The sequence below is a fragment of the Roseateles depolymerans genome (assembly GCF_003387155.1).
Classification (GTDB): domain Bacteria; phylum Pseudomonadota; class Gammaproteobacteria; order Burkholderiales; family Burkholderiaceae_C; genus Roseateles; species Roseateles depolymerans.
Map to the genome: position 1 here is coordinate 823,358 of NZ_QUMT01000003.1, position 115,107 is coordinate 938,464.

Here is a 115,107-nt window from a genome sequence, read left to right on the forward strand (position 1 = left end):
AGCGTGGTGAGCACGACCTGGTCCTGCTCTTCCTTGCGCTCGGCCAGGGAGAGGATGACGCTGATGGTCTGCGCCACCTCCAGCAGGGACTGGCGAGGACTCTCGGTGGTGATGCCGCCGTCGGTCGAGATCTCGCCGCCGCAGCGCTTGGCCACCCAGTCGACAAAGTCCAGCACATTGCCCCAGCGGGCCGCGGCGACTTTCTCGTTTTCCTCGTTGTCGAGCAGGTGCTGCTCGTAGCCGATGTCCTTGAGCCATTCCAGCATCAAGGCCTTGCCCTCCTCCGCCCCCACCGTGTGACGCGCCCGGTATTCCAGGTCCACGATGTAGCGGCCGAACTCGTGCAGCCCGTGCAGCGCCTTGCTGGAGAGCGTGGCCTTGAGGGATTCGGCAAACAGCGACTCGAACATCGAGAGCTTCCACTTGGCCGAGAACTCGCTCAGGTGCCCCAGCGTCTGGTGGCCGATGCCGCGCTTGGGCGTGGTCACCGCCCGCAGGAAGGCGGGGTCATCGTCCTGGTTGACCAGCAGTCGCAGCCAGGCGCAGAGGTCCTTGATCTCGGACTTGTCGAAGAAACTCTGCCCACCCGAGACCTTGTAGGGAATCTCCGCCCGGCGCAGCGCCTGCTCGAACACCCGCGCCTGATGGTTGGCCCGGTAGAGGATGGCGAAGTCCGCGAACTTGGTGGTGGGATGCTGGGCCCGCAGCGACTGGATGCGCGCCACGGCGCGCTCGGCCTCGTGCTCCTCGCCGTCCGCCTCGATCAGCACGATGGGGTCGCCTTCCCCGAATTCGCTCCACAGTGTCTTGGGGAACAGCTTGGGATTGCTGCCGATGACATTGTTGGCGGCCCGCAGGATGGCACTGGTGGAGCGGTAGTTCTGCTCCAGCGGAATCACCTTGAGCTGCGGGAAGTCCACCGGCAGCTTCTTCAGGTTCTCGATGGTCGCGCCGCGCCAGCCGTAGATGCTCTGGTCGTCGTCCCCCACGGCGGTGAACATGGCGCGCTCGCCCACCAGGCACTTGAGCAGTTCGTACTGCACGGCATTGGTGTCCTGGTATTCGTCCACCAGCACGTACTTGAGCGTTTCCTGCCACTTGCCGCGGGCCTCCTCATTGGTCTGCAGCAGCTTGAGCGGCAGGCCGATGAGGTCGTCGAAGTCCACCGCCTGGTAGGCCGTGAGCCGCTCCTGGTAGCGCTGCATCACCACCGCCGCAGCGCGCTCCATGTCGTCCTTGGCATAGGCCAGCGCCTGCTGCGGGCTGAGGTTCTGGTTCTTCCACAGCGAGATGGTCCACTGCCAGCTCTTGGCCGTGGCCGCATCCGTCGTGCCGCCGGCATCGCGCAGCACCGACAGCACGTCGTCCGAGTCCAGGATGGAGAACTGCTCCTTGAGACCCAGATGCCGTCCGTCCTCCCGCAGGATGCGCACCCCCAGCGAGTGGAAGGTGGAAATCACCAGCTCCTGCCCCGCCTTGTTGCCCACCATGTGCCGGGCGCGTTCCCGCATCTCCTGCGAGGCCTTGTTGGTGAAGGTGATGGCGGCAATGTTGCGGGGGCGGTAGCCCTCCGACAGCAGCTTGGCAATCTTCTGGGTGATCACCCGCGTCTTGCCTGAGCCCGCTCCGGCGATCACCAGGCAGGGGCCGGCCAGATGGTGCACGGCCGCCAACTGGGCAGGGTTGAGCAGGAACTCGGACATGGTGAAAGTCTGGGGCAAGGAGCAAGGGCGGGCCAAGGATGATACCGGGGGGTACAGTGCGGACCATGAACGTGACCCTCCTCCTTGCCAACGTCGTCACCGGTCTGGTGGCGTTGATCCATGTCTACATCCTGGTGCTGGAGATGTTTCTCTGGACGAAGCCGGCGGGCCGCAAGGCCTTCGGCCTGACGCCGGACTTCGCCCAGGCTACCCGGGTGCTGGCGGCCAACCAGGGGCTCTACAACGGCTTCCTCGCCGGCGGCCTGATCTGGGGCCTGCTGCTGGGCGGCGCCGGCTTGCCGGTGAAGCTGTTTTTCCTGGCCTGCGTGCTGGTGGCGGGGCTGTTTGGCGCGGCCACGGCCAGCCGCAAGATCCTGTACGTCCAGGCCCTGCCGGCGCTCATCGGTTTGGTGTTGTTCGGACTGGGCGGCGCCTTCACGGCCTGAGCGGCGCCCTCGGCGTTATCGCCTTCACCGGCTTCACCGGCTTCACCGGCTTCACCGGCTTCAGCGGGTTCTGCGGGTTCTGCGGGTTTAGCGGCTTCACCGCTCGTGCCGCCTTACTCCGGCAACGGGACACCCCAGCGGGCGGACAGGCGCGCCAGTTCACCGCTGGCGCGCAGGCGCTGCATGCCGGTGTCGACCAGCCACTGCCATTCACCGCCGGAGGCCTCCAGGCTGAAGGCGAAGTGACCCCGCAGCCGTGCAAACGGCGGCTGGCACATCACGACCGCCTCGGTCAGGCCCAGCTCCTGCAGCACCGGCTCGGAATTGCGCTGGTTGGCCGCAATCAGGTCCAGCCGGCCCAGTTGCAGCATGCGCAGGGCCGTGGCCAGGTCCCGCACCTGGGTCAGATTCAGCTGGCGGCGCGCCAGCTCGAAGCGGTCGCCATACACCCATCCTTGCACCGCCCCGATCTGGAGCGACCGCAGCGCCGCGAAGTCGTCCCGCCACAGGTCCTGGCTGCCGGCGCGGGCATAGAACACCATGGCGTCTTCGTAGAAAGGCTGGCGTGAGAACCGCATGCGCGTCTCCCGCTCGCGGGTGCGGTAGGGCCCGACCAGGATCTGCGTCGCCCCCTGCTCCAGCATCGCCTGCGCGCGCAGCCAGGGGTAGATGTCGTACGACGGCGTGAAGCCGGCAGGCACCAGGATGGCGTCCAGCAGGTCCACCGCCAGGCCCTGGACTCGGCCGGAGGACTGTGCACCGGAGGGAGGCGCGCCGGGGACGGGCTCGAAGAGCCGGGCAAACACCGTCCCGGCCACCAGCACCGGACGCGAGGGGCGTTCGCTCCGGGCCATGCCGCCGAGGGAGGCCAGCAAGGGGCCCGCGGAGAGCTGGAGCAGGTGACGGCGACGCATCGGCATGTGGGCGGATGATAGGGGCGCCACCCGCTTCACAGCAATGCGGACTGGGGGGACGGCACCAGCAGCGCCTCCTTCAGCGGGTCGCCCCGCCACGGGCTGCCGGTGGCCCCATGCACCGCAAAGGCTTCGGCCAGCACCGACCCCACCTGCAGCAGTTCCTCGCCGCTGAGGTCTGCGCCCACCAGGAACACGCGCCGGTCGCCGATGCCCTGGGACCGCAACCCGTACATCCGCGGTTTGACCCGCATGCAGTAGCGGTCCGCCAGTTCCTGCCCCATGAGGGCCGGCAGGCGGACCAGATAGTGACCGCGCCGCCGGTCCTGCGCCCACCAGCGGGGCAGCACACGCCCCTGGCGGGCCGCGGCCGCACAGTCGGCCAGCGCCTGCGCCACCCACGGCGCGCAGCGATCGTCCTCACGCGCATCACGGTCGAATCGGGACCAGTCCCGACCCGACATCGGTTTGATTTTGAACACCATGTTGTCTCCGTCACCACCGCTCATCACCCGGGCCAGACAGGCCTCGATCCATCAGGAAAATCGTAGGTTCGAGGAAGGACCTCGCGCAATTCACTACTAAAGGTGGATCGACTGCCTGTCGGCACTAGCAGGGATAGGGCATCGGGATTCGCGGCACTTGGGTGTCGGATGACTATCGCGGTGTCGCAGGCAGGCGTGAGAGACCGCTCCCATGGAGGATGAGCGCCGCACGCCATGTCGCAGGCGGTGCGGCAGGTGCGGCAAGCGGGGGAAGTGCGGAAGGTGCGGGGAGAAGAGGCTGTCCAGGCGGCGGGAACCCCTGTCATCCGCCTCGGCGGCGGTACGCCTGACTCGTTGCGGTCAGTGCGCCCGCAACAACAGCCAGACCAGCAGGGCCGCCACCGCCAGCACGGCCAGGGCCCCGGCGACACGCTCCACCACCGATGCGGCCGGCGGCTTCAAAGGCGCGGAAGCCTGTGCGGGCGGGGACAGCGGGGACAGCGGCATCGGTGCCGACGGCCGCGCCCCCGCGCCAGCGCCTCCCGCGCTGGCATGAGCGACCCCTGACCCTGGCCGCCCGTGGCCCGCCGCCTGCGTGGCCGCGGTGTCGTCCAGCCAGGTGCTGACGGCCTGCGCCAGCACGGTGCGATCCGGGAAGGTGTGCCCGTCGGTCATGGCCCGGTCCAGCAACCGGTCCAGGCTCTCCCGGTGCGCCGCCGACAAGGACAACCAGGACTGCAAGGAGGCCACCGGCGTGGCCGAGGCTTCCACGGCCACCGCGTCCGCCCGCGCATCCGCAGCGCCCTCTCGCCTGGGCAGGCGACCATTGATCAGCAGCCCCAGCAGTCGTCCCAGCGCATAAGCCTCGCTGGCCGCGTCCGGGCGTGCGCCGGTCCGCTGGCGCGGATCGGCCAGCGGCTCCGCCGCCCGCACCAGCACCGGCGGCGCCTGGGATCCGCGCGGCGCCAGGCCCTGGCCCAGCCAGCACAGCTGCTGGGAGGGGCTGAGCCACAGCATGCCGGGGTCCAGCTCGTGCAGCACCAGGCCGCGCGCCTGGGCGGCGTCCAGCAGGGCCACCAGTTCCAGCAGCAGCTCCATGCGCCGCCGCAGCGGCAGCGCCATGGCCACCCGCATCAGCGGCGCCCCTTCCATGAACGGCACCACCAGGTAGGGACTGCCGCCCGGACTGAGTCCGCTGTCCAGCGGCGGCCCATAGCCCGGCACTGACGCCCGCCCCAGCGCCTCGGACTCCTCCGCAAAGCGCATCAGCACGGCCTGCGCATCCGCATCGCTACGATAGACGATGGCCAGCCCGGCCTCCGCGGTGGCCAGCGCATGCTCCACCCGGAACCAATGGCCCGAACCCACCTCGAACAGCGCCGCCGTGATGCGCCAGACCCCCAGCCGCTCGCCCACCGCCGGCAGCGGCGGGGCGGCGCGCGGAGAGGCGTCCGGGGACGAGGCCCGTGAAGAGGCGAAGGGGTCGGTCATGGGCGCCGATCCTAGCGCAGCGATACTTGCGGACATGCCCCCGTTTCGGGGCCCGCCGCCCGCCGTCACCGGTTGGCGCCGACTGCCTTTGCCCGCCACTGGTCATGCCGCTGCCTCGCCCGCCTCGTTGTGCTCCCGCCTCTCCCGTGTCTGAACGACGCCTGCCGGCACGCCCGCCCGGGCTGGCTGGCAGCCTGCTGCTGAGGCTGACTCGAGGCCTGTTCCTGGGCCGGGGCCTTGGGATGGGGCTGGCGGTGGGGCTGACAGTACTGACAGTAGGGGTGGTGGCAGGCCTGACGGTCGTCCCGGAAAGCGTCCACGCGGCGCCGTCCGCCTACAAGCAACCCTCCCCCGCCATCCGCGAGCTGCTGGATGCCCCGCTGCCCACCCGGCTGCTGCCCTCGCCGGACCGCCAGAGCGTGGCCCTGATCGAGCAGCGCCGCTACACACCGCTGGACGAGCTGGCCCGGCCGGTGATGCGGCTGGCCGGCGCCCGGTTCGACCCGCGCAGCGCGACGCCGCAGAACGTCGTGGGCATCCTCCACCTGAAGCTGCGGCCGCTGCTGGAGCCCGACGCGGCCGAGCGCGTGGTGGAACTGCCGGCCGGCGGCCTGTGGCACAGCTTCGCCTGGGCGCCGGACGGCCAGCGCTTTGTCATCGCGCGCCGCACCGACACCGGCGATGAACTGTGGGCGGGCGCCACCAGCAACGGGCAGCTCTGGCGCATCTACAACGTCCGGCTGAACAATGCCATCGACCCCGACGACCTGGCCTGGCTCAGCGCCAAGGAAGTGGTGGTGCTGACGGTGCCCGACCAGCGCGGCAGCCCGCCCTCGCGGCAGCAGACCGGCCCGGTCATCCAGGAGAACCACGGCAAGGCCTCGCCGGAACGCACCTATGCCGACCTGCTGCGCAATCCAGCCGATGAAAACGCCTTCGAGTACTACGCCCGCTCGCAGCTGACGCTGGTGGACATTTCCAGCGGGCAGAGCCGGGACCTGGACAAGCCCGATCTCTTCACCAGCATCTCCGCCGTGGGCAACGGCCAGGCGCTGCTCACCGAGCGCCTCACGCGGCCCTTCAGCTACAACCTGACCTTCGACGATTTCCCCACCACGGTGGAAGTGCGTCAGCGCGACGGCAAGGTCATCCGCGAGCTGGCGCGCATGCCGCTCAAGCAGGGCGTGGCCATCGACGGCGCGCTGCCCGGGCCGCGGGTCTTTTATGCATCGCCCACCAAGGATGCGGCGGTGTACTGGGTGGAAGCGCTGGACGGCGGCAATCCCAATTCGCGGGCGGCTTTCCGCGACCGGGTGATGCGCCTGGACCCGCCCTACACCGGCGAGCCGTTCGAGGTGCAGCGCATGCCCTACCGCTTCACCCGGCTGCGCTTTCTGGACGACGGCCTGCATGCGCTGCTGACCGAGGAAGACCGCAGCCGCGGCTGGACCCGCACCTACCTGCTGCCGCTGCGCGGCACGCAGAGCCGGCCGCTGTTCGAGCATTCAGTGCGTGAGCGTTACCGCCATCCCGGCGTGCCGCTGATGCGCACCCTGCCCAATGGCCAGCAGGCGGTCCAGACGCTGGGCGGGGACCTGCTGCTGGTGGGCCAGGGCGCCAGCCCGCGGGGGGACCGTCCGTTCCTGGACAAGATCTCGCTGCGCGACCTGAGCGTGCAGCGCCTGTTCCAGTCGGCCGATGGCGTCTACGAGCTGCCGCTGGCGGTGCTGGACGACCGGCGACTGCTGACGCAGCGCGAGGCGGAGCACGAGCCGCCCAACCTGATGCTGCGGGAGACCGGCACGGGCGGCAACGCCGGGCGCGTCACCGCCCTGACCCGGCTGAAGGACCCCACCCCGCAACTGCGCGCCGTGCGCCGCGAGCTGGTGACCTTCAAGCGCAGCGACGGCGTGGAGCTGTCCTTCTGGATGTACCTGCCCCCCGACCTCAAGGAGGGCGACCGCCGTCCGGCGCTGGTCTGGGCCTATCCGCTGGAGTTCAATGATGCCGCGCTGGCCAGCCAGCTCAGTGGCTCCCCGGGCCGCTACATGAGCTTCAGCTCGATCAGCCCGCTCAACCTGCTGATGGACGGCTATGTGGTGCTGATGGATGCCACCATGCCGGTGGTCGGGGATGCACGCACGATGAATGACAACTTCATCGAGCAGATGACCATGAATGCACGGGCCATCCTGGACAAGGCCGAGGAGCTGGGCGCGGTGGACCCGCGCCGCGTGGCCATCGGCGGCCACAGCTACGGGGCCTTCATGACGGCCAACCTGCTGGCCCACACCAAGCTGTTCCGCTGCGGCATCGCCCGCAGCGGCGCCTACAACCGCACGCTCACCCCGTTCGGTTTCCAGAGCGAGCGGCGCTCATTGTGGGAAGCCAAGGACGTCTACCTGAAGCTCTCGCCGCTGCTGTTTGCTCAGCAGATCAAGGAGCCGCTGCTGCTGATCCACGGCGAAGCGGACAATAACTCCGGCACCTTCCCGATGCAGAGCGAGCGGCTCTACCAGGCCATGGCCGGACTCGGCGGCACGGTGCGCTACGTGCTGCTGCCGTATGAGGCCCATGGGTATGCCGCGCGCGAATCGGCCGGGCAGGTGCAGTGGGAAATGAGCCAGTGGCTCAAGGGCTGCGTGGGAGATCCGGGCAGCCGCTGAGCAGCGACCGCTGGCGCCGTGAGACCACCGCGCCAGGAAAGACTTACAGCGATCGCGTCTGGAAGGTGTCGCAGTCGCGGATGCTGCCCTGCGCCAGACCCCGCTTGAACCAGCGCTGACGCTGGTCGCTGGTGCCGTGGGTGAAGCTCTCCGGCACCACCTCGCCGCCGGAGCGGCGCTGCAGGGTGTCGTCCCCGATCTGCGAGGCGGCATTGAGCGCCTCGTCGATGTCGCCCGCTTCCAGCCAGCCCTTGGACTGCTGCGAATGGTAGGCCCACACCCCGGCCAGGCAGTCCGCCTGCAGCTCCACCCGCACGCTGGTGGCATTGGCCTCCCGCTCGGACTGGCGGCGGCGCAAGGCATCCACCTTGTCGGTCACGCCCAGCAGGTGCTGCACATGGTGGCCCACCTCATGGGCGATGACATAGGCCTGCGCAAAATCCCCGGGCGCGCCCAGGCGGTCCCGCAGGGTGCGGTAGAAGCTCAGGTCAATGTAGACGCGGCTGTCCCCAGGGCAGTAGAAGGGGCCCATGGCCGAAGCCCCGCGGCCGCAGGCGGTCTGGACCCGGTTGCTGAAGAGCACCAGCCGGGGCGCCTGGTAGGTCTGGCCGGCGGACTGGAACACCCGCGTCCAGACGTCTTCGGTGTCCGCCAGCACCACGGAGACGAACTTCGCGCCCGCGTCCTGCGGATGGGCGCCCGGCCCCGCCGGCGCGCTGCGCTGCTGCGTCGGTGCCGACGACACGTGCCCGCCACCCCCACCATCGGCCAGGCCCAGCAGCGCCATCGGATTGATGCCGAAGATCCAGCCCGCCACCAGGGCGATCACCACGCCCCCCAGGCTCAACCCGCCGCCACCGATCGAGAACCCACCCCCGCCGCCGCCGCCATCACTGCCGCGCAGGTCGTCCACGTTGTCGCTTTCGCGTTGACCTTCCCATTTCATGAGCTTCTCCTGGCCCGGACCCCGCGTCCGGCGCATTGATCGTCCGACGCTGCCTCGGGCACCCGTCGTGCCCGCCATTGCATCATGGGCGGGGCCGACTCGCCGACGTCGCCTGACACGGGAACGCAGTGCCGACATATCGCCCATAAAGATCGCATGTCGAACTGTTCCCGTCCAAATATCATTTTTAGCGCTTATAAATAGGAACTGTACCTCTCTCCCTAGGGAGAAGATTCGGCAAAATCGACTCATGACTGCTATTGCACGCCCCCCGGAAGAACTGCAAGAGGACTTCAGCACCCGTGAAGTGGCTCAGCGCCTGGGCATGGCCGTGCGATCCGTTCAGCTCATGGTGGACCGGGGTGAACTGCAGGCCTGGCGCACGCCGGGCGGCCACCGCCGCATCCTGCGCAGCTCCCTGGATGCCTGGCTGACGGGCCGGGGTCTGGCGCCGACCAAGGGGGGCGATGCGCCCGCCGCCGCGGAAGCCGCCCGCAAGCTCCGGGTGCTGCTGATCGAGGACTCGGTGCACTACCAGAATCTGGTGGCGCTGCTGGTGTCCCAGCAGTTTCCGGAACTGGAACTGCACACCGCCAATGACGGCATCGGCGGCCTGGTCATGTATGGCCAGCTGCAGCCGGACGTACTGCTGGTGGACATCCTGCTGCCCGGCATCGACGGGGCGGCGCTGGTGACCAGCCTGCGCTCCCAGCCGCTGTTTGCGCATTGCGAGCTGATCTTCATCACCGCGCTGGACGAAGATCAGCGCCAGCCCTACGCCTTTGCGCTGGCCGATCTGCCGGTGATCCACAAGCCGCGCCTCGTGGCCGACCTGCCGCCGATGCTCACGGCCGCCATCCAGCGCCTGAGCGCGACCACCACCGCCTGACATGGCCGCGCCGGTGCGGGTCCTCCTGGTGGAGGACGATGCCTCGCTTCAGCGCTTCGTGGCCATGGCGCTGGAGGACCAGGACGTCCTCCTGGTGGGCTGCACCTCGGTGGATGAAGCCCTGCTCACGCTGGGCCGGCACGGATTCGACCTGATCATCACCGACCTCATGCTGCCGGTCCGCCATGGGCAGGAACTGCTGGCGGAACTGCGGGCGCAGCCCGAGCTGCGGCGGGACGCCATGCTCGCGGTGTTCAGTGCAGGGCTCAATGCGCAGGTCCGGCGGCAGCTGGAAGGGCTGGGGGTGGGGCGTTTCCTGGTCAAGCCCTGTTCCCTGGCGGAGCTGCGGGCCTGTGTGGACGAAGCGCGCAAGGCGCCGGGAATGTCCGAGGCGACGGACCGGCACGCAGCACAGCCGTCCACGCAGACACCTCCGCAAGCACCTGCGCAGACGTCCAAGCAGCCCTCCGAGCAGCCCTCCAAGCAGCCCTCCAAGGAAGAGCAGCAGGCGGACGCCATCGCCACCTTCTTCGGTGACAACACGGCGCTGTATGAGGCTTTCCTGGCGCGTTGCAAGGCGCAGTTCCCCAAGGATCTGGCGCAGGGACGCGAAGCGGTGCAGCGGGGCGATGCGCAAAGCCTGCGCCATCTGGCCCACAGCCTCAAGAGCGTGTTGACGACGCTCGGATATCCCGAGGCGGCCGCCACCGCACGAGCGCTGGAAGATCTGGCGCATCAGGCCAGCGCAGATCCTGCCGGTCATGCGCAAGCGCTGCGGGACGCCTGGCAGCGCCTGGACGCGGCGGTCAGCCAACAGCTCTGACGCAGCCGGCGCCGATCATTTCCAAACTGGAAAGAGTGATTTGGGCTGGCTGAGGATTCCGCCCCGCCCCGCAATGTCCGACAGTCCTTCCATCGCAGCCGGTCTTCCGGCCGCCCCAGAAGGAACCCACGACATGCCTGCCACCACTGCCCACCCCGGCCTCACGCCCGCCTCAGCCGCCCTTCGGTCTGCCGGCCTGTCGTAGCGCCCCTCGCGCCCCGTTCGTCCCCCCTCTCTTGATGCCCTCCGCCCCGCCGGCTCGCCGGGGCGGCGTGGCCCCGCTTTGCCTGCGAACCACCCCCAAGGAGACTTCCATGACCACCCCCACGCCTTCCGTCACCCCTTCCCTCACGCTGCACCACTTCGCCCTGTCGGGCCACTCGCATCGTGTGCAGCTCATGCTGTCGCTGCTGGACCTGCCGCACGAGATCGTGCCCGTCAACCTGCGCAAGGGCGAGCACAAGTCCGAAGCCTTCCTCCGGTTCAACCCCTTCGGCCAGGTGCCGGTGCTGCAGGACGGCGACACGGTGCTGTTCGACTCCAACGCGATCCTGGTCTATCTGGCGCGCCGCTATGACCCCTCCGGCCGCTGGCTGCCGAACGATGCCAAGGGCCAGGCCGCCGTCCAGGCTTGGCTGTCGGTCGCTGCAGGGCTGGTCGCCTTCGGGCCGGCCGCAGCGCGCCTGATCACGCTGTTCGGCGCCAAGCTGCATGCCGACGAGGTCATCGCCCGGTCCCATCAGCTGTTGCAAGTGATGGAAGGCGTCCTGGGTCGCGACGACTTCCTGGTCGGGTCATCGGCCACGCTGGCCGATGTGGCCGGCTACAGCTACATCGCCGCCGCCCCCGAAGGCAATGTGGACCTGGCGCCCTATCCGAATGTGCGCGCCTGGCTGGCACGGATCGAGGCCCTGCCGGGCTTCGTGCCCTTCCCCCAGTCGGCCGTCGGCCTGTCTGCCTGAATCCACGGCGGCCGCCAAGGCCCCGTCTCCAAGTCCCGTCTGCGCGTCCCGTCTCCACGACCCTTCAGCGCCGGAGCCCTCCATGAACGCCTCCCTCATCCGCCAGGACAACCCCTTCCACGCCGGTGAGCAAGCCGTGCAGCAACGCCTGGGCGTTGCCGAGCGGATGCTGGGCATCGGCCAGCGGGTGGTGCGCACCTACATGCCGGCGCAGCACCGCCAGTTCTATGGGCAACTGCCCTTCATCATGGTGGGCTCGGTGGATGCGCAGGAGCGTCCCTGGGCCTCGGTGCTGGTGGGCGAGCCCGGCTTCATCGAGTCCCCGGACGACCATCACCTGCGCTTCACCGCCCGGCCGGTGGCGGGGGACCCCCTCGCCGAGGGCTTGCACGCGGGCGCGCCGCTGGGCTTCCTGGGGATCGAGCTGCACACGCGCCGGCGCAATCGCGTCAACGGGGTGGTCAGCGGGGTGCGGCCCGACGGCTTCGACCTGGACGTTGAACAGACCGTCGGCAACTGCCCGCAATACATCCAGGGCCGGGACATGCACTGGGTGCGGGACCCGCAGGACCTGCAACCGCGCCAACGCGAGGCCCTGACCCAACTGGACGGGCCGGCGCGTGCGCTGATCGGGAAGGCGGACACCCTGTTCATCGCCAGCCATGCGCCAGGCGCGGGGGCCGATGTGTCGCACCGCGGCGGCCGGTCGGGCTTCGTGCACATCGAGGACGACCGGACCTTCCTCGTCCCGGACTTCCTCGGCAACCACCTGTTCATGACCTTCGGCAACCTGGCGGTGAACCCGCGCGCAGGCGTGTTGTTCATCGACTTCGACACCGGTGAAGTGCTCACTCTCACCGGCCGTGCCGAGGTGGTCTGGGACGGCGAACTGCTCAAATCCGTCGCCGCCTTCGAAGGGGCCGAGCGGGCCTGGCGCTTCCATGTGGAGGCGGGCTGGCGACTCAGCGAGGCGCTTCCGCTGCGCTGGCGCTTCCGGGACTGGTCCCCCAACTCACTGATCACCGGCACCTGGGACGAGGCCGCTGCACGGCTGAAGGCCGCCGACCTGGCCCAGACCTGGCGGCCCTACCGCGTGGCCCGCATCGTGGACGAGAGCCGCGTCATCCGCTCCTTCCACCTGCAGCCGGACGACGGCCAGGCGCTGCCGCCGCTGCAGGCCGGGCAGCACCTGCCGATCCGGCTCGGCGCGGCCGGCCCGATGCGCACCTACACCGTCTCTTCGGCGCCCGGGGACGATCACCTGCGGCTGAGCATCAAGCGCGACGGCCAGGTGTCCACGCAGATGCATGAGCAGTTGCGGGTGGGCGACGTGATCGAGGCGATGGGCCCGCGCGGCCAGTTCACCCTCGATGCCACCGAAAAGCGGCCCGCCGTTTTGATCGGCGCCGGCGTCGGCATCACGCCGATGATGGCGTTCCTGCGCCACATCGTCACCGAGGGCTTCCGCCGACGCGGCACCCGGCCGACGCATGTCATCCAGGTGGCGCACGACGCCCAGGTGCGGGCCTTCGGCGCCGAGCTCGACGCGCTCGCCGCCCGTGCCAATGGCGCGGTGCGCGTGCACACGGTGCTCAGCGACGCGCCGGCGGGGGCCCTCCAGGGTCCGCTCACCCTCGAGATGCTCAAGAGCCTGCTGCCGTTCGACGACCACGAGTTCTATCTCTGCGGCCCGGGCGGTTTCATGCAGTCCCTCTACGACGGGCTGCGCGGGCTGGGTGTGCGCGATGAACGCATCCATGCGGAAGCCTTCGGTCCCGCGTCCCTGACGCGGCGTGCGGACGCGTCGGCCACTTCTTCGGCACCGGCGGCACCGGCGGCGCTGCCTCCGGCCAAGGAAGCCACGGTGGTCTTCAAGCGCAGCGGCGAGGCGTCGGTCTGGAAACCGGAGCACGGCAGCCTGCTGGAATTTGCGGAAGGGAAAGGCCTGTCGCCGCCCTTCTCATGCCGGGCGGGCCACTGCGGCAGTTGCCTGACGCGCGTCCAGTCCGGCGCCGTGACCTATGCCAAGCCGCCCGCCTGGAAGACCGGACCGCAGGAAGCGCTGCTGTGCTGCGCGGTGCCGGCCGCGGGGGACGACCTGGTGCTGGATCTGTAGACGAGGCCGGGTCGGGCGCGCACCCCAGGCCCTAGCGCAGCGCCGGATGGGCGCGCAGCGCCTGCACCGCCAGATCGATGAAGCCCCGCACCTTCTGCGTCGCTCGCCGGCCTTCGCGGTGGACCACATGGATGGGCAGCGCCGGTGTCTCGAAGGGCTCCAGCACGGTCTCGAGCGTCCCCTGCCGCAGCGCATCCGCCACCTGGTAGCTCAGCAGGCGTGTCATGCCGAAACCGGCCACCGCCGCCGCAATGGCGGAGTCATTGCTGCTGGTGCGGATGCGCGCCCGCAGGCGCTGATGCAGCGGTTTGCCATCCTCCTGGAACTGCCAGTCCACCTCCACCGGCGCACCGCCCCGCGCCACCAGCGTGTGCCGGGACAGGTCCGAGGGATGGTCGGGTCGGCCATGCGCCTGCAGATAGGCCGGCGAGGCCACCAGCACCTGGCGCACCGTCCCCACCTTGACCGCCTGCAGCGAGGAATCCGGCAGCTCGCCGATACGGACCGCCACGTCCACGCCCTCCTCGTCCAGGTTGACGATGCGGTCGACGAACAGGCACTGGGCGTCCACCTCGGGGCAACGGGTGAGGTAGTCCACCAGCACGGGCATCACATACAGGTGGCCGAACAGCACCGGCGCCGTCAGCACCAGCGTGCCCCGTGCGGCCGCATGCGTGCCACTGGCGGCGTCTTCGGCCGCTTGCAGATCAGCCAGGATGCGCCGGCAGTCTTCGGCGAACCGGGCCCCCGCTTCGGTGACGCGCACGACCCGCGTGGTGCGCGTGAGCAGTCGCAGGCCCAGCCGCTCCTCGAGCTCCGCCACGGCCCGGGTGACGACCGGCGGCGACAGGTCCAGCTTGCGCGCCGCGCTGGCAAAACCGCCTTCGTCCACCACGGTCACAAAAACCGTCATTGCCTGCAATCTGTCCACGCCCGGCCTCCCTGGTCAGCCGGGGGGATTGTCGCCCTCGCGCGCATCGACTTCGCGCAGCAGCGCCACCAGGGCCCGCAACCCCGCGGGGGCCAGCCGCTGGCCCGGGTAGTACAGCGCCAGGCGGCCCACGCCAGGGGTCCAGTCCTGCAGCACCTGCACCAACCTTCCGGCTTGCAGGTGGGGCCGCGCGGCCCAGGCGTTGATGTAGACAAGGCCGATGCCGGCCAGCGCCGCCTGAAGACGCAGCCCGTTGTCATCCAGCGTCAACGGTCCATCGACGTCCAGCGAGACCGTCTCCCCTTGCCGGATGAATTCCCATCGCCACAGGGCACCGCTGGCCAGTCGATTGCGGATGCAGCGGTGGGACGAGAGGTCATGCGGGGTGGTTGGCGCCGGCCTGTCGCGCAGATAGGCGGGCGACCCGACGACCACGAAGCCCTGCTCGGGGCCGAAGCGGGCGGCCACCATGTCCTGCGGCACGCTGGAGGCCAGGCGGATGCCGGCGTCGAACCCCTCGGCGACGATATCGACCATCCGCCCCTCGGTCACCACATCCACCTGCATGTCCGGATAGCGCTGCAGATATTCGGGCAGGCAGCTCGCCAGCAACTGATGGGCCGCCGCCTCGGACGTGTTGATGCGCAAGGTGCCGGCCAGACGCGGGCTCTGGGCCCGGGTGGCGTCCATGGCGCCTTCGATCTCTTGCAGCGCGGGGGCGATCCGGGCGAGGAACTCCCGCCCCGCTTCCGACAGCGCGACACTGCGGGTGGTGCGGTGGAACAGTCGCACGCCCATGCGCGCTTCCAGCGCAGAAACGGCATGGCTGACCGCGGACGCGGACTGCCCCAGGTCGGCGGCAGCAGCGCGAAAACTCTGGCGCGCGGCCACCGCAGCCACCGCTTGCAGGCCGGAGAGGTCGGTGCGCCTCATGCCGAGCCCCCTGCGCACGCCCATTGGTGAATTGATTTCACGTCCACGTGCCGCATTCTGCTACTTATCTTGTCAATGCGGAGCCACTACCTTTGAGGAATCTTGATTTCCAACGGAGCTTCCATGTCCCGCCTCACCACGCCCTTCGACTTCCATTCCACCGCCCGCGACGTCTTGCGCGACGTGGATCTCACCGGCCAGCGCGCCCTGGTCACTGGCGGTGCGTCGGGCATCGGGCTGGAAACGGCCCGTGCGCTGGTGAACGCCGGCGCCGAGGTCACCCTGGCCGTGCGCCGCCCGGAGGCCGCGCAGGCGGTCGCGCAGGAGCTGCGCGCCGGCGGGCGAGGGGCGGTCCACGTGGCGCCGCTCGACCTGGTCGACCTCGACTCGGTGCGCCGCTTCAGCGCAGACTGGCGGGGTCCACTGCACATGCTCGTGAACAATGCCGGCATCATGGCCCTGCCGGAGCTGCAGCACTCCGCGCAAGGTTGGGAGCTGCAATGGGCCACCAACTTCCTCGGCCATTTCGCACTGACGGTCGGGCTGCATGCGGCGCTCAAGGCGGCCGGCGGTGCACGTGTCGTGTCCGTGAGTTCCAGCGCGCAGTTGCTGGGACCGGTCGTGTTCGATGACCTGCACTTCCGCTTCCGCGCCTACGAGCCGTTCGCGGCCTATGCCCAGGCCAAGACCGCCTGCGTGCTCATGGCGGTGGAGGCGACGCGCCGCTGGCGGGATGATGGAATCCTGGCCAATGCGCTGCACCCCGGCGCGATTGCCACCGGCCTGCAGAAACACACCGGCGGGCTCAAGACACCCCCGGAGCGCCGCAAGACCCCTGAGCAGGGCGCAGCCACCTCGGTGTTGCTGGCCGCCTCGCCGCTGCTCTCGGGCGTGGGAGGGCGTTATTTCGAGGATTGCAATGAGGCGCCGGTGGTGGACAGCCGCCCCGCGGATTTCACCGGCGTTGCGCCCTATGCACTCGATGCCGACAACGCACGGCGCCTGTGGGTCCTGGCCAGCACCGCCATCGGCTTGCCGGCGTGAAGGCCAGTGCGGCACTGTTTCCGCTTCCGTAACGCTGTCTTGGACACGGCACGGATTGCCTCCACATCCGCAAGCGCCGACAGTGGCATCACCCTCAGGAGATGCCCATGCTGCCCGCCCCCTTCTACAGCGAACTGCCCGGTGACCTGGGCGACGACACCGCCTGGTTTGCCGCGTCCCGGCCATGCATGCCACCGGTCCGGCACGCCTTGTCGTGGACGGCGCGCCTGCGTCTGAGCGTCAGCCACGCCTGGCCTGCCCGCACCGCGTCCGCAGGGGAGCCGCTGGAGCGCCTCGCCCCGGCGGCGTCTACCGCCGCCCGCTGATCCGCTGTTTTCAGTGGCGACTGATGCTGTTCAGCCGCGGGTTTGATCCCTACGCTTGGCGTCATGGAATCGCGTGGTGCCGCCATCCGATGCCTTCCGCGGGTGATGCCCGCCCCAGGAGCCTTGCCATGTCGATCGCGCAACCCTTGCAGTCCGCTGCAGCCCCTTCCTGCAACGGGCAGTCGCTGCTCGACCTGGTGCAGACCCTCAATCCCACCGCCTTTGCGGCGCTGCTGACGCCGGACGGTGAGGTGGTGCATGTCAACCAGCCCGCCCTGGCGTTCCTCGGCGCCGCCCCTGATGACGTGCTGGGTCGTCTCTTTCCCGACACGCCCTGGTGGCAGGGCTGCGAAATCGCCCGGCGCTGCCTGCGGCGGGCCATCAAGCTCGCCCGACGAGGCACGACCAGCCGCTTTACCCAGCAGGCGCAGGCGCCGGACGGAAGCTGGCACACCCGCCAGTTCCTCCTGCTGCCGGTCACCGATGGCAGCGGTCAGATCGTACAGTTGCTGGCCACGTCGGTTCCCGCACTCCCCGGCGGCGTGACGCCTCTGGACGTCGGCACGGGCCTGCCCAACCGGGCGGTCCTGCGTCAACGCCTGCAAGACGCCTTGCAGTGCCATGAGGCCCTGGACCTGCTGCTCATCGACCTGGATCGATTCAAGCGCATCAACGATGCGCTCGGACAGGCGGCCGGTGACGAGCTGCTGCGGCGAGCGGCGCAGCGGCTGAGCCAAGCCCTGCCCGAGGCCGACCTGCTGGCCGGCGTGGGCGGGGACGAATTCGCCGTGTTGCTGCGTCCCGGCAATCCGGCGGCCGCTGGCGAGCGGGTGCTGGCGGCATTTGCCCAGCCCTTCGAGCTGGCCGGCCGCGAGGTGTTTGTCAGCTGCAGCATCGGCTGCGCCAGTGCCCCCGCTGACGGCGGCGACGTGAGTGAGGTGCTGCGCCAGGCCGCCACCGCCCTGCAGCTCGCCAAGGCCGCGGGCCGCAACGGCGTCCACGTGTTCACCGCCGAACCCGACGAGACCGATCCCCACGCCCTGAGGCTGGAGACGGCCCTGCGCCGTGCCATCGAGCGGCAGCAACTGCGCCTGCACTACCAGCCCCAGATCGAACTGGCCAGCGGCCGCATCATCGGGGCAGAGGCCTTGCTGCGCTGGCGCCATCCGGAGTTGGGCGAGGTGTCACCGGCCCGGTTCATCCCGATCGCTGAGGAAAGCGGCCTGATCGGTGCCATCGGCGACTGGGTGCTGCGGGAAGCCGTGACGGCCGCCGCGGCCTGGCAGCGGGCCGGGCTCGCCCCCATCCGCATTGCGGTGAACCTGTCCGGCCGCCAGCTTCGCCAGCCCGGGCTGGCAGCGGCCATTGAGCAGTTGATGGCGGACAGCGGCCTGGACCCATGCTGGCTGGCCGTGGAAGTGACCGAGAGCATGCTGGTGGACAACTTCGCGCAGACCTCGGCGACGCTGCAGCGGCTGCATGCACTGGGCATCGAGGTCGCCATCGACGACTTCGGCACGGGCTACTCGGGCCTGCACTATCTGCGGCAGCTGCCGGTGGACGTGGTCAAGATCGACCGCGGCTTCATTCCGGACATCTCGGCCCCCCTCAGCCAGGTGTCCATGACACGCGCCCTGATCCAGTTGGCCCACAGCCTGCAGATGCGGGTGGTGGCCGAAGGGATCGAGACCGAGGACCACCGCCGCCTGCTGGCCCAGCAGCACTGCGATTTTGCGCAGGGCTTCCTGTTCAGCGCCGCACTGCCTGGCGACCAGTTCCAGGCCTTGCTGCAGCACCGCGCCGACACCTGGGCACGGCCGGCCCCGCAGCAGGCAGACGCTCTCAGCTTCAGTTGACCTTGGAGGCTCCCGTGCTCATGCCCCCGCTCCGCGACACCCCCGACCTGCTCGAAAGCCTGGGCTTGGCCGATGGCGCCACGCTGGCCGATCTGGACATGCTGACCCGCGCCGCCCGCATGCTGACCGGCGCCAGCCATGCGTTCGTCTCATTCGCCGACGACCAGTACCTCTGGCCAGCGTCTGCCTCCAGGACACCGGGAGAATGCAAGCCGCTGCACAGCGCCTACTGCTCGGCCCTGCTGGCCAGCGACGAGCGCAACCTGGTCAGCCGCAACGTACTGCAAGACCCACGCACCCAGGCCGTGGTCCGCCAGCCTGGGGACCCGAGGATCGTGGCTTATGCCGGCACCCTGCTGCGGGATGAGGCCGGCCGGAAACTGGGCACCCTGTGCGTCACCGACACAGTGGAGCGGGACTTCGACGCCGAACAACTGGCGCTGCTGAATGGCCTGGGACGGCAGGTGATGAACCTGGTGTCGCTGCGTGCCGCCAAACGCCAGCTCACCACCGCGCTGGCCCAGATGACCACGCTCGCCCGCGTGGACACCCTGACGGGCCTGCTGAACCGCCGTGCCTGGCAGGAGGAGGCCGAGACCCTGCGCAAGCTGGTGCTGCGGCAATCCGGCCACGTTTCGGTGGCGGCGCTGGACCTGGATCACTTCAAACGCATCAACGACTCGCGGGGACACGCGGCCGGCGATGCAGTGCTGTCCGCGCTGGGGAAGTTGCTGGCCAAAGCGCTGCGCACCACCGACCGGATCGGCCGCATCGGGGGCGAGGAGTTCGCCGTCATCATGCCGTTCACGACGCCCGAGGCGGCTGCCGCGCGACTGGATGCGCTGCGGCAGCGCATTGCGACGCACCGCATCATTGACGGCGACGAGCGGCTGGCGGTGACGGTGTCTTGCGGCGTGGCCGGCGTAGACGCCCAGGACGCCGGCATCGATGCGGCGCTGCGCCGTGCCGACCAGGCGTTGTATGACGCCAAACATGCCGGGCGCGACCGCGTGCGGGTGGCCCCCGTCAGCGCCCGGCCACTCGCCGTCAGCGGCTGATATCGGCCGACGGCCTTGCGTCGCCGTCAGATCACCAGCGGATCGATGTCCACCGCCCAGCGCAACACGCCCTTGTGGCGCTTGCGCAGGCCGTGCAGCGTCGGCAGCCAGTCGCGCAGGAAGCGCTGCAGCTGGCCACGATGCCCTGCCTCGATGAGCATCTGGAAGCGCTCGACATTGGCCACCCGGGCCACCGCCATCGGCACCGGCGGGTAGATCAACAGCCCCATGGCCAGGGGCAGCTCCTGCGCCTGCGCCTGGGCGGCTTCCAGGAACTCGCGGGCCGCTTCCACCGTCCGCCCCTCCGCCCGCACCAGCGCCAGATGGGCAAAGGGCGGCAGTCCCGCAGACATGCGCTCGGCCAGCTGGCTGCCGGCAAAAGCCTCGTAGTCGTGCTTTTGCAGCGCCTGGAACAGCGCGTGGTCCGGATACCAGGTCTGCACCCACAGCTCGCTGCGGGACGCCTGGGCCGCGTCTCGTCCCGCACGGCCGCCCACCTGCATCAGCAGGGAAAACAGCCGCTCGGGCGCCCGGAAGTCATTGCTGAACAGGGCCCCGTCCGGATTCACCGCCGCCACCAGCGTGATGCGCCGGAAGTCGTGACCCTTGGCCACCATCTGCGTGCCGACCAGCACATCCACCTCGCCGTCATGCACTGCGCCGAGCTGCGCCTCCAGGCTGCCCTTGAGCCGGGTGGTGTCGGCATCGATGCGGGCGATGCGGGCGCCGGGCAGGGCCTCGGCCAGTTGCTCTTCCAGACGCTCGGTCCCGCGGCCCAGCGGCGCGATGTCCGGATTGCCGCAGGACGGACAGGCCCGTGGCACCCGCTGCGAGACGCCGCAGTGGTGGCAGCGCAGCGTGCGGTCCTCGCGGTGGAAGACCTGATGCGCACTGCAATGCGGGCAGTCGCTTTTCCAATTGCATTGATCGCAGTGCAGCACCGGCGCATAACCGCGGCGGTTCAGGAAGACCAGGCTCTGCTCGCCCCGCGCCAGCCGCTTGCGCAGCGCATCCAGCAGCGGCACCGACAAGGCGGTCGTCACGCCCTTCTTGCGCTCGAGCCGGTTCATGTCGAACAGGCGCACGGTGGGCAGCTCACCGCCGCCGATGCGCTCGGTCAGGTCGATGCGCCGATAACGGCCTGCCAGCGCATGCTGCCAGGTCTCCAGCGACGGAGTGGCCGATCCCAGCAGCACCGGAATGCGCTCCAGGTGGCCGCGGTAGACCGCCAGGTCCCGCGCGGAATACCGGGCGCCGTCCTGCTGCTTGTAGGACGGGTCATGCTCCTCATCCACCACCAGAAGGCCCAGTCGCGGCAGCGAGGCGAACACCGCCAGCCGGGTGCCCAGCACCAGCTGCGCGCGACCCAGATGGGCGCTGAGCCAATGCCGCAGGCGCTGCGCGGGCGTGAGGCCGCTGTGCAAAGACACGATGCTGTGACCGGCAAAGCGGGCCGCGAAGCGGGCTTCGAGCTGCGGCGTCAGGTTGATCTCGGGCACCAGTACCAGCACCTGGCGGCCCTGCGCCAGCGCGTCCTCGGCGGCGCGCAGATAGATCTCGGTCTTGCCGCTGCCGGTCAGCCCCCACAGCAGCGCCGGCGGCGGACTGGCCTGCGCGGCCAGCGCCTGGACGGCCGCCAGGGCTGCGCTCTGCTGCTCCGTGAGGGCGGGCCGCTCGGGCGGCGCTTGGTCGGCGGCACGCGCGGCAGCGGCTTCCGCCTTGTCCAGCTTTTTCAGCCGCGCCTGCAGTTGCGCAGCATCGAGTTCACGCAGTTGCGGCGGCAGCACGGCCAGGGCCAGCTCCCCCACACTGCGCTGGTAATAGGCCGCTGCAAAGTCCAGCAGGCGGCGCCAGGAGGCGGACAGCGGCGGCAGCGCATCCAGCGCAGCGCCGACCGGTCGCAACTGGTCTTCCGGCAGGGCATCGCCGGCCGCCTCGCCGCTGGGTGGATCGTCCCAGACGATGCCCAGCGTGTCGCGACGGCCCAGGCCCACCTGCACCAGCGTGCCCGGGGCCAGGTCTTGTGGCCCCAGGTAGTCCAGCGGGCCGGTCAGGCCGCTGTGCTGCGGCGCGTCCACCGCAACGCTCACACGACGCCACGATGCCGTGGACGGCTGGGCGGGCGTGGAGGGCTCTGCGTCGCTCATCCGGCCCTCCCTTGGCGCACCGGGCCGGACCTGCCATCGCTCACTGCAGCGGCGTGTCCGTCATGCAAGGTTGCCTGAGAAAAACGCGCCAAGTCCATGATTTCCAAGCTTGCCCACACCAGCGACCTCAACCTGTGGATAACTTTGTGGGAAACGGCCGCATTTCTTCCGACAACTGCGCGATGACTTCGGGAAGGGGGAAAACGCCAAGCGTTCGGGCAAACCCGAATACTTGTTTGAAATCAATGACTTGCGTGCCCATCCGGGAAAATCCTAGCTGCGGCATGACCGGTGTGCTGCCTTTGGGTGACATGCACGGATTTGGGGATAACTGCTGTCCAAGGTCCGGTCAATCCCACGTGAGTCGGGCTCAGACCGGCTGGCGCAGGAGGCGGGAATGGCGGTGCACCTCGTCCACCAGTTCCGCGACGTGATCGGGCGGGGTGAACTGGCTGATGCCGTGGCCCAGGTTGAAGATGTGGCCGCCCCACTGACCGTCCGCCCGCTGCGGACGGCCGAAGCTGTCCAGCACGGCGCGGGTCTGCTCGCGCACCACGACCGGCGGCGCGAACAGCACGTTCGGATCCAGGTTGCCCTGGAAGGCCACACGGTCGTTCAGGCGCTGGCGCGCCTGGCCCAGGTTGACGGTCCAGTCCAGGCCGACAACGTCGGCGCCGGCATCGGCAATTTCGTCCAGCCACAGGCCGCCGCCCTTGGTGAAGAGCAGTCGCGGCACGCGGCGGCCTTCATGTTCGGTCTTGAGCTGCGACAGCACGCGACGCGAGTAGTCCAGGCTGAAACGCTGGAACGCGCCATCGGCCAGCACGCCGCCCCAGGAATCGAACACCATCACGGCCTGGGCGCCGGCATCGATTTGCGCATTCAGGTAGGCGGCCACCGCATCGGCGTTGATGGACAGGATGCGATGCATCAGGTCCGGACGCGCATACATGAGGCTCTTCACATGACGGTAGTCGTCCGAGCCGCCGCCCTCCACCATGTAGCAGGCCAGCGTCCAGGGGCTGCCGGAGAAGCCGATCAAGGGGACGCGACCGTTCAGCGCATGACGGATGGAGGTGACCGCATCGAACACGTAGCGAAGCCGTTCCATGTCCGGCACTTCCAGCGCGGCCACCGCGGCTTCGTCGCGGACCTGCTTGGCGAACTTGGGGCCCTCGCCCGCGGCGAAGCTCAGGCCCAGGCCCATGGCGTCCGGCACGGTGAGGATGTCGCTGAACAGGATGGCAGCGTCCAGCGGGTAGCGGTCCAGCGGCTGCAGGGTCACCTCGGTGGCGTAGTCCTTGTTGGTCGCCAGACCCATGAAACTGCCGGCACGTTCGCGGGTGTCGCGATACTCCTTCAGGTAGCGACCGGCCTGGCGCATCAGCCAGACCGGTGTGTAGTCCGTGGGCTGGCGCAGACAGGCGCGCAGGAAGGTGTCGTTCTGAAGTGGGGCGCTCATACACGGATTATCCATGGGGTGCATGGGATACTGATTTGCGTCAGGTCACAAGCCGGACATCCGGGGGCACCCTCTTGGGGGCATGGCCTTGAAATCCGGCCACCGCCCTCGATATGCGCCGACACCAGGAGGAATGATTCATGAACCCGAAGTCCCCGCAGTCTCGCCAGTCCCAGTGGTCCACGGCTGAGGTCGCGTCGCCGTCTGCCTCCGGATCCGTGTCCGGACGCAGCTTCAGCGCTGCGCGCAGCGGCGCTGTCCGTGCACTGGCCGGCGCGCTGGTCCTCAGTGCCCCGCTGCTGCTCAGCGGCTGCGGCTACAACGAATTCCAGAACCTGGACGAGCAGGTGAACGCCAGTTGGTCCGAAGTGCTGAGCCAGTATCAGCGCCGCAGCGACCTCATTCCCAACATCGTCAACACGGTCAAGGGCGAGGCCAACTTCGAGCAGGAGACGCTGACCCGCGTGGTGGAAGCCCGCGCCAAGGCCACCAGCATCCAGGTCACGCCTGAACTGGCCAAGGACCCGGAAGCCCTCAAGCGCTTCCAGGCGGCGCAGGGGGAGCTCTCCAGCGCGCTCAGCCGGCTGCTGGCGGTCAGCGAGGCCTATCCCACGCTGCAGTCCAACCAGGGCTTCCGGGACCTGCGGGTGCAACTGGAAGGCACGGAGAACCGCATCACCGTGGCTCGCAACCGCTATATCAAGTCGGTGCAGGAGTACAACGGCCTGACCCGGCGCTTCCCGACCAACCTGACCGCCAAGATGTTCGGGTACGAGGTCAAGCCCAACTTCACCGTGCAGAACGAGGCCGCGATCTCGGCACCGCCGACGGTGAACTTTGACAAGCCGGGGGCCGCGGCTCCTGCTCCTGCTCCAGCGCAGACCCCGGCCCCTGCGACCGGCGCGTCCGCATCGTCGCTGACGCTGCCCGGCCCGGGTGCGGCACCGGCCTCGCGCTGAGGCCGGCCGCATGCGGATCCGCCTGGTTCCGGACCGGCCGCCCAAGGTGCCTTGGGTGTCTTTGCTGCTGGCGCTGGTGGCCCTCCTGTTGAGCCTGTCGGGGGTCGTCCCAAAGGCACATGCCCAGGACGTGCAACCGGTGCCGGCCCTCACCGGCCGGGTGATCGACCAGACCGCCACCTTGAGCGAAGCGCAGCGCCAGGCGCTGGAGCGCAAGCTGGCCGCCTTCGAGCAGGAGGCCGGTCCGCAGATGGTGGTGCTGATGGTGCCCAGCACGGCGCCGGAGGACATTGCTGCCTACGCCCAGCGGGTGGGGGATCAATGGAAGATCGGTCGCCGCACTGTGGGTGATGGTCTGCTGATCGTCGTGGCCAAGCAGGACCGGCGCATCAACATCCAGACTGCCAAGGCGCTGGAAGGTGCGGTGCCGGATCTTGCCGCGCGGCAGATCATCGAGCGGGACATCACGCCGGCCTTTCGCGCTGGCGACTATGCCGGCGGCCTGAACCGTGCGGTGGATTCGCTGCAGGCCCGCATCCGCGGGGAACACCTGCCGGCACCAACCGCGAAGGAGCGACGCACGGCGCCCTCCTCCGGCAGTGGCTTCGATTTCGGTGGTGCGGCTGCGTTGTTCTTTATTGGCGTGCCGATCGCCGGTGCGCTGCTCACCGCCATGATGGGTCGCAAGCTGGGGAGCCTGGTGACGGGCGGTGGCGCGGGTGCCCTCGGCTGGCTCTATAGCGGCAGTGTGCTGATGGGCATCGGCGCTGCACTGGCCTCGCTGGTGCTGGTCGGCGTGCTGGGCATTGGCGCGGCCCGGCGGCGCTACAGCGGTGGCGGCGCCAGTCCCTATCGCAGCAGTGCGCACGGCATCGGCAGCCGCAGTCCCGGTGTCTTTATTCCGCCGGTGATCTGGGGCAGCGGCGGTGGAGACGGCGGGGGCAGTTGGGGCGGTGGTGATGGCGGTGGCTTCTCCTCCGGCGGCGGCGGTGACTTCGGCGGCGGTGGCGCCTCGGGAGATTGGTGATGACAGCTCCAGCGAACTCCTCACCGCAGGGTCGCCCGGCGCCGACGTCCTCGCGCTGGGCCCGGCTGCTGCGGCATCGCCTGTGGGATGAGGCCGACGCGCATCGCGTCCTGCCCCCGGAGGCGCTGGCGCGTCTGGCCGCCCGGGTGGCCGAGAGCGAGCGACGCCACGGCGGGGAGATCCGCCTGTGTGTGGAAGCCAGCCTGCCACTGAGCTACCTGTGGCGGCACGCCAGCGCGCGCGAGCGGGCGGTCACGCAGTTCGGCAAGCTTCGGGTCTGGGATACCGAGCACAACAACGGCGTGCTGATCTATTTGCTGCTGGCGGAGCACGCCATCGAAATCGTGGCGGACCGCGGGCTGAACCAGCGGGTCAGTGCCGAGCAGTGGCGGACCGTCATCAACAGCCTGCGTGCAGCACTGCAGGCCGGACGTTTTGAAGAAGGCCTGACGGAGGCGGTGCAGGCGGTGGAGCAATTGCTGGCCCAGCACTTCCCGCCCTCGGACGACGGGCCACGCAATGAGCTGCCCAATGCAGTCGTGGTGCTGTAGAGCGAGCTGACTGCCGGGACCAGAGCTTGGCGCTGAGCGACGAACTCACGCCAGCCGCGGATACGGCGGCAGCGGCTTCAACTTCGTCTTGAATGACTCCCGCAGCGGCGGATGGCTCAGCTTGGGGAAGTCGAACTGCGGCTCCGGACATTGCACATCCGGCAGGTGGTCCAGCAGGTGGCGGATCAGGGTCAGTCGGCCGCGGCGCTGGTCGTTGAAGTCCACCAGCGTCCAGGGCGCATGCGGCGTGTGGGTCGCCTTGAACATGCGGTCGCGCGCCCGGCCGTACTCCTCATAGTGCTCGCGGGATTGCAGGTCAATCGGCGAGAGCTTCCAGCGCTTGAGCGGATCTTCCGCCCGCTCGGCAAAGCGCTCTTCCTGATGTTCCTGATCGACGGTCAGCCAGTACTTGAACAGCAGCAGGCCGTCCTCCACCAGCAGCTCCTCGAAGCGCGGCACTTGGGCCAGAAATGCGTCGGTCTGCTCGGGCGTGCAAAAGCCCATCACCGATTCCACGCCGGCGCGGTTGTACCAGCTGCGGTCGAACAGCACGAGCTCGCCCGCCGCCGGCAGATGAGCCACATGACGCTGGAAGTACCACTGGCCTTGTTCCCGCTCACTGGGCTTGGACAGCGCCACGGTGTGGCACTGGCGCGGGTTCAGCGTTTCCGAGATGGCATTGATCACGCCACCTTTGCCGGCGGTGTCCCGGCCTTCGAAGATCACCAGCACGCGGTGACCGGTGAGCTGGAGCCAGCGAGCCACATTGTTCAGCTCGACCTGCAGGGCTTCCAGGTGCTCGAGGTAGTCGGACTTGGAGAGCTTGTGATCGGCCAGGTCGATGCGGGAGGCGGTTGACTCAGCCTTGCCGGACTTGGAGGCCTTGGCCGCCTTGTCCGACGGGCCGCCCTGGCCTGCGTCCTTGTCCTTGCCCTGCTTCTTCTTGCCCATGCGCTGTCACTCCGGAAATGGAATGCACACAGGCTAACGGATTCAGCGCGGAACGGGGGCTTATTCCAGCGCCAGCACCTGCATGGCCGCCCAGCTCTCCCCCGGCGCCAGCGTCACCGGCTGCAGCACCTGGGCCGCTTCCACGCACAGCATCTGCCGGTAGCCGTCGGCCGGCATGTCGCTGAACTGCGCGCCCTTGACTTCGCCCGGGTTCCACACGACCACATCGGAGAAGCCTTGCTGGGCAATGCGCAGACGCCGGTCCGCGTCACGCAAGATGAGTGTGTCCTTCAGGTCCTGATAGATGCGGTCCAGCTCACTGCCATCCAGGCGCAGCAGATCCTCGTGCTGGGTGCCGGCGCGCTGGTCCACGGAATCCCAGTACGCCAGCCCGGACAGGCCCTGCAGCGAAGCGCTCATGGCGCTGGTCAGACGCAGGTAGGTGTGCAGGGCCGCCGCGAAGGAGAACGGGGCCTCGCCGCGGTTTTCGCAGGCCAGCTCCATCTCCAGCGTGCGACCGCTGACGCGGATGCTGATTTCAGCCTCGAACTGATGGGGCCAGACCATGCGGGTGGCGCCGTCGTCGGTCAGGCGCAGCACGGCCAGCGCGTCGTCCTTGCCGACTTCGGCGCTGACCAGTTGCCAGGGCTTGTTGCGGGCAAAGCCATGCTTTTGCAGCGGGCCACGGGCATTGAACTGCGGGAAGATCACCGGAACACCGCCGCGAATGGCCTGGCCGGTGGCAAAGGCGCTGGTGGGCGACAGATACAGCTGCTCCTCGCCCCCTGCCGGCACCCAGGACACCAGATGGGCGCCATGCAGCAGCAGCGTGGCCCGTGCGCCGTCGGGCGACACGAGTTCAAGGGCTTCAAGACCGTGGGAGCGGGTGACGGGAATGGGGCTCATGGCGACTTCTGGCTGCTTCAAAAACAAAAAAACCCACCGGGGGACCGGTGGGTTCGGGGCCGGTTGGGGCCTTATTTTCGTTCAGAGACTGGCTTGCGCGGACCGGGCAGCACGCCGTTGACCGCGTTGTCGCTCAACAGACGCGAACTGGCGATGCCGGCCATCTGGTAGCTCTTGTCGGTCAGGTTGTTGGCGATCTGGTCGACCAGGGCCTTGACCAGCAGACCCACCACACCGCCGCTGCTGTTGTTGTTCTGCTCGGCAGTGGACGCCGAGGCACGGCCGTTCCACAGCTGGGTGCCGGTTCGCAGGTCCACCAGCACGGCTTCCATTTCCACGACGGCTTCGGCGCTCACCACCTTGTAGGTGGAGCCATACCGCTTGACCTTGACGTACAGGCCAGCGTCGGCACCGAAGATGTCGCGCAGCTTGGCACGGTCGATGGACTGCGCGTCCACGGCATTGTCGATGCCATTGGTGCGCAGGGTTTCATCGACCAGCGACACCGGCAGCACGTAGTAGCCGGACTCGGCCAGCGGCTGCGTCAGCGTGGAGAGCACCGCGTAGGACGCGCCCACTTCCGGCGAATCGTTCACCGGCGGCAGGATGAGCACCGAAGCCGGCTTGGCCGCCTTGAAGGCGGTGTAGTCGTACGGCGTGGCCTGGTGGGCACAAGCGGTCAGGGCTGCCAGCACGGCAGCGGCACCGCCCAGGCGCAACATGCGCGCCACGGCCGGGGGCAAGAGACGGGAAAACAGGGTCGTCATGAAAAGCTCCGGGGCCGGGGTCATTTCGCGGCGGCCACCGGGGCGGCGGCAGTCGCGGGGGTGGCGGTCGAGGCGGTGGGTGCGGAAGCACCGGCGGCCGGCATGCTGGCGGCGGCGCGGCGCTTGAGCAGCAGGTCCACGTAGGCGGCGGATTCGGGGAACAGCGCGCGTTCAGCTTCCAGATGGGCCTTGGCGGCGTTGTCGTTGCCGACCTTCGCATACAGCAGCGCCAGGTGACCATGCAGGCCCGGAGGCGAGGCTTCGTTGGCGGCCTTGTTCTTCACCAGCTGGGCTTCCAGCTTGTCAATCTGTTCGCCGGCATTGGCGCCCGAGGTCTTGAAGTAGTCGTACAGATTGGACTGGTAGCCGCTCCACTGGTACAGCGGCTTGGGCGGCTGGGCGCAAGCGGTGAACAGGCCGCACAGGACGGTCGTCACGAGCAGGGCTCCGCGGCGGCCAGCGGTCTGGCCGATCATGGGGGTCTTCATCATGGGGGGCCTCAGCGCGCTTGGGGCTTCCAGGCGCCGTTGTCGACGCCTTGCACCAGGTTGTTCACTGCTTCGCGGATGGCCAGGTCCAGCACCTTGCCGTTGAGCGTTGCGTCATAGCTGGCGGTGCCGCCAAAGCCGACCACTTCACGGGTGGATAGCGTGTATTCACCGGCGCCTTGCACCGAATACACCACTTCCGAGGTCTGGCTGTTGACCACGTTCAGCGTGACCTTGGCATAGGCCACTTGCGTCTTGCCGCGGCCCAGCACGCCGAACAGCTGCTGGTCGCCGACTTCCTTGCGACCGAATTCGGTGACGGCGCCGGTGACCAGGTAGTCAGCGCCCTTGATGTTCAGGGCACCGGCCTTGAACTTGGCTTCCTGCTGGGCCTCTTCGAGGTTGTCGCGGTCCAGCACGTTGAAGCGGTTGGTCTGCTGCAGATGAGCCACCAGGATCGACTTGGACTGGCTGCCCAGGCGGTCGACTGCATCCGCAAACATGCCGCGCATGTAGCTGGAGCGGTTGTCGAACTTGCCCACGGCGATGGGGGCGCGCGGGCCTTGATAGGCCGACGGCGCGGGGGTGGCCGGGCGCGGCACGTCGATGGTGCGCGATTGTTCTGTGGCGCAAGCGGACAGAGCGGCAACGGCCACGGCCAGGGTGGCGCGGCGCGTCCAGGTGGTATTGAACATGAAACTCCCTCAAATGCAGCATGAACCTCCCAGGGCGGGAGGGCGGCGTTCGTCGTGTTGGTGAACGCTACGTGAGCAACTGTATCTCTGAGACCGGGGGGGTCCCGGTCGGCATGCCCGGTGTTTGACCGAGTACATGTGAACCACTGCATGAAAAACGGCAGGCCCTCCCCCAAAGGGTGGAACCTGCCGTTGGAGGTACACCACCGTGGTCGTCACCACGAGTGATGGCAGTGATGAGCGCAGGCCGCGGGCGGCCGATGCTCAGCGCTTGGCGCGGAACTTGCGCAGCGCGGCGATCTGCGCGGCCATGGCCGCGAATTCGCTCTGGGCCTTGGCGAAGTCGATATCGCTCTTGGCGTTTTTCATGGCCTCTTCGGCGGCCTTCTTGGCGGCTTCAGCGCGGGCTTCGTCGAGGTCTTTGCCACGGATGGCGGTGTCGGCGAGCACGGTCACCACATCGGGCTGCACTTCGAGCAGGCCGCCGGCCACGAAGACGAATTCTTCCTCGTTGGTGTCGGCGCGCTGGATGCGCACGGCGCCCGGCTTGATGCGGGTGATGAGGGGGGTGTGCTTGGGCAGGATGCCCAGCTCACCGCCTTCGCCCGGAAGCGCCACGAACTTTGCCTCGCCCGAGAAGATCTGCTCCTCGGCCGAGACCACATTCACGTGGATCGTTGCTTGGCTTGCCATAAGGTTTCCAATCTATCGATACCCGCAAGGACCTAGCCCTGCAAATGTCGGCTTCGCCGAATTCCAGAGCGTGTCCTGCGAGGGAAAAAGATTCAGAAAGCAAGCAGACGGTGGGAGGGCTAGGCGCGGCGCGGAGCCGGACTTTCGTCCGGCGAGCACCGCAACGACGCCCTCGCGCCGTATGCGCCGCTTACTGGATCTTTTTCGCTTTTTCGAAGGCTTCGTCGATGGTCCCGACCATGTAGAAGGCTTGTTCGGGCAGATGGTCGCACTCGCCGTTGACGATCATCTTGAAGCCGCGAATGGTTTCCTTCAGGGGCACGTACTTGCCGGGAGCGCCGGTGAACACTTCGGCCACGTGGAACGGCTGCGACAGGAAACGCTGGATCTTCCGGGCGCGTGCCACGGCCAGCTTGTCTTCCGGCGACAGTTCGTCCATACCCAGGATGGCGATGATGTCGCGCAGTTCCTTGTAGCGCTGCAGCACGGACTGCACGGCACGGGTGGTCGAGTAGTGCTCTTCGCCGATCACGTTCGGGTCGATCTGACGCGAGGTCGAGTCCAGCGGGTCCACGGCGGGGTAGATACCCAGCGACGCGATGTCACGCGACAGCACGACGGTGGCGTCCAAGTGGGCGAAGGTCGTGGCGGGGGACGGGTCGGTCAAGTCATCGGCCGGCACGTACACGGCCTGGATGGACGTGATCGAACCGACCTTGGTGGACGTGATCCGCTCTTGCAGACGGCCCATTTCTTCCGCCAGCGTCGGCTGATAGCCCACGGCGGAAGGCATACGGCCCAGCAGTGCGGACACTTCGGTACCGGCCAGGGTGTAGCGGTAGATGTTGTCCACGAAGAACAGCACGTCACGGCCTTCGTCACGGAAGGCTTCGGCCATGGTCAGGCCGGTCAGTGCCACGCGCAGACGGTTGCCCGGAGGCTCGTTCATCTGGCCGTAGACCATGGCGACCTTCGACTTGCTCAGGTCCTCCTGGTTCACGACGCCAGCGTCCGACATTTCATGATAGAAGTCGTTGCCCTCGCGGGTACGCTCGCCCACGCCAGCAAACACCGACAGACCCGAGTGAGCCTTGGCGATGTTGTTGATCAGCTCCATCATGTTCACGGTCTTGCCCACGCCGGCGCCACCGAACAGACCCACCTTGCCGCCCTTGGCGAACGGGCAGATCAGGTCGATCACCTTGATGCCGGTTTCCAGCAGTTCCTGCGACGGGCTCAGCTCGTCGTAGGCCGGGGCCTTGCGGTGGATGGCGGCCGTCTGAGCGTTGGACACGTCGCCGCGTTCATCGATCGGATTGCCCAGCACGTCCATGATGCGGCCCAGGGTGGCCTGGCCGACCGGGACCTTGATCATGTCGCCGGTGTTGTAGACCTCGGTGCCGCGGCGCAGGCCGTCGGACGAACCCAGGGCAATGGTACGGACCACGCCGTCGCCCAGCTGCTGCTGCACTTCCAGCGTCAGGGCCGAGCCTTCCATCTTGAGGGCGTCGAACACCTTCGGCATCTGGTCACGCGGGAACTCCACGTCCACCACGGCGCCGATGCACTGAACGATCTTGCCCACCGATTGAGTGTTAGCCATTTCTTCGTTCCTTCAATTCAAATCTATGCGTTGACGGCGATCGCTCGCCGGTCAACCGCTGATGGCGGCGGCGCCGCTGACGATTTCCGACAGTTCCTTGGTGATGGCGGCCTGACGGGTCTTGTTGTAGACCAGCTTCAGTTCACCAATCAGCGTTCCGGCGTTGTCGGTCGCGGCCTTCATGGCCACCATGCGGGCCGATTGCTCGGACGCCATGTTCTCGGCCACGGCCTGATAGACCAGGGCTTCGGTGTAGCGCACCAGCAGCTCGTTGATGACCGTCGGGGCGTCCGGCTCGTACAGGTAGTCCCAGGCGTGACCAGCGGCATCCGTCTCCAGCGACTCTTGAGTCAGGGGCAGCAACTGCAGCACCACCGGCTCCTGCTTCATGGTGTTCACGAAGCGCGTGTAGCAGAGATAGACCGCCGACAGCTTGCCTTCCGCATAAGCGTCCAGCAGCGTCTTCACCGGGCCGACGAGGCGCTCCAGCTGCGGGGCGTCGCCCAGCTGCGTGGCATGCGCAACGACCTTGGCGCCGATGCGGTTCATGAAGCCCAGGCCCTTGTTGCCGATCGCCACCACTTCTGCCTTCTGACCAGCCGCCTCGAGCTCCTTGAGCTTGTTGGTGGTGGCGCGAAGCAGGTTGGTGTTGAGACCGCCGCACAGGCCCTTGTCGGTCGTGACCACCACGAAGCCCGCCGTCCTGGCGTCCGGATTGGCCACCATGAACGGGTGACGGTATTCCGGATTGGCCTTGGCGAGGTTGGCGGCAATGTTGCCCACCTTCTCCGCGTAAGGACGGGCCGCGCGCATCCGATCCTGCGCCTTGCGCATTTTCGAAGCGGCGACCATTTCCATGGCCTTGGTGATCTTCTTGGTGTTTTCGACCGACTTGATCTTGCCGCGAATTTCCTTGCCTGCTGCCATGATTTCTCCTTTCAGTTCCCCGACAAGGCCGCATCGCTGCGGCTGGAGCGCCCCCCGCGCCCGGCCGGGGCCGGGTCATGAGGGATGCGTCGGGGGTGGGTCATGTTCAGGCGAAAGACTTCTTGAAGGAAGTGATCGCAGCGTTCAGTTCGGCTTCGGCGTCCTTGTCCATGGCCTTCGCATCTTCCAGCTTTTGCAGCAGGGCAGCGTGCGAAGTCTTCAGGAACTGGTGCAGACCGTGCTCGAACGCCAGGACCTTCTTGACTTCGATGTCGTCCATGAAGCCCTTGTTGGCGGCGTACAGCGACGCACCCATCAGGCTGATGGGCAGCGGCGAGTACTGGGCCTGCTTCAGCAGTTCCGTCACGCGGGCACCACGGTCCAGCTGCTTGCGGGTCGCGGCGTCCAGGTCGGAAGCGAACTGCGCGAAGGCAGCCAGCTCACGGTACTGGGCCAGGTCGGTACGGATACCGCCGGACAGCGACTTGATCAGCTTGGTCTGGGCAGCGCCACCGACGCGCGACACCGAGATACCGGCGTTGATCGCGGGACGGATACCAGCGTTGAACAGGTTGGTTTCCAGGAAGATCTGGCCGTCGGTGATCGAGATCACGTTGGTCGGAACGAAGGCGGACACGTCACCGGCTTGCGTTTCGATGATCGGCAGCGCCGTCAGCGAACCCGTCTTGCCCTTGACTTCACCCTTGGTGAAGGCTTCCACGTAGTCGGCGTTCACGCGGGCAGCGCGTTCCAGCAGGCGGCTGTGGAGATAGAACACGTCGCCGGGGAAGGCTTCGCGGCCCGGAGGACGGCGCAGCAGCAGCGACACTTGACGGTAGGCCACGGCCTGCTTGGACAGATCGTCATAAACGATCAGGGCGTCCTGGCCACGGTCACGGAAGTATTCGCCCATCGTGCAGCCGGAGTAGGCCGACACGTATTGCATGGCGGCGGATTCCGAAGCCGAGGCGGCCACCACGATGGTGTAGTCCATCGCGCCGGCTTGTTCCAGAGCGCGCACCACGTTCTTGATCGACGAAGCCTTCTGGCCGATCGCAACGTAGACGCAGGTCATGTTCTGACCCTTCTGGTTGATGATCGCGTCGATGGCCACGGCGGTCTTGCCGGTCTGGCGGTCGCCGATGATCAGCTCGCGCTGGCCACGGCCGACGGGCACCATCGAGTCGATGGACTTCAGACCGGTCTGCACCGGCTGGTCCACGGACTGACGGGCGATCACGCCCGGCGCGACCTTTTCGATCACGTCCGTCATCTTGGCGTTGATCGGGCCCTTGCCGTCGATCGGCTGGCCCAGGGCGTTCACCACGCGGCCAATCAGTTCGGGGCCGACCGGCACTTCGAGAATGCGGCCCGTGCACTTGACGGTGTCGCCTTCCACGATGTGCTCGTAGGCACCCAGAATCACGGCACCGACGGAGTCGCGCTCGAGGTTCAGCGCCAGGCCGAAGGTCTGGCTGCCGTCAGCGGCAGCGGGGAACTCCAGCATTTCGCCTTGCATCACGTCGGACAGACCGTGCACGCGCACGATGCCGTCCGACACGGACACCACGGTGCCCTGGTTGCGGACGTCGGTCGAAGCGCCCAGGCCTTCGATGCGGCTCTTGATGAGTTCGGAAATTTCAGCAGGATTCAGTTGCATTGCTTGCTCCCATCGGCATCCTGCCGAAGCAGGACACCAGGGTGAATCGGGGGGATCTTGGCAGTCGGGCTGTCCGCAAGAGGCCGGAGCCTCAGGCGGTCAGCGCCACTTTCATGCGTTCCAGACGGGCCTTCACCGAGGTGTCCAGCACCTCGTCGCCGACCACCACACGGATACCGCCGATCAGGCCAGGCTCCAGCTCAACATGGGCTTGCAGCTTGCGACCGAAGCGCTTCTCCAGCGTGGCCACCACGTCGGCCAGCTGAGCTGGTTCGATGGGGTAGGCGCTAAAGATCTGCGCGTCGGCCACGCCGGCAGCCGTGTTGGCCAGCTCGTGGAACTGCTGGACCATCGCCGGCAGCGCCGCCAGACGACCGTTGGCGATCACCTCGCGCACGAAGTTCTGCACGCCCGGAAGCAGTTGCAGATTCGCGGCGGAGGCCATCACCTGGTAGACCTGGTCGGGACTGACCTTGGGGTCCTCGGCGAACTGGCGCAGCGCGCTGTCCTGGGCGACCAGGGCCAGCGCGGAGAGTTGCTCCTGCCAGGCCTTGGTGTCCTGTTGGGAGGCCACCTGGTACAGCGCCTCGGCGTAGGGACGGGCAATGGTTGCGAGTTCAGCCATGATTACAGCTCCGTCTTCAGACGGTTCAGCAATTCGGCATGCACGCTGGCATTGACCTCGCGCTGCAGGATCTGTTCGGCACCCTTGACGGCCAGTGCAGCCACCTGCTCGCGCAGGGCCTCACGGGCACGCACCGACTGCTGTTCGGCTTCCGCCTTGGCAGCAGCGATGATCTTGGCAGCTTCTTCTTCCGCGCGCTTTTTCGCCTCGTCCACGATGCTGGCGCCGCGCTTTTCAGCGTCGGACAGCAGCTTGGTGGTTTCGTTGCGAGTCTGGGCCAGTTGCTCGTCGACCTTCTTGTTGGCCGAGGCCAGTTCGGCCTTGGCCTGGTCAGCGGCGGCGAGGCCGGCGCGGATCTTGTCCGCACGCTCGTCCAGCGCCTTCACGATCGGCGGCCAGATGAACCGCATCGTGACGAACACGAGGATGATGAACGGGATCCACTGAATGAACAGGCTAGCGTTGATATTCACGGCACGATCCTTTCAGTCGTGAAAGGTTCGAGGGGAATTAGCGCAGAACGAACGGATTGGCGAAAGCGAACAGCAGAGCGATTGCAACGCCGATCAGGAACGCGGCGTCGATCAGACCGGCCAGAATGAACATCTTGGTTTGCAGTTCGTTCATCAGCTCGGGTTGACGGGCCGACGATTCCAGGAACTTGCCGCCCATCAGCGCGATGCCGATGGAAGCGCCGATCGCGCCCAGACCAACGATGATGCCGCAAGCCAGAGCGACCAGACCGAGGATGTTTTCCATGTTTTGCTCCTGAGAGAGTTAGTTTGAAAGAAAAGGGAAAGGGAACTGAGAGAACTTCGAAATGAGCTGCCGGGTCCGCCGGGTCAGTGCGCGTCGTGCGCCTGGCCCAGGTAGATCAGCGTCAGCATCATGAAAATGAAGGCCTGCAGCGTGATCACGAGGATGTGGAACAGCGTCCAGACGGTGCCGGCCAGGACGTGGCCGATCGCCAGTCCGATGCCGGTGCCGGTCAGGGCCCAGCCGCCGCCCATCAGGGCGATCAGCATGAACACGAGTTCGCCGGCAAACATGTTGCCGAACAGTCGCATGCCATGAGACACCGTCTTGGCGATGAACTCGATGATCTGCATGAGGAAGTTGAAGGGGTACAGCGCCCAGTGATCACCGAACGGCGCGGAGATCAGCTCATGGCCCCAGCCGCCCAGGCCCTTGATCTTGATGCTGTAGAAGAAGCACAGCAGCAGGATGAAGGTGGACATGCCCAGCGTGGTGGACAGGTCGGCGGTGGGCACCACACGCATGTAGGCGTGGTGCGGGTCGTGGCCGGTGGAGGCCACATAGCCGGTCCAGGCGGACGGCAGGAAGTCCACCGGCAGCATGTCCATGGCATTCATGAAGAAGATCCACACGAACACCGACAGGGCCAGCGGGCCAATGAAGGCGCGGCTCTTTTCGTTGTGGATCAGGGCCTTGGCCTGGTTGTCGACCATCTCGACCAGGATTTCCACCGCCGCCTGGAAGCGGCCGGGCACGCCGGAGTGGGCGCGACGGGCGGCCAGCCACAGCACGAAGACCGTCAGCAGGCCCAGCACCGAGGTGTAGAGCAGCGAGTCGAAATTGAAGACGCTGAAATCGACCGGGCCCACCTGCTTGGCGTTTTCGAACGAAAAGTTCTTCTGCCAGTGCTGCAAGTGGTGGGTGATGTATTCACCTGAAGTCGGCGCGTGTCCTTCTGCTGCCATGGTTGTTTTTCCGTCGCTATTTTCTGATTCGACCCTGCCGAAGCAGGGCCAGCCAATTTGCCTTCAGGCACACCACCAGGGCCGACAGCAGGGCTGGCCAGCTCAAGGCGGGGTACCACAGGACGACCGCCACCAACATGGCGACCGCCAACAACATCTTGATCAGCTCCCACACCATGAACGTCAGCACCGCAGTGCCCGGATTCATGGCGGCTCGCCGTGTGGTTCCCCACGCCATCAAGGCGCCGGGCACCACCACTGCGGCGGCACCGTACAGTGCCGACCAGGCTTTGCTGCCTTGCTGGGTCAAGAGCCCCCACAAGGCCACCATCACCGCACCGGCCACCACCTGCCAGCCCACGAGGAGCCAGGGGGAAAGCACGGGAAGCCTTTTGCGCAGCGCCGCGGCTTCTTCTGCAGTCAGGGGCTTGAAAGCCTCTGGGTCGTCCGCATGTTCACCCCACGTATCGTCGTCAGGTTGGAGTTTCGGGTTCACAACTGACTCGGGTCCGTGCGGCAAATCCGCGAGATTATATGTGGATTGTCCTTACTGCCCCTTAACAGAGCGAGTCGTGCGCCAACACGCACCAACTTGACAGCACGTGCGATCCACGACTAGGCAGCCTTGCAGGCCTGCTTGCCCCTCCCGGGGCGGACGCTTCATCAGCGTCACCGGCCTGCTCCCCCAAGGAAACAGGCTGGCTTACTCCAGACGTGCGTAATGTACCGGCAGACCGGCCACCGGCACACGCAATTGCAGCACGCAGCCGGCCAGCGGCTGGGCGGCCAGCTCTTCCGGGCTGCGCTTCTCCCGGGCCGTGGTCACAAAAAGGGTGCGCAGGTCTGCACCACCGAAGGCCGGCATGGTGGCGCAGCGCACCGGCAGCTCGATCGTCTGCAGGCACTCTCCCGATGGAGAGAAGCGATGCAGGCGCTGACCCTCCATCATCGCGATCCAGTAGCAGCCCTGCTCATCGACCGCCGCGCCGTCGGGCCGGCCGCCGTAGGTCGAGAGCGGCTGGCCTTCCGCCCGCACCGGAAACTTCAGGAAGGGGCGGCGATCGCCCAGAGTGCCGGTTTTTTGATCGAAGTCGAGCTGATAAACCTCATGGGCCTTGGTGTCGGCCCAATACATCGTGGCGCCGTCCGGGCTCCAGGCCAGACCGTTGGAGGACGTGATGCCGTCCTGCATCACTTCGAAGCGCCCCTGCCGGTAGCAATACAGCGCCGACTCGGGCTGGCGGGCGTCATCGATGGTGCCCACCCACAGGCGCCCCTGCGCATCGGCCTTGCCGTCATTGAAGCGGCGCTTGCTGGCGTCGTAGGGCGCCTGCGCCAACTGCACGTACTCGCCGCGGTCCGGGTCCATGCGCCACAGGCCGTTGCGCTGCGCCACCAGCAAGCCGCCCGATTCCAGCGGGACGATGCAGCCCGGCTCGCTGTTCAAGTCCCAGCGCTGCGGCGTGTCGTCGCCTTCCGACCAGCGAAACAGCGCATGGCCGGGAATGTCGAGGTAGTACAGCCGCTGTTCCCGCGGATGCCAGAACGGCGACTCGCCCAGCAGCGCCGGCGTCAGCGTCACCGGTTCAATGGTGGGAGTGCCCGAGTCGGGGGCGGCGGCGGAAGCGGTGGAGGTCGACATGCCCCGATGCTAAGACGGAAACCCGACGAAACTCTCAAGCGCGCTCAGTCCAGATCCACCTTCAGGTAGTGGGCCCCGGCGATCGGGTTGTAGTAGTAGGGAGGGATTTCGGTGAAACCGAGGCTGTCGTAGAGGTCGCGGGCGGCTTCCATGTCGTCCAGCGTGTCCAGCAGCATGGTGGAGTAACCGGCCGAGGTGGCCCGGTCGATCAGCGCGTGGGCCAGCGTGCGGCCCAGGCCGAAACGCCGGAAGGCCGGGCGCACGAACAGCCGCTTCATTTCGCAGGCATTCGGATAGTCGCTGTCGGGCAGCGGCCGGAATCCGCCGCACCCGGCCACCTGCCCATCCACCAGCGCCAGCAGCAGCGTTCCCTGCGGCTCGGCATAGTGGTCGGGCAGCGCGCGCAGCTCCTCGTCGAAATGCTGGAAGTCCAGCTCGATGTTCAGGCTCTGGCCGTACTCATGAATGATCTGCCGGGCCTGTTCCCACAACGCGGGCGAGTCCGGGCAGAGGATCGATATCTCTGGGGGTTCCACGGGGCGAAGTTTAGCCAGAGGCGTTCATAACGGTCATGATGGACCTCTCTAGTCGGCGGTGGCCGGCATGGGCCGCGATGTCACCCGGGCTTGGGACAGGACGCGGCGGGAGACCCGCTCGGACGACGCGGTCGGAGGCTCTCAAGGCCCCGCATCCCGCCCATGCTGCACGAAGCCCGGTCGCTCACACAAACGTTCGTAGTAAGCCTGCACCGCCGGCAGCTCCGCATGCGCAATCGGTGCCGCGCGCCACCGGTGGGTGGCCAGGCCCAGCACCACATCGGCCAGCGTGAATGTGGCCCCCAGGACCCACGGACCGCCACTGCGGTCGAGTTGCGCGTCCAGCATCGCCATGTGGCGATTCCACTGCGCCACGCTGGTGGCCTGCTGCGCCGCATCCTGGTGCGCCGGGCTCTGGCGCACCAGGCCCATGAAGGCATAACGCCAGCTGTTGTTGAGCTCGCCGGCCTGCCAGTCCATCCACATCTCGACCCGCGCCCGGTGCTTTGGATCGGCAGGCAACAGATCCAGTCGCTGCTCGCGCTGCGCCAGATAACGACAGATGGTGTTGCTCTCCCACAAGGCGAACGCGACCTCGCCCCAGGGGGTGGCCATCACGGTGCCGCCGTTGCCGCCGTCGCCGTCCTTTCCGCCGATCCCGCCTTCCAGCAACACCGGCATCATCTGGTTGGGGTTGAGCTGGCGAAACGCGTCGCTGCCCACGTCCACGTCCAGCCGCTGCAGCGGCAGCCCCAGCTCCACACCGGTCCACAACACCTTGCGGACGTTGATCGAGCCGGCGCGGCCCAGCACTCGAAGCGGGACGGGCGCAGTCATGGCTTCGTCAGTCCAGCGTGGCTTCGATGGCCTGCAGCGTCACTTCGCCCTTGGGGGTGGACAGCGTGGCACTGAGCCCATCGCGCGCCTCCAGGGTGAGCAGTTGCACGCCGCTCTCCGGCAGTTTGTCGGTCGGATGGCCGGTGCCGCTCCATTCGATCGGCGTGGGCAGGCCTTCCTTGCGCAGGCGGCGGCCGTCCTCGCGCAGGGCCAGGCGCCAGCGCATGTCGCCGCGCGAGCCTTCCACCGGCTGCCCGGCATCCACGCCCTCCCCCTGCCAGTAGGCCAGGGCGGCATCCAGATTGGGCACCCGGGCCACCCAGTGCAGCAGACCGGGCCCTTCCTGCAGCTTGGCCTGCACGGCCGGCTGATCGAGGTCGAACCAGCGGGCCCGCGCCGGCGCAGGGGCCGACGGGTCGATGGCCAGGATCTCCAGATAACAACGGGGATAGTTGGGGGCGCTGATGTTCAGCAGCAGATTGTGCGTGCCCATCCAGGCGTGTTGTCCGCCCGGCTGGGGCGACACGCCCAGCACCTGTTCGCACCACTTGCGCCCCTCCTCCAGGGTGCTTGCGGCGATGACGAGATGATCGACTTCCATGCTCATGGTTTCACAACCTCACCTGACCGTGGACCAATGGCGTCACATCGCCGCCAATCCAGCAATGCGCACCCTCCCTCGCCACATGGATTCGACCGGCACGCCCGAGGGCGGCGCCCTGGGCGGCCACATAGCGCTCTGGCGCCAGACCGGCACCTTGCAGCCATAGTGCCAGACCTGCGTTGAGGCTGCCGGTGACCGGGTCTTCCGGCACCCCCAGCGTCGGCACGAAGGCCCTGACTTCAAATTCCTGCGGCGAACCCGGAGGATAAGCGCCAACGACGCCCAACTTGAGTCCCCGCATCACATTGAAATCCGGTTGAACCTGCAGTACGGCGTCCGCCGAGGCCAGACGGGCCGCCATCCAGCCCGGTCCATTGTCCACCCAGACCAGGTCCAGCAGGTCCTGCGCCCCGATGCGCAGGGACGCCAGCACCTGGGCGCGCAGCGCAGCCTCCTCCACCGGGCCGGAGCGGCGCAGCGGCGGCGCGGCAAAGGCCAGCCGAGGTCCGTCGCGCCGAACACGCACCAGGCCAATGCCGCATTCCTGCACCACCTCGCCCGGCTTCTTCGGATCCCCGCCGCTGGCCAGCCAGGCATGGGCCGATCCGAGGGTCGGATGGCCGGCGAAAGGCAGTTCACCGCCGGGCGTGAAGATGCGGACGCGATAGTCCGCGGCCGGGTCGGTGGGCGGCAGCAGGAAGGTGGTTTCCGACAGATTGGTCCAGCGGGCAAAGGCGGCCATCTGGTCGTCGCCCAGGCCCGCACCGTCCACCACCACCGCCAGTGGATTGCCCTTCAGGGGCTCCTGGGTGAAGACGTCCACCTGGACGAATCGGCGCAACTCGGTCATGCAAATCCTCTTTCAGGATCGGGAACGATACAGGTCCGGCCGCACGATCTCCATGCCCCGCTCGGGCGCCGCCAGCGGCGTGAAGCCGTGGCGGGCATAGAGCGGATGCGCATCCCGCGTGACCAGGGAAAACCGCCGCAGTCACCGGCGCCGCCCGCGATTCCGCAGACGGCGCGCGGCCGCTCACGGCGTCGGGGCCTCGGCCATCGCCAGGGCTTCATGCAGCACCCGGCCCAGCTTCTCCACGCCTTCGCGGATGAGCGCGGGGGTGAGCGTCACGAAGGACAGGCGCAGCGTGCGCGGATCCGGCTGGTGGGCGTAGAACGCAGCGCCCGGCACGTAGGCCACGCCGGCGTCCACGGCGCGCGGCAGCAGCGCCATCGCATCCAGGCCCTCGGGCAGGCGGATCCAGAAGAACATGCCGCCTTCCGGGCTCTGCCAGTCACAGCCCTGCGGCAGATGTTGGCGCAGCGCGTCGGCCATCGCATCGCGGTTGGCCTTGTAGAGCGCGCGGATGCGCGGCACATGGGTGTCCAGGAAGCCGTCCTTGATGACCTCATGCACCACGCGCTGGTTGAAGCCCGGCGTGTGCAGGTCGGCCGCCTGCTTGGCCTGCAGCAGCTTGGGATAGATCTCGCTGGGCGCAACGATATAGCCCAGGCGGAAGCCCGGCGTGAGCACCTTGGAGAAGGACCCCAGGTAGAGGCTGCCTTCCGGCCACAGGGCGCTCAGCGACTGGGGCGGCGGCTGGTCGAACCAGAGGTCGCCGTAGGGGTTGTCCTCCACCACCGGCACACCGGCGCGGCGGGACGCCTCCATCACCGCCTCGCGGCGGGCCTGGCTCATGACGCGGCCGGTCGGGTTCTGGTAGTTGGGCAGCAAATAGCTGAAGCGGGTGCCCGGCGCATCATGCGGCAGCGCTTCGATGGCGGACGGCAGCGGCCCCTGGTCGTCACTGGCCAGGCTGGCGAACAGCGGCTCATAGGGCGTGAAGGCCTGCAGCGCGCCCAGGTAGGTGGGCGTCTCCACCGCCACCGGCGCGCCCGCATCACACAGCAGCTTGCCCACCAGGTCCAGGCCCTGCTGGGAGCCGCTGGTGATCAGCACCTGGTCCGGCGTGGCCTTCAGGCCCAGCGCCCCCACGCGCTGCGCCACCCACTCGCGCAGCGGGGCATAGCCTTCGCTGGCGGCGTACTGCAGCGCTTCCTTGGACTGATGGCTCAGCACCCGGTCGCAGGCGGCCTGGATGGCCTCGACCGGGAAGGTGTCCGCCGACGGCAGCCCCCCGGCCATGGACAGGACGCCCGGCTTTTCAGTGACCTTGAGGATCTCACGGATGATGGACGGGTTCATGCGGGCGGCACGACGGGCCTGCGTCCAGGGGCTGCGGTTCATGGAATGTCTCCGACGTCAAAGCTGGCGCAACAGCGCCTCGAACGCCAAGTCTAGTGGCCGCGACCAGCACAGAACCAATACACTGGGCCACATCAGTGCTTCATCTGTATTGGCATGGACACCAGCACAGTCACGTTCGCGGCCCCGACGGCCACCGCCGTCCTGTCGCGCAATGCCAGCGAGCCGTTGGCCCAGCAGCTGGCGCAGCGCTTTGCGGCCCGTATCCATCAGCGTCTGCTGCTGCCGGGGGCGCGCCTGCCGTCGGTGCGGGACTGTGCGCGCCATCATGGCGTGAGTCCGTACACGGTGGTGGCGGCCTACGACCAGCTCCTGGCCCAGGGTTTGCTCGAGGCCCGCAAGAAGCGTGGGTTTTTCGTTCGCGAAACCCGGCCACAGCCGGTCCGGCTGCCGGCCACGGGCCCGGCTCCCGTGGCGGCCCCGCTGCCCCAGCCGGTCGACGCCAGCGCGCTGATCCGCGGCATGTTCCAGGCAGACGCCCGCCGCTCTCCGGGCCTGGGCACCCTGCCGGCCGAATGGCTGGACCTGCCCCTGCTGCAGGGCACCCTGCGCCGGCTGGCCAGCCAGGCGGACGATGCGCTGCTGTCCGGCTACGGAGATCCGCTGGGCGACCTGCGCCTGCGCGAGGCGCTGTCGCTGCGGCTGCTGGACCTGTCGGTGCAGGCCGCGCCGTCGCAGGTCATGAGCACGGTGGGCGCGACCCACGGACTGGACCTGATCACCCGCGCCTTTCTCAAGCCGGGCGACGCGGTGCTGGTGGACGATCCGGGCTGGGCCATCGAATATGCGCGGCTGTCGCAGGCCGGCATGCGGCTGCTGCCGGTGCCGCGCGGCGACCTGGGCCCGGACCTGGACGTCATGCGCCGCCTAGTGGCGGAGCACCGGCCGCGGATGTATGTGACGGTGTCGGTGCTGCACAACCCGACCGGCGCCACGCTGAGCCTGTCCAGCGCGCATCAGATCCTGCGCATTGCGCATGAGGCGGACCTCCTGATCGTCGAGGACGACACCTATGCCTTTTTTGCGCCGAACCATGCCCCGCGGCTGGCGGCGCTGGACCAGTTGCAGCGCACGGTCTACGTCTCTGGGTTTTCCAAGATGCTGTCGCCGTCCTGGCGGGTGGGTTTCGTCGCCGCCAGCCCGGACCGGATTGCCCAGCTGACCGAGCTCAAGCTGCTGGCCTCGCTCACCACCAGTCCACTGATGGACCGGGCGGTGGCCCTGTGTCTGGAGCAGGGGCTGCTGCGTCGTCATGCGGAGCGGGTCGCTGCCCGGCTGGAGACCGCCCGCCAGCGTTGCACGCGGCTGGTGGAAGAGTCCGGCTTCCGGTTTGCGGCGCCGCCTGCGGGCCTGTTCGGCTGGGTGGAGGTAGGCGTGGACACCGAGCGGCTGGCCCAGCCGATGATGGACCAGGGCTGGCTGATCGCACCCGGTCTCCTGTTCAGCCCGACCCGCCAGCCCGGCACGATGATGCGCATCAATTTCGCCACGTCGCAGGATGCGAAGTTCTGGCGCGCGCTGGTGGAGACGGTGGAGCGGCTGCGCCGTTGAGACCGCCGCCCGCGCCGAGTCGAATGCACCGAGTCGTGTGCGCCTAAGATCTGCGCCATGAACGCACACACTCCTTCCAGCGCCGAGGCCCTGGGCCAGGCCCTCGCCGATGCCTGGACCCGCGGCCAGGTGCTCCATGAGCAGGACTGGTCACTGGCCGACGAGGCAGCGGCCTATGCGGCGCAGGAGGTGCTGTCACGCACGCTGCAGTGGACGGCGCCGGGGCGGCCGCAGTACTGGAAATGCGGCGGTGGTTCCCGCACGGCCGCACTGGGCCACGCCCCGCTGGCGCCCATGGGCGTGCGGGAGGTGCGCGGTCTGCGCAATGGCGGTGATTTCAGCGACCTGCGGCTGTTTGGCGCGGAGGCCGAGATCGCGCTGCGCCTGGGCGTGGATGTCACGCCGTCGATGGCCGCGGGTCTGGCGCCGGGGGAGACCGGTGACCTGATCGACGCCATGTGCGTCGCGGTCGAATGGATTTCCTCGCGCTGGGCCGGCGGCATGAAGGCCGACCCGCTGCTGCGACTGGCGGATGCGCAGTCCCATGGCGCGCTGGCGCTGGGGCCGTGGCAACGCTGGGACCCGTCACGGGACTGGCGACAGCAGCCCTGCGAGCTGCAGATCGGCGACGCCGCGCCGCTGGCAGGCCGGGGCGGACACGGCCTGGACGATCCGGGCTGGACGGTGGCGCATTGGGTAAAGGCAGCCACCCGCAACGGGCAGACCTTGCCGGCGGGCAGCGTGGTCACCACCGGCGCCTGGCGCGTGGCGCTGGACCTGGCGCCGGGCACGACGGTGACCGCGCGGTATGAGGGGCTGGGCAGCCTGACGGTGCGCAACTAAGCCCGGCCTCGCGCCTACTTCGCTTCGAGCACTTCCCAGCGCTCCATCAGCGCCAGCAGCTCGTCATCGATCTCCGCCACCCGCTGGGTGACCTCGTTGATGCGAGCGGCGCCCTGGGCGTAGAGATCGGTGCCGTTGAGCAGCGCATGCAGATGGGCCTGCTCCGTCTCCAGCGCGGCGATCCGGCCCGGCAATTCCTCCAGCTCCCGCTGCTCCTTGTAGCTGAGCTTGCGCTTGGTGGCCACCACCGGGGCCACGGCCGGAGCGGGGGCAGGCGCCGGTGCCGCGCCCACTGCAGGGGCCTGGCGTGCACGGATCTCCGCCGCCCGGCGGGACTGCGTCAGCCAGTCTTCCACACCGCCTTCGTACTCCCGCCAGAAACCGTCGCCTTCACTGACGATGGTGGAGGTGACCACGTTGTCCAGGAAGCGCCGGTCATGGCTGACCAGGAAGACGGTGCCGTCATAGTCGGCCAGCAGCTCTTCCAGCAGCTCCAAGGTCTCGATGTCCAGGTCGTTGGTCGGCTCGTCCAGCACCAGCACATTGGCCGGACGGGCAAACAGGCGCGCCAACAGCAGCCGGTTGCGCTCGCCGCCGGAGAGGCTGGACACCGGAGAGTCCGCCCGCGCCGGCGAGAACAGGAAGTCGCTCAGGTAGCTCTTCACATGCTTGCGCTGGGTCCCGATCTCGATCCATTCGCTGCCCGGGCTGATGGTGTCGGCCAGGGTGGCCTGCAGGTTCAGCGCGTCGCGCATCTGGTCGAAGTAGGCCACCGTCAGCCGGCTGCCCATGCGCACCGTGCCGCTGTCCGGCGGCAGTTCCCCCAGGATCATCTTCAGCAGCGTGGTCTTGCCCGCGCCGTTGGGGCCAACCAGGCCGATCTTGTCGCCGCGCAGGATGGTGGCCGAGAACTCGCGCACGATGTCCCGGTCCCCATAACGCTTGCTGACCTTCTCCAGCTCCGCCACGATCTTGCCGCTGGACTCGCCGGTGGCCACATCCAGCCGCACCTTGCCCTGCACATCCCGGCGGGCCTGCCGGTCCTGGCGCATCTGCTGCAGGCGCTGCACCCGCGCCACGCTGCGGGTCCGCCGGGCCTCGACGCCCTTGCGGATCCAGACTTCCTCCTGGGCCAGCAGCTTGTCGAAGCGGGCATTGGCCAGCGCCTCGTTTTCCAGTTCGTAGGCCTTGGCGGCCTGGAAGGCGGCGAAGTTGCCGGGGTAGCCGCGCAGCTGGCCGCGGTCCAGTTCCACGATGCGGTTGGCCACGTTGTCCAGGAAGGCGCGGTCGTGGGTGATCAGCAGCAGCGAGCCCTTGAAGCTGGTGAGCAGCTCTTCCAGCCAGCGGATGGCGTCCAGGTCCAGGTGGTTGGTCGGCTCGTCCAGCAGCAGCACATCCGGCTGCGCCACCAGCGCACGCGCCAGGGCCACGCGCTTTTTCAGGCCGCCGGAGAGCTCCCCCACGCGGCGGTTGGCATCCAGGCCCAGCCGGTGCAGGGTCTCGTCCACCCGCTGTTCCCAGTTCCAGGCGCCGATCTGCTCGATGCGCTCCTGCACCCAGCCCAGGTCGTCGTTCTCGTCATGGGCTTCGTAACGCTCGCGCAGGCTCTTGGCTTCCGCCACGCCTTCACTCACCACGTCGAAGATGCTGGCCTCGGGCCGCAGTGCGGGTTCCTGCGGCACGTAGACGCTGGTCAGGCCCTGCTGCAACTGCAGCAGGCCATCATCCAGCTTCTCGAGGCCGGCCAGGACCTTGAGCATCGACGACTTGCCGGTGCCGTTGCGGCCAATCAGGCCGACGCGTTCGCCGGTTTCCAGCGCGAAGTTCGCCCCGTCCAGCAGAGGGACGTGGCCAAAGGCCAGGTGGGCATTGGTGAGGGAGAGGACAGCCATGGGGCGATTGTCCCCGATCGCGCGCCGCCCCCCTGCTCAATCGTCCGACGAGAAGCCCGACGCCTGCACGATGGGCCCCCAGGTGGCCCGCTCGCTGGCCAGCCGGCGGGCATAGTCCGCGGGGGACAGCACCAGCGGCTCGAAGCCCAGCTTGGCCAGCCCCTCCACCACCTGCTTTTCCCGCAGCGCCACGCGGGCCAGGTCGAACACCTTGTCGACCACCGAGGCCGGTGTGCGGGCCGGCAGGAACAGGCCGTAGGTCTCCACCCCCTGGATGCTGGCCCATCCCTGCTCCGCGAAGGTGGGCACTTCCGGCGCAAACCGTGAGCGCTGCTGGTCGGTGACGCCCAGGATGCGGATGCGGCCACTGGCCAGATGCGGCAGGAAGTCGCCCAGGATGAAGCAGCCGGAGGCGATCTGTCCGCCCATCAGGTCCTGCAGGCCGGGTGCGGCGCCGCGGTAAGGCACGTGGGTGAGCCGAATGCCGGCCGCCCGCGCGAACTGATCACCGAGGAAATGCGGCATGGCGCCGGCCGCCGGCGAGGCATAGGCGGATTGGTCGGGATGCGCCTTGGCCCAGGCGACAAAGTCGGCAAGGGTGCGGACCGACGTGGGCACCATCGGTCCGACGCCGAAGCCGCAGGTGGCATTGGCCACCGGCGAGACCGGGATCACATCCGTGTCCGGCTTGTAGGCCAGCTTGCGGTAGACATGCGGATAGATGGTGAACATCGACGAGGGGCTCATCAAGAGGGTGCCGCCATCGGGGGGGGCGTCCTTGAGCGCGGCAATCGCGAGCCGTCCGCCCGCGCCCACCCGCTGGTCCACCAGCACCGTCTCGGCCAGCCGGCCGCGCCAGGCTTCCGCCACCCGGCGCGCGCACACGTCCACCGATCCCCCGGCCGGGAACCCGACCAGGATGCGCGGCATGCCCGCCTGCGCCTGGGCGCGACCCGGGCTGCCCAGCCCGCCAAGGGTGGCACCGAGGGCGGCCATCCAGAGGCCGGCCTCGCGTCGGTTCATCACGGACGGCCGCTTGCCGTCGGACCTGTCGAAACTGTCCTTCATCGCCTTGTCTCCTGTCGTGCGCCTGTGACCGGCGCTGTGTTGGGAATCGGATCCTGTCGGTCGTCAGAGGCAGTGCCGGGTTGCCACCTCGGCCAGCCGCTCCAGCGCCTGACGCAGCGCCGGGGCTTGATCACCCAGCGCATCGATCAGCGCCTGGTCATGCGCCTGCACCTGCCGCTCCAGCGTGGTCAGCATGCGCCGGCCCTGCGCGGTGAGGTGCAGGCCCCAGCGACGGGCGTCGTTCTCGTCGTCGCGGCGTTCGACCCAGCCGCGATCGGTCAACCAGTCGGTCAGCCGCAGGGCGCCGCTGCGATGCAGGCCCATCGCCTCGGCAAGCACGCCCTGACGCATGCCCGGATTGCGCCCCACCAGCACCAGCGCCGCAAACCGCTGCGGGCTCACCTGGGCTTTGGCCGTGGCGCGGTGGAAGTCCAGATACAGCGCATTCTGGGCACGGCGCAGCGCGTAACCGAGCAGGTGGTCGAGCACGCCGTAATCCAGGCCCGGCACCCGCACCAGCGGTGCCTCTGGCGCGGAGGGCAGGTCGGGCGCAAGGTCGGCATGTCCGTTCGAAGCCGCAGTGCGGCGCGCAGGGGCAGTCGTGTCGGCGGCATCCATGGACTCAGCTTAGATACTGTTGCGCACTGCAACTATCTCGCTTACCCTCATCCGCAAAGAACGATGGAGACACGCATGGACATCCTGATTGCCGGCGGCGGCATCGGTGGCCTGACGGCAGCCCTGGCGCTGCAGCGGGACGGTCACCGGGTGCAGGTCTGTGAATCCGCGGCCCAGCTCAAACCGCTGGGGGTGGGCATCAATCTGCTGCCCCATGCGGTGGCGGTGCTCGACAGCCTGGGCCTCCTGCCGGCGTTGCAGGCCATGGCGGTGCCGACCGCGGCGCTGGTCTTTGCCAACCGCCATGGGCAGACGCTCTACCGCGATGCCCGTGGCCTGGACGGCGGCTACAGCCATCCGCAGTTCAGCATCCATCGTGGCGACTTCCAGATGATGCTCTGGCGCACCGCGCAGGAGCGGCTCGGGGCCGATGCCCTGCACGCCGGCGAGCGGGTGGTGGGCGCCCGCCAGGAGGCGGACGCGGTCATCGCCGAGATCGAACACAGCGACGGCCGGCGCAGCGAACGGCGCGCCGACCTGCTCATTGGCGCCGATGGCATCCATTCCGCGCTGCGCCGCCAGTTCCATCCGCAGGAAGGCCCTCCGCGCTGGAACGGGATGATGATGTGGCGCGGCACCACCCTCGCCCGCCCCTTCCTCGACGGGCGGACCATGGTGCAGGCCGGCCATCGGCGCGCGAAATTCGTGGTGTATCCGATCGCGCCGCCGCGCGCCGACGGCCTGCAGCTGATCAACTGGATCTGCGACATCCGCCTGCGCGAGGACGGCCTGGGCGGCGGCCTGACGGCGCCGGGTCGCGAAGACTGGAACCGGCCGGGCCGGGTGAGCGACCTGCTGCCGACCTTCGGTCACTGGCGCTTTGACTGGCTGGATGTGCCCGGCGTGATCCAGGGCGCCCAGCAACTGCTGGAATGGCCGATGGTGGACCGCGACCCGCTGCCGCGCTGGCGGCAGGGTCGGATCACCTTGCTGGGCGATGCCGCCCATCCCATGTACCCCATCGGCTCCAATGGCGCGACGCAGGCCATCATGGATGCGCAGGCGATTGCGCAGGCGCTGCGGGATCACGGCACCTCGGACAGTGCCCGCCTGGAAGCGGCCCTCGCGGCCTACGAAGACGAACGTCGCCCCCTGTGTGCCCGCATCGTGGAGATGAACCGCCAGGAAGGTCTGGACTACATCCTGGACATGGTCGAGGAACGCGCGCCGGACGGCTTCGAGCGGCTGGAAGATGTCATCGATCCGGCGGAGATCGACACCTTCGTGCGCCGCTACAAAGCGGCCGCCGGGCACCGCCAGCAGCCGGGGCCGGACGCGCAGGTCCGCTAAGGGCGACGGACCTGGGACGGGGTGGGGGTGCCCGCGCTCAGCGTCCCTGCAAGCCCATCTGCCGCGCGTGATGGATCAGATGGTCATCGATGACGCTGGCGATGAAGTAGTAGCCATGGTCGTAGCCATCATGGCGGCGCAGGAACAGGTCCTGACCGATGGTGGCGCAGGCCGACTCCAGCGCTTCGGGATACAGCTGCTCCACCAGGAACTTGTCCGCCAGCCCCTGGTCCACCAGGATGCCGCCCGGATACGGCACCCGGGGCTGGGCCGCCATCAAGGCACTGGCGTCATGGGCCGGCCAGGCATCGCGGTCGGCGCCCAGATAACCGGTGAAGGCCTTGACCCCCCACGGGCAGCGGCTGGGGGCGGCGATCGGCGCGATGGCCGACAGCGACACAAAGGCGCCTGGGTTGCGCAGCGCCAGCGTCAGTGCGCCATGCCCACCCATGGAATGGCCGCTGATGCCGGTGCGGGCCGCGTCCAGGCCCAGTTCGGCCTGCACCTGGGGAATCAGCTCCTTCATCAGGTAGCTGTCCATGCGGAAGTGCCGGTCCCAGGGGGCCTGGGTCGCATCCAGATAAAAGCCGGCGCCGATGCCGAAGTCCCACGACTCGGTCGCCCCCGGCAACGCACTGACGGCCTCGCCGCGCGGGCTGGTGTCCGGCATCAGCAGCGCCAGCCCAAGCTCGGCCGCACGCCGCTGGGCGCCGGCCTTCATGGTGAAGGTTTCCTCGGTGCAGGTCAGGCCCGCCAGGAACACCAGCAGGCCCTTGGCACCACCCGGCGGCACATACAGCGCAAAGCGCATCGGCAGGCCGATCTGCTGCGAGGCATGGCGGTAGAAGCGCTGCACGCCGCCGAAGCTGCCGTGTTCGCTGATCAGTTCAAAGTTCATGAGGGGTCTCCGGTCTTCAGGCCTTCGCCCGTTCGGCCACACCGCGCTCCAGGGCGTCGATGAAGGTGGCGGCGACGTCAAAGCCGGTCTGCTCCATGATTTCCTGGAAGCAGGTCGGGCTGGTCACGTTGATCTCGGTCATCTTGTCCCCGATCACGTCCAGGCCCACCAGCAGCAGGCCGCGCTGGGCCAGGATGGGCGCCAGGGCCTCGGCGATGCGGCGGTCTGCGTCACTGAGCGGCTGGGCCACGCCCTTGCCGCCCGCGGCCAGATTGCCACGCACCTCGCTACCTTGCGGAATGCGGGCCAGGCAGTAGGGGACCGGCACGCCGCCGATCAGCAGGATGCGCTTGTCGCCCTGCGCGATCTCGGGCACGAAGCGCTGCACCATCACCGTCTCGGCGCCCTGCTTGTTGAGCGTCTCGATGATGCTGCCCAGGTTCAGGCCGTCCGCCTTGACGCGGAAGATGCCCATGCCGCCCATGCCGTCCAGCGGCTTGAGGATGATGTCCTGATGCTCCGCATGGAAGGCGCGGATGGCGGCATCCGAGCGGGTGACCAGCGTCGGCGAGATGAATTGCGAGAACTCGAGGATGGCGAGTTTTTCCGGATGGTCACGCAGCGCGGAAGGCTTGTTGAAGACCTTGGCCCCTTCGCGCTCGGCCTGCTCCAGCAGGTGGGTGGCGTAGAAGAATTCGGAATCGAAGGGCGGGTCCTTGCGCATCAGCACCGCATCCACATCGGCCAGGGCCAGGGCGCGACGCTCTTCGATGCTGTGCCAGACGGCCAGCTTGGTGCCGGCCTGGCTGGCCACGGCCTCGGGGGTCAGCACCAGGCGGCGTGCCTCCCGCGCGGTGACCCGGCCGCCGCTCACCCACATCAGCTCCGGCACCTCGCAGGCCCAGACCTCATGCCCGCGACGGGCCGCCTCGCGCATCATCGCGAAGGTGGAGTCCTTGTAGCTGTTGAAGGTGGACAGCGGGTCGGCGACAAACAGGATCTTCATGAAAGGCTTCCGGAAAAAATCAGCGTTGCCTGAAGTGTTGCACCATCAGAGAAACCGCGCCGGCCACCACCCCCCAGAAGGCCGAGCCGATGCCCATCAGGCTGAGCCCGGAAAGGGTGACCAGGAAGGTGAGGATGGCCGCATCCTGATGCTTTTCTTCCTTCAGCGCGGCGGACAGGCCTCCGGCGATGGTGCCCAGCAGGGCCAGGCCGGCCACGGCCGCCACCAGCGCTTTCGGGAAGGCCTGCAGCAGGCCCACCACTGCGCCCCCCGCCAGGCCGATCAGGAGATAGAACACCCCCGCCATCACCGAGGCCATGTAGCGGCGCGCCGGATCCTCGTGCGCTTCGCGCCCCATGCAGATGGCGGCGGTGATGGCCGCCAGGTTGAAGGCATATCCGCCGAAGGGAGCTAGCAAGACAGTGGCCAGGCCCGTGGCCGTGATGCTGGCCGACACCGGCGTCTGGTAACCGGAGGCCCGCTGCGCGGCGACGCCGGGCAGATTCTGCGAGGCCATGGTGACCAGGAACAGCGGCAGGGCCACACCAATCAGCGTCGTCAGGCTAAAGCGGGGCGTGGTCCAGACCGGCGCGGCCCAGTCCCAGCGGATGACGCCCAGCTGCAGTTGCCCTTGCAGCCCGGCCACCGCGATGCCGGCCAGCAGCACCGACGGCGTGGCATACCGGGGCCACCAGCGGCGCCCCGCGAGATAGGTCAGCAGCATGGCCACGACCAGCAGCGGCGCGGTGGGCGTGGCGCGCACCGCATCCAGCCCGAAGCGGGCCAGCACCCCGGCCAGCAGCGCCGAGGCGATGGCCATCGGAATCCGGTCCATGATGCGCTCGAAGGCGCGGGTGATGCCGGACAGCACGATCAGGCCGCCGCAGACGATGAAAGCCCCGATCGCCTCGGCCATCGGCACGCCGGAGGTCGCCGCGAGCAGCGCAGCGCCGGGCGTGGACCAGGCAGTGAGCACCGGCTGACGGGTCCACAGCGACAGACCGAGGCTGGTCAGCCCCATGCCCATGCCCAGCGCCCACATCCAGGAGGTGGTCTGGGCGGGCGTGGCCCCGAGTTGCTGGGTGGCCTGGAAAATGATGGCCACCGAGCTGGTGAAACCCACCAGCACGGCCACGAATCCGGCGACGGTGGCGGAGAGGGACAGGTCTTTCAGGGCGCGCTGCATGGTGGCGCAAGCATACCCATGCCTGGGCCGCGCTTCAGATCACCCCGCACGCCTCAGATTTCGACCTTGGAGCCGAGCTCCACGATGCGGTTGGTGGGCAGGTGCAGGAAGTCTGCCGCGGCGGCCGCATTGCGGTGCATGCTCGCGAACAGCTTTTCCCGCCACAGCGCCATGCCGGAGCCGATGGTCGGAATGACGATGTCCCGCGACAGGAAGTAGCTGGTCTCCATCTCGTCCAGATGCACCCCGTGCTCCTCCAGCAGGCGCAGCGCTTCCGGCACGTCCGGCTCGTTCTTGAAGCCGAAGTGCAGCGTCACCTGCCAGCAGTCGTTCTCCAGGCTCTCCACTTCCACCCGCTTCTCGAAACCGATCCACGGGACTTCATGGTGGCGCACGCTCACGAACAGGTTTTGCTCATGCAACACCTTGTTGTGCTTGAGGTTGTGCAGCAGCGCATTGGGCGTGGTGCCCTGCTCGGCGGAGAGGAACACCGCCGTGCCCACCACCCGCGTCGGCGGATTGATGAAGACGGCTTCCAGGAAGCTGCGCAGGTCGATGGCGTCCTCCCGCAGCTTGTCCGACAGCAGGCGGCGGCCCTGCTTCCAGGTCAGCATCAGGGTGAACATGCCCACACCGATCATCAGCGGGAACCAGCCGCCGTGCGCGACCTTCAGCAGGTTGGAGGCCAGGAAGGTGGCGTCGATGACAAAGAACACGCCGGTGGCGGCAATGCACAGCGCCAGCGGATAGCCCCAGCCAAAGCGGATGACGAAGAAGGTCATCACCGTGGTGATGGTCATGTCGATGGTCACCGCCACGCCATAGGCGCCGGCCAGCTTGCTGGACGAGCCGAAGAAGGCCACGGCCACCACGACGAAGGCGAACAAGCCCCAGTTCACAAAGGGCACGTAGATCTGACCAATGTCCCGCACCGACGTGTGCAGGATGCGCATGCGCGGCAGCAGGCCCAGTTGCACCGCCTGCTTGGTGACCGAGAAGGCCGCGGTGATCAGCGCCTGCGAGGCCACGATGGCCGCCAGCGTCGCCAAGGCGAACAGCGGGATCTCGGCCCAGGACGGGGCGATGAGATAAAACGGGTTCTTGATGGCTTCCGGCCGGTCCAGCAGCAGCGCGCCCTGGCCGAAATAGTTCAGCACCAGGGCCGGCATCACGAAGCCATACCAGGCGATGCGGATGGGCTTCTTGCCGAAGTGCCCCAGGTCGGCATACAGCGCTTCACCGCCGGTCACCACCAGCACCACCGCGCCCAAGGCCACGAAGGCGATCCACCCGTAGTCCAGGCAGAACTGCACCGCATACAGCGGATTGATGGCCGACAGCACATGCGGGTTGTTCCAGATCTGCGGCACGCCCAGGGCCGCCAGCGTGGTGAACCACACCAGCATCACCGGACCAAAGGCCTTGCCCACGCCGCTGGTGCCAAAGCGCTGCACCGAGAACAGCCCGGCCAGCACGATCAGCGTGACCGGGACGATGGCGTTGTCGTATTGCGGGAAGTAGACGTCGATGCCCTCCACCGCGCCCAGCACCGTCATGGCGGGGGTGATGACCGCATCCCCGAAGAAGATGGCCGTGCCGAACAGGCCGACCAGCATCAGGCTTCGTCTCAGCTGGGGCTTGTGCCGCACTGCGGTGGTGGCCAGGGCCAGCATCGCGATCAGGCCGCCTTCACCGTTGTTGTCGGCCCGAAGGATCAGCAACACGTACTTGAGGGAGACGATGATGGTCATCGTCCAGAACAGCAGGGACAGGACGCCCAGGATGTTGTCATGCGTCAGCGGCACGTGGCCGCCATGAAACACTTCCTTCAGGGCATACAGGGGGCTGGTGCCGATGTCCCCGTACACAACACCCAATGCGCCGATGGTCAGGCCCGCGAGGGCGGACGGCGAGCGGGCCGCTTGGTGTGAACTCACAGAGTCGCTCGCGACCGGGTTGAAGGGTCGCGAAAAGTCGAAAGTGCGTATTGTGTGCTTCTATTTGTGCAGCGCAACACCCCCACCCTTGTGACGTCTCCTGGCTTGCGTCGGGGCAAGAGAAGTGAGACAGAGTTGACGTGGGCGGTTGGCGGATCACATCCTGTAAACCCTGGGCCGCGCTTTGCAGGTACGCTTGCGCACCTTCCCTGACCGCCCATGATCGACCAGCCCCCATCGCCCGAGGCCGCCGAGCAGTTCATCGTGCGCCGCATGAGCCTGCGGCATGCGCGCGTGCTGATCGCCCTGCATGACACCGGCAATGCCAGCCATGCGGCCGAAGTGCTGCATGTCACCCAGCCGGCGGTCAGCAAGACGCTGGCCGAGCTCGAACAGGGCCTGGGCCAGATGCTGTTCCTGCGCAAGGGTCGGCACATGTACATCACCCCGGTGGGCCGGCGACTGCTGACGTTGGCGCGCAAGATCGAGGCCGACCTGCACCGCGCCGCCGGCGAGGTGGCGTCGATGGTGCGCGGGGCCACCGGCGAGCTGCGCGTGGGCGCCACCAATGCCGCCCTGGCCCGCCTGCTGCCGCGGGCGGTGGCGGCGCTCAAGCGTGAATCCCCGCAGGTCACGGTAAGCGTGCGCACGCATGCGCTTCGCTCGCTGTTCGAAGACCTGCTGGCCGGACAGCTGGACCTGGTCATCGCCCGGGTCATGCCGCAGGACGAACCGCTGGGCCTGCAACGCATGGCCCTGTTGCAACAGCCCGAGCGGCTGGCCATCAGCGCCCAGCATCCGCTGGCCGACGCCGGCCTGCTGAGCTGGGAAACGCTCAGCCGCCAACGCTGGATCTGGCACATGCCGGGCACCCGGACCCGCATGCTGGTGGATCGGCTCTGGCAGGCCAAGGGGCTGCCGCTGCCCAGTGACCTGATCGAGAACGGCGACCTGATGCTGTCGCTGAACATGATGCGCGAGATGCCGCTGCTGGCGGTGATGCCGCACGACGTGGCGGTGGATGCGCAGGGCAAGGGCATCGTACGGCTGCTGCCCCATGACGTGGACCTGGGCCTGGGGGCCCTGTCGGTCTGGCACCTGCCCGACAGCCACAGCGAACTGCTGGACCGTTTCAAGCTGCTGCTGCTGGAGGCGGCGGCCGAGGTCCAGGTGCCGGGCACCCCGGCCGCTGCCACCGTCTGAACCCTGCACCCGGGCAGACAGGACTGAGCGCCACGGGGTCGTCCCGTGGGTTCCTGAAGTGTCTGCGCGTCATGCATCGTGTTCCTCCTGCGTCCTGGTCGTCCCCCGGGGCGTCCTCCGCGGCGTCCTCCTCCTCTTCGTCATCGTCCCGCCCGGATCCTTCCGGCCCTGGTGGGCCCGGGCCCTCATCCGCGTCGCTGCCAACCGGCCCCTCCCCGCAGCTTCCGGAGGCGGACTGGTCGCGGCAGCATGCCGAAGTGGCCGAGGCCATCCTGCGGGTGGCGCGGTCTTCTGCGGACGCCCCGATCCACGCGCCCCTGTTCAAGCTCGACCCCGGCACGCCTCCTGGGCAGCCGTCAGGCCCGAGGGCGCCAGCCGGCTCGGGGGGACGGGGACTGCCGGTGCTGCAGCGCACCTTGTCGATGACCCCCACCTTGTCGGCCGAGGACGCTCGTCGTGCCGGTGGTGCCAGTGCAGCGACCGGCCCGGCGCTGCTGCTGATCAAATGCCCGGAGGGGTCAGGCCCTCGAATCACCGAACTCATGCGACTGTTCAAAGCGCATGACGTGCGGCACATGATCACGCTGGGAACGATGCCGCGCGGGATCCTCCCGAGGTCTACGCTGTTTGCCAATGGCATCGCGATGCAGGACGACAGGGGCCACTCATGGCTCGCGACGTCCACGGCCGAGCGGCCTTTCACGGCGGGGCAGGCCAGCACCCTTACTTTTGTCGACTCAACACGGCCCCCCGCAGGCACTGCGGCAGGCACTCCGGCAACCACTCCCGCAGTCCCTGCGGAACAGACACGACCCGCCCCCCTGACGGTGCAGCGACTCAGCGTGTCGCTCCTGACGCCGGAACTGCTGGAGCCTTCTGCGCTGGTGACCATCATCCAATGGCTGCGCACGTACACCAAGCCCGGGGACCGCATCGCCGTGCTGGCGGCGGAGCCCAGAGACTCGCGGCGTGATCTGCCAGACGACCCCGCCCTGATGCTGATGGGCGGCCAACTGGCGATGATGCTGGCCCTGCAGCAGACGCCGGCCTTGAGCGCAGAACTGCGACAGATGCATCACAGCCTGTCATCGGAATCCACTCAGCGGACGGCGCTGCTCACGGTGGCCGCCATCGACTTGAACCGGCTGAATCCGGCGCTGCTGGGCACGACCTTGCATCTCAGTGCGGTGCTGGAGGCCCAGCAAGCCTGGGCCGAGCTGAACGCCCGTGCGGCAGCCCCACCGGCCGGCGGACCGTTCTGGATGATCCCTGGCCGGACCGTTCAGGGCTTGGGCTCGGCGGGGCCCACGGCGCGATGACCCTCGGTCGGCACCCAGCCATCGCCATCGAGGGGGCGGCGCGGCCACATCCACAGACGTCTGAAACCTGGCTGGGTGCAAACATGACTGAGGGCGCACGGGGTTGTCCCGTGGGCTCCTGAAGTGTCTGCTGATCATGCACAGTTATCTCTTGTTCAACCCGTCGAGTTCGGCGGACATTCATGGTCCCGTGGGCACCGATCCCTCCTCGGTGTCATCACCCCCGGCGGCTGACGCCGCGGCACCGACACCCGTCGAGCCGCGCTGGGTCACCGAGCATCTCACTGCGGCGCGCTATGTCAGGAAGCACGCGACAAACAGTGACATCGTCCCCTCCACCCCGCCCGTGTTCGAGGTGGTCACCCTCCCCCAGGAGACACCCGCCGAGAAGGAAGCGTCGGGGCCTCAGAAGCCACAGTGGCACCCGAATCTCCCGGTGGTGCGGCACACGCTGTCGCTGGCACCGATTCACACCCATGCTGGCCTGAAGGCGACCAGCCCGCGACTCCTGCTGATTCCCTTGTCGCCGCAGTCCGGCTCTTCCCTGTCGGCGCTGCTGGAGTCGATCCTGCCGGAAAGGGTGCGTCATCTCATCACGCTGGGCCCCATGCCCGAGTCGTACAGCGCGGAGTTCCAGCCCGTTCGCTTCACCGACTATCGCACCTGGAATCGACCCGTGCCGCTGACCGTCACGTCTCGGTCCGACGAACACCTGGGGGCGGGCAGAGTCAGCACCATCACCGTGACGCCAGAGCCTGCGAGCTATGCGACGGCGCAATCGTCGAAGGCGGAGATCTCCGCTGACGTCCAGGGCGCGCCCTCCCAGGCATTCGGAGGGGTCCTCATCGAGGAACCGACGACGAAGGTCATCAGACATCTCCATGTGGACGTCTCCACCCCGGGGTTGCTGGACCCGTCAGCCCTTCGCACCGCGAGCCAGTGGCTCGGCGCCACCGTCGCTGACGGCGGCAGTGTGGCGGTTGTGGCGATGGAAACCCCGGGACATCAAAGTGCCGACGGAGAGGACCTGAATCTGATGACGATGGGCGGTCAGTTGGCCCTGGGCATGGCGGTGCGCAAGAACGCCGCGAAGTGGCGAAAGGACCACCCTCAGGTCACGGAGAACCACCATCCGGCCGCCACCATGCTGGGCAGTTTCGCCAGGGAGCTGCACGCGCTGCATCCGGAGCTGCTGGGCCATGTCGACCACCTCTGTGCCCAGCTCGAGATTGATTGCAGTCGGCGCGATGCGGGGCCCAGCGCCAGCGGGCGTTCCCCCCACCAGGTTTTCCCAAGCACCCTGAGCGCCCTGCGGCGCGGCGCCGTGGCGATGCCAGATACCCAGGGAATCCGTCTTTCGTCCTGGCGGCCGTTGAAGGATGGGGACCCGCTGGCGCACCAGGTGCAGGCGCAGACCCAGACGTCAGCGATGGAAGACGCTCAGGAGGAGACCAAGGAAGAGGACACCGCGTCGATCGCGTCCACGTCCACGTTCGACCCCGAGGGGTCGACAGGATGGAGTTCCGGGACGAGCGACGCCGGGACAATGTTCGAGGCGGAGTTCGGCAACCGCTCCCGCACCTACTCCACCGGGTCCACCGACTCCGACGACTCCACCGGGTCCACCTCGACGACCGGATCCCTCAGCACTCAGGCGTAGTCTTCCGCTTCCGGATCGGTCGCTTCCAGCTCGTAGCTGGCCGCCAGCATGGCCAGGCGGCCGATCACCCCATACATGTAGAACCGGTTGGGGGCACTGGCGCCGGGCTTCTCACCCGGGGCCGGCAGATGCGACGAATGGGCAAAGGCCAGCGGCACATAGCTGGAGCCCGGGGCATTGAGGTTCTCGTCTTCACCGCGGTCGGCATGCACGCGGTAGAAGCCGCCCACCACATAGCGGTCCATCATGTAGACCACCGGTTCGGCCACGGCATCATGCATGCGTTCGTGGGTGACGACGCCTTCCTGCACCAACACCTGGGAGACCACCTGGCCGTCCTTGATGACGCCCATCTTGTTGCGGGCACGGCGGCCCAGCTCGTCCAGGTCCTTGGCATCGCGCACGGTCATGATGCCCATGCCGTAGGTGCCCGAGTCCGGCTTGACCACCACGAAGGGCTTTTCCTGGATGCCGTATTCCTTGTACTTGCGGCGCGTCTTGGTGAGCACGTTGTCCACCTGCGCCTGCAGCGCATCCAGGCCCTGGCCGGTGCTGAAGTCCAGGTCGCCCACGGCCACGGACTGCGGATAGATCAGCCACGGGTCCATGCCCAGCAGCTTGGCAAACTTCTTGGCCACTTCCTCGTAGGCCCGGAAATGCTGGCTCTTGCGGCGCAGCGCCCAGCCGGCATGCAGCGGGGGCAGCAGGTACTGCTCATGCAGATGGGTCAGCACATCCGGGATGCCGGCTGACAGATCGTTGTTGAGCAGGATGGTGCAGGGGTCGAAGTCCTTCAGGCCCAGTCGCGAGCGCTGGCGGATCAGCGGCTCCAGCGTGAGGCTGGTGCCATCGGGCAGCGGCAGTGCGGTCGGTTCCTTGATGCTGTCGTCCAGCGTCCCCAGCCGCACATTCAGGCCGGCCATGCTGAAGATGCGGATCAGCGTCTGGACATTGGTCAGGTAGAAGCTGTTGCGGGTGTGCTTCTCCGGAATGAGGAGCAGGTTCTTCGCTTCCGGGCAGATCTTCTCGATGGCGGCCATGGCCGCCTGCACCGCCAGCGGCAGCATCTCCGGCGTGAGGTTGTTGAACCCGCCGGGGAAGAGGTTGGTGTCCACCGGCGCGAGCTTGAAGCCGGCGTTGCGCAGGTCCACCGAGCTGTAGAACGGCGGCGTGTGTTCCATCCACTCCAGTCGGAACCAGCGCTCGATGGCCGGCATGGACTCGAGCACGCGCTGTTCCAGCTCGTTGATGGGACCGGTCAGGGCGGTGATGAGGTGAGGAACCATGATGGGCGAGGCGCTGGGCAGCCGGTGGTAGGAGGGATTCTAGGGAAGCTTTGCGTCCGTTCCGGCGCCAGTTCCGGGGGGCATTGAGCAATCCTGGGTGGTGGCACGTGGGGTCGATCTCCGCAAAGGCAAGGGGCGAGCCCGTGCACGCACCAAGCCCGGGGGGCAGAGTGGGGCGCCAATCGCCCCTCGCCCGGCCAAGCCCGGCCAACCCCGGCGCACTTTGTGAGCAACACACTCAGATCCGCTTCAAACCCGGGGCATCCGTACCCACAAAAAACAGCCGCCCCGGAGGGCGGCTGGAAGTCGAGCGCGGCGGTCACCCGCAGGCTCAACCGTTCATTGCAGGAACTCTCTTCTCGATGAACCTGGGATCACTTGTCGATCACGTGCGAATCACTTGTGATAGGCGGTCTCGCCGTGGGAGGTGATGTCCAGACCTTCGCGTTCGTCTTCTTCAGACACCCGCAGGCCGATCACCAGGTCCACCAGCTTGAAGGCGATCACCGACACCACACCCGACCAGACGATGGTCAGGCCCACGGCCTTGGCCTGCGTCAGCACCTGCGCGCCGATGGAGTAGGCATCGCCCGTGATCATGGAGGCGGTCACCCAGTCGCCCACGGCGCTGGGGCCACCGAGGTTGGGCGAGTTGAAGACACCGGTCAGCAGCGCGCCGACGATACCGCCCACGCCGTGCACGCCGAACACATCCAGCGAGTCATCCGCACCCAGCAGCTTCTTCAGGCCGGACACGCCCCACAGGCAGACGAAGCCGGCGATGAAACCGATGATCAGCGCACCGCCCACACCGACGTTGCCGGCAGCCGGCGTGATGGCCACCAGGCCGGCCACGGCACCGGAGGCAGCGCCCAGCATCGACGCCTTGCCCTTGAACATCGCTTCACCCAGGCACCAGGCCAGCACGGCGGCAGCCGTGGCCACCAGCGTGTTGATGAAGGCCAGGGCGGCAAAGCCGTTGGCTTCCAGGGCGGAGCCAGCATTGAAACCGAACCAGCCCACCCACAGGAGCGAGGCGCCCACCATGGTCAGCGTCAGGCTGTGCGGCGTGAAGGCTTCCTTGCCGTAGCCGATGCGCTTGCCCACCATGTAGGCACCCACCAGGCCCGCAACCGCGGCGTTGATGTGCACGACGGTACCGCCGGCGAAGTCCAGGGCGCCCATCTGCCAGAGCAGGCCGGCCTTGCTGTTCATCTCGTCCACGACGGCGGCGGAGGTGTAGGCATCCGGGCCCATCCAGAACCAGACCATGTGGGCAATCGGTGTATAGCTGAAGGTGAACCACAGCACCATGAAGGCCAGCACGGCGCTGAACTTGATGCGTTCAGCGAAGGCACCCACGATCAGGCAGCAGGTGATGCCGGCGAAGGTGGCCTGGAAGGCGGCGAACACGATTTCCGGAATGACCACGCCCTTGCTGAAGGTGGCGGCATTGGCGAAGGTGCCTGCAGCGTTGTCCCAGATGCCCTTCATGAAGAGCCGGTCGAAGCCGCCGACGAACTTGTTGCCCTCGGTGAAGGCCAGGCTGTAGCCATACAGGGTCCACAGCACGACGATCAGCGAGAAGGTCACCATGACCTGCATCAGCACCGACAGCATGTTTTTGCTGCGCACCAGGCCGCCGTAGAACAGGGCCAGGCCGGGGACCGTCATCAGGATCACCAGCAGGGTGGACACCATCATCCAGGTGGTGTCGCCCTTGTTGGGCACCGGGGCCGGCGTGGCCGCGGCGGAGGCAGCATCGGCCGGGGCCGAGGCGGCGGGCGCTGCAGGTGCGGCCACCGGGGCCGCAGCAGGCGCGGAGGCTTCCGCCGAGGCGGCGGCCACCGGCGCGGAAGCGGCGTCCTGCGCCATGGCCGCGGGGGCCAGGCTGGTGAGGGCTGCCGTGGCCAGGGCCAGGCAGGCAAGCAGTTTCTTCATGTCGGACTCTCTCAATGTGGAGGTTCTCTGGGCGGCGCCTTCAGCGTCGTCCTGGGACGTGAGGGGAACGTGAGGGGATGCTTACAGGGCGTCCTGCCCGGTCTCGCCGGTGCGGATGCGGATGACCTGGTCCAGCGGCGACACAAAGATCTTGCCGTCGCCGATCTTGCCGGTGCGGGCGGCGTTTTCGATCGCCTCGATGACCTGCTCGACCACGGCTTCGGCGACCGCTGCTTCGATCTTCACCTTGGGCAGGAAATCGACCACGTATTCGGCACCGCGGTACAGCTCGGTGTGGCCCTTCTGGCGGCCAAAGCCCTTGACTTCGGTCACGGTCAATCCCTGCACGCCAATGGCGCTGAGGGCTTCCCGCACTTCATCGAGCTTGAAGGGCTTGATGACGGCAGTAATCAGTTTCATGAACTCTCTCCTCGAAATCAGCGCTGGCGGTGTCAGAACACCTTCTTGACGGAGACCACCAGGCCGTTCTTGCCCAGGTCCTTGCCCTTGCCGCCGATGTAGGCATCGGTGCTGGTCGCCACGAAGGCGGCGCCCCAGGTGAAGCCTTGCCAGTCCTTGTTCACCGTCAGCGAGTAGTCGGTGTAGGAGAACTCGCCGCTGTTCTTAACCTTCTGGTGGCCCACATGCGGCGTCATGGTGAAGCCGCTGCCCACGTCGAAGGTGGCGCTCAGGTCCAGATAGCCGCTTTGCTTGGAGTCCGCGAAGCCGAAGAGGTTGGACACCGAGTGGGAATACTTCAGGGTGGCCGGGCCGACGGTGACGGCGCCATACAGCTCGTTGGTGTTGGCGCTGGTGGGCAGCTTGTTGCTGGGGTAGTTGTAGCGCAGGAAGCCGACGTCCACCGTCACGTCCTTGGCGACCTCGGTCTTGTAGCCCAGGTAGGTGTCGATTTCGACGTCGGCATCGCCGCCGCCGTCCTTGATCCACTTGATCGTCGAGGCCCAGGCGCCGATGTAGAAGCCGCTGGGATGGGCGTAGTCGATGCCGCCTTGAAGGGCCGGCTTCAGACGGGTCTGCGAAATGCCCCGGTAGCGATAGTCGGACGTGACACTCAGGTTGTAGGAGAGGTCATCGGCCCACGCTGGGGCGGCGGTGGCGGCCAGGGTGGCAACTGCGATGACGGCGAAAATGGGCTTCATGCGGGCTCCTGATACTTGTGGGGGTGGACGATCTCCGAATCCGCAGCAGGCTTTGCAGCTTTTGTGCCAGCCCCATTCCGGCTCATGACGCCACCGGCGGTTGCAAAACCTGCCCCGGGATGCGTCGCCGCGCACCAGCGCTGTGCGTTTTTGAGCTTGTGGTTAACCCTTGCGCCGCCCCAAGGGGGTGCTGATTGTGTCGGGCAGCACCGGTGGTGCGGCTCAGGTGGCCCCCGGAACCGTCAGGTGACCAACTGAAATGGGCCGAAGCGAGCCGCAAGAGCACAGCTTTGCGTAGTGACGGTCTCATGCTCGAACGGGTAAAGTCAGGCCCAACAACGCCACCACGCTATTCACGGTTGAGAGGCCGTGAAGTCCCATCCGGTTCAAGCACCGGTGCCGATGGGAGCGCACCAGGGTCGGCTATGTTTTCGCTCGGGCTGTCGTCAGGCGGTAGGAAAGCCTCGCACATGCGAGGTTTTTTTACGCCCCTGCAGACGGCGCCCCGATAACGTCAGTGCGGCTCAAACCGACCAAAGCGGGTCGCTTCGCCAGTCCGCCAGGCCCTGAGCTCTGAAGCCCACCGCCGCATTGATGTCAACGCGGGTCACGTGCCCTTCAAAGAACTTAAATAGCTTGCGGGGCCACGTCGAGGCGGCATCGATGCTCCTGATGAGCAGCACCATGACCACGATCAGCGTCCTGAGATCGGTACGCGAGCCGGTCATGAGTGAGGCCACGCTGGGGTCTTTGGGCGCTGAAGGAGGAAACGGAAAAGCTTTGTGAATGATCCGGCTGTGATGGGCGCATCGGTTGCGCAGGATGCTCAAGGAATGGAGCCAACTGCCCAAAATGGCGTGGTCGATACGCTTGCCGCTGGGAAACCTCCATGCGTCCGAAATCTGCTTCTGCTCCGAGGCCATCAGCGCGTCAAACAGGAAAGCCCAAGTCCTGAACGTTGAGCATTCCGCCACCATCCAGCCAGGTGGCATGCGAGTGGAAGGATGGGTGTACTTGGCGTAGTAGCGCTCAAGGAATGTGGGGCGGTCGTTGGATTTGCCTCTTGGCTGCTGCCGATCGAGATCGAAGTGCACCGAGTCGGCAAGCGCCTTCAAGTTGGGCGCATGCTGTCCGGGTTTGAAGGGCTTCGAGGACAGGGGCCAGTGCGGTCCGTGGGTGCGCGCGAGATGATCACAAGTGGACACTCGGATCGCTACCTCGATATGTCCAAGGGCTTCCATGCACAGTGTGCGCAGACCCGCATCGAAATCATGCAGGTCCACGATGTGGCTGATGGTTGCGCCAGCCTTGAACTGGTGGCGCAACGCACCCGCCGCGTGGACGAACGGAATCATGAATCCACTGAGCCGGAAATACCCGATGCGACGCAAGGCATGACGAGCCACCTCCAGGTCTCCCGGGGCCGCGAGAGGCAAACCTCTTTGGCCCATCAATTCGATGAGCCTTTGAGGGCTCAAGGCGGGCTTGGAGAACTTCATCATGGAACGCCTGAGGTGCGGTGCTGCAACTGCGATTCTGCGCATCGCTCACGACAGCACAATCACCTGGACCAGTCAGCCGATACATCAAAGCACACACCCAAGGTGGCGCCCCAAAGAAAAACGCCCGCCAAAAGGCGGGCGCTGGAATCAAGCCAGGCTTGATTACTTGTTCACGGCGTCCTTCAGGGCCTTGCCCGGCGTGAACTTGGCCACCTTGGCGGCCGGGATCTCCAGCGCTTCGCCAGTGGCGGGGTTCTTGCCGGTGCGCGCCGCACGGTCGCCCACCTTGAAAGTGCCGAAGCCGACCAGCGCGATGGTGTCGCCCTTGGCGAGCGCTTCCGTGATGGTCTCCAGAGTGGCGTCCAGCAGGGACGTGGCCACGACGCGGGTGACACCAGCCTTGGTGGCGATGCCTTCGATCAGTTCGCTTTTGTTCATCAGACTCTCAAAACAGACCCGGATCCGGGTGATCCGGGGGTCGCGATTATCGGGCCTGCGGCCCGGGCGGGGAAAAAGCGACTGTGTAGCACTTTCAGCCCGACATCGGGGCAGCTTCGGTCCGTCAACTGAAACAAAACGTCCCACAAAGCGGCGGCATGGCCTGTTAATGTCGCCCAACCCCCGTTTTTCAGCCGTTTTTCAGCCGGTTTGGGCCACGCTGCCACGATTTTGATCGCAGCTCGCACAGCATCAGCCGCTCAGCCGCTCAGCCGCTCAGCCGCTCAGCCGCTCAGCCGCTCAGCCGCTCAGCCGCTCAGCCGCTCAGCCGCTCAGCCACCCAGCCGTCCCCCGCCCCCTTCAACGCTTCCCTTGGCCCGCGGTCACGATCCCCTGCCCCGCCGCCCACGCATTGACATCATCCCGGCGGATCGCCGCCGCCATCAGCCCCGGGAACGCGTCCGGGGTACAGGCAAAGGACGGCACCCCCAGTGCCGCCAGCTTCGCCGCCAGCGCATGGTCATAAGCCGGTGCGCCTTCGTCGCTCAGCGCCAGCAGCGTCACGAACTGCACCCCGCTCTCGACCAGTTCCGAGGCGCGGCGCAGCAGCTGCTGCTCCACGCCCCCTTCGTAGAGGTCGGAGATCAGCACCAGGATGGTGTTGCGCGGCTCCCGGATCTGCGACTGGCAATACGCCACCGCCCCGTTGATGTCGGTCCCGCCGCCCAGTTGCACGCCGAAGAGCAGATCCACCGGATCGTTCAACTGCTCGGTCATGTCCACCACCGCCGTGTCGAACACCACCAGCCGCGTGCTGACCGACGGCAGTGACGCCATGACGGCGCCGAAGATGCTCGAATAGACCACCGAGTTGGCCATCGACCCGCTCTGGTCGATGCACAGCACCACCTCCCGCTGCGGCCGCCGCGCCTTGCGCCCGTAGCCGTGCAGCGTCTCCGGGATGACGGTGCGGTGGCTGGGTTGCCAATGCCGCAGGTTGGCGCGAATGGTGCGGTGCCAGTCGATCTCGGACAGCCGCGGACGGCGATTGCGCTGGCTTCGGTCCAGCGCGCCGGTCACCGCGCTTCGCATCGGCTCTTCCAGCTGCTTCATCAATTCGTCCACCACGCGGCGCACGACCTGACGCGCCGTGTCCCGCGTCCCGGCCGGAATGACACCCGACAGCGCAATCAGGCTGGCCACCAGATGCACATTGGGCTGAACGTTCTCCAGCATCTCGGGCTGGAGCAGCATGTCCCGCAGGTTGAGCTTCTCCAGCGCGTCCTTCTGCAGCACCTGCACCACGCTGCTGGGGAAGTACTTGCGGATGTCGCCCAGCCACCGGGCCACGCGCGGCGCAGAGCCCCCGCGCCCCCCGCGACGTTCCGCCGACAGGCCCTGGCCGTGCTCGTCGTACAGGGCACTGAGCGCCTGGTCCATCTCCTGCGCATCGCCGCTCAGGCCGCCGCAGCTCTGCTCGGCTTCACCGCCCAGCACCATCCGCCAGCGCCTGAGCCGGCCGGCTTCGTCGATGGGTTCACTCATGTCGCCACTCCCAGCAACTGGCGCAGCAGCGGCAAAGGCCGCACCGCGCGCGCGTCATCCCATGGGGCGGCGGCCTTCTGGCCAGCCCCCGGCCCCTTGCGGGCCGCACGGGCGCCGAGGTCGCGTCGCTCCCCAGGCTCGAACGCGGAGAAGGTGCGCCGCACCAGCGGCAGCACCCGCACAAAATGCTCTTCACTCAAGGACGCCAGCCACTGATCCACCAGCGGCCACACGCCGTCATGGTGCAGCAACACCACCGCATTGCGGTTGAGAAAGCCGTCCAGCCAGGCCGCGGCCTTGAGCGGCTCCGCTCCACTGCTCAGATGCAGGGACAGGGCTTGCGCAGCCTCGTCCGAGCTCAGGGCGCCGTCATCCAGCATCAAGCGCGTGGCCACGCCCTGCAGCAGCTCATGGACGCTGCCCGCATGGGCCAATTGGCGGATCGCCCGCTGCCATTGAAGCGCCGGTTCCTGCTGACGGCCGGGGTCCCGCAGCCGGATCGCGGCATGGGCCGCGAGCAAGTCCTGCCGCAACTGCTCGGCCGCAGCGTCGTCGATGGAGCGGCCCACCAGCGGCAGGCCAATCGCGGCCCGCACCACCAGGCCGTCAAACACCTGGCCGACCAGCGTGGCATCGGTCTGCCGGACATTGCCGTAGCGAAACACATTGGCTAGCGGCGGCAACGCGGTCATGAGCTGGCTGGCATCGCCGGTGAGCGCTGCATGGTCCTGCAGCGCCTGGGAGGCGATGGCCACGGCCTGCGGCAGGTCCGCCAGCAGCACCTGGTCCACCAGCTCGGCCAGCGTGGCCAGGTCCTTGGCCGCCTCGCAGCGTTCGGCCACTCGCGCCGTGGCGGCAGCTTCCACCGTTTGTCCATACCGGCTGGCCTCGATCAGACGAACCGCAAACGCCGGCTCCCATTGCAGGGTCCAGACTTCATGGAAGGTGCCGCGGGAAGAGCGTCCGACCCGCGCCAACGCGCCCCAGGCCACGCCCACCAGCGACAGGCGGTGCAGCAGATGACTGCGGGCCAGGTCGTTGGGCTGACGCAGGTCCAGGTCCAGCGTCTTCTGTACGGCCTCGGGCTTGAGCCGCAAGGATTTCTGGCTCTGCTCCAGGTCCCTTTGCAGCGGCACCTTGGGCACGGTGGGGGGCACCTGGCCCAGGCGGTCCCCAATGACCAGTTCTTCGCGGATGAAGTCCAGCAGCGCGTCGTCGCCCAAGGTCATCACCGTGCGGGTGGCTTCATGCAGCTCTTCCAGTCCGGGCGCCGGGCGCTGGCGCAGGGCGGCGAGCGTGTCGGCCAGCCGTGCAGCCTCGATGAGATGGGCGCTGGAGCAGTCGAGGTCTCGGGCCCGCATCAGGCGCGCCACGCGGGCCAGCCAGCCGACGGCGCGGGAGCGGGTCGCGTGCTGACCCGGCACGTCCTCTCCGGCGTCCGCGCTGCTGCGCCACAGATGTTCATACCAGCCGGGCGACTGGATGCCGGCGCCGTAGCCGCTCTGCCACGCCAGATGGCGGTAGGTCCAGGGCACCCAGGTGCTGGTGACCTTGAGCTTGGGCAGGCCCTTGAGCAGGGCCTGATCCGCCTTGACGGTCACGTCGGCCTTCAATCCGCCCAGATGCCAGGCGCCGCAGATGATGGCGATGCGCTGGAAGCCTTCCTTGCGGGCAGCGCGGATGCACTGCCGCATGTGGGCTTCGCGCAGGGCCTCGCGCTGCAGGCGCTCCGGCGGGAAGCGACCCTCATCCGGCAGTTCGGAGCGCACGGCCAGCATGGCCTCTTCGATGGCGGCGAACAGCTGCTCGCCGTCGCCGCGTTCCTCGACCATGTGGTTCCACCAGGCCTCGCCGTCCGAATAGCCGGCCGCGCGCGCGAGCCAGTCCAGCGGGTCCTCCCAGCGATCAGCGTCCGGCAGTGCAGCCTCCTCTGCTGTCGCGGAGGTCGAGTCGGTCTCGCCGGATGGTGCGTCCGCGCCGTTCTCGGTCGGTGCGGATGCTGCATCCCCTGCAACATCAGCCGCCGTTTCAGCGGCCATTTCAGCGGCCGGTTGGCGCTCTTCCGCCGCCTTGTCCCGCGCCAGACCGATGGCCACCGGCAGGTCGATGAAGCGAACCGTCGCCCCGGCCCGTGCAGCCCATCGCAGCGCCTGCCATTCCGGGGAGAACTCCGCAAACGGGTGGTACACCGCCCGCCCTGGCTCCTCCACCCCGTGCGTGAGCAAGGCCACGGGCGGCACCATGTCGGCCGCCAGCACGTCCGCCACCAGCGCGTCCGCCTCGGGGGGCCCTTCGATCAACACGCAATCCGGACGCAGGCTGTCCAGCGCACGCAGCAGGCTGCGCGCACATCCGGGTCCGTGGTGCCGCACCCCGAAGAAATGCAGCTCGCCGGGGGCCGTGCCGCCAGCGGCGGCAGCGGTGCCACCGGTGACAGCGTCGCTGCGGACGTCTCCGGCGGATGCAGTGTCCTGGTCGCTCACCGGGCTCACACCTGCTCGCGGCAGGCCCGGTAGAGGTCCTTCCAGTCGGCCCTCTCCTTCACCACCGTCTCGAGATATTCGGTCCACACCACCTGGTCCTGCACCGGGTCCTTCACCACCGCGCCCAGCAAGCCCGCGGCCATGTCGCGCGGGCTCAGCACGCCGTCCCCGAAGTGACCCGCCAGCGCCATGCCGCTGTTGATCACCGAAATCGCCTCCGCCGTGGACAAGGTCCCGCTCGGGGACTTGACCTGCGTCTTGCCGTCCTCGGTCCGGCCATTGCGCAGCTCACGGAAGATCTGCACCACCCGTCGCACTTCCTTGAGCGCGGGCGGCTCGGCCGGCAACTGCAGGGCGGCGCCCATCTCGGTGACGCGCTTCATCACGATCGAGACTTCCTCGTCCTCGGTGGCCGGCACCGGCAACACCACCGTGTTGAAGCGGCGCTTGAGCGCAGCGGACAGCTCATTCACACCCTTGTCGCGGTTGTTGGCCGTCGCAATGACGCTAAAGCCCCGCACCGCCTGGACTTCGCTGCCCAGCTCAGGCACCGGCAGAGTCTTTTCCGACAGCACGGTGATCAACGAGTCCTGCACATCGGCCGGGATGCGGGTGAGCTCTTCCACCCGCGCGATCTTGCCGGCCCGCATCGCCTTCATCAGTGGACTGGCGACCAGGGCCTGCTCCGACGGACCGTTGGCCAGCAGCTGCGCATAGTTCCAACCGTAGCGCAGCTGTTCTTCGCCGGTGCCGGCCGTGCCCTGGATGAGCAGCGTCGAGTCCCCGCTCACCGCCGCTGCCAGATGCTCGGACACCCACGATTTGGCGGTGCCCGGCACGCCGTACAGCAGCAGCGCGCGGTCGGTCGCCAGCGTCGCCACCGCGATTTCCATCAGCCGTTCATTGCCGATGTATTTGGGGCTGATCTGGAACCCGTTGTCCAGGGTGCCGCCCATCAGGTAGCGCAGCACCGCCCAGGGGGACATGCGCCAGTTTTCCGGGCGGGGACGCTGGTCTTGCCGCTGCAGCTCGTGCAGCTCTTCGGCGAACTGCTGCTCGGCGTGGCGGCGCAGCACGGGGGCGTTGGATGTCGTCATGGGGTCCTCGAGGTCAACCGGGGAAGATGGTGAAGGGCGCGACGCAGGGCCACCGCCTGGCTCACGGCGGTCATCGCGTCGGCATGGGAGGCGGTTTCGCCGTCCCGCTGAAACTGGGTGACGGTGGCGAAGTCGTCCAGGCAGTCGGGGTGGATGACGGCGCAGAACTCGGCCAGCAGCGGACGGGCGCCGTAGTCCTCCTTGAGCTTGCCGTCCCGGGCCCGGGCCAGCACCAGCCGGGTCATGGCCTGGGACAGCGGCAGGCCCAGGCCCTGGCCGTCCAGGCAGGCGGACAGCAGCACCGCCAGGGGCAACTGCGCCTCGTCGACATGGCGTTGCCAGTGCCGCTCGCGCCGCTCCTGCGGCAGCCATTGCAGCAACTGGGCCGAACGGGGAGACAGGGGATTCGCACGCCCGGCAGCGTCGGGCCGCAGCGCCGCCAGGAAGGCCTCGCACCAGTCCGGCTCGCGCGTGGCGGCCAGCGCGTCCAGCCAGCCACGCGACAAGGCCTCGGCCCAGTCGGTGGTGGCCGCCCATTGCAGGAGCTGCGCGGGCGCCAGGCCGGTCTGCGCCGTCCACCAGCCCACCGGGACCTGGCGGACCAGTTGATAGAGCCACCAGGCGCGATCACCCAGGCTGTCGTGCTGAGGGCGGACCGGGACGATCTGGTCGGCCTCCCAGTCCGGGGCCACCGCCGTGGGCGCGTCCAGGGCCCATCCTGGCCCTTTGCGGCTGTCGGTGCTGCGAAGCAATGCGGCCAGGCGGCCCTGCGCGCGACGCGTGTGGGCCGCACCGTCCACCTGCATCAGCAGTTGAACGGCCAGGTCGCGCACTTCGCGGCTGCGGTCCGCGCGGCACCGCTCCAGCAAGGGCTCATCCTCCGGTCCGATGCGGGCTTGCAGCACCGGCAGCAGCTCTACCCGCTCCTTGGCGGGCAGCTCAGGCAGGGCCTGGGCCAGGCGCTCGCGGGCTGCCGCGGGCGCCATGCGGCGCTCATGCAGAAGAAACGCGCGTCGCTGCTCCAGCGTGCCGTCGGTCCAGTGGGTGTCCTGCGGCTCATCGCCAGCGGCGCCGGCGGCGTATCGCCATTCCTCGCGCTGGGCCGCCAGCCACAAACCGCGCTCGCCCAGCGCCCGCAGCAAGGCCGCGCGCAGCGCCGTGGAGCGACGTCCAAGATCCAGGGCCAGGGGCAGCAGCACCGGCGGCAGTCGATAGCCGGCCGCAGCGAGAGTCTCCATCACCAGCAGGTGCAGCCGCGCCGGACCGTCCTGCAAGGCCCATTGCAGCAGCGGCAACAAGGCGGCCGGCGGCGCAGGACGTTGATCGGCATCGGCGGGCGCTGGTGGCGCGTTGGGGGCCGCGCCGGGCTGGACACCCGCCAGCAGGCAGGGCGCAAGCACCGCCGCGACGCGAAGCACCGCCTCGGCAGGCCCATTGGCATGGGCGCCGACCTGGGCGATCAGCTCGCCCACCTCGCCCGGCCACTCGGGCAGCGGGCCGCCCTGGCGCTCGGTGCCCACCATCAACGTGGGCAGCAATGGGGTCCATGAACTCATGCCTGGCTCCTGATCCACAGCGGCGCCCGTTCGGCCCCGGCCCACGCCGTCAAGGGACGCAAACGCTCCCCGTCCCATTCACCGGCCACCGTCAGGGGATGCCCGCCGGAGGTCGCCATCAACAGCCAGCGTTCCTGTTCACCCAGCGCCAGGGGCAAGCACTGCTGCCCGGACTGGAGGAACGGGCCGGCGTCGGTCATGACGACGGTCGCATCGGCCAGCACCATCGGATGGAGCTGCACAAAGGGATGCGCGGCGATGCGGTCGGCCACCGCCTGCCATTCGCCGGCCCAGCCTCCCTCGGCCCCCAGCACCAGTTGGGTCGGCGTCAGCCCCATCGGCTGAAGGCTCAGTACATCGGCTTCCTCCTGCCGCTGCTGCACCAAGGCTCTCAGCGGGCTGGCCCCCGGGTAGAACGCCAGCGTGGCCGCCACGCCGCTGCCGGGCACCCACAGGCCGTTGAAACCCTTGCCACCATGGGCATGCTCCAGCAGCCAGGCGCGGCGCCCGGTGCGCTCGCCTTGCAGCCAGACCCGGCGCTCCATCAGCCGGCCTTCGCGTTCTTCGATGACGGCGGCCAGCACGGCCCACCGGTCCTCCACCCGTTCTCCGCTGGCCAGCACATCGGCCTGGTCCAGCGGCCAGCCGCACAGGGTGCGCAGGTCTGCCTGCACCGGACCTGGCAATTGCTCGCGGCGGGACAGGGCCTCAGCGGCCAATTGCAGCAGGCCCAGCCGCAAGATCATCCGTTCCGGCCAGTCCGCGCCTTCGCGCCAGACCTCTGCCGCTGCCAGCACCCGTTGGCCCAGGCCCGGCGCCTGGGCATCCACCATCCGGGCGGCCATGGTGCGCCAGCCCTGCAGGGCCGCGGCATCCAGCGCACCGAAGCCTCGGGTGACCTGGTCGCCCAGCCAGCGCTGCAGTTCCTGCGCGGCCGTCTCGATGCGCTGCCAGCGCTGGGCCTCCCGCTTCGAGGACGGCTCATCCACGGCCGCGTCGCTCTCGCCCGGGGCCCGCTGGGCCGCACGCTCCTCGGCGCGGCGGGTGGCGTCGCGGTCCCGTTCCTCTTTTTTCTCGGCGCGTTCATTGCGGGACGCCAGCCACTCGCTCACCCAGGCCGGCGCCTCGGTCGCAGTGAAGCTGGCGGCGGTCTGCACCCGCATCAGCAGCAAGGCCAGGCCATGCTTGCAAGGAAACTTCCGGCTGGGGCAGGAGCATTTGAAGGCGGGCCCGCTCAGGTCCACCTGAGTCTGGTAGGGCTTCGAACCGCTGCCCTGGCATTCCCCCCACAGCGCTGCGTCGCTGGCCCCCAGCAGCGGCCATTTGGCCGGCGATGTCAGGCCGCGGGCCGCCTTGGCCGACGCATCGTCCGGCGCCAGCGCCAGCACTCCCTCCATGGTCAGCGACATGCTGGCCCGCTCCCGAAATGTTTGTTGAATGGCGGGCAGTCTAGCCAAGTTCAGGGACCGCCAGACGCGTCCAAAGTCACGCACGCCCGGCAGCCTTGCGCAGGCCACGGCGGCAGGCCCGCCCCCCGGTTCATGGGGGAATGCCCTGATGTCGGGGCGATCCTGCGGCGCTTGCGCCCTGGCAAGCCCGGAACTGTTGCATGGATGCCCTCGCCGATTCACCGCCACTTGCCGATACTGCCGGCCTGCGCGGAGCGCAGAGGTTTCACTTGCTCGATCGGATTGCCATGGACTTTCAGATGAATCTTCCCGTGCGTGCCACGTCTTGTGCTGCACCGCGCAATGGCCGGAACAGGATGCCGGGACTGAGCCGCCTGCGTCTGCAAGGGAGCCTGGTGGCCATGGCAACGGCGCTGCTGACCGCATGTGGCGGCGGTGGTGACACCAGCAGCGGCAGCGACACCGACAGCAATGCCACCACCACCTTCGCCACGCTGGTGAGGGTGGCCGCCGAACCCGCTGGCACGCAATGCCCCCTGGCCGGCGTGCGGGTGGATTCCGGCAAAGACATTGATTCGAATGGCGTACTGGCCGACACCGAAGTGACCGCGACCCAGTACGTCTGCAATGGTGCGACCGGCGCAACCGGACCAACGGGTCCCACGGGCTCCACAGGCAATGCCGGCAGCAATGGCCTCTCCGCCCTGGTGCGCGTGCAGGTGGAGCCTGCCGGCAGCCATTGCGCCCAAGGCGGCTCTGCGGTGCAGGCTGGCCTGGACAGCAATTCCAACGGCGTGCTGGACAACAGCGAAGTCACCAGCACCAGCTATGTCTGCAGCGGCCCGACCGGCGCCACCGGCCCGACCGGCAGCACAGGCAGCACGGGCAGCGCGGGGTACGACAGCCTGCTGCTGCTCACCGCAGAACCCGCAGGGGCCAATTGCACCTATGGCGGACAGCGTGCGGAGTCCGGGCTGGACACCAATCGCAATGGCGTGCTGGACATCACCGAAGTCACCCGCACCTCCTTCTTGTGCAGTGCCGCACCGGCGGATACGCAATGGGTGAATGTGACGGGCGGCTCGGTCCAGGCGGTGTCCAACACCGGCTATCTGGCCAACGCGAGCACGCCGGTCACCATCACGCTGCCCGCCAACCCGGCCATCGGTGACTGGATCAAGGTCACCGGCGTGGGCACGGGCAGTTGGACCGTGGCGCAGAACGCCGGCCAGCGCATCAGCACCCGGGCCCTGCCCGGCGGCTCGAACCTCAGCTGGACCGACAAAGGCTTGCCGCAAAGCTGGTCCGCCGTGGCCATGTCCAGCGACGGCACACGACAGGTGGCCGCGGCAGCGTCGGGCAATCTGTATGTGTCCACGGATGGCGGCGCCAGCTGGATCCTGCGCAGGACGGGGGCGCCCTGGACCGGTGTCGCCACCTCGGCCGATGGTCTGAAGCTGGCCGCCTGCGCGAACGGCGGCGCCATCCATCTCTCCACCGATGGCGGCATCAGCTGGACGACTGACGGCAGCAGCCGCGCCTGGGCGGCCATTGCAAGTTCGGCGGACGGCAACCGGCTGGTCGCTGCAGCTTACCTGGATGGCGTCTACACCTCTTCGGACGGTGGCCTCAACTGGACCCAGCATGAAAGCGGCCGCGCCTTCCGGACTGTCAGCTCGTCGGCCGATGGCCGGGTGCTGGTGGCGGGGACCAACGGTGCGGAGCTCTATGTGTCGAATGACTTTGGCGCCACCTGGACGGCGCGCGCCAGCGCCCAGTACTGGTGGGGCCTGGCCTCTTCGGCAGACGGCACGCGGCTCTATGCCACGGTGGACACGGGCAACATCTGGACCTCCACCGATTTCGGCGTCACCTGGGATCGCCGGGATTACGCGCGGACCTGGCGCGGCATCACCACCTCCCAGGACGGTCGCTTCGTCGTCGCAACGACGGACAGCGGCCTGATCTATCAATCCACCGACTTCGGCAAGACCTTCGATTCGAGCGCCGACGTGGGCGCCTGGACCGGCGTGGCCAGCAGCAGCGATGGGCAGATCCTGCTGGCAGGGAAGTTTGGCGCTGATCTTTACAGCGGCACCCGGCGCGCCTACACCACCCTGGGCGTATCCGGTTTCCTCTCCGGAGGACGGGATGATGCGATCCAGCTCCAGTATGTGGGTGGCGGCACCTTCGTGCCCATCAGCTTTGTGTCGGCCAATCTGGTCTTCACGGTGAATTGAGCGCTGCCAGGCGCAGCGGCCAAGCCGCTGATCGCCCAGCGGGCGGATGCCAGACGGCGTCCGCTGCGCTCGATTGTGTCCATCGGTGAAGAATTCCAGTCGCGGACCAGTTGCGGCCACCCCCTGACGCAATGGGCCTTCACGCTGCTGCGCGGGCGGCGCAAACGCTAGTGCTGATTACGGTTTCTCACGAAGCCGCAGTGGCCGCGAAGACGGCATCAACGAACATGCAGCCGGCTCCTGATGCCCGCTCTCCTGCCTCACAAGAACGCCATCGTCTCCTGACGGGACACCAGGCGTCGCCATCGCTGAACTTGCCTGCCGACCCGCACTGACTGTGGGTGGGCGTGGTCTGCGCACGCTTGAACGTGCCGGGGCGAGCGACGGGAGCGTCCTGTTCAACAGCGGAGGTTCCATGTTCAAGAAGAAATCACTGGCGGTCGCGCTGGGGCTGGCCGGCCTTTGGGTCGGCGCCGCCCACGCGGCCTTGCCCGCCCAGCTCAGCTATACGGTCAACAACCGATGGAGCGGCGGTTACTGCGCCACCGTCAAGGTGACCAATCCCAACACAACGGCCATGACCTGGAGCGGTACGCTGCAGATCGAGGGCAGCGTCAGCAATGTCTGGAATGCGGAATGGTCCGCGCAGCGGTCTGCGCAAGGGTCCGCACTGACCCTGCAGGGCATTGCCTGGAACCGCATCCTGGCACCGCTGGGCAAGAACGAGAGCGTCGGCTTCTGCGCGACCGTGTCGGCAGCCGCGCCCGCGCCGACACCGACTCCGGCTCCTACACCCGCGGCCTCTCCAGCGCCCACGCCCTCACCGGCCCCAGCTCCAACGCCCGCGCCTGCTCCGGCACCAGTGCCAACTCCTGCACCGGCACCTGTCCCCACGCCCGCTCCCACTCCCGCCCCGGCGCCAGCACCTACTCCCGCACCCGCTCCGGCCCCAGCGCCCACCGCCGGTGTCGTGGACGCCGGCACCACGCTCACCCCCTGGTACACCGGCACCCCCACCGCGCCGGTGGTCACCCCGGGCACCTGGCGCGCCGGCGGGCCCAACCCGGAACAGGCCGCTTTCAAGCTGGTCAAGGAAAGCGCCCACTTCGCCTTCTACTCCGACGAGGCAGTCTCCGACGCCGACCTCACGCTGGCCGTCAACACCCTGGAAAACACGGTGTGGAACTCCTTGTTCGGTGCTGGCCTGTACATGCCCGAGCCCTTCTACAACAAGGCCGACAAGATCAAGCCCGCCATCCACATCCACTCCGGCTGGGGCCTGACCGGCGGTGCCTGGGTGGACAGCTCCCGCAACCTGCACCTGGGCATGTGGATCGCGCCCGCGGCCCTGAAGGACCATTGGGGCCTGACCCATGAGTTCACCCACGGCTGGCAGTCCTGGGCCGGCAACAACGGCGGCATGGCCTGCAACACCGCCAACACCTGCGGCTGGATCTTCGAGAGCCATGCCAACTTCACGCCGCACCAGCTGCCGGAGTACAAGAGCGATGTGCATTGCTCCGAGATGCTGCCCAATGCGCCGCATCTCTACCTGGGCTCCACCCGGGACCGCTACTGCAACTGGCAGTTCATGGAGTACCTGAAGGATCGCTACGGCCCGGAAGCCGTGACCCAGATCTGGACCACCGCCGGGTCGGACCCGTTCACCAACCTGCAGAAGGCCCGCGGCTGGACGCTGCCCCAGCTCAACGACTTCTTTGGGGAGTGGGCCCTGCACAACGTGACCTGGGACTACAAGGCCACCCCCGACGCCTTCCGCAACAGCTACGGCAACATCACCCTGACCGACCGGGCCGAGCGCATGCGGCGCCTGATGCCGCTGGAAGCGCTGGACACCAGTTGGGCCACCAACCGGCGTTTTGTCTCGCCCTACTACGGCTCGCCGCAGCGGCTGGGCTACAACGTGGTGCGGCTCTACCCGGAAGCAGGCGCGACCACGGTGACGGTGAAGTTCCGCGGCATCGACCAGACCGGCACCAATGCGGACTTCCGCTGGGGTCTGGTGGCCACCAACTCGCAGTTCACCGCGTCCCGCTACAGCGGCCTGCAAAAAGGCCTGGATGGTGAGCTGACCTTCAAGGTGAGCACCGGCGAGCCGCTGTTCCTGGTGGTGGTGGCCACGCCGTCGGTGTTCAAGTCCGTCACCTGGGACCAGGCCTATGGCTCGATCCCCCGCTACCGCTACATGGTGGAGCTGGCGGGCGCATGGCCGCAGGGCTTCCAGGGCGGCAAGCGCGACCTGTGCCCGACCGGCACGGCCCGCCACAGCAACGGCGGCGGCTGCGCACCGACCTCGACCCCGACCACCGTCTACGTCGGCCCCTACGCCACCATCCTGCCCAGCGGCCGTGCCACCGGCAACGCCCGCATCGAGGACCAGGCGATCGTGGTGAACGGAACGGTCTCGGACAATGCCGTGGTCGGCGGGCTGAGCATCATCGGCATGAGCGGCAGCCCGTGGGGCAACAACAGCTTCAATGTGAGCGGCTCGGCGCAGGTGCGCACCACCTTCTATCCGCTGGGCTTCTTTGAAGCCAGCCAGGCCGCGTCCGGCACGCTCAACCTGCACGGGGATGTGGAGTACCGCGGCGTGGGGCTGAATCTGTCCAGCGGCTACCGCTCCGGCTTTGTGGACGCGACCTCGACGGTGGGCCTGTCCACCGACGTGAATCCGAAGACGACGCCGGTGTGGCGCCCATGATGAGCGGCATGGCCGGGACCTGCTACGGCGGGACGGCCTGACCGGCACGCAAGGGGAGCAGCGCTCCCCTTTTTCTTGGGTGGGCCGCGCTCAGGTCGCCAGGCTCGGATCGGGCGTCTGGGTGCAGCCCCCCGCCTTGACCACGCGCTGCGTGGAGGCCGGATGCTTGCGCAGGCCACCAGCGGGTCCGCCTTCGGGTCGGATGGGCCGCAGCACCAGATTGCCGAGGCAATTGGGGCAGTGCCCGGCCAGGACGCCCTGGGCGCAGTCCGGGCAATAGGTGCACTCATAGCTGCAGATGTAGGCCGGCGCGCTCGGGCCGAGGTCCGTGTCGCAGCATTCGCAGTTGGGGCGGAGGTCGAGGATGGCCATGGCGGGGGGTCCTGGGGATCTGGGGATCTGCGCGCATTGTGTCAGGCGCCTCATCGTCCCCCGAAGCCGCGACAGACCCCGGCCCGCCCCTGTGTCGCGCCTGACGCACCGCGAAACCAAGAAGCAACACTGCGTTAACGGAGCACTGTGCTCTGCGGATCCCGCTGGTTGCAGGCCAGCAGTCCTTCCATCGCGCCTCTGCGCAGGGAACGCCCCATGGCGCCGGCCCCCGCCGCGCAACCGCCCGGCCGCTTCTGAACTTGCCACGCCCCTGAAACCGCTTTCCGCCGCTTACGAATCGGCAACACCGGTTGCACCGCTGCGGGGCACGTCCTCCGAATAATCGCGCCTCGCCCGGGGATGGCGCCTGTCGCCCGACCTGCCGGGTCCGGCTCGCCTGCGACCTCCGCGGCGCCCCAGTCACGTCCCTGTCCAAGGAGTCCCCATGTCCGTGTCCCCCATGCACGCGCCCGGCGCGTCCGGCGCGCCCAGCACGCTGCGGCTGCATCCCCTGTCCCTGTCGCTGGTCCTGGCGGGCCTGCTGGTTGGTTGCGGCGGCGGCAGCTCCGGCGACGCGGCCACCCAGGAAGCACGCCTGCGCGGCGGTTCCGGCACCGCCCCGGCCACCGCGCCCCAGGTCTGCCTCTTCGAACACATCAACTACGCCGGCGCCAGCCTGTGCCTGACCAGCAGCAGCAGCTGGATCGGCCGCGCCTGGAATGACCGGGTGTCGTCGCTGAAGGTGCCAGCCGGCTACAAGGTGGAGCTGTTCTCCGACATCAACTATGGCGGCCGGGTCCTGACGGTCACCGCCAGCACCAGCACGCTGGTGTCGTCCCGCTTCAACGATGTGGTCTCCTCGGTGCGCATCACGCCGCCGACGGTGACGCCGCCGCCGGCTCCGGCACCCGCGCCCGCCCCTGCACCGGCCCCCGCTCCCGCGCCGAACCCGCCGACCAGCCAGGCCACCCTGGCCTCGGTGCAGTTCGCGCAGTCCATGCTGTACGGCAGCAATGACGACCAGCTGGTGCTGGTGGCCGGCAAGCCCGCGCTGCTGAAGGTGAACGTGACCGCACCGGCCTCGCCGTCCACCATGCCCGCAGCGACCGCCAAGGTGGAGAACACCGTGGACGGCACCAGCCGCGACCTGACCCTGGCCGCGCCGCGTCGTGGCCTGCCGACCACCGTGTCGGCCGTGCCCTCGTTCGACGATGCCTACACCGTCACCGTCCCGGCCGAGCTGGTCAAGGCCGGTCTGAAGGTGACGGTGAATGTGGCCGGCGTCGGCGCCCAAACCTTCACGCCGCGCGTGGGAGGCGGCACCGCCATGCGCTTCATCCCGATCTCGGTGAAGATCGCCGGCACCAGCGGCCAGTTGCCCGCCGACCAGACCGCCCACCTGCGCGCCCTGTTCCCGGTGGCCACGGTGACCGGCCAGTCGCACCCCGCTTACGTGTCGACCCGCGTCACCACCCTCCCGACGACGGACGATCAGTGGAGCGACGCTTTCGGCAAGATCCTGGGCGAGCTGTCCGACCTGCATGCGCTGGAGCGCGCCGCCCGTCACGACTACTACTTCGGCTTCATCCCCAAGCGCACCTGGGGTCTGGCCGGCCTGGGCTACATGCCCGGCAACTCGGCAGTCGGCTTCGACATGCCCAGCGCGCCGGACACGGTGCGGGACGTGGTGGCCCATGAACTGGGGCACAACTTCTCGCTGCCGCATGCCGCCTGCGGCGGAGCGGGCTCGCCCGATCCGAAGTACCCGTATCCGGACGCCAACCTGGGCAAGCCGGGCCGCTACATCTGGAGCTTCCTGTCCGACACCAACAGCTTCTACGATCCGCGTCCGACCGACCGTCACGACATCATGAGCTACTGCGGTGGCGTGGTGTTCTCCGACTACAACTACCGCCTGATGCAGACCTTCCTGACGCCGGCGGATGGCCCGACGACCAAGGCCGCTTCGGTCACGACGGCGCCGGACCAGGACGTGCTGCTGATCAGCGGCAGCATCCGCGGCAAGCAGATCGAGATCAATCCGGTGAAGACGCTGGTGTCCAAGCCGGAAACGACCAGCGGTCCGTATGTGCTGCGTCTGCAGACGGTGGCGGGTCAGATCATCGACTACGCTTTCACCCCGCAGGCACTGGACCATGAGGGCGAGCTGCTGCACTTCCGCGTGCTGGTGCCCAAGGTCGAGAACATCGCCAGCATCAGCGTGCTGCGCGACGGCAGCACCCTGAGCCAGGTGGCCGCGCGTGCCACCAACGCACGTCAGCGAGCGCTGGCCGCCGGTGCCAGCCGCTCGGTGGTGCAGGTGCAGGAGACTCGTGGCCAGGCCACGCTGCGCTGGGATGCCGAAGCCACGCCGTTCTTGAGCGTGACCTGGACGGACGGCACCCGCCGCCTGAACCTGGCGCAGGACCTCAAGGGCGGCCAGGCGACGCTGGACACCAGTGCGCTGCCGACCGGTGGTCGCTTCGAGATGGTGGTGTCCGATGGCGTGAACGCGCAGCGGGTGGAACAGGCGCGCTGAACTTCGCGCTGAAGCGGCACTGAAGGTCTGCGCAGCCAGCGCTGAAGAAGCGCTGGCGCTGCGCGGGCCAACGACAGGCCACCAGCAGGCCCTCCAAGGTCCATTCGTCAGGATGGATACCGGGAGGGCCTTCTTCATTGCCGCGCCCCCCAATGACCCGGAGGCGCCGTTGCAGGAGCGATCAGCCTGCCGCCATCCGTGCCGCCAGGAAATCCAGGAAGCATTGGATGCGCGCCGAGAGCGGCGTGTTGCGGTAGTACACCGCGTTCACCGGCTGCAGCACCTCCACCGTGTCCTTCACCAGGACCGGGACCAGCGCACCGCTGCGGCGGTCTTCCTCCGTCATGAAGTCCGCCAGGCAGGCCAGGCCCTGACCGGCCAGCGTCAACTGGCGCACCGTCTCGCCGCTGGACGCCTTGATGCTGGGCGTGATCTCGAAGCTGTTGCTCTGCGCATGCCGCAGCGGCCAGTGATTCAGCGACTCCGGCTGTGTGAAACCGATGAGCAAATGGCGCGACAGGTCGCTCACCTTTCGGGGTCGACCATGCGCCTCCAGATAGGACGGCGCCCCCAGCACCCGCAGGCGGTAGCTGCCCAGCGGCCGGGCGTGCAGCGTCGAATCCCGCAGTCGGCCAATGCGCAGGGCCACATCGGTGCGCTGCTCGATGAGGTCGATGATGTTGTCGCTGCTGTGCAGCTCCAGCTCGATGTCGGGGAACTGCTCGCGGAAGGCCGCCACCATCGGCACCACCACATGCAGCATGAACGGCGAGGCGGCATTCACGCGAAGCCGTCCCGCCGGGCGCTGGTGGCGGATGGTCATCTGATATTCGGCGGACTCCACCGCGGCAAGGATGTCCCGTGCATGCGTGAGGAACACCGCGCCCTCCTCCGTCAACTCCAGCTTGCGGGTGGTGCGGCGCAGCAGCGTGGTGCCCAGCTTGGTCTCCAGGCGCCCCAGCGCCCGGCTGATGCCGGAGACCGTCTGCTCCAGATGATCGGCCGCGGCCGTGATGGAGCCGCTGTCGATCACGGTGGTGAAGGCCAGCAGTTCTTCGAGGCTGATTTTCATCGTTGACTCCGAGTCAAAGGAATTCTGCCTGATCACGGCTTTTTCGGAATCAATCCGGTCTTCACACTTCGGGCCTGACATCTTCCCTGGAGTGATTCATGCCTCTGGCCCTTCTTGCGCTGACGCTCAGCGCCTTTGCCATCGGCACGACCGAGTTCGTGATCGTTGGCTTGATTCCCACGGTGGCTGCCGACCTTGGCGTCGGCCTTCCGTCTGCCGGGCTGCTGGTCAGCCTGTATGCGCTGGGTGTGGCGGTGGGCGCGCCCGTGCTGACCGCGCTCACCGGCAAGGTGCCGCGCAAGACGCTGCTGCTGTCGCTGATGGCGCTGTTCACCGTCGGCAATCTGCTGGCGTGGAAGGCACCGGGGTATGAGTCCCTGGTTGCGGCACGGGTGTTGACTGGGCTGGCCCACGGGGTGTTTTTCTCGATCGGGTCCACCATCGCCACGAGCCTGGTGCCCAAGGACAAGGCGGCCAGCGCGATCGCCATCATGTTCACCGGGCTCACGGTGGCGCTGGTGACGGGCGTGCCGCTGGGCACCTTCATCGGCCAGCATTTCGGCTGGCGGGCAACCTTCCTGGCCGTGTCGGCGCTGGGGGTCATCGCCATGCTCGGCAGTGCCGTGTTCGTGCCGGGGAAGCTGCGTCACACGCCGCCGGCATCACTGGCGCAGCAGGCCCGTGTGCTGGCGGAGCCGCGCCTGCTGCTGGTCTATGCCAAGACGGCGATTGGCTATGGCGGCAGCTTCATCCCCTTTACCTTCCTCGCGCCCATCCTGCAGGACATCAGTGGCTTTGCGCCGAGCTCGGTGGCATGGGTGATGCTGGTGTATGGCGTGTCGGTGGCGGTGGGCAATCTGTGGGGCGGCAAGCTGGCGGACCGCAAGGGGCCGATTCGTGCGCTGCAGATCATCTTTGGGTTGTTGGCGGCGGTGCTGATGCTGCTGACCTTCACTGCGCCGCATCCGTGGCTGGCGGTCGGGACCGTGCTGCTGTGGGGCGCCGTGGCTTTCGGCAATGTGCCCGGCTTGCAGGTGTACGTGGTGCAGCAAGCTGAGCGGGTGGCCCCGCAGGCGGTGGACGTGGCGTCGGGGCTGAACATCGCGGCCTTCAACCTGGGCATTGCCGGCGCGGCCTGGGCCGGCGGATTGATCGTGACCCATCTGGGGCTGCAGCACACGCCGTGGATCGGGTCGCTGGTGGTGCTGGTCTCGCTGGGTCTGACGACCTGGAGTGGCGCGCTGGATCGTCGCAGTGGCGTGCCGTTGCGGTTCAATGGGCCGCGGCCGGTGGGGCATTGAGCTTTCGGCGCTGGGCCCGGGACCGCAGAGCCAATTCGCGGGGTCTCGCCTGGATTCAAGGCGCAGTCCAGCGTGGAGTGTGCAAAGGTGACTGATGAGTCGACAACAAATGCGTGATGGCTTTATGACAGCAATTTCCTTCCTCATTACTGACGACGTTCGATTCCGCCTCCATTGACATCAATTGACTACTCACATAACTTGGACAGCAATGCATTGATCTCGCAATCCATTACACAATGACCACGCCGCTCCCATGAGCAGGCAGGCATCGGCCAGCGATCGAAATCGCAAATCCATTCATTCGGGTCAGCCATGGGAGGAATGCGAATGTCCAATTCGCCAGAGTATCTGTTTCCGCTTCCGGGATTGGTCGGCTCGATCTACAAGGTCGGTGCCGACCAGTGGACCGCCATCAACGACCAGGCCGCCGCAGTGGTCGAGGCGCAATCGATCAAGCAATTGATCACTCGCTACATTCCCAACTATCCGACGCTGCTGCCTGCCTGCATTGCGTGGCGTGCGCAGACCTATCAGGGCTTGATCGAGCAGGCGGTTTTGGTGGGCACCTTCGCTGCCAGCGTGCCCGAGGTGCTGTCAAAAATTCAGCAGGATGTCGCCAACATGGCTGACGACGACGCCCTGCCGTCGAGCCAACAGTTTCTCTGGCGCGTGCAATTCGATTCACTCGCTCATCACGCTGGCATGGTGTTGACCAGCGTCTCGGCGCTGACGCCCGCGGTGACCACCTTCGTCACTGAAAACCAGACCGCTGATGTAGCCCTCGATCAAATCGCCAGTTCGCTGCCGGTCGGCTGGCAGTCGATTGCCGGGCCCCTCGTAGATCTCAGCAGCGGCTTTGCTGCACTTGACGGCGGATGGAACAGCATCGCCACGCAATTGCAGGGGCTGGCGACCGGTCAAGCGAACTTTACGACGGCCGGCCAGGTTCGCGCCGCGCTCGCGGCCGCCCTGCCAGCCTGGGCGGCACTCGAGCAGAGCGCCGTCGCCTTTGACCAGCATGCAACCAGCTCGACCTGAGGAGCAGGAATGAATAGCTCTTGCAATTTCGCCGACGCATTCGCAGCCGCGAGTCCCGGCCCGGTCCTCAGCTGCAACCTCTTTCCACTCAACGGCATTGGCCCGCTGCGCGTCACCTACAACTGGCTCTACTCCGCAGTCAATGCCGACCCGAACGATTCCTCGGCGTTCACCTGGGTGATCAACAAGGTGGGTTCTGGAGGCCAGGTCAGTCTGTCTCCGGAGGCCCCCTTTCGCGGCATGACGCTATACGCGAGCGTCCGCCCCGATTACCAGTACAGGGTCCAGGTGCAGGCTCCCTTCTCCGCGGATTGGATCACGGCCGTCGGTAGCGACGAGATATTGACGCTGATCCCACAAGGCTTCCTCATCATTTCTCTGCAGGGCCTCAATGGGTGCTATCTCTGCGCTGACGCATCGCAGACTTCCCACGACGACCACAGCGGCTTTCTCTTCTCCAGCGCTTCCGGCTCCATCGCTCCGGCGGCGAGCTTTCTGGTCCTCGCCACCCAGGTGCACCAGGATCTGGACATTCCGCTCGGGAGGGACCTCGATAAGGCCGATCTCGTCGCGTGTTTGAGCGCCCAAGGTGTCGTCAATCCAGAGGCGTTTGCCCAACACGCTCTCTCGTCCATCGGCTGACTGCTGCTTTTCCTCGGCACAAGCCGCCATTCAACGCTACCAGGAGACCATTCATGTCATCGAACCCGCCCAATGCCAATGCTTTCCTCCAACCGCCGGCGTCTCTTTTGATCCCGGTCACCGATCCCCAGACCGGCAAAAGCGACTACGCCTTTCCGCTGCAGACCAGTGCCTGGCTCAAGATGCAGGCGGTCGTGAAAACGGCCATCGCGTTCCCGCTCACCAGCGACGATTTCACCAACCTGTACGGTGATTTCAGCGACGAGGCGGCGGTGACGCAGGCCGTGGGCATCCTCGGACAAATCCAGAAGACTGCCAGCCAATATGGCGACCCGCAGACGCTGATCAGCCAGCTCTCCGCCTTCCAGCAATCCAATACGCCGCCTGAGTCGATTTACGGCCATGCGGTCTGGCTCGCGGCGCAGACGATCACCAATGCGCAGCAGATCGTCTCGCTGCTCACCGAGGGCCTCAACGACATCGGCACGGAGACCGATCCGAAGCAGCGCATTGCAGACTTGACGGCATTGCTCACAGGCGATGGGGGTATCTCCACTTACGCAGACTCGTTGAACCGCGCGATTGGCGTCTTCCAAACCAAGACTTCCACCTTCTACACCACCCTGAACGGTCAGTTGACCGGACCTACGAATTCCCTTCAGGTCTATCTCAAGCAGGAGAACAACGTTTACAGCGACGCGCAGGGTGACGTCACCACGGATCAAGGCCAGATCGACAGCCTGAATTCCACCATCAACGACCTCAACAAGGAGTACATCGGGTTCACGGTCGCCGCGAGCGTGTCACCAGCGCTAATCCTGATTCCATTTTTCGGGCCTCTGATCGCCGTGGCGGACGCCGTCACCTTCGGAGTGCTCGCCGCCAAGGTGAAGAAGCAAATCGACGACCTGAAGAACCAGCTCGCCGGCGTCGAGGCGGACGAACAGAAAAAGACGGCGCTGGTCACCCAGCTGGGCGGATTCAACCTGGCGGTCGGCGACGTCGAGGCGGACGGTCAAGACTTCCTCGATGCCATCGCCACGATGGCCTCCGGCTGGGGCGAATTCCAGTCGCAGATCAACCTGCGACTGAGCAGCCTCACCGTGGAGGACGTGCAGGACTGGAGCGCCTTCATGGACAAGATCAACTTCAAGGCGGCTGTGGATGGTTGGACTCTGATCGCCTCGAAGGCGGAGACCTTCTACCAGTCGGGCTTCGTGAAGTTCACCAACCCGAGCAGCAGCTACTGAATCAGCGACGCCGGACGTCTCCGGCACGAATGGGAGCAGACACATGTCGAATTGGCAACCGGACTGGAAGACCCTCAATGCCGTCGCTGCGGCCTTTCTGCAATCAACGCCACTCGCGGCGACGATCGAGTCGGTCACCCCGCCCGGTAGCCATGCCGCGACGGGACTGCAACTCGAGCTGGGCGCCATCGTGAGCGCACTCGGGGGCGCCACCCCGACCACGGGGACACTGATCATCGCCGTGGACACCTTGACCGTGCCCGCGGAGACGACTGTGATCGCAGTGGCCGGGGTGGAGATCGTGGCCCGATGCGTCCAGGTCGTCGGCAGTGGCGCGGCGACCTTGAACGTCACCGGGGCCGGCGCGTCCCTGCAGATCACGTCCGCCGAGATCGCGGGCAGTTTGTCAGTGGCGCTTGGGACCAATGCGGCCGTGCCATTCATGCTCGACTCCCTGGCGTCGCCGCAGATCCTCACGCTCGACGCTTCGTCACCGGATGTGGTGGAGGTGACGACGGACAGCGTCAGGGTCGCCGACGTCATGCATGCGCCATGGAGCCAGCTGTCGCTGCAACTCACGAGTGCCATCGCCGGTGTCGTCGCCGACCAGCCGGGCGCCGACGCTCTGGCACTCGCGGAATCCATGCTTCGCTGGGTCAGCGCGAACGGCCGCGCGCTGCTGGGCAACCGGGCCAGCTTCCCAGGCCTGGACTACAACGACATCGCGTCGATGCTGGCCGCTGCCTCGGCACTGCTCACGGCGACGCAGGCGGCTGCCTCTGGCGCGATCTACGTGCCGGTGCTTTCCGCCGACCTCTATCAATCGCAGGTCGGAGGACTGCTGAGCATTGCCCAGATCTACGACAGCAAGATCAGTGCATTGCAGAGCCAGCAGGGCATCGATCATGAAATCGCAGCCCTCGCCACCACGCTGGGCAACATCAACCAGCAGGCCGCCGGACCGCTGGTCGCCACGCTGCAGAACCTGGCTGGCGAAACGGCGATGCTCGAGACCCAGCTCACCGAGGCCGCGCTCCAGCTCTCACAGGTCGCCGACACCCTGAAGCAGCTGCAAACGGCGCTGACCCAGGCGATCAACGACCAGTTCCAGCAGGAACTGGTGTCCACCGCCGTCGAGACCCTGTTCACCCTCGCGACGCTCTACGTCGGCGCTGCGGCTGCCGTGCTCGGCGACCCCGAGGTGGTGGCGGGCAAGTTCTCGGCCGTCTTGAAGGCTGCGCTCGACGTCACCAAGAGCTTGATCGAGGCCGCGAAAGATCCGCTGACCAGCGTCATCGCCTACGGCCTCGACGCCGCCGGCCAGACGCCGTCGGACACGACTTCGTCGGCCGCCCGGGCCGGTGGCCAAGTACTGGCAGCCTCGGTCGCCAGCTTCGGCGAGGCGGCCAACACCTTGTGGGCGGTGGTCGGCGTGGCGATTGCCAATGCGCCTGCGACGATCGAGTATTCGCCGGATTTCCTTGCCAAGCTGGAGGCAGCGCCCGATCTCAGCGGCTTCACCACGGGCGGCGTGGATCCCGTCACCTACTGGAACGCCGTCGTCGTGCAGACGCAAGCGGCCGTGCAGCCCCACCTGGACCTGCCCGAGGCGACGGCCTACCTGGCGGCAGTCAAACTGGCTGCTACTTACGGTGGCGCGATCGGCGACCTGCAGATGAAGTTGCTGGATCTCTACACCCAGGGCATCTCGACCTTCGCCCGGCTGCAGGCGGTCTATCAGGCCCAGGCGCAGTGGGCCAGCTTGCAGAATGCGCTCGCACAGCAGGAGCAGCAGCAGCAGGCGGCCATCGGGCTTCTGCAGCGCGGTTACCTGAACGTGAAGCGGGCGCTGGTCACGGCGGTGGGCAACTACCGCGCCGCCTTCCGCTACCAGTGGATGCAGGACTCCGACATCCAGGTCGATGTCAGCATGAACTATCTGATGCTCGCGCAGCAGGCGCAGCGCTCGATCGACAGCCTGGTCAAGGTGTTGTCCGGCACGCCCAGCGGGCCGCTGCGGCCGCGCCAGGATTTTCGCGGCATCACCTATACCGTCACGCGCAGCGGTGCCGAGTTGTTCTCCGAAGTGGACGGCCAGGGCCAGGCGCAATGGTCGATCGCCGCTGGCGACCCGGCCCTCGCGAGCCAGCTGGGCGGCAACACGGCGATCTATCTGGACGAGGTCACCTTCGTGCTCGAAGGCGCCAAGCAGAGCAGTGAGGTCGAGCTGGAGATCGCCACCTCGGGCCGCCACGAAAGCATGATCGGGACAGACGCCCAGCGCTTTGTTTCGCAAGCGGTTTCGATGAACAACTTCTACGTCCCCAGAACGCCCCCCTCCTTCATCAGCAGCTGGAAGTTCGCAGACGCTGCGGCTTACATGATGCCCACCCCCTACACCAACTGGACATTGACTGTGAAGCAGGGCAACTGGCACGGCGTGACCGCGATCTCGATGACGCTGTCGGGCAAGTATCTGCAGAATCCGAAAAGTGGGCCGTCCGAACGCTGAAGCAGCGGGTCACCCCGAGGCGGATGGCCTCACCCGACCTCCACCCAGCTCTCGTGCAACGATGGCGCGGTGGAGGGCTTAGCCCCCCGGGGCGCTTCGACGGTGTCGAAGAACCTGCAAAGCAGGCGCTGCCTCCGCTTTTTGACGCGTGCTGGCTGGGCAGAGCGGCGCCGCGTTGTAAGCCGGCTCGGGCCCGCTGCGCCGGGCCTCAAGCGCGTGCCAACATCGCCCGCCAGAGCGTGCCACTGATGTCCTTGGCGCCGACCAGCCCGGCGCGGATCAGATAGGCGGTCAGCAGGCCGCGGGCCAGTTCCTCCTCGGCCGGCGGACACACGATCCGGTAGCAACGACCGGAACTGGTCCACGCCAGCCGCTGGTGGAGATCGAACTTCACCAGCGCGGAGGTCACCCGTACCGCGCCAGTGGTCAAGGCGCTGGCGATGTGAACCTTGCGCGTCTTCGTCCGGAAGGCGCGCCAGGGGCCGAGCACAACAGGCTCGTTGTCCGGGTTCGCGGTGGGATCGTGGTCGGTGGCGGGCATGGAGGAGCTGACGCGGGGAGGCGTTCAAGGCGCGTCAGTCTAGCCAGACGGATCTTGATTTTGACCCTCTTTACGAACGGTCACGCTTGCCCCGACATGCGTTGCGACAAGGCCGTTTTATCAGGGTTTCTTCCAAGATTGGGGCGCCTGATCCCTCAGGGGGATGGGCCCCCGCACCCTCCCCCATCAGCTCCCTCCGCAGTGGAATTGGACGCCTGCGGCCTCATCGCCAGACTGCTGACACGTCGCTCAACTTCGTCAGCCGTCTATGTCCCTCTCCGTCACTCACAGCCGCTCCCTCACCGGGCTCACTGCCGCCGCAGTGGACGTTGAAGTCCATCTTGCCAATGGCCTCCCCAGCTTCACCCTCGTTGGCCTCGCCGACACCGAAGTCAAGGAATCCCGCGAACGCGTCCGCGCCGCGCTGCACAGCAGCGGGCTCGAGTTCCCCTCCAACAAACGCATCACAGTCAATCTCTCGCCAGCGGATCTGCCCAAGGAGGGCGCGCGCTTTGACCTGCCCATTGCGCTGGGTCTCCTGGCCGCGAGCGGACAAGTCGATGCCCAGCGACTGCCCCACATGGAATGTGCGGGTGAGTTGGCGCTGTCCGGTGAGCTGCGGCCTGTGCGCGGGGCGCTGGCGATGGCCCTGGCGCTGCGGGCCAGCGGACTGGCGCGTGAAATGCTGCTCCCGCGCGGCAGCGCCGCAGAGGCCGCCTTGATGCAGGGCCTTGTGGTGCGTGAGGCCGCGCACCTGCTGGAAATCGTCCAGGCCCTGCAACCCAACAGCGAGTCCCATCTGACACGTGTGCTGGTCACGCCGCCGCTGCCGACGCTGGAGGTGCATGACCTGCGCGATGTCAAAGGCCAGGCCGGGCCCAAGCGCGCGCTCGAAGTGGCGGCCGCGGGTGGGCTCGGACTGCTGCTGGTCGGCCCTCCCGGCACTGGCAAGTCCATGCTCGCCCGACGCCTTCCGGGGCTGCTGCCGCCTTTGGACGACACCGAAGCCCTCGCCTCTGCCGCCGTGCTCAGCATCAACGGCCAGTTCAAGCCGGAGCAGTGGGGACAGCGCCCTTTCAGATCCCCCCACCACAGCGCATCGGCTGCCGCCTTGATCGGCGGCGGATCACCGCCTCGCCCCGGTGAGATCACCCTCGCCCATCACGGGGTGCTGTTCCTCGATGAGCTTCCAGAATTCCAGCGTCTGGCGCTTGAAGCGCTGCGGGAGCCGCTGGAGACGGGCCGCATTCACATCGCGCGCTCGTGCCACCAGGCGGAATTCCCGGCGCAGTTCCAGCTGATTGCCGCGATGAACCCCTGCCCCTGTGGCCACCTCGGTCATCCGACCAAGGAATGCCGCTGCACGCCCGAGCAGATCGACCGCTACCAAGGCCGCATCTCCGGCCCCTTGCTGGACCGCATCGACCTGATGGTGGAAGTTCCGATGCTGCCGCCAAGGGTGCTGGCCGCCGCGCCTGAAGGAGAGACCAGCGGCACGGTCGCCGAACGAGTGGCTGCTGCCCGCGAGGCAGCTGTGCTGCGGCAAGGCTGCATCAATGCGCAGCTGCCGTCGAACCAGCTGGATGAGCATCTGCACCTCGCGCCCGAGGCGGAGGCACTGCTGCACAAGGCTGCCGCACGCCTGGCGTGGTCAGGCCGCAGCTACCACCGGGTGCTTCGCATGGCCCGGACGGTGGCTGACCTGGCCGCAAGTGCCGAGGTGCTGCCGGTGCATGTCTCAGAGTCCATTCAATGGCGCAGGGCATTGCCAGGGCGTGAATGATGTCTTGAGCAACTGCCCCGCTTGCGCCACCTCTCCAATGGCGACGGATCGTTCGCGAATCTTGCTAGGGAGCATCGTCCTCGTCCCTGTCAAACCGTGCACGCACTCTTCCATGGTCGGCATGCCAGCGCTTTCCACCCGTATCGCCAGGCCCAGCGCGCGCAGGACCGAGAACAGCGAAGACACGGTGACGTCCTCGCCGGCTTCGAGCCGGTAGACCACCTCGCGCACGTTGCCGGAGCGCTCAGCCAGTTCCTTCTTGGACAGCCCAAGGGCTTCGCGTCAGGCTTTGATGATCCGCCCCAGATCATCTGGGAGTCGAGCCATGTCAGTCATAACTTGCAAATCCCACGATTTTTGCCCTCCATGCCAGTTTTAACTGGCACGGGATCCCCGCAACCCGACGCCCGTTCAGAACAGCGCGTTCAACATCGCCTTGCCCGGCGACGTGGACTGCAAGTGCACCGGCGGCATTCGGCGAGGCGCTTCGACTGCGGTAGCCACCGACCCGTCCCACTCACTACCCGCGGGCCCATCCGGTCGATCGATCTCCACCGTCATTTCCAGGCCCTGCCCGGTATTGCGCGCCCTCAGCTGCCAGCGATGCGCCATCGCGATCTCGCGGCAGATGGAAAGGCCCAACCCGGCCCCCTCCTCCCGCCGCTCCGGCCCCCGCCAAAAGCGCTCGAACAGGCGGGGCAGCGACTCCTGCGGCACGCCGCGGCCTTCATCCCGCACTGCAAATCCGTCGGTCGTCACCACCAGCATCACCACCCCGCCCGTCGGGCTGTGCTGAATGGCGTTCTCCAGCAGGTTCTTCAGCAGCGTGAACAGCGCCCCCCTGTCGGCCTGCCATGGGCGCAGCCCTTCCGCCACGCGCAGCCCCAGCAGCACGCTGCGACGTTCGGCCACACGCCCCATGTAGTCGAACACCTCCTGCACGGTGCCCCTCGGGTCCATGGCCTCCATGCGGTAGTTCTGCGGTTCGCTCACCTCTGCCAGCATCAGCAGCTGCTGCACCTGCCGCGCCATGCGGTCCACATCCTCCAGCAGGTAGCGCCGGTGCTCTTCATCCGGGCCCAGTTCCACCTGCGCGCGGATCAACGCCAGCGGCGTCTTGAGCTCATGCGCGGCGCTGGAGAGAAACTCCTGCTGCGTCCGGAAGCCTTGCTGCAGTCGCTCCAGCGTCTGGTTGAAGGCCTGCACCAGCGGCTGGATCTCCCGGGGATGCGCATCGGCGGACAAGCGCTGGTCCAGTGTCCGTGGCGTGATGCGCCGCGCCTCCGCCGATGCGGCACGCAGCGGCTGCAAGGCCTTGCGCAAGGTCAGATGCACCGTGAGGAAGAAGATCAGTATGAACACCACGCAGCTGCCCACCACGCCCTTCATCAGGGCCGGCGTTCCGAAGGTGGACCGCATGCGCAACACCATGCGGTCGCTGATGGCCATCTGGAGCCACCACCGGCCCACTGCGTGCGGGATGGGCGTTGTGGCGCCATGCATGGCCACGCCGTCCCGCGCCAGCGTGAACGCCCGGCGGGCGCTGTCGAACGCGGCGCCGTCCGGTACCAGCGCGTCCTCTGCGCCGTCGCGATCCGAGCTGTAGGCCACCCGCCCCTGCGCATCCACGACGCGCAGCGTCGCTTCCTCCGAGAGGCTGTTGAACAGCCAGGGCTCGATGTGACGGTCGTCAAAACCCACGGGCCGCCCTTGCGCATCCAGACGCACATGCTGCGCCACCTCGGCCGCCCAATGCTGCACACCCGCATCCAACAGATGTTGGCTGAACGGCTTGGCCAGCAAAGCCAGCACCAGTGCCAGCAAGGCCATGCTCAGCAGCAAGCCGCCGACAAACATGCCCATCAGCCGTGCCCGCAGGCTACAGGGGCGGATCATCTTCCCGAAGCGCATAACCCTGGTTCCTGATGTTGACGATCTGCAGGCGCGACCCAATGCCCAGCAGCTTGCGCCGCAGTCGGTGCAGAGCTACGTCCAGCGCATTGGGTGTCACCGCCTCCGACAGCCCCCAGGCCGCCGCCTCCAGCGTGCCGCGCCTCACGGTCCGGCCCTCCTGCCTCACGAGGGACAGCAGAATCTGCTGCTCGCTGGGCGACAGGCTGATCGACTCCTCACCACATCCCAGTCGCCCCTCTTCCATCTGCAGATGGATGTCCGCAAAGGCCGGCCGGTCGGGCTGCAACGCCGCTGGCCGCCGCAGCAGCGCACGAACCCGGGCCACCAGTTCCTCCATCGGGAAGGGCTTGGTCAGGTAATCATCGGCGCCGGAGTCCAGACCCTCCACCCGGTCATGCAATGCGTCCCGGGCGGTCAGCATCAGGCAGGGGATGGCGGTGCCTGCGGCCCGGAGGCGGCGCACCAGGTTCAGGCCGTCGCCGTCCGGCAGTCCACGGTCCACCACCAGTGCGCCGTAGTCGATGGCCTGCAGGCCGCGCCAGGCCGCTTCCAGCGTCGGAAAAACATCCGTCGGGATGCCGGCGGCCTGCAGGCTCTGGCGGACCAGTTCCGCCAGGCGGGCATGGTCCTCGACCAGGGCAATGCGGTTCATGCGCCGCGGGTCAGAAGCGGTAGAGATAGCCCACCGACACACGCGGCAGGTTGCTGCGTTCAACGATCGGGCTGTTGGTGGCTTCCTTGGGCAGATGGGTCAGCCCCAGGTCCACGAAGATGACATGCTGGCGCTGGATGGCGTAGTCCATGCGCATTCCCACCTCCAGCGCCACGCCGGCATCGCCTTCATAAGCCGGACGGCCGGGCAGCGCTTCGCCGGCACGGACGCCGTAGTAGTAATCCACCCATTTGCGGTCCATCCAGGCGGCACCCAGGCGAGGCGTGAGACTCGCCGCGCCCATCTGGAAGCGGCGGTCCACCTGCACTTGCAGACGCTGGCCCTTGCTGTGGCTGGACAGGTCGCTGGTCCATTCAAGACCCAGGTTGGCCAACGGTGTCTGCCAGCCCAGGCCGACGCCCCCCATGAAGCCGCCCTTGCGCTCGGCCATGCCCGACAGGGCCGGCGAGTCGCTGCTCTTGTAGCCCTCAAGCGCGTACTTGAGCAACAGACCGCCGGTCACGCGCTGCGTGGGCGACAGCGAGTAGTTCAACAGCTTGCCTTCCACCGTGGTCCCCGCAACGCGGACATAGCGGTTCTCGTAAAACAGCAGCGGCAGCGCATTGACCTTGCGGTCGGCGTCCAGATAGGCACGCTCGCGAACGCCAACACCGATGCCCAGCGCCCATTGAGACGTACCACCGGCCAGTCCTTCCGAGGCGGACGGCGAGGCCACCTGCGATTGGGCGCAGACGGCAGGGGACACGATAGACAGCAGCCCGGCCGTCACGGCGGCCGCCAGCGTGCCCGCGGTACCGAGCATCGGGCTGCGTTCAGTCCGGGAAGCGGAGGGCAACCCCTCGGCGGACGAGGCGCCTGGAGCCCCTGTGGCGCCTTGGAGGAGGGCACTGTTGATGCGGTTGTGGTTCTTCATGGATAAAGGTGTGTGAGGGTGATCGAAGGAGAGGAGACGTGGTTCGGGCGCGATGTTGTGGCCCTGCGTCTTACCGCCGACTTACCAGCAACGGGGACCAGCAACGGTAATGCCCACCGAGGTGTGAGTGCGTGGACTTGCTCAATACGCCAGATGGCGGCCGCTGGATCAATCGGCCGGCCTCAATCACGACTCAAACACGCCGCCCATGGACGCAAAGCCCTTCACTTCGATCGGATTGCCTGATGGATCCAGGAAGAACATGGTCGCCTGCTCTCCGGGTTGCCCGGCGAAACGGATCTGGGGCTTGAGCACGAAATCCAGGCCCTGGGCCTCCAGCCGGTCCGCCAGCTCGCGCCAGGCCGGCATCGGCAGCACGAGCCCCAGGTGAGGCATCGGCACCAGATGATCGCCCACGCGGCCGGTGTTGGTGGTCTTGAAAGGCTCGCCCAGGTGCAGCGAAATCTGGTGGCCGAAGAAGTCGAAGTCTACCCAGGTGTCGGTGCTGCGGCCTTCGGTGCATCCCAGCAGGCCGCCGTAGAAGGCCCGCGAGGCGTCCAGGTCGCGCACGTGATAGGCCAGATGGAACAAGGCGGGGACTTGCATGAGCGCTCCAGGGAAAGAGGGTCGGTGCACCACTGGTCGATGGGACACAGACCGCGACGGGTCACCTCGCGGTGAATGGGAGCATCGTAGCCAAAGCGGCGCACTTGGACGTTCGTCAGGGCCACAGGGTCTGACCCACCGCGGCGCCATGAAAAAACCCCGCGTGCCTGCGCATCGCGGGGTGGGTGGGGACCACGCACCGTGGCCCCTCGAGGAGCTTTTCGCGAAGGGTCGTCTTGCGACCCTGCGACTTACTGGCGCACCAACTGGCCGTTGCTGACGCGCACCACGTCGCCGCTGCGCACGTCCGGCTGATGGCTGTATTCCATCGTGCGCACGGTCTGATCGGCGTTGCGCATCTTCACCACCCAGACAGTGGAAGTGCGGGTGCGCTTTTCGATTTCGTTACCGGCAAAACCACCGGCCACGGCACCACCCACGGTCGCGACCTTGCGACCCGTGCCGCCGCCCAGCTGGTTGCCCAGCAGACCGCCGACCACTGCACCGCCGACGGCGCCGATGCCGGTGCCCTTGCCTTCACGGCTTTCCTGATGCACCGACAGCACGGTGGCGCATTCCGAGCACAGACGGGACTGTTCCTGGGCCACGGCGTTGTTGTTGCCGTTGCCGGCGTAGCCGCCGTTGTCGCCGGTGTTGCCGTTGCTGCCGCTGTTGGAGCGTTGCTGCTGATTGCTCTTCGGGGCCACGGTCTCATTGGCGGCCAGCTTGGCGCTCTTGGCTTCCTCGGCGGCATTGGCACCGGTGGTCACGGCCGGCGTGTCGGCGGCCTGCGGCGCGGCGGCACGATGGCTGCCGGCCATGTAGGCAGCGGCCACCAGCACTGCGGCACCGGCAGCGCCGGCGATCATTTTCATGTTGCTACTCATCGCCATGGTTCACCTCTTATGGTTGTTCCCCAGGAAGCTTGCGCTCCCGTTTTCCGGGTATGAGCGAAGGATGCCACGCTGTTACAGACCGGGCGGATTCCAGATCGTCGGCTTTGTAATGGCCTGAAACCGGTCTGGGAACCTCCGCCTGAGTCCCCGGCATTTGGTGTGCCTGCGGGGCGTCTGGCATCTTTCACAAACAGGAAACGCGGCGCCCTCGCCCTCGGAGGACGGCCGTTTCGCCCTGAAACAAAGATTGCATGCTGGTGCGACTGCCGGGGCCCGCAGAGGACCCCGAGGCCGCGGACCTCAGCCCAGCAGCGGCGCCAGTGCGCGCTGGGCGTCGGCTTGGTCCAGCGCCATGCGCGCCGCCCAGTCCGCCACCTGGTCGTCCCCGATGCGGCCCACATTGAAGTAGCTGGCCTGCGGATGCGAGAAATAAAAGCCGCTGACGCTGGCCGCCGGCGTCATCGCCATCGAATCCGTCAGCGCCATGCCGATGTCCTCCGGCTGCAGCACGCGGAACAGGTCGCGCTTGACCAGATGGTCCGGGCAGGCCGGATACCCCGGCGCCGGACGGATGCCCTGGTAGACCTCCTGGATCATCTGCTCATGGCTCAGCGCTTCGTCCGGGGCATAGGCCCAGAACTCCTGGCGCACCCGCTGGTGCAGCCGCTCGGCGAAGGCCTCGGCCAGACGGTCGGCCAGGGCCTTGAGCATGATGGCGGAGTAGTCGTCCAGGTCGGCCAGGAACTGCGCTTCCTTCTTGTCCACGCCCAGGCCCGCAGTGACCGCGAACAGGCCGATGTAGTCCGGCACCGTGCCCTTGGCCGCGATGTAGTCGGCCAGCGCGCGGTTGGGCCGGCGCACGCCGTCCACCACTGGCCGCTCGGACTGCATGCGCAGGCCACGCCAGGTCATCAAGACCTCGCTGCGGGACTCGTCGGTGTAGATCTCGATGTCGTCATCGTTGACCTGCGCCGCCGGGTACAGGCCCATCACGCCACTGGCGGTCAGCCAGCGGCCTTCGATGATCCGCTGCAGCATGCGCTTGCCGTCGCTGAAGACCCGCTGGGCCTCGCTGCCGACGATCTCGTCCTTGAGAATCGCCGGGAAGGGGCCGGCCAGGTCCCAGGTCTGGAAGAACGGGCCCCAGTCGATGCACTGGGCCAGCTCGGCCAGGTCGTAGTTGCGGAAGTGGCGTTTGCCGATGAAACGCGGCACCGGCGGGCGGTAGCTGTCGAAATCCAGCTTGAGCTTGTTGGCCCGCGCCTGCGCCAGCGTCACCAGCGGCGCCTGCTTCTTGTTGGCATGCAGGTCCCGCACCTTTTCGTAGTCGGCCTTGAGCTCGTCGATGAAGCGGGTGGCGCGTTCATCGGACAGCAGGTCGGAGCACACGCCCACCGAGCGCGAAGCGTCCGGCACGTAGACGACCGGCCCTTCATAGTGCGGCGAGATCTTCACCGCCGTGTGCACCCGGCTGGTGGTGGCGCCGCCGATCAGCAGCGGGATCTTCTTCATGCGGAAGTAATCGTCGCGCTGCATTTCAGCGGCCACATGCTGCATCTCTTCCAGGCTGGGCGTGATCAGGCCGGACAGGCCGATGATGTCCGCCCCTTCCACCTTGGCCTTGGCCAGGATGTCCTGGCAGGGGACCATCACCCCCATGTTCACCACTTCGAAGTTGTTGCACTGCAGGACCACGGTGACGATGTTCTTGCCGATGTCGTGCACGTCGCCCTTGACCGTGGCGATGACGATCTTGCCGCGCGGCTTCACGTCGCCGCCGGCGGCCGCCAGCTGACGCTTTTCTTCCTCGATGTAGGGCACCAGGTGGGCCACGGCCTGCTTCATCACCCGGGCGCTCTTGACCACCTGGGGCAGGAACATCTTGCCGGCGCCGAACAGGTCGCCCACCACATTCATGCCGGCCATCAGCGGACCTTCGATCACATGCAGCGGACGGCCGCCGCGCGCACGGATGGCCTGCCAGGCTTCTTCGGTGTCCTCGGTGATGAAGTCGGTGATGCCATGGATCAGCGCATGCGAGAGCCGCGTCTCCACGTCGCCGGCCCGCCAGGCCAGCTTGGCGCTGTCGTCCTTGGCCGCCCCCTTGACCGTTTCCGCCACTTCCAGCAGGCGCTCGGTGGCGTCGTCGCGTCGATTGAGCACCACGTCCTCGACCCGCTCACGCAGGTCGGCGGGGATCTCGTCATACACACCGACCATGCCGGCGTTGACGATGCCCATGTCCATGCCGGCCTGGATGGCATGGTAGAGAAACACGGTGTGGATGGCCTCGCGCACCGGCTCGTTGCCGCGGAAGCTGAAGGAGACGTTGGAGACGCCGCCGCTCACCTTCGCGCCGGGCAGATGCTGCTTGATCCAGCGGGTGGCATTGATGAAATCGACCGCGTAGTTGTTGTGCTCTTCGATGCCGGTGGCAATGGCGAAGATGTTGGGGTCGAAGATGATGTCCTCGGGCGGGAAGCCGATCTCATCGACCAGGACGCGGTAGGCACGGGCGCAGATCTCGGTCTTGCGGGCGAAGGTGTCCGCCTGGCCGGTCTCGTCGAAGGCCATGACGACGGTCGCGGCGCCGTAGCGGCGGATCAGCCGGGCCTGGCGACGGAATTCGGTCTCGCCTTCCTTCAGGGAGATGGAATTGACGATGCCCTTGCCCTGGATGCACTTGAGCCCCGCCTCGATCACCTCCCACTTGGAAGAGTCAATCATGATCGGCACGCGGGCGATCTCGGGCTCGGAGGCGATCAGCTGGAGGAAGCGCACCATGGCGGCCTTGCTGTCCAGCATGGCCTCGTCCATGTTGATGTCGATGATCTGCGCGCCGTTCTCGACCTGCTGGCGGGCCACGCTCAGCGCGTCCTCGAACTGTCCGTTCAGGATCATCCGGGCGAAGGCCTTGGAGCCGGTGACGTTGGTGCGCTCGCCGATGTTCACGAACAGCGTACCGGCACCGATCTGCACCGGCTCCAGGCCGGACAGCTTCATCGGGGCGACGGCCTGGACGGCGGCGGACGACGTGGACAGAGAATCAGGGGCGGATGTGGGGGCAGACATAGGGGCGGACATTGCAGCCTCGAAGGAGTCAGACAACACCTGGGGCCGCGCAACTCACCGCCACCCCTGGAAAGACATGGGTCGGTGAGCGCCGTTGTTGTGCGGCCACAAGGGGTGCGGGCCGCCCGTCCGAGCCTGGTGGATGCCGCGGGTGGGGCCCCATCGCAACGCTCCTCGGAACGGCGTGCATTCTACCGGTCTGGGGCCGGTTTCAGGGGGGGATCGGGCTTCCCCGACTTCAGCTGCGGCGTATGCTGGCCGACAACCTCACCATAACGACAACTTTGGCACGAAGGGGACGCATCCGGGCAGAGGGAGCCCGACGGAGCGTTCCTGGCACGTGCCCTCACCGCCGTGGATCTCGTCCAACTTCCTCCCCACAGCCTGCGGGTGGGGCAGATGCTGTCCTTCTCCTTGCGGGATGCGGCAGGCCATCTGCTGTTCGCCGCCGGCCAAGCGCTGCCTGACACGCCGCAGGTGCGTGACTTGATCGCGCGCGGACCGTTCGTGCAGGTGCACGAGACGCGGGAGTATCAGCGCGCACTCGCCCACAAGCTGGACACGATGATGATGCAGGGCGCGCCGCTGGCCGCCCTGGCCAAGGCCCAGACCGATTTCCATGCCGACTTGCGGCCGGAGCGCCCGGCCCGTGCGGCGCCGCTGAGCGAGACGGCCGCCTGGAGCGACATCCAGTCCCAGACCCAGCAGTTGCTGCGGGACCCGGAGCGGCCGGACTTCCTGGTGCGCCTGTCTCAATTGCTGGACCGGGTGCTGGCGCGGATGCATCCGCAGGCCGACCCGTCCCTGGCCCTGCTGATCCATGACGCCGGGCAGGAGCCGATGGACTACAGCGCCCGTCATGCGCTGCTCACCGTGGTGATGGCCGAGATGACCGCGCGTCAGCTGGGCTGGGGCGAGGCGCGGCGCCGGGTGCTGTCCCTGGCGGCGTTGACGATGAACCTGAGCATCAGCCGCGACCAGGACCAGTGGGCCCTGCGCACCGGCGCGCTGGCCGCCAGCGAGCGTCAGTCCCTGGACGGTCACGGCGACCGCTCGGCCGACCTGCTGCTGGCCATGGGTGTGGACGACGACGCGTGGTTGACCGCCGTGCGGCTGCATCACGACGCGGGTCCCGGTCCGCTGGCCGGCCGCTCCGATGGAGAGCTGATGGCCCGGCTGCTGCGCCGCATCGATGTCTACGGCGCTCGCATCAGCCCGCGCCGCGGACGTCGGCCGCTGTCAGCGGCGCAGGCGGCGCGGGCGGTCTACCTGGACGAAAAACAGGCCCCGGACGAAGCTGGGGCCGCGCTGATCAAGGCCATCGGGCTGTTCCCGCCGGGCTCGCTGGTGCGTCTGGCCAGCGGGGAAGAAGCGATGGTGCTCAAGCGCGGCCATGCGGCCAATGAGCCGGCGGTAGCCGCGCTGGTGGGGCGCAGCGGCACGCCGCTGACCTCGCCGGTCATCCGCGACACGCGGGTGCCCGCCCATGCCATCACCGCCAGCCTGGCCCCGCATGAAGTGCGGTTGCGCGTGCACATGGACGCGCTGATGAAGCTCTACTGAGGCAGCGCGGCGAACCTTCGACCTTCGGCGTTAGAGCGTTTCGGCCACCAGGCCCGAGAACATCTTGCTGCCCCAGGGACGCGGCCGATAAGCCGAGACCTTCTGCGCGATGGCACGGATATGGTCCGGCGTGGTGCCGCAGCAGCCGCCCGCGATATTCAGGAAGCCCGCACTGGCGAATTCCCCCACCAGTCGGCCGGTCACGTCCGGCGTTTCGTCAAAGCCGGTGTCGCTCATCGGGTTGGGCAGACCGGCATTGGGGTAGCAGGAGATGGCCGTGTCGTCCGCCGCCTTGGACAGCTCTTCGATGTAGGGCCGCATCAGCGCGGCGCCCAGGGCGCAGTTCAGCCCGATGGCCAGCGGCCGGGCGTGACGCACGGAGTGCCAGAAAGCGGTCACCGTCTGGCCGGACAGGATGCGGCCGGAGGCATCGGTCACCGTGCCGGAAATAATGACCGGCAGCCGCTCGCCGGTGTCTTCCATCAACTCATCCAGCGCAAAGATGGCGGCCTTGGCATTGAGCGTGTCGAAGATGGTCTCGACCAGGAACAGGTCCACCCCGCCCTCCAGCAGGCCCTTGGCCTGCTCGTAGTAGGCGGCGCGCAGGGTGTCGAAGTCGATATTGCGCGCGCCGGGGTCGTTGACGTCCGGGCTGATGGAGGCCGTGCGCGGCGTCGGGCCCAGGGCGCCAGCGGCAAAACGGGGTTTCTCGGGCGTACTGAAGGCGTCGCAGGCCTCACGGGCCAGGCGGGCGGCCGCCACGTTCATCTCGTAGGCCAGATGCTCCAGGCCGTAATCTTCCTGCGCCACCGAGGTGGTGCCGAAGGTGTTGGTCTCGATGATGTCCGCGCCGGCGTCCAGGTACTGGCGGTGGATCTCCGAGATGACCTCCGGCTTGGTCAGCACCAGCAGGTCGTTGTTGCCCTTGAGGTCCTTGGGATGGTCCGCTAGCCGGCTGCCGCGAAAGTCCGCCTCGGTCAGCTTGTAGCGCTGGATCATCGTGCCCATGGCGCCGTCCAGCACCGCAATGCGCTGTTGCAGGATGGCGGGCAGGGCCGCGCCGCGGGTGTAGCGAACGGTGGAGGCAGTCATGCCGCTATTGTAGGAAGCCTGTCCAGCCCCCGGTGGCATCAGGGCCGAGGCGCGCCGGCCCCAGCCTTCGCCAGGGTCGGCGGGAGCCTTCGCGCAGCAACAGCGCTGGTGGCGGCTGCGGCTTAGCCGAAGACCTTGCGCAGCAGGGCGCTGCCCGTCCCGATCGGGTCCTTGCGGATCTTCTTCTCTTCCTCGCCGATCATGTAGTAGAGGCCATCCAGCGCCTTGTCGGTGACATAGGACTGGAGATTGGCATCCTCGCGGCGGACCAGACCGAAGTTCGCCGCCTTGCCGGCCACGGCGTTGTATTTGTCGGCCAGCGACTGGCGCTCGGTGGCCTTGGTGACGATCGGCAGGAAGCGGCCCGTCAGCGGCTCCCGCGTCTTGTCCTCGAAGAAGCGGGTGACGGCGTTGTCGCCGCCCCGCACGATGCGCACCGCGTCCTCCACCGAGATGTTGCGCACCGTGCTGACCAGCAGTTGTCGCGCCTCGGGCATGGCCTGCTCGGCGGCACGGTTCATGGCGGTCACCAGATCGTCCAGCCGCTTGCCCTGGCCGGTGGTGCGCAGCAGCCGGGCGGCGTCGCGCAGGCTGCCGGGCAGGTCGATCCTCACCTGCGGATTGCCCAGGAAACCGTCGGTGCGGCCCAGATTGCTCAGGGCGGACTGGGCCCCGCGCTCCAGGGCCTCGCGCACGCCGGAGGCGGCATCCCCTTCGCTGAGGTTGAAGGCCAGCGCCTCTTCCGGGGTCAGCGCGGTCAGGGTGGACAGCGCGGTCAGGCTGGTCAGGCTGGCGCCGAGCCAGCCACAGAGGTCACGTCGTTGCATCACTGGTCTCCTTCAGGGGCTGGCGGCTTGCCAGCCTTGCGGCGTGGGGGTCGCGCCGCGGCTTTGGGGGCGGGGCCGGGGGCAGTCGGGTCAACGGCCACGGCATCGCTTTGGTTTACGCCGCGATCGTCGGCTTGCGGGTCGGTGACGTCCGAGGCATCGGCGCCGGGGTCGCTCGTCTCGCCTTCGCTGGTCTCGCCTTCGTGGGGCTCGCGTTCGGTGGCGTTGCGCTCGTCGGCTTCGCTTGCATCGCGTGCATCGCGTGCATCATCCAGGACGTTGGACGCATCGCCGGCGTCGGCGGCGTCCGCCCCTTCGTCCTGTGTAGCCGTGCTTTCGGCCAAATCCATGTCGATCGCGCCGAAGGGGCTGCCCCCTTCCGCCATCTTGAAATCGATGCGCAGGCTGTCGCCGTCCTTGAGGGTCATCGGCGCTGCGCCGGCCGGCATGCCCGCGCCCACCAGCGTGCCCGCTCGCAGCGGACGGCGCCGCGCGGCTTCCGCGATCAGGTCGCCGAAACTCCACGCCATGCCTTCCTTGGTCTCCAGCAGCGGCTGCTTGCGGCCGTTGCGGTGCATCTGGATCTGCAGGGCCGCCCGCCCAAGGTACCAGGCGCCGGGGAGTTCTTCCGGCGTGATGGCCACCGGCGCGCATTGCAGGGCCGGACGGCTGTGCAGCGCCGGCCAGCCTTGGGCCAGTTCTTCCTGCTGCACCGGCCGCAGCACCCAGGCATTGACCGCCATCAGCAGACGCACCGCATCCAGGGCCTGCGACGGCACTGCATCGGCTGGCAGGTCCCCCAGCACCACCGCCAGTTGCGGCTCCGGCTCCAGGCCCGGGACGCCGCGCAGCAGCGGTGTGTCGTTCGGACCCAGCAGGGTTTCAGCGCCGCCCATGCGGATCAGCGGGCCGCTCAGCCGTTCCGGCACCGGGACGCCGCGCTCGCGCAGTTCCGCCCCATGCGCCGGATACGCCTCCCCCGCCAGCCAGGCCGCCGGGCGCGGCAAGGGCGCCAGGCACTGCCGGGGGTCGAAGCTGAAGGCATGGCGGGCACGCCCCTGGTTCAGCGACTGGGACAGCGACTCCAGTTGCGGGGCCATGAAGTTCCAGTCGTCCAGCACCTGCTGCAGCCGGGTGGCGATGCCGGTGGCGAAGCAGGCCTGGCTCAGGTCGCGTGAGACGACCACCAGCTGGCCATCACGCGACCCATCACGGTAGGTGGCAAGTTTCATGGGGGGGCGGAAACAGGGAAAAAAGGTTGTGCAATCGCAATCGACCGGGGGATTGTCACCCGGGCGCAGCGGTTGGCACGGGGGCGGGCGCTCCGATTGCTGGGAACCAGACAGCGGCGGCGGCGCACTGCCCCGCCTCAAGCGTGAACTATCCCGCTTGGATGTGCGGTTAGCGCCACACGGGGCTGAAACGGGCAGGACAAGTTCTGCGACCATGGGTCATGGCCGGGTTGAGGGTGTCGGGGTCTTGAAAACCGGCGTACCGGGCCATAACTCCTACAACGAAGGAGTACTTATGCACATGCTCTACGACTCACCCAGCTACATCGTGGTCCAGTTCGATGTACCGGTCTCGCTGTCGCTGAGTGACCCGCCTCATCCCGATCATCCGCCGCTGCAGCGCGACGGTTTCGAGATCGTGGACAAGTTCAGCCGCAAGGAAATCTTCATCGAAGGGGCCCTGGCGCAGCAGTTCCAGGAAGGGGTCGAAGCCCTCATCGAGCAAGGTCCGGATGTGGACGACCTGGATGCCTTCATCGCCCAATATGCCAACATGGGGCAGCAGCCGGTGGTGATGCACTGACGCGCCCTGCCCCTCCTGCGCGGGGCTTGCCCCGGGCCGGCGGCTGGGTCAATATCCAGCAGCGCCCGGGGACGTATCGCAGGGCAGCCGAAAAGGCAATTGAAAGGGCAGTGAATTAAGCCTATGGCGAAGCGCGCGTACTCACCGCTGTTCTCTCCGGGCTTTCACAGCAGCCCGGTCCTGGACCGCATGTGCTCGCACTTCGTGCTCACGCTCACCGTCCGCCATGCCGGCCGGTTCAACGTCCGTCGAGACCTCTCCGGCCTGCTCTCCCTCACCGCCCGTCACCTCGTCTGGCCGCCGCCCGTGCTGGGCCGACTGCGGACCTATCTGGCACGACGCTGCCAGGGTCATGCGATGTGGGCCGGGCACGAGGCGCTGTCGGACGCCGCCTTCCTCACGCGCCATGGCCTCTGGCGCGGGCCCTTTGCCGAAGGCACGGTGTTCTTCTATCTCGATGAATTCATCAAGGACGCCCCCAAGGACCTGCTGACGCTGCTGGCCTGCACCTGCGACACGCTGGAACAACAGCTGCGCAGCGAATCGACGCTGGTGCAGCGGAACATCGAGGCGCTGGGGCAGCTGCTGCAGCTCAATGCGGCCGAACGGGCCTTGCTGCTCTACGGCACGCTGGCCCGTTATCAGCGGGAACTGCGGGGCGCGCTGGTGGAGTTCAAGGTCAACACCGCCCAGGAAGCCTTTGCCGCGCTGGCCGATGTGGCCGGCGTCGATCCGCGGGAGGTGGCCGAAGCGCTGCGCACCGGCTCGCGGCTGGAGCGGGTGGGCATGGTGGAGAACCTGATCGCCGAGCACAACATCACCGACCTGTCCGACTTGATGAAGGTCAGCGACCAGTTGCCGCCGGTGCTCATGCGTGAATACCGCGACCCTCAGGACCTGATGGCGGTCTTCACGAGGCCGGTCAGCGAGAGCCTGCTGCACCGGCAGGACTTCGAGTTCATGGCCGAGGAACTGGACGTGCTGTCCACCCTCCTGCGCAATGCGGTGCAGCAGCGGCAGGCGGGGGTGAACATCCTGCTCTACGGCCCGCCGGGCACCGGCAAGACCGAGCTGGCCAAGGTGGCGGCGCGGGAAGCGGGCCTGAGCCTGTATGAGGTGGAATATGCCGACCGCGACGGCAATGCCCTGGGCGGCCGGGACCGTTACCGATCGCTGCAGATCAGCCAGGTCTTCCTCAAGAGCAGCGGCGACGTGGCGCTGCTGTTCGATGAAGTGGAAGACGTGTTTCCGCACCTGAGCGGCGACACCGCCCACCTGATGGCCCGGCTCGATGCCGCCCTCGACCTGCCCCCGCCAATGGCGGTAAACGGCAAGGCGTGGGTCAACCAGATCCTGGAACACAACCCGGTGCCGGTGGTGTGGATCACCAACCGCATCGAGCATATCGACCCGGCCTTCCGGCGGCGCTTCCAGTACCACCTGGAGCTCAAGAGCCCACCGCCCGGCGCCCGCCTGGGCCTGGTGCGCAAGGCATTGGCCGAGCTGCCCGTGCCGGAGGGTTTTGCCGAACGGCTGTCGGAGCGCAATGGCCTGACGCCGGCGCAGGTCCGCACGGCGGTGCGGTTTGCGCGGCTGGCGGGCTGCGGGAGCTCCGCCACCCACAACGAGGCCCTGATCCAGCGCCAGCTGGCCCATGCGGACAAAGCGCTGGGCCACGGAGACCTGCAGCCGCTGCAGCGCCCCCGGCCTGCCCATTACGGGCTGGAGCTGATCCACTACGAAGCCCGCTTCGAACTGCCTCAGCTGGTGGAAGCGCTGCGGCGTCGCGGCATGGGCAGCCTGTGTTTTTTTGGTCCCCCGGGCAGTGGCAAGACGGCCCTGGCCGAGCACATGGCCGATGCGCTGCAGCGTCCGCTGATGGTGCGTCTGGCCAGCGACCTGATGAGCAAATATGTGGGCGAGACCGAGCAGAACATGGCCCGCATGTTTGAAGCCGCCACGCAGGACCAGGCGGTGCTGCTGCTGGACGAGGCCGACAGCTTCCTGCGCAGCCGCCGGCGAGCCGAGCGCCATTACGAAGTCAGTGAGGTCAACGAGATGCTGGCCGGCATGGAGCGTTTCGCCGGCATCTTCATCTGCACCACCAATGCCTTCGACGATCTGGATGAAGCAGCCCTGCGCCGCTTCAGCTTCAAGATCCGCTTCCTGCCGATGCGGCCCGAGCAGCGCCTGCGCCTGTTCGAGCTGGAGGTGGGGCAGCGTGCAAGGCCTCAGGATGCCGAGCGGCTGTCCGCCATGGACCAGTTGACCCTGGGCGACTTCGCCGCCGTGCGGCAGCAGGCCGAGATCCTCGGCACCCCGCTGCAGCCGGACGAGTTCCTCCAGCTGCTGGAGGCGGAGCACCGGGTCAAGCCCGAGGTGCGGCAGCGACGTGCAGTGGGATTCCGGCCGCCGGCAGGCACCGGATCCTGACGCGCCGCGAACTGTGGCATCGTCGCGCCCATGCATCTGTTGCCCTTCCTCCCCGCTGCGCGCCGCCGCGTGAGCACCCTGATGGTCGTCCTGGGCGCTGCCCTGATGACCTGGACCCTGCCCGCGCACGCCGCCCCGCCGGCCGAGGCGCGTTGTCCGGCCGATCTGGCACCGGTGCCGCCGGCGCAGGTGCAAGCGCAGGTGAAGGACCGCGGCATCCTCTGGACGCTGACCCGCGACGGCCACACCTCCTACCTGCATGCCAGCCTGCATCTGGGCCGCCCCGCATGGGCCGCACCAGGACCGAAGCTCAAGGCCGCGCTGGACCAGGTCGATGCGGTGGCGCTGGAACTGGATCCGCTGGACACCACCGCCTGGACCCTGCCGCCCACCCCGGCGCTGCCCATCGACGCCCAGTTGCAAAAGCGGCTCGAGGCCCAGGCCCGCCTGGCCTGCCTGCCGGCGCAGGCGCTGGCGTCGATGCATCCGCTGCTGCAGCTCAGCACCCTCACCCTGGCGCAGGCCCGGGCGCTGGGGCTGGACGTGCAGTACGGCCAGGAAGTGCTGCTCAGCCGCTGGGCGCGGGAGCGACAACTGCCGGTGATCGCGCTGGAAACCCTGCAGGGCCAGCTGTCCGCCCTGCTGCCCGAGGATCCGGACGAGGCCCGCCACGAACTGCGCTCCGGCCTGCGCCAACTGGAAAGGCCCGCCGAGCTGCGGCGCATGCTGGGCGACCTGGTCTCCACCTGGGAGCGCGGCGACCTGCGCCGGCTCGCCCGCTACGAAGACTGGTGCCACTGCGTGCAGGACGCCCGCGACCGCGCCGCCCTGGCTCGCGAGAACGATGGCCGCAATCCCAACCTGGCGGACCGCATCTCCGAACTGCATCGCCAGGGCCAGTCCTTGCTGGTGGCGGTGGGGGCGCTGCACATGACCGGCCCCAAGGCCCTGCCCGCCTTGCTGCGTCAGCAAGGCTTCGAAGTCACCCAGGTCCATCCCGCCCCCGCGAAGTGATCGCTTTGCGGCACACTGCCGGGCTGTCTGCCCTCTCTGAACTCAACCGATTCCGGAGCTCTGCTTGGCCTCCCTCGCTTCCATCCTTCAGGCCCTTTTCCTGGTGCCGCTGACCTTGCTGCCCATCATCAACCCGGTGGGGGTGGCCCCCATCGTCATCGATGCCGCCGGCAATGACGACCGGGTGCTCAAGCGCCTGTCCCGCCAGGTGGCCATCAATGGCTGGGTGGTGATCGTGGCGTCCATGCTGGTGGGCACCTATGTGCTGGACCTGTTTGGCATTTCGCTGCCGGTGGTGCGGGTGGCCGGCGGACTGCTGGTGGCTTTCAGCGCCTGGACCATGCTGACCCGTCATGAAGAGGCCGACGAGGTGCAGACCGCCATCGCCGAGGATGCCAGCGCCGACCTGTCGGAAGCCGAGATCGTGCGCCGCAGCTTTTTCCCGATCACCTTCCCGCTGACCACCGGGCCGGGCTGCATCGCCGCTGCCATCGCACTGGGCGCGCAGTTCCCGCGCCAGCCGCTGCCCTATGTGATGGGCGCCGGCATCGCGGCCATCGGGGCGGCCATCACGGCCGCGGTTGTCTACCTGATCTTCCGCAACGGCGGACGGCTGCTGATGCGCCTGGGGGAAGTCGGCACCACGGTGATGATGCGGCTGATGGCCTTTGTGCTGTTGTGCATCGGCATCCAGATCCTGTGGACGGGCTGGACCGACCTGAATCGCATGGTCCCCTGATTCCGTCTCGACCCGGCCCAAGGCGGTCCTCCAGCGCGCCTTCTGCCGGACTGTTGCTTCCGGGTTGCTGGCCTCACTGGAACATGGGCGTCGGCACCTCCCGGAAGACGTAGGATGGGCCACGCACCAGCCAACGCGAGGTCCACCATGTCCGACAAGAGTTTCGGGGCCTTTGTGCCCGGTTTCGACTTTCTCCAGAGCCTGGTCAAGAACGCCGGCGCGGCCATGCCCGGCTTCAACCAGTGGATTGCGCCCACCCTGAATCCAGAGGAACTGGACAAGCGCGTCCAGGAACTGCGGGCGGTGCAGTTCTGGCTGGAGCAGAACGCCCGCATGCTGGCCACCACGGTCCAGGCCCTGGAGGTGCAGAAGATGACCCTGTCCACCTTGAGCGCGCTGAAGGTGCCGATGCAGGACCTGCAGCAGGCGCTGAAGATGCCGGCCATGCCGGACCTGGGCGCGGCGATGGGGGCGATGCGCTCCGCTGCGGCGGCCGCCGGGGCGAGCTGGAATGCGGCAGCCGGGGGCGGCGCTTCGGCGGGGACCGAGAGCAAGACCCCGGCAGACGCCGGCGCGGGTGGCAAGGCCGGCCGCGGCAGTGCGGGTGCGGGTGCGGGTGCGGGTGCCGGTGCCGGCGGCGCGTCCGAGGCCGAGGCCCCAGCGCGCGAACCTTCCCGTCCCTCGGCACCGGTTTGGCCCGGCATGTCTGCCTTCACTTCGGCGATGGGCCGTGCAAGTGGCACGTCGCCGTCGGGCAAGACCGCCCCGGGCGCGCCGTCCACGGCCGGTCTTGGGTCGGACGATGACGACCCCGCGCTCAGTGATGATGACCAAGAGCGCGATCTCGAACACGATCGCGACGGCCCTGACGATTCCGATGACCCCGCGCCAGACGATGTCGAGGGCCATGCATCGGCGAGCCATCACGACGCCAGCCCCCCAGCGGGTGCAGACGCTGGAGCAACAGGCGCCAAGGCCGCCCCACTGGGCGTGGACCCGATGCAGTGGTGGAACGCGCTGACCCAGCAGTTCACCCAGATCGCGACGCAGGCGATGAAGGACACCCATCTGATGAAGCAGGGCATGGACGCCGCGGGCGAAAGCCTGCGCAAGGCGGCCAATGTCCCGGCGGAGATGATGAATCAGGCGGCCAAGGTGGCCAAGGCCGCCACCGAAGCGTCGATGGATGCGGTGAGTGCGGCTGCCGCTGCCAGGGCGAAACGATCCAGGGCCGCCAGCAGCGGGACGCCTGGTGCCGCAGACACAGGCGAATCGGGCACCGCTCCCGCGAAGGGCGCGGCCCGTTCCGAGGCCAGCAGCGGCGCGCGTGCCGGGCGTGCAGGCAAGGGGTCAGGCACCGGGTCAGCCGCGACGGCAGGCACAAAGGCATCGACGGGCAAGCGCACCGCTGCAGGCGCAGGCACTGGCACCCAATCCGGCCGCGCAGCACCGGCCAAGTCCAGCCCGCCTGCGCCCGCCAAGTCCACCAAGTCCGCCAAGTCCGCCAAGTCCGCCAAGACCACCGCCGCTGCCACCCCGCGAACACCCAAGATCCCCGCCGCCGGCAAGTCCGCCGCATCCCCCCAGTCGACCGCCGCCAAGAAGCCGCAGCCTGCCCGAAAGGCCAGCGCCAAGACCCCGGCTTCCTCCAAACCGGCCGCACGGACCACCGCCGCCGCCAAGAGTGGGTCGGCGGCCACCCGTCGTCGCGGCAACTGAGCGCCGCAGGCGTACAGTTGCAGACTGCCTATTCCGAGGGCCGTACATGCCTCGTTTTTTCCAGGCGCATGCCACCCATCCCGATGCGCACATGGCCATGGCGCTCGCCGCCGCCCAGATCGACGGGCAGCGCGGCGACCGGCCGCTGACGCTCGGTTTCCTCTACATCAGCGAGGACTACCTGCCGCAGGCCGAAGCCCTGCTGGACGATGCGCGCCAGCGCTGGCCTGGCTGCGGCTTCGTCGGCGCCTCCGCTTTGGCGGTCTGCGCGGGCGGCGCCGAATATTTCGGCGACCCGGCCCTGGCGCTGCTGATGTGTGATCTTCCCGCCGACCAGTGGCGCATCTTCTCCGGCCGCTCTCCGCTGCCGCCGGAGTGGGACGCCCGCAGCCTGCTGCTGCATGCGGACGGCCAGACGCCGGACCTGCAGGAGCTGATTGGCGAACTGGCGGACCGCTCCTCCAGTGGCTATGTGTTCGGAGGCCTGGTCAGCGGACGCCAGCAGGCCATCCAGATTGCCGACGGCGTGGTGGAAGGCGGCCTGTCCGGCCTGGCGCTGCGGGAGGGTGTTCGCTGGATCTCGCGCGTCAGCCAGGGCTGCCAGCCGCTGGGCCGCGAGCGACGGGTGACCGGCAGCGACGGTGCCCTGGCCACCGAACTGGACGGACGCCCCGCCCTGGATGCCTTGCTGGAAGACCTCAAGCTGCCCGCATTCACCGGCGAGACCACCACGCTGCGCCAGGCCATGCCGCTGTTTCGTCGCACGCTGGTCGGGCTGAGTGATGCGCCGGGCGCCCGCAAGGACTACGGGCCCGAGGTGCGGGTGCGTCATCTGGTGGGGCTCGACCCCGCCCGGCGTGGCGTGGCGGTGGCGGAGCAGCTGCGCGAAGGCGAGCTGCTGAGCTTTTGTGAACGCAATCCCGAGGCCGCCCGGCGCGATCTGGTCCGCATCTGCACCGAAATCCGTGCGGACGCCGAGGAACTGGGCGCCACCATGGCCGGCGCGCTCTACATCAGCTGCACCGGACGTGGGGGGCCGCACTTTGGCGCGCCGTCCGCCGAACTTCAGTGGGTGCAGCATGCGCTGGGCGACGTGCCGCTGGTGGGCTTCTTCGCCAACGGCGAAATTGCCCACGCCCGGCTGCACGGCTACACCGGGGTGCTGACCGTGTTCCTGGACGGGGGCCAGCCTGCCTCCGCAGAATGACCCGCTTCCGCCCCGCTCCACCGCGCTCTACCGCGCTCCACCTCGTTTACCCAGCACCCAGCCGCTCCCCCTGCCCGGTACAGTCCCCACCATGAATGCGCCGTTGCCCGTCAGCCTTGCCGACCCTGTCGATCGGACCCAGCGCCAGGCCCAGGTGGTGCGGGCCCTGTCGGCCGTGCTGCCCGCCCATGCCCTGCTGTGGAGCGACGAGCAGACACGGCCCTACGAATGCGACGGCCTGACCGCCTACCGCGAACGCCCGCTGGTGGTGGTGCTGCCGGAGGATGAAGCACAGGTGGCGGCGGTGCTGCGCACCTGCCATGCGCTGAAGGTGCCGGTGGTGGCGCGGGGCGCGGGCACCGGCCTGTCCGGCGGCGCCATGCCCCACGCCATGGGCGTGACGCTGGGCCTGGCCCGCTTCAACCGCATCCTGTCGGTGGACCCGCTGGCTCGGACGGCACGGGTGCAATGCGGCGTGCGCAACCTGGCCATCTCCGAGGCGGCGGCCCCTCACGGGCTCTATTACGCCCCGGACCCCAGCAGCCAGATCGCCTGCACCATCGGCGGCAACGTGGCGGAAAACTCCGGCGGCGTGCACTGCCTCAAGTACGGACTCACGCTGCACAACGTGCTTCAGGTCAAGGGCTTCACCGTGGACGGAGAGCCGGTGGAATTCGGTTCCCAGGCGCTGGACGTGCCCGGACTGGACTTGCTGGCGGTGATGGTGGGCAGCGAAGGCATGCTCGCGGTGGTGACCGAGGTGACGGTCCGGCTCACGCCCAAGCCGCAACTGGCCCGCTGCATCATGGCCAGCTTCGACGACCTGCGCCGCGCGGGGGATGCGGTGGCCGCGCTGATTGCCGACGGCATCATTCCCGCCGGCCTGGAGATGATGGACAAGCCGATGACGGCGGCGGTCGAGGACTTCGTCCATGCCGGCTACGACCTGCAGGCGGAAGCCATTCTGCTGTGCGAGAGCGACGGCACGCCGGAAGAAGTGGCCGAAGAGATCGAGCGCATGAGCGCGGTGCTGCGAGCCAGCGGTGCGACCGGCATCGAAGTCAGCGAGACCGAGGCGCAGCGCCTGCGCTTCTGGAGCGGTCGCAAGAATGCCTTCCCCGCCTCGGGCCGCATCAGCCCGGACTACATGTGCATGGACTCCACCATCCCGCGCAAGCGCCTGGCGGACGTGCTGCTGGCCATCCAGGCGATGGAGAAGAAATACGGCCTGCGCTGCGCCAACGTGTTCCATGCGGGCGACGGCAACCTGCATCCGCTGATCCTGTTCGACGCGAACGACCCGGACCAGTTGGCCCGTTGTGAGCAGTTCGGCGCGGACATCCTGGAGACCAGTGTCGCCATGGGCGGCACGGTCACGGGCGAGCACGGCGTGGGTGTGGAAAAACTCAACAGCATGTGCGTGCAGTTCTCGCCCGAGGAACGGGAGCAGATGCTGGCGCTCAAGCGTGCGTTCGACCCGGTGGGCCTGCTCAATCCGGGCAAGGTGATTCCCACCCTGCAGCGCTGCGCCGAATACGGCCGCATGCATGTGAAACGGGGCCTGCTGGCCTTCCCCGAGCTGGAGCGATTCTGATGAGCGCCTCTGTGGAGCTGGACGCTCACACGGCTTCCGCATCCCTGCCGGCGGCGACCGCGGGCAACCCCGCGTCGACCGCCGCGCCGCCGCTGTCGCAACAGGCCTTGACCGAGACCGTGCAGGGCCTGCAGGCCCGGGTGCGGGAGGGCAAGCCGCTGCGCATCGAAGGCCATGGCAGCAAGCGCTTCTACGGGGGAGACCTGCGCGGCGACGTGCTCTCCACCCGCGAGCTGCGCGGCGTGCTGGCCTATGAGCCCAGCGAGCTGTATGTGACCGCCGCGGCGGGCACGCCGCTGACCGAGCTGGAAGCCTTGCTGGCCACCTGCGGGCAGCATCTGGCGTTTGAACCTCCGAGGTTTGCGGAGGCGGGAGATTCGAGCACGGGCACCGGCACGGTCGGTGGCATGGTGGCCGCCGGCCTGTCCGGACCGGCCCGGGGCAGCGCGGGCGCGGTGCGTGACCATGTGCTGGGCCTGAGCCTGATCAACGGCCGTGGTGACTGCCTGCACTTTGGCGGGACGGTGATGAAGAACGTGGCCGGCTACGACGTCTCTCGGCTGATGGCCGGCGCCATGGGCGTGCTGGGCCTGATGACCCAGGTGACGCTCAAGGTCCTGCCCCGCCCGGTGGCCACGGCCACGCTGCGCTTCGAGCTGCCACAGGACCAGGCCCTGCTCCAGATGAACCGCTGGGGCGGCCAGCCGCTGCCCATCAGCGCCACCGCCTGGTGGGACGGCGCGCTGGTGGTGCGCCTCTCCGGCGCCGACGCCGCGGTGCGGGCGGCCCTGCAGCGTCTGGGCGGAGACATGATCCCCGAAGCCATGGCCGCCCCGTTCTGGCAAGGCTTGCGGGACCACAGCGACGAGTTCTTCATGGGCGCGCGCCGGGCCGTGCAGGGCGGCGCCTGCCTGTGGCGACTGAGCCTGCCCTCCACCGCGCCCGCCCTGTCCCTGCATGGGGAACAGCTGATCGAGTGGGGTGGCGCCCAGCGCTGGGTGGTGACGCCGATGGCGCCGGCGCAGCTGCGGGAGATGGTCGCTGCCGTGGGCGGCCATGCCGTACTCTTCCGGGCGCAGGACAAGTCTGCCGGGGTGTTTGCACCGCTGTCCGCGCCGCTGGCGCGCATCCACCGCCAGCTCAAGGCGGAATTCGATCCGGCCGGCTGCTTCAATCCCGGTCGCCTCTACCCGGATTTTTAAGCCGAACAACCTGGCCGATCAACCAAGCCGGACTCCCCAACCCCAACGCCCCGGATCCCTCCCCCCGATGCAGACCCATCTCGCCCCGGAATTCCAGGACACCCCCGAAGGGCAGACCGCCGAGGCCATTCTGCGGCGCTGTGTCCACTGCGGCTTTTGCACCGCCACCTGCCCCACCTACCAGTTGCTGGGCGATGAACTGGACGGACCGC

Annotated in this window: 98 protein-coding genes and 1 riboswitch (2 of these 99 only partly in view); of the genes, 38 read left to right on the plus strand and 60 right to left on the minus strand. The window is 67.7% G+C overall.

The features are described 5' to 3' along the window. Positions 1-1,703, minus strand: partial view of an ATP-dependent helicase gene (locus DES44_RS17505; RefSeq protein ID WP_058933508.1) — the 5' portion only. It extends 361 nt beyond the left edge of the window; the window shows 1,703 of its 2,064 coding nt (coding positions 1-1,703); its start codon is at positions 1,701-1,703; the stop codon falls past the left edge of the window. A gap of 65 nt (positions 1,704-1,768) precedes the next feature. On the opposite strand from DES44_RS17505, the gene DES44_RS17510 reads away from it, so the two are divergent. Continuing rightward, on the plus strand, positions 1,769-2,149 hold the full coding sequence (locus DES44_RS17510; RefSeq protein ID WP_116001688.1) for a DUF1304 domain-containing protein: 381 nt from the start codon (positions 1,769-1,771) through the stop codon (positions 2,147-2,149). 113 nt (positions 2,150-2,262) lie between these two features. On the opposite strand, the gene DES44_RS17515 is transcribed toward DES44_RS17510, so the two are convergent. The 3 genes from DES44_RS17515 to DES44_RS17525 all read right to left on the minus strand — a co-directional run bounded on the left by DES44_RS17515 (position 2,263) and on the right by DES44_RS17525 (position 5,039). Beyond that, positions 2,263-3,069 (minus strand): substrate-binding periplasmic protein, encoded by an 807-nt coding sequence (locus tag DES44_RS17515; RefSeq protein WP_058933506.1) that lies wholly within the window; start codon positions 3,067-3,069, stop codon positions 2,263-2,265. A 29-nt stretch (positions 3,070-3,098) separates the two neighbouring features. Further along, positions 3,099-3,548 carry a hypothetical protein gene (locus DES44_RS17520; protein ID WP_147307124.1) on the minus strand — a complete coding sequence of 150 codons (450 nt, stop codon included), beginning with the start codon at positions 3,546-3,548 and terminating at the stop codon, positions 3,099-3,101. Between the two features lie 360 nt (positions 3,549-3,908). Next, positions 3,909-5,039, minus strand: a complete 1,131-nt coding sequence (locus DES44_RS17525) for a serine/threonine-protein kinase (protein ID WP_058933504.1) — start codon at positions 5,037-5,039, stop codon at positions 3,909-3,911. A gap of 146 nt (positions 5,040-5,185) precedes the next feature. Here DES44_RS17525 and DES44_RS17530 point away from each other — a divergent pair, with 146 nt between their 5' ends. Next, the gene (locus DES44_RS17530) at positions 5,186-7,705 is read left to right on the plus strand and encodes an alpha/beta hydrolase family protein (protein ID WP_147307125.1); all 2,520 of its coding nucleotides are present in this window, start codon (positions 5,186-5,188) and stop codon (positions 7,703-7,705) included. Positions 7,706-7,748: 43 nt separating this feature from the next. Here the strand turns inward: DES44_RS17530 and ypfJ are convergent, their stop codons facing one another. Further along, a complete protein-coding gene (ypfJ, locus tag DES44_RS17535; RefSeq protein WP_058933502.1) occupies positions 7,749-8,651 on the minus strand; it encodes a KPN_02809 family neutral zinc metallopeptidase in 903 nt (300 codons plus the stop codon). A gap of 250 nt (positions 8,652-8,901) precedes the next feature. Between ypfJ and DES44_RS17540 the strand changes: the two genes are divergently transcribed. From DES44_RS17540 to DES44_RS17555, 4 genes are all read left to right on the plus strand, one after another. Beyond that, positions 8,902-9,540, plus strand: a complete 639-nt coding sequence (locus tag DES44_RS17540; RefSeq protein WP_058933501.1) for a helix-turn-helix domain-containing protein — start codon at positions 8,902-8,904, stop codon at positions 9,538-9,540. A gap of 1 nt (position 9,541) precedes the next feature. Next, positions 9,542-10,363 carry a response regulator gene (locus DES44_RS17545; protein ID WP_058933500.1) on the plus strand — a complete coding sequence of 274 codons (822 nt, stop codon included), beginning with the start codon at positions 9,542-9,544 and terminating at the stop codon, positions 10,361-10,363. Positions 10,364-10,677: 314 nt separating this feature from the next. Next, positions 10,678-11,325, plus strand: coding sequence for a glutathione S-transferase family protein (locus tag DES44_RS17550; RefSeq protein ID WP_058933499.1), 648 nt, complete (start codon positions 10,678-10,680; stop codon positions 11,323-11,325). Between the two features lie 82 nt (positions 11,326-11,407). Further along, positions 11,408-13,441: a pyridoxamine 5'-phosphate oxidase family protein gene (locus tag DES44_RS17555; protein WP_058933498.1), complete on the plus strand. Its 2,034-nt coding sequence runs from the start codon at positions 11,408-11,410 to the stop codon at positions 13,439-13,441. A gap of 31 nt (positions 13,442-13,472) precedes the next feature. On the opposite strand, the gene DES44_RS17560 is transcribed toward DES44_RS17555, so the two are convergent. Then, positions 13,473-14,372 (minus strand): LysR family transcriptional regulator, encoded by a 900-nt coding sequence (locus tag DES44_RS17560; protein ID WP_058933497.1) that lies wholly within the window; start codon positions 14,370-14,372, stop codon positions 13,473-13,475. Positions 14,373-14,387: 15 nt separating this feature from the next. Then, entirely contained in the window at positions 14,388-15,305 is a 918-nt protein-coding gene (locus DES44_RS17565; protein ID WP_058933496.1) for a LysR family transcriptional regulator, read from the minus strand. Positions 15,306-15,428: 123 nt separating this feature from the next. On the opposite strand from DES44_RS17565, the gene DES44_RS17570 reads away from it, so the two are divergent. The 4 genes from DES44_RS17570 (at position 15,429) to DES44_RS17580 (ending at position 19,589) form a co-directional block, all read left to right on the plus strand. Continuing rightward, on the plus strand, positions 15,429-16,349 hold the full coding sequence (locus DES44_RS17570; RefSeq protein ID WP_058933495.1) for an SDR family NAD(P)-dependent oxidoreductase: 921 nt from the start codon (positions 15,429-15,431) through the stop codon (positions 16,347-16,349). A 107-nt stretch (positions 16,350-16,456) separates the two neighbouring features. Then, positions 16,457-16,675 carry a hypothetical protein gene (locus tag DES44_RS25120; protein WP_058933494.1) on the plus strand — a complete coding sequence of 73 codons (219 nt, stop codon included), beginning with the start codon at positions 16,457-16,459 and terminating at the stop codon, positions 16,673-16,675. Positions 16,676-16,803: 128 nt separating this feature from the next. Then, complete coding sequence (locus DES44_RS17575; protein ID WP_058933493.1) at positions 16,804-18,531, plus strand: GGDEF domain-containing protein; 1,728 nt, start codon at positions 16,804-16,806, stop codon at positions 18,529-18,531. A 20-nt stretch (positions 18,532-18,551) separates the two neighbouring features. Beyond that, the gene (locus DES44_RS17580; protein WP_147307126.1) at positions 18,552-19,589 is read left to right on the plus strand and encodes a sensor domain-containing diguanylate cyclase; all 1,038 of its coding nucleotides are present in this window, start codon (positions 18,552-18,554) and stop codon (positions 19,587-19,589) included. Positions 19,590-19,615: 26 nt separating this feature from the next. Here DES44_RS17580 and DES44_RS17585 read toward each other — a convergent pair whose 3' ends face one another. Next, positions 19,616-21,736 carry a primosomal protein N' gene (locus tag DES44_RS17585; protein WP_058933491.1) on the minus strand — a complete coding sequence of 707 codons (2,121 nt, stop codon included), beginning with the start codon at positions 21,734-21,736 and terminating at the stop codon, positions 19,616-19,618. Between the two features lie 370 nt (positions 21,737-22,106). Next, a complete protein-coding gene (gene hemE / locus DES44_RS17590; protein WP_058933490.1) occupies positions 22,107-23,198 on the minus strand; it encodes a uroporphyrinogen decarboxylase in 1,092 nt (363 codons plus the stop codon). A 266-nt stretch (positions 23,199-23,464) separates the two neighbouring features. On the opposite strand from hemE, the gene DES44_RS17595 reads away from it, so the two are divergent. Genes DES44_RS17595 through DES44_RS17605 form a run of 3 tightly spaced genes read left to right on the plus strand, consistent with a single transcriptional unit; the run spans position 23,465 to position 25,735 of the window. After that, the gene (locus tag DES44_RS17595; RefSeq protein ID WP_232309999.1) at positions 23,465-24,157 is read left to right on the plus strand and encodes a LemA family protein; all 693 of its coding nucleotides are present in this window, start codon (positions 23,465-23,467) and stop codon (positions 24,155-24,157) included. 10 nt (positions 24,158-24,167) lie between these two features. Then, positions 24,168-25,184, plus strand: coding sequence for a TPM domain-containing protein (locus DES44_RS17600; RefSeq protein ID WP_058933489.1), 1,017 nt, complete (start codon positions 24,168-24,170; stop codon positions 25,182-25,184). Beyond that, the gene (locus DES44_RS17605; protein WP_058933488.1) at positions 25,184-25,735 is read left to right on the plus strand and encodes a TPM domain-containing protein; all 552 of its coding nucleotides are present in this window, start codon (positions 25,184-25,186) and stop codon (positions 25,733-25,735) included. The genes DES44_RS17600 and DES44_RS17605 overlap by 1 nt, the downstream gene beginning before the upstream one ends. 45 nt (positions 25,736-25,780) lie before the next feature. Here the strand turns inward: DES44_RS17605 and ppk2 are convergent, their stop codons facing one another. The 20 genes from ppk2 to DES44_RS17705 all read right to left on the minus strand — a co-directional run bounded on the left by ppk2 (position 25,781) and on the right by DES44_RS17705 (position 42,635). Beyond that, a complete protein-coding gene (ppk2, locus tag DES44_RS17610) occupies positions 25,781-26,686 on the minus strand; it encodes a polyphosphate kinase 2 (RefSeq protein WP_083525250.1) in 906 nt (301 codons plus the stop codon). A gap of 60 nt (positions 26,687-26,746) precedes the next feature. After that, complete coding sequence (locus DES44_RS17615) at positions 26,747-27,592, minus strand: D-hexose-6-phosphate mutarotase (RefSeq protein WP_116001690.1); 846 nt, start codon at positions 27,590-27,592, stop codon at positions 26,747-26,749. A 71-nt stretch (positions 27,593-27,663) separates the two neighbouring features. After that, positions 27,664-28,314, minus strand: a complete 651-nt coding sequence (locus tag DES44_RS17620) for a DUF799 domain-containing protein (RefSeq protein ID WP_058937132.1) — start codon at positions 28,312-28,314, stop codon at positions 27,664-27,666. A 65-nt stretch (positions 28,315-28,379) separates the two neighbouring features. After that, positions 28,380-28,850 carry a DUF4810 domain-containing protein gene (locus DES44_RS17625; RefSeq protein ID WP_198164878.1) on the minus strand — a complete coding sequence of 157 codons (471 nt, stop codon included), beginning with the start codon at positions 28,848-28,850 and terminating at the stop codon, positions 28,380-28,382. A gap of 8 nt (positions 28,851-28,858) precedes the next feature. Further along, complete coding sequence (locus DES44_RS17630; RefSeq protein ID WP_058933486.1) at positions 28,859-29,542, minus strand: CsgG/HfaB family protein; 684 nt, start codon at positions 29,540-29,542, stop codon at positions 28,859-28,861. 264 nt (positions 29,543-29,806) lie between these two features. Further along, positions 29,807-30,235: a F0F1 ATP synthase subunit epsilon gene (locus DES44_RS17635; RefSeq protein WP_058933485.1), complete on the minus strand. Its 429-nt coding sequence runs from the start codon at positions 30,233-30,235 to the stop codon at positions 29,807-29,809. Between the two features lie 190 nt (positions 30,236-30,425). Next, positions 30,426-31,838 carry a F0F1 ATP synthase subunit beta gene (gene atpD, locus DES44_RS17640; protein WP_058933484.1) on the minus strand — a complete coding sequence of 471 codons (1,413 nt, stop codon included), beginning with the start codon at positions 31,836-31,838 and terminating at the stop codon, positions 30,426-30,428. A 51-nt stretch (positions 31,839-31,889) separates the two neighbouring features. Continuing rightward, a complete protein-coding gene (gene atpG / locus DES44_RS17645) occupies positions 31,890-32,765 on the minus strand; it encodes a F0F1 ATP synthase subunit gamma (protein ID WP_058933483.1) in 876 nt (291 codons plus the stop codon). A gap of 106 nt (positions 32,766-32,871) precedes the next feature. After that, positions 32,872-34,425, minus strand: a complete 1,554-nt coding sequence (gene atpA, locus DES44_RS17650) for a F0F1 ATP synthase subunit alpha (protein ID WP_058933482.1) — start codon at positions 34,423-34,425, stop codon at positions 32,872-32,874. A 91-nt stretch (positions 34,426-34,516) separates the two neighbouring features. Further along, positions 34,517-35,050 carry a F0F1 ATP synthase subunit delta gene (locus tag DES44_RS17655; RefSeq protein ID WP_058933481.1) on the minus strand — a complete coding sequence of 178 codons (534 nt, stop codon included), beginning with the start codon at positions 35,048-35,050 and terminating at the stop codon, positions 34,517-34,519. Positions 35,051-35,052: 2 nt separating this feature from the next. Further along, the gene (locus tag DES44_RS17660; RefSeq protein WP_058933480.1) at positions 35,053-35,523 is read right to left on the minus strand and encodes a F0F1 ATP synthase subunit B; all 471 of its coding nucleotides are present in this window, start codon (positions 35,521-35,523) and stop codon (positions 35,053-35,055) included. A gap of 37 nt (positions 35,524-35,560) precedes the next feature. After that, positions 35,561-35,809, minus strand: a complete 249-nt coding sequence (gene atpE / locus DES44_RS17665; protein ID WP_058933479.1) for a F0F1 ATP synthase subunit C — start codon at positions 35,807-35,809, stop codon at positions 35,561-35,563. Positions 35,810-35,892: 83 nt separating this feature from the next. Beyond that, positions 35,893-36,771: a F0F1 ATP synthase subunit A gene (atpB, locus tag DES44_RS17670; protein ID WP_058933478.1), complete on the minus strand. Its 879-nt coding sequence runs from the start codon at positions 36,769-36,771 to the stop codon at positions 35,893-35,895. Between the two features lie 16 nt (positions 36,772-36,787). Further along, positions 36,788-37,267 (minus strand): ATP synthase subunit I, encoded by a 480-nt coding sequence (locus DES44_RS17675; protein WP_058933477.1) that lies wholly within the window; start codon positions 37,265-37,267, stop codon positions 36,788-36,790. A gap of 207 nt (positions 37,268-37,474) precedes the next feature. Next, on the minus strand, positions 37,475-38,413 hold the full coding sequence (locus tag DES44_RS17680) for an SMP-30/gluconolactonase/LRE family protein (RefSeq protein ID WP_058933476.1): 939 nt from the start codon (positions 38,411-38,413) through the stop codon (positions 37,475-37,477). Between the two features lie 44 nt (positions 38,414-38,457). Next, the gene (locus DES44_RS17685; RefSeq protein ID WP_058933475.1) at positions 38,458-38,949 is read right to left on the minus strand and encodes a GNAT family N-acetyltransferase; all 492 of its coding nucleotides are present in this window, start codon (positions 38,947-38,949) and stop codon (positions 38,458-38,460) included. Positions 38,950-39,090: 141 nt separating this feature from the next. Then, complete coding sequence (locus DES44_RS17690; RefSeq protein ID WP_058933474.1) at positions 39,091-39,786, minus strand: glutathione S-transferase C-terminal domain-containing protein; 696 nt, start codon at positions 39,784-39,786, stop codon at positions 39,091-39,093. Positions 39,787-39,793: 7 nt separating this feature from the next. After that, on the minus strand, positions 39,794-40,393 hold the full coding sequence (locus tag DES44_RS17695; RefSeq protein WP_083525248.1) for a VOC family protein: 600 nt from the start codon (positions 40,391-40,393) through the stop codon (positions 39,794-39,796). Positions 40,394-40,397: 4 nt separating this feature from the next. Further along, complete coding sequence (locus tag DES44_RS17700) at positions 40,398-41,240, minus strand: PhzF family protein (RefSeq protein WP_058933472.1); 843 nt, start codon at positions 41,238-41,240, stop codon at positions 40,398-40,400. 183 nt (positions 41,241-41,423) lie between these two features. Beyond that, positions 41,424-42,635: an aminotransferase-like domain-containing protein gene (locus DES44_RS17705; RefSeq protein ID WP_058933471.1), complete on the minus strand. Its 1,212-nt coding sequence runs from the start codon at positions 42,633-42,635 to the stop codon at positions 41,424-41,426. A gap of 114 nt (positions 42,636-42,749) precedes the next feature. Between DES44_RS17705 and DES44_RS17710 the strand changes: the two genes are divergently transcribed. Both DES44_RS17710 and DES44_RS17715 read left to right on the plus strand, forming a co-directional pair. Beyond that, entirely contained in the window at positions 42,750-44,204 is a 1,455-nt protein-coding gene (locus tag DES44_RS17710) for an aminotransferase-like domain-containing protein (protein WP_058933470.1), read from the plus strand. 57 nt (positions 44,205-44,261) lie between these two features. Continuing rightward, on the plus strand, positions 44,262-45,047 hold the full coding sequence (locus tag DES44_RS17715) for a fumarylacetoacetate hydrolase family protein (protein WP_058933469.1): 786 nt from the start codon (positions 44,262-44,264) through the stop codon (positions 45,045-45,047). Between the two features lie 14 nt (positions 45,048-45,061). Here the strand turns inward: DES44_RS17715 and DES44_RS17720 are convergent, their stop codons facing one another. From DES44_RS17720 to DES44_RS17730, 3 genes are all read right to left on the minus strand, one after another. After that, on the minus strand, positions 45,062-46,939 hold the full coding sequence (locus tag DES44_RS17720) for an ATP-binding cassette domain-containing protein (RefSeq protein ID WP_058933468.1): 1,878 nt from the start codon (positions 46,937-46,939) through the stop codon (positions 45,062-45,064). Between the two features lie 36 nt (positions 46,940-46,975). After that, positions 46,976-48,007 carry a Bug family tripartite tricarboxylate transporter substrate binding protein gene (locus tag DES44_RS17725; RefSeq protein ID WP_058933467.1) on the minus strand — a complete coding sequence of 344 codons (1,032 nt, stop codon included), beginning with the start codon at positions 48,005-48,007 and terminating at the stop codon, positions 46,976-46,978. A gap of 63 nt (positions 48,008-48,070) precedes the next feature. After that, complete coding sequence (locus tag DES44_RS17730; RefSeq protein ID WP_058933466.1) at positions 48,071-48,625, minus strand: MarR family winged helix-turn-helix transcriptional regulator; 555 nt, start codon at positions 48,623-48,625, stop codon at positions 48,071-48,073. Positions 48,626-48,700: 75 nt separating this feature from the next. Here DES44_RS17730 and DES44_RS17735 point away from each other — a divergent pair, with 75 nt between their 5' ends. Further along, positions 48,701-49,975 carry a flavin-dependent oxidoreductase gene (locus tag DES44_RS17735; protein ID WP_058933465.1) on the plus strand — a complete coding sequence of 425 codons (1,275 nt, stop codon included), beginning with the start codon at positions 48,701-48,703 and terminating at the stop codon, positions 49,973-49,975. Positions 49,976-50,012: 37 nt separating this feature from the next. On the opposite strand, the gene fghA is transcribed toward DES44_RS17735, so the two are convergent. Genes fghA through DES44_RS17755 form a run of 4 tightly spaced genes read right to left on the minus strand, consistent with a single transcriptional unit; the run spans position 50,013 to position 55,002 of the window. After that, complete coding sequence (gene fghA, locus DES44_RS17740; RefSeq protein ID WP_058933464.1) at positions 50,013-50,873, minus strand: S-formylglutathione hydrolase; 861 nt, start codon at positions 50,871-50,873, stop codon at positions 50,013-50,015. Positions 50,874-50,889: 16 nt separating this feature from the next. Next, on the minus strand, positions 50,890-51,879 hold the full coding sequence (gene gshB / locus DES44_RS17745) for a glutathione synthase (protein WP_058933463.1): 990 nt from the start codon (positions 51,877-51,879) through the stop codon (positions 50,890-50,892). Between the two features lie 19 nt (positions 51,880-51,898). Next, entirely contained in the window at positions 51,899-53,065 is a 1,167-nt protein-coding gene (locus DES44_RS17750; protein ID WP_058933462.1) for a benzoate/H(+) symporter BenE family transporter, read from the minus strand. 53 nt (positions 53,066-53,118) lie between these two features. Then, entirely contained in the window at positions 53,119-55,002 is a 1,884-nt protein-coding gene (locus tag DES44_RS17755) for a potassium transporter Kup (RefSeq protein ID WP_058933461.1), read from the minus strand. A gap of 219 nt (positions 55,003-55,221) precedes the next feature. Between DES44_RS17755 and DES44_RS17760 the strand changes: the two genes are divergently transcribed. The 3 genes from DES44_RS17760 to DES44_RS17770 all read left to right on the plus strand — a co-directional run bounded on the left by DES44_RS17760 (position 55,222) and on the right by DES44_RS17770 (position 59,184). Beyond that, positions 55,222-56,205, plus strand: coding sequence for a LysR family transcriptional regulator (locus DES44_RS17760; RefSeq protein ID WP_058933460.1), 984 nt, complete (start codon positions 55,222-55,224; stop codon positions 56,203-56,205). 842 nt (positions 56,206-57,047) lie between these two features. After that, positions 57,048-57,524: a hypothetical protein gene (locus DES44_RS17765; RefSeq protein WP_147307127.1), complete on the plus strand. Its 477-nt coding sequence runs from the start codon at positions 57,048-57,050 to the stop codon at positions 57,522-57,524. Between the two features lie 136 nt (positions 57,525-57,660). Further along, positions 57,661-59,184 carry a hypothetical protein gene (locus DES44_RS17770; RefSeq protein WP_147307128.1) on the plus strand — a complete coding sequence of 508 codons (1,524 nt, stop codon included), beginning with the start codon at positions 57,661-57,663 and terminating at the stop codon, positions 59,182-59,184. Here DES44_RS17770 and gshA read toward each other — a convergent pair. The 11 genes from gshA to DES44_RS17825 form a co-directional block, all read right to left on the minus strand. Further along, positions 59,175-60,470, minus strand: coding sequence for a glutamate--cysteine ligase (gshA, locus tag DES44_RS17775; RefSeq protein ID WP_058933457.1), 1,296 nt, complete (start codon positions 60,468-60,470; stop codon positions 59,175-59,177). The genes DES44_RS17770 and gshA overlap by 10 nt on opposite strands. Before the next feature lie 396 nt (positions 60,471-60,866). Then, positions 60,867-62,411 carry an ammonium transporter gene (amt, locus tag DES44_RS17780; RefSeq protein ID WP_058933456.1) on the minus strand — a complete coding sequence of 515 codons (1,545 nt, stop codon included), beginning with the start codon at positions 62,409-62,411 and terminating at the stop codon, positions 60,867-60,869. Between the two features lie 81 nt (positions 62,412-62,492). Further along, entirely contained in the window at positions 62,493-62,831 is a 339-nt protein-coding gene (glnK, locus tag DES44_RS17785) for a P-II family nitrogen regulator (RefSeq protein WP_058933455.1), read from the minus strand. A gap of 32 nt (positions 62,832-62,863) precedes the next feature. Further along, entirely contained in the window at positions 62,864-63,571 is a 708-nt protein-coding gene (locus DES44_RS17790) for a TorF family putative porin (protein ID WP_058933454.1), read from the minus strand. A gap of 524 nt (positions 63,572-64,095) precedes the next feature. Continuing rightward, positions 64,096-65,073 carry an Abi family protein gene (locus tag DES44_RS17795; RefSeq protein ID WP_058933453.1) on the minus strand — a complete coding sequence of 326 codons (978 nt, stop codon included), beginning with the start codon at positions 65,071-65,073 and terminating at the stop codon, positions 64,096-64,098. Positions 65,074-65,235: 162 nt separating this feature from the next. Continuing rightward, entirely contained in the window at positions 65,236-65,544 is a 309-nt protein-coding gene (locus DES44_RS17800; protein ID WP_257720738.1) for an HU family DNA-binding protein, read from the minus strand. A 327-nt stretch (positions 65,545-65,871) separates the two neighbouring features. After that, positions 65,872-67,056 carry a VWA domain-containing protein gene (locus DES44_RS17805; RefSeq protein WP_058933451.1) on the minus strand — a complete coding sequence of 395 codons (1,185 nt, stop codon included), beginning with the start codon at positions 67,054-67,056 and terminating at the stop codon, positions 65,872-65,874. Then, positions 67,053-69,539, minus strand: a complete 2,487-nt coding sequence (locus DES44_RS17810; RefSeq protein WP_232309908.1) for a DUF5682 family protein — start codon at positions 69,537-69,539, stop codon at positions 67,053-67,055. Before DES44_RS17810 ends, DES44_RS17805 begins: the two co-directional genes overlap by 4 nt. A 5-nt stretch (positions 69,540-69,544) precedes the next feature. Further along, positions 69,545-70,636: an ATP-binding protein gene (locus DES44_RS17815; RefSeq protein ID WP_058933450.1), complete on the minus strand. Its 1,092-nt coding sequence runs from the start codon at positions 70,634-70,636 to the stop codon at positions 69,545-69,547. Next, positions 70,633-72,192, minus strand: coding sequence for a DUF5691 domain-containing protein (locus tag DES44_RS17820; protein ID WP_147307129.1), 1,560 nt, complete (start codon positions 72,190-72,192; stop codon positions 70,633-70,635). The genes DES44_RS17815 and DES44_RS17820 overlap by 4 nt, the downstream gene beginning before the upstream one ends. Further along, positions 72,189-73,601, minus strand: coding sequence for an SWIM zinc finger family protein (locus DES44_RS17825; protein ID WP_058933448.1), 1,413 nt, complete (start codon positions 73,599-73,601; stop codon positions 72,189-72,191). Before DES44_RS17825 ends, DES44_RS17820 begins: the two co-directional genes overlap by 4 nt. 356 nt (positions 73,602-73,957) lie before the next feature. Here DES44_RS17825 and DES44_RS17830 point away from each other — a divergent pair, with 356 nt between their 5' ends. Further along, positions 73,958-75,841, plus strand: a complete 1,884-nt coding sequence (locus DES44_RS17830; protein WP_058933447.1) for a WD40/YVTN/BNR-like repeat-containing protein — start codon at positions 73,958-73,960, stop codon at positions 75,839-75,841. A gap of 415 nt (positions 75,842-76,256) precedes the next feature. Then, positions 76,257-78,563: a DUF6055 domain-containing protein gene (locus DES44_RS17835; RefSeq protein WP_083525243.1), complete on the plus strand. Its 2,307-nt coding sequence runs from the start codon at positions 76,257-76,259 to the stop codon at positions 78,561-78,563. Between the two features lie 90 nt (positions 78,564-78,653). Here DES44_RS17835 and DES44_RS17840 read toward each other — a convergent pair whose 3' ends face one another. Next, positions 78,654-78,929 carry a DUF1272 domain-containing protein gene (locus DES44_RS17840; protein ID WP_058937129.1) on the minus strand — a complete coding sequence of 92 codons (276 nt, stop codon included), beginning with the start codon at positions 78,927-78,929 and terminating at the stop codon, positions 78,654-78,656. 451 nt (positions 78,930-79,380) lie between these two features. Between DES44_RS17840 and DES44_RS17845 the strand changes: the two genes are divergently transcribed. Then, positions 79,381-81,474 carry a peptidase inhibitor family I36 protein gene (locus tag DES44_RS17845; protein WP_058933446.1) on the plus strand — a complete coding sequence of 698 codons (2,094 nt, stop codon included), beginning with the start codon at positions 79,381-79,383 and terminating at the stop codon, positions 81,472-81,474. Positions 81,475-81,655: 181 nt separating this feature from the next. Here the strand turns inward: DES44_RS17845 and DES44_RS17850 are convergent, their stop codons facing one another. Then, on the minus strand, positions 81,656-82,546 hold the full coding sequence (locus DES44_RS17850; protein ID WP_058937128.1) for a LysR family transcriptional regulator: 891 nt from the start codon (positions 82,544-82,546) through the stop codon (positions 81,656-81,658). A 98-nt stretch (positions 82,547-82,644) separates the two neighbouring features. On the opposite strand from DES44_RS17850, the gene DES44_RS17855 reads away from it, so the two are divergent. The 5 genes from DES44_RS17855 to DES44_RS17875 all read left to right on the plus strand — a co-directional run bounded on the left by DES44_RS17855 (position 82,645) and on the right by DES44_RS17875 (position 89,292). Continuing rightward, positions 82,645-83,847, plus strand: a complete 1,203-nt coding sequence (locus tag DES44_RS17855) for an MFS transporter (RefSeq protein ID WP_058933445.1) — start codon at positions 82,645-82,647, stop codon at positions 83,845-83,847. A gap of 330 nt (positions 83,848-84,177) precedes the next feature. After that, positions 84,178-84,888 carry a hypothetical protein gene (locus DES44_RS17860; protein WP_058933444.1) on the plus strand — a complete coding sequence of 237 codons (711 nt, stop codon included), beginning with the start codon at positions 84,178-84,180 and terminating at the stop codon, positions 84,886-84,888. Positions 84,889-84,897: 9 nt separating this feature from the next. After that, positions 84,898-85,530, plus strand: a complete 633-nt coding sequence (locus DES44_RS17865) for a hypothetical protein (RefSeq protein ID WP_058933443.1) — start codon at positions 84,898-84,900, stop codon at positions 85,528-85,530. Between the two features lie 107 nt (positions 85,531-85,637). Further along, positions 85,638-86,780 carry a hypothetical protein gene (locus tag DES44_RS17870; RefSeq protein ID WP_116001696.1) on the plus strand — a complete coding sequence of 381 codons (1,143 nt, stop codon included), beginning with the start codon at positions 85,638-85,640 and terminating at the stop codon, positions 86,778-86,780. Between the two features lie 43 nt (positions 86,781-86,823). Beyond that, positions 86,824-89,292 (plus strand): hypothetical protein, encoded by a 2,469-nt coding sequence (locus tag DES44_RS17875; protein ID WP_058933441.1) that lies wholly within the window; start codon positions 86,824-86,826, stop codon positions 89,290-89,292. A gap of 208 nt (positions 89,293-89,500) precedes the next feature. Here the strand turns inward: DES44_RS17875 and DES44_RS17880 are convergent, their stop codons facing one another. Continuing rightward, positions 89,501-89,833 carry a hypothetical protein gene (locus tag DES44_RS17880; protein WP_058933440.1) on the minus strand — a complete coding sequence of 111 codons (333 nt, stop codon included), beginning with the start codon at positions 89,831-89,833 and terminating at the stop codon, positions 89,501-89,503. 268 nt (positions 89,834-90,101) lie between these two features. Here DES44_RS17880 and DES44_RS17885 point away from each other — a divergent pair, with 268 nt between their 5' ends. Further along, positions 90,102-91,616 carry a YifB family Mg chelatase-like AAA ATPase gene (locus DES44_RS17885; protein WP_058933439.1) on the plus strand — a complete coding sequence of 505 codons (1,515 nt, stop codon included), beginning with the start codon at positions 90,102-90,104 and terminating at the stop codon, positions 91,614-91,616. Here DES44_RS17885 and DES44_RS25675 read toward each other — a convergent pair. From DES44_RS25675 to metH, 7 genes are all read right to left on the minus strand, one after another. Beyond that, positions 91,572-91,847: a hypothetical protein gene (locus DES44_RS25675; RefSeq protein ID WP_310732373.1), complete on the minus strand. Its 276-nt coding sequence runs from the start codon at positions 91,845-91,847 to the stop codon at positions 91,572-91,574. The two genes, DES44_RS17885 and DES44_RS25675, sit on opposite strands and share 45 nt — an antisense overlap. Before the next feature lie 180 nt (positions 91,848-92,027). Further along, a complete protein-coding gene (locus DES44_RS17895; protein WP_170156694.1) occupies positions 92,028-93,512 on the minus strand; it encodes a sensor histidine kinase in 1,485 nt (494 codons plus the stop codon). Continuing rightward, positions 93,496-94,182, minus strand: coding sequence for a response regulator transcription factor (locus tag DES44_RS17900; RefSeq protein WP_058933437.1), 687 nt, complete (start codon positions 94,180-94,182; stop codon positions 93,496-93,498). The genes DES44_RS17895 and DES44_RS17900 overlap by 17 nt, the downstream gene beginning before the upstream one ends. A gap of 10 nt (positions 94,183-94,192) precedes the next feature. Then, on the minus strand, positions 94,193-95,005 hold the full coding sequence (locus tag DES44_RS17905) for a MipA/OmpV family protein (RefSeq protein ID WP_058933436.1): 813 nt from the start codon (positions 95,003-95,005) through the stop codon (positions 94,193-94,195). A 297-nt stretch (positions 95,006-95,302) separates the two neighbouring features. Then, on the minus strand, positions 95,303-95,722 hold the full coding sequence (locus DES44_RS17910) for a VOC family protein (protein ID WP_058933435.1): 420 nt from the start codon (positions 95,720-95,722) through the stop codon (positions 95,303-95,305). Positions 95,723-95,973: 251 nt separating this feature from the next. Then, positions 95,974-96,597 (minus strand): glycine zipper 2TM domain-containing protein, encoded by a 624-nt coding sequence (locus DES44_RS26015; protein ID WP_058933434.1) that lies wholly within the window; start codon positions 96,595-96,597, stop codon positions 95,974-95,976. Between the two features lie 321 nt (positions 96,598-96,918). Beyond that, complete coding sequence (gene metH / locus DES44_RS17920; RefSeq protein ID WP_257720727.1) at positions 96,919-99,690, minus strand: methionine synthase; 2,772 nt, start codon at positions 99,688-99,690, stop codon at positions 96,919-96,921. Positions 99,691-99,769: 79 nt separating this feature from the next. Next, positions 99,770-99,872: riboswitch (S-adenosyl-L-homocysteine riboswitch) on the minus strand. A 172-nt stretch (positions 99,873-100,044) separates the two neighbouring features. On the opposite strand from metH, the gene DES44_RS17925 reads away from it, so the two are divergent. Then, the gene (locus DES44_RS17925; protein ID WP_147307130.1) at positions 100,045-101,253 is read left to right on the plus strand and encodes an HD-GYP domain-containing protein; all 1,209 of its coding nucleotides are present in this window, start codon (positions 100,045-100,047) and stop codon (positions 101,251-101,253) included. 30 nt (positions 101,254-101,283) lie between these two features. On the opposite strand, the gene DES44_RS17930 is transcribed toward DES44_RS17925, so the two are convergent. From DES44_RS17930 to DES44_RS17940, 3 genes are all read right to left on the minus strand, one after another. Continuing rightward, positions 101,284-102,345, minus strand: coding sequence for a homocysteine S-methyltransferase family protein (locus DES44_RS17930; protein WP_058933432.1), 1,062 nt, complete (start codon positions 102,343-102,345; stop codon positions 101,284-101,286). Between the two features lie 122 nt (positions 102,346-102,467). Next, positions 102,468-103,172, minus strand: coding sequence for a DUF4197 domain-containing protein (locus tag DES44_RS17935; RefSeq protein WP_058933431.1), 705 nt, complete (start codon positions 103,170-103,172; stop codon positions 102,468-102,470). Then, the gene (locus tag DES44_RS17940; RefSeq protein ID WP_058933430.1) at positions 103,172-104,404 is read right to left on the minus strand and encodes a fumarylacetoacetate hydrolase family protein; all 1,233 of its coding nucleotides are present in this window, start codon (positions 104,402-104,404) and stop codon (positions 103,172-103,174) included. The genes DES44_RS17935 and DES44_RS17940 overlap by 1 nt, the downstream gene beginning before the upstream one ends. A 295-nt stretch (positions 104,405-104,699) precedes the next feature. On the opposite strand from DES44_RS17940, the gene DES44_RS17945 reads away from it, so the two are divergent. The 9 genes from DES44_RS17945 to glcF form a co-directional block, all read left to right on the plus strand. Further along, positions 104,700-104,987: a BTH_I0359 family protein gene (locus tag DES44_RS17945; protein ID WP_058933429.1), complete on the plus strand. Its 288-nt coding sequence runs from the start codon at positions 104,700-104,702 to the stop codon at positions 104,985-104,987. 123 nt (positions 104,988-105,110) lie between these two features. Beyond that, complete coding sequence (locus tag DES44_RS17950; RefSeq protein WP_058933428.1) at positions 105,111-107,420, plus strand: ATP-binding protein; 2,310 nt, start codon at positions 105,111-105,113, stop codon at positions 107,418-107,420. Positions 107,421-107,450: 30 nt separating this feature from the next. Further along, complete coding sequence (locus DES44_RS17955) at positions 107,451-108,434, plus strand: TraB/GumN family protein (protein WP_058933427.1); 984 nt, start codon at positions 107,451-107,453, stop codon at positions 108,432-108,434. A 64-nt stretch (positions 108,435-108,498) separates the two neighbouring features. Continuing rightward, positions 108,499-109,173, plus strand: a complete 675-nt coding sequence (locus DES44_RS17960; protein ID WP_232309907.1) for a MarC family protein — start codon at positions 108,499-108,501, stop codon at positions 109,171-109,173. A gap of 147 nt (positions 109,174-109,320) precedes the next feature. Continuing rightward, positions 109,321-110,892: a PhaM family polyhydroxyalkanoate granule multifunctional regulatory protein gene (locus tag DES44_RS25685; protein ID WP_232309906.1), complete on the plus strand. Its 1,572-nt coding sequence runs from the start codon at positions 109,321-109,323 to the stop codon at positions 110,890-110,892. Positions 110,893-110,938: 46 nt separating this feature from the next. Then, positions 110,939-112,099 carry an FIST signal transduction protein gene (locus DES44_RS17975; protein ID WP_058933426.1) on the plus strand — a complete coding sequence of 387 codons (1,161 nt, stop codon included), beginning with the start codon at positions 110,939-110,941 and terminating at the stop codon, positions 112,097-112,099. A 91-nt stretch (positions 112,100-112,190) separates the two neighbouring features. Next, positions 112,191-113,693: an FAD-linked oxidase C-terminal domain-containing protein gene (locus DES44_RS17980; protein ID WP_058933425.1), complete on the plus strand. Its 1,503-nt coding sequence runs from the start codon at positions 112,191-112,193 to the stop codon at positions 113,691-113,693. Next, on the plus strand, positions 113,693-114,895 hold the full coding sequence (glcE, locus tag DES44_RS17985; protein WP_083525239.1) for a glycolate oxidase subunit GlcE: 1,203 nt from the start codon (positions 113,693-113,695) through the stop codon (positions 114,893-114,895). The genes DES44_RS17980 and glcE overlap by 1 nt, the downstream gene beginning before the upstream one ends. A 67-nt stretch (positions 114,896-114,962) precedes the next feature. Further along, on the plus strand, positions 114,963-115,107 hold the 5' end (the start) of the coding sequence (glcF, locus tag DES44_RS17990) for a glycolate oxidase subunit GlcF (protein WP_058933424.1). Its footprint extends 1,100 nt past the window's final position; 145 of the gene's 1,245 nt are visible here — the first part of the coding sequence; it begins with the start codon at positions 114,963-114,965; the stop codon falls past the right edge of the window.

Excerpts from the sequence above, each read along its gene's own strand:
- DES44_RS17510 (WP_116001688.1), top strand. The coding sequence starts at position 1,769 with ATGAACGTGACCCTCCTCCTTGCCAACGTCGTCACCGGTCTGGTGGCG.
- DES44_RS17515 (WP_058933506.1), bottom strand. The coding sequence starts at position 3,069 with ATGCCGATGCGTCGCCGTCACCTGCTCCAGCTCTCCGCGGGCCCCTTG.
- DES44_RS17520 (WP_147307124.1), bottom strand. The coding sequence starts at position 3,548 with ATGGTGTTCAAAATCAAACCGATGTCGGGTCGGGACTGGTCCCGATTC.
- DES44_RS17525 (WP_058933504.1), bottom strand. The coding sequence starts at position 5,039 with ATGACCGACCCCTTCGCCTCTTCACGGGCCTCGTCCCCGGACGCCTCT.
- ypfJ (WP_058933502.1), bottom strand. The coding sequence starts at position 8,651 with ATGAAATGGGAAGGTCAACGCGAAAGCGACAACGTGGACGACCTGCGC.
- DES44_RS17540 (WP_058933501.1), top strand. The coding sequence starts at position 8,902 with ATGACTGCTATTGCACGCCCCCCGGAAGAACTGCAAGAGGACTTCAGC.
- DES44_RS17545 (WP_058933500.1), top strand. The coding sequence starts at position 9,542 with ATGGCCGCGCCGGTGCGGGTCCTCCTGGTGGAGGACGATGCCTCGCTT.
- DES44_RS17550 (WP_058933499.1), top strand. The coding sequence starts at position 10,678 with ATGACCACCCCCACGCCTTCCGTCACCCCTTCCCTCACGCTGCACCAC.
- DES44_RS17555 (WP_058933498.1), top strand. The coding sequence starts at position 11,408 with ATGAACGCCTCCCTCATCCGCCAGGACAACCCCTTCCACGCCGGTGAG.
- DES44_RS17565 (WP_058933496.1), bottom strand. The coding sequence starts at position 15,305 with ATGAGGCGCACCGACCTCTCCGGCCTGCAAGCGGTGGCTGCGGTGGCC.
- DES44_RS17570 (WP_058933495.1), top strand. The coding sequence starts at position 15,429 with ATGTCCCGCCTCACCACGCCCTTCGACTTCCATTCCACCGCCCGCGAC.
- DES44_RS25120 (WP_058933494.1), top strand. The coding sequence starts at position 16,457 with ATGCTGCCCGCCCCCTTCTACAGCGAACTGCCCGGTGACCTGGGCGAC.
- DES44_RS17575 (WP_058933493.1), top strand. The coding sequence starts at position 16,804 with ATGTCGATCGCGCAACCCTTGCAGTCCGCTGCAGCCCCTTCCTGCAAC.
- DES44_RS17580 (WP_147307126.1), top strand. The coding sequence starts at position 18,552 with ATGCCCCCGCTCCGCGACACCCCCGACCTGCTCGAAAGCCTGGGCTTG.
- DES44_RS17585 (WP_058933491.1), bottom strand. The coding sequence starts at position 21,736 with ATGAGCGACGCAGAGCCCTCCACGCCCGCCCAGCCGTCCACGGCATCG.
- hemE (WP_058933490.1), bottom strand. The coding sequence starts at position 23,198 with ATGAGCGCCCCACTTCAGAACGACACCTTCCTGCGCGCCTGTCTGCGC.
- DES44_RS17600 (WP_058933489.1), top strand. The coding sequence starts at position 24,168 with ATGCGGATCCGCCTGGTTCCGGACCGGCCGCCCAAGGTGCCTTGGGTG.
- DES44_RS17605 (WP_058933488.1), top strand. The coding sequence starts at position 25,184 with ATGACAGCTCCAGCGAACTCCTCACCGCAGGGTCGCCCGGCGCCGACG.
- ppk2 (WP_083525250.1), bottom strand. The coding sequence starts at position 26,686 with ATGGGCAAGAAGAAGCAGGGCAAGGACAAGGACGCAGGCCAGGGCGGC.
- DES44_RS17615 (WP_116001690.1), bottom strand. The coding sequence starts at position 27,592 with ATGAGCCCCATTCCCGTCACCCGCTCCCACGGTCTTGAAGCCCTTGAA.
- DES44_RS17620 (WP_058937132.1), bottom strand. The coding sequence starts at position 28,314 with ATGTTGCGCCTGGGCGGTGCCGCTGCCGTGCTGGCAGCCCTGACCGCT.
- DES44_RS17625 (WP_198164878.1), bottom strand. The coding sequence starts at position 28,850 with ATGATGAAGACCCCCATGATCGGCCAGACCGCTGGCCGCCGCGGAGCC.
- DES44_RS17630 (WP_058933486.1), bottom strand. The coding sequence starts at position 29,542 with ATGTTCAATACCACCTGGACGCGCCGCGCCACCCTGGCCGTGGCCGTT.
- DES44_RS17635 (WP_058933485.1), bottom strand. The coding sequence starts at position 30,235 with ATGGCAAGCCAAGCAACGATCCACGTGAATGTGGTCTCGGCCGAGGAG.
- atpD (WP_058933484.1), bottom strand. The coding sequence starts at position 31,838 with ATGGCTAACACTCAATCGGTGGGCAAGATCGTTCAGTGCATCGGCGCC.
- atpG (WP_058933483.1), bottom strand. The coding sequence starts at position 32,765 with ATGGCAGCAGGCAAGGAAATTCGCGGCAAGATCAAGTCGGTCGAAAAC.
- atpA (WP_058933482.1), bottom strand. The coding sequence starts at position 34,425 with ATGCAACTGAATCCTGCTGAAATTTCCGAACTCATCAAGAGCCGCATC.
- DES44_RS17655 (WP_058933481.1), bottom strand. The coding sequence starts at position 35,050 with ATGGCTGAACTCGCAACCATTGCCCGTCCCTACGCCGAGGCGCTGTAC.
- atpE (WP_058933479.1), bottom strand. The coding sequence starts at position 35,809 with ATGGAAAACATCCTCGGTCTGGTCGCTCTGGCTTGCGGCATCATCGTT.
- atpB (WP_058933478.1), bottom strand. The coding sequence starts at position 36,771 with ATGGCAGCAGAAGGACACGCGCCGACTTCAGGTGAATACATCACCCAC.
- DES44_RS17680 (WP_058933476.1), bottom strand. The coding sequence starts at position 38,413 with ATGTCGACCTCCACCGCTTCCGCCGCCGCCCCCGACTCGGGCACTCCC.
- DES44_RS17690 (WP_058933474.1), bottom strand. The coding sequence starts at position 39,786 with ATGACTGCGCCCGTCCCGCTTCGAGTGCTGGGCCGCGCCGGCTCGATC.
- DES44_RS17695 (WP_083525248.1), bottom strand. The coding sequence starts at position 40,393 with ATGAGCATGGAAGTCGATCATCTCGTCATCGCCGCAAGCACCCTGGAG.
- DES44_RS17700 (WP_058933472.1), bottom strand. The coding sequence starts at position 41,240 with ATGACCGAGTTGCGCCGATTCGTCCAGGTGGACGTCTTCACCCAGGAG.
- DES44_RS17705 (WP_058933471.1), bottom strand. The coding sequence starts at position 42,635 with ATGAACCGCAGCCCCTGGACGCAGGCCCGTCGTGCCGCCCGCATGAAC.
- DES44_RS17710 (WP_058933470.1), top strand. The coding sequence starts at position 42,750 with ATGGACACCAGCACAGTCACGTTCGCGGCCCCGACGGCCACCGCCGTC.
- DES44_RS17715 (WP_058933469.1), top strand. The coding sequence starts at position 44,262 with ATGAACGCACACACTCCTTCCAGCGCCGAGGCCCTGGGCCAGGCCCTC.
- DES44_RS17720 (WP_058933468.1), bottom strand. The coding sequence starts at position 46,939 with ATGGCTGTCCTCTCCCTCACCAATGCCCACCTGGCCTTTGGCCACGTC.
- DES44_RS17725 (WP_058933467.1), bottom strand. The coding sequence starts at position 48,007 with ATGAAGGACAGTTTCGACAGGTCCGACGGCAAGCGGCCGTCCGTGATG.
- DES44_RS17730 (WP_058933466.1), bottom strand. The coding sequence starts at position 48,625 with ATGGATGCCGCCGACACGACTGCCCCTGCGCGCCGCACTGCGGCTTCG.
- DES44_RS17735 (WP_058933465.1), top strand. The coding sequence starts at position 48,701 with ATGGACATCCTGATTGCCGGCGGCGGCATCGGTGGCCTGACGGCAGCC.
- fghA (WP_058933464.1), bottom strand. The coding sequence starts at position 50,873 with ATGAACTTTGAACTGATCAGCGAACACGGCAGCTTCGGCGGCGTGCAG.
- gshB (WP_058933463.1), bottom strand. The coding sequence starts at position 51,879 with ATGAAGATCCTGTTTGTCGCCGACCCGCTGTCCACCTTCAACAGCTAC.
- DES44_RS17750 (WP_058933462.1), bottom strand. The coding sequence starts at position 53,065 with ATGCAGCGCGCCCTGAAAGACCTGTCCCTCTCCGCCACCGTCGCCGGA.
- DES44_RS17760 (WP_058933460.1), top strand. The coding sequence starts at position 55,222 with ATGATCGACCAGCCCCCATCGCCCGAGGCCGCCGAGCAGTTCATCGTG.
- DES44_RS17770 (WP_147307128.1), top strand. The coding sequence starts at position 57,661 with ATGCACAGTTATCTCTTGTTCAACCCGTCGAGTTCGGCGGACATTCAT.
- gshA (WP_058933457.1), bottom strand. The coding sequence starts at position 60,470 with ATGGTTCCTCACCTCATCACCGCCCTGACCGGTCCCATCAACGAGCTG.
- amt (WP_058933456.1), bottom strand. The coding sequence starts at position 62,411 with ATGAAGAAACTGCTTGCCTGCCTGGCCCTGGCCACGGCAGCCCTCACC.
- glnK (WP_058933455.1), bottom strand. The coding sequence starts at position 62,831 with ATGAAACTGATTACTGCCGTCATCAAGCCCTTCAAGCTCGATGAAGTG.
- DES44_RS17790 (WP_058933454.1), bottom strand. The coding sequence starts at position 63,571 with ATGAAGCCCATTTTCGCCGTCATCGCAGTTGCCACCCTGGCCGCCACC.
- DES44_RS17795 (WP_058933453.1), bottom strand. The coding sequence starts at position 65,073 with ATGATGAAGTTCTCCAAGCCCGCCTTGAGCCCTCAAAGGCTCATCGAA.
- DES44_RS17805 (WP_058933451.1), bottom strand. The coding sequence starts at position 67,056 with ATGAGTGAACCCATCGACGAAGCCGGCCGGCTCAGGCGCTGGCGGATG.
- DES44_RS17815 (WP_058933450.1), bottom strand. The coding sequence starts at position 70,636 with ATGACGACATCCAACGCCCCCGTGCTGCGCCGCCACGCCGAGCAGCAG.
- DES44_RS17820 (WP_147307129.1), bottom strand. The coding sequence starts at position 72,192 with ATGAGTTCATGGACCCCATTGCTGCCCACGTTGATGGTGGGCACCGAG.
- DES44_RS17825 (WP_058933448.1), bottom strand. The coding sequence starts at position 73,601 with ATGTCGCTGACCATGGAGGGAGTGCTGGCGCTGGCGCCGGACGATGCG.
- DES44_RS17830 (WP_058933447.1), top strand. The coding sequence starts at position 73,958 with ATGCCGGGACTGAGCCGCCTGCGTCTGCAAGGGAGCCTGGTGGCCATG.
- DES44_RS17835 (WP_083525243.1), top strand. The coding sequence starts at position 76,257 with ATGTTCAAGAAGAAATCACTGGCGGTCGCGCTGGGGCTGGCCGGCCTT.
- DES44_RS17845 (WP_058933446.1), top strand. The coding sequence starts at position 79,381 with ATGTCCGTGTCCCCCATGCACGCGCCCGGCGCGTCCGGCGCGCCCAGC.
- DES44_RS17850 (WP_058937128.1), bottom strand. The coding sequence starts at position 82,546 with ATGAAAATCAGCCTCGAAGAACTGCTGGCCTTCACCACCGTGATCGAC.
- DES44_RS17855 (WP_058933445.1), top strand. The coding sequence starts at position 82,645 with ATGCCTCTGGCCCTTCTTGCGCTGACGCTCAGCGCCTTTGCCATCGGC.
- DES44_RS17860 (WP_058933444.1), top strand. The coding sequence starts at position 84,178 with ATGTCCAATTCGCCAGAGTATCTGTTTCCGCTTCCGGGATTGGTCGGC.
- DES44_RS17865 (WP_058933443.1), top strand. The coding sequence starts at position 84,898 with ATGAATAGCTCTTGCAATTTCGCCGACGCATTCGCAGCCGCGAGTCCC.
- DES44_RS17875 (WP_058933441.1), top strand. The coding sequence starts at position 86,824 with ATGTCGAATTGGCAACCGGACTGGAAGACCCTCAATGCCGTCGCTGCG.
- DES44_RS17880 (WP_058933440.1), bottom strand. The coding sequence starts at position 89,833 with ATGCCCGCCACCGACCACGATCCCACCGCGAACCCGGACAACGAGCCT.
- DES44_RS17885 (WP_058933439.1), top strand. The coding sequence starts at position 90,102 with ATGTCCCTCTCCGTCACTCACAGCCGCTCCCTCACCGGGCTCACTGCC.
- DES44_RS17895 (WP_170156694.1), bottom strand. The coding sequence starts at position 93,512 with ATGATCCGCCCCTGTAGCCTGCGGGCACGGCTGATGGGCATGTTTGTC.
- DES44_RS17900 (WP_058933437.1), bottom strand. The coding sequence starts at position 94,182 with ATGAACCGCATTGCCCTGGTCGAGGACCATGCCCGCCTGGCGGAACTG.
- DES44_RS17905 (WP_058933436.1), bottom strand. The coding sequence starts at position 95,005 with ATGCTCGGTACCGCGGGCACGCTGGCGGCCGCCGTGACGGCCGGGCTG.
- DES44_RS17910 (WP_058933435.1), bottom strand. The coding sequence starts at position 95,722 with ATGCAAGTCCCCGCCTTGTTCCATCTGGCCTATCACGTGCGCGACCTG.
- DES44_RS26015 (WP_058933434.1), bottom strand. The coding sequence starts at position 96,597 with ATGAAAATGATCGCCGGCGCTGCCGGTGCCGCAGTGCTGGTGGCCGCT.
- metH (WP_257720727.1), bottom strand. The coding sequence starts at position 99,690 with ATGTCTGCCCCCACATCCGCCCCTGATTCTCTGTCCACGTCGTCCGCC.
- DES44_RS17930 (WP_058933432.1), bottom strand. The coding sequence starts at position 102,345 with ATGACTGCCTCCACCGTTCGCTACACCCGCGGCGCGGCCCTGCCCGCC.
- DES44_RS17935 (WP_058933431.1), bottom strand. The coding sequence starts at position 103,172 with ATGCAACGACGTGACCTCTGTGGCTGGCTCGGCGCCAGCCTGACCAGC.
- DES44_RS17940 (WP_058933430.1), bottom strand. The coding sequence starts at position 104,404 with ATGAAACTTGCCACCTACCGTGATGGGTCGCGTGATGGCCAGCTGGTG.
- DES44_RS17945 (WP_058933429.1), top strand. The coding sequence starts at position 104,700 with ATGCACATGCTCTACGACTCACCCAGCTACATCGTGGTCCAGTTCGAT.
- DES44_RS17950 (WP_058933428.1), top strand. The coding sequence starts at position 105,111 with ATGGCGAAGCGCGCGTACTCACCGCTGTTCTCTCCGGGCTTTCACAGC.
- DES44_RS17955 (WP_058933427.1), top strand. The coding sequence starts at position 107,451 with ATGCATCTGTTGCCCTTCCTCCCCGCTGCGCGCCGCCGCGTGAGCACC.
- DES44_RS25685 (WP_232309906.1), top strand. The coding sequence starts at position 109,321 with ATGTCCGACAAGAGTTTCGGGGCCTTTGTGCCCGGTTTCGACTTTCTC.
- DES44_RS17975 (WP_058933426.1), top strand. The coding sequence starts at position 110,939 with ATGCCTCGTTTTTTCCAGGCGCATGCCACCCATCCCGATGCGCACATG.
- DES44_RS17980 (WP_058933425.1), top strand. The coding sequence starts at position 112,191 with ATGAATGCGCCGTTGCCCGTCAGCCTTGCCGACCCTGTCGATCGGACC.
- glcE (WP_083525239.1), top strand. The coding sequence starts at position 113,693 with ATGAGCGCCTCTGTGGAGCTGGACGCTCACACGGCTTCCGCATCCCTG.